Source organism: Streptomyces sp. SA15 (assembly GCF_002291145.1).
Lineage (GTDB): Bacteria > Actinomycetota > Actinomycetes > Streptomycetales > Streptomycetaceae > Streptomyces.
In genome coordinates this window covers 1-115343 of record NZ_NTGE01000058.1, presented here as the reverse complement: position 1 = coordinate 115343, position 115343 = coordinate 1, and the positions used below count along the sequence as shown (strand labels likewise).

83 protein-coding genes, 2 rRNA genes and 10 pseudogenes (1 of these 95 running past the window's edge) are annotated in these 115343 nt (G+C 69.8%); 31 read left to right on the top strand and 64 right to left on the bottom strand.

Features of this window, described 5'->3' with window-relative positions:
* Positions 1 to 773, top strand: partial view of a LacI family DNA-binding transcriptional regulator gene (locus CLM62_RS10260; RefSeq protein WP_095749525.1) — the 3' portion only. 265 nt of this gene lie to the left of the window's left edge; only the last 773 of its 1038 coding nucleotides appear in the window; the start codon falls outside the window, past its left edge; it ends in the stop codon at positions 771 to 773.
* Between the two features lie 352 nt (positions 774 to 1125).
* Here CLM62_RS10260 and CLM62_RS10250 read toward each other — a convergent pair whose 3' ends face one another.
* From CLM62_RS10250 to CLM62_RS10235, 4 genes are all read right to left on the bottom strand, one after another.
* On the bottom strand, positions 1126 to 2556 hold the full coding sequence (locus tag CLM62_RS10250; RefSeq protein ID WP_095749524.1) for a family 43 glycosylhydrolase: 1431 nt from the start codon (positions 2554 to 2556) through the stop codon (positions 1126 to 1128).
* 228 nt (positions 2557 to 2784) lie between these two features.
* Positions 2785 to 3612: a carbohydrate ABC transporter permease gene (locus CLM62_RS10245; RefSeq protein ID WP_095749523.1), complete on the bottom strand. Its 828-nt coding sequence runs from the start codon at positions 3610 to 3612 to the stop codon at positions 2785 to 2787.
* Positions 3609 to 4541, bottom strand: a complete 933-nt coding sequence (locus CLM62_RS10240) for a carbohydrate ABC transporter permease (RefSeq protein ID WP_095749522.1) — start codon at positions 4539 to 4541, stop codon at positions 3609 to 3611. Before CLM62_RS10240 ends, CLM62_RS10245 begins: the two co-directional genes overlap by 4 nt.
* Before the next feature lie 66 nt (positions 4542 to 4607).
* Positions 4608 to 5933 (bottom strand): ABC transporter substrate-binding protein, encoded by a 1326-nt coding sequence (locus CLM62_RS10235; protein ID WP_095749521.1) that lies wholly within the window; start codon positions 5931 to 5933, stop codon positions 4608 to 4610.
* A 361-nt stretch (positions 5934 to 6294) separates the two neighbouring features.
* On the opposite strand from CLM62_RS10235, the gene CLM62_RS10230 reads away from it, so the two are divergent.
* Positions 6295 to 7335 (top strand): LacI family DNA-binding transcriptional regulator, encoded by a 1041-nt coding sequence (locus tag CLM62_RS10230; RefSeq protein WP_095749520.1) that lies wholly within the window; start codon positions 6295 to 6297, stop codon positions 7333 to 7335.
* Positions 7336 to 7525: 190 nt separating this feature from the next.
* Positions 7526 to 10330 carry a glycoside hydrolase family 78 protein gene (locus tag CLM62_RS10225; protein ID WP_095749519.1) on the top strand — a complete coding sequence of 935 codons (2805 nt, stop codon included), beginning with the start codon at positions 7526 to 7528 and terminating at the stop codon, positions 10328 to 10330.
* A 141-nt stretch (positions 10331 to 10471) separates the two neighbouring features.
* Here the strand turns inward: CLM62_RS10225 and CLM62_RS10220 are convergent.
* The 10 genes and pseudogenes from CLM62_RS10220 to CLM62_RS10175 all read right to left on the bottom strand — a co-directional run.
* A pseudogene (locus CLM62_RS10220) lies at positions 10472 to 10783 on the bottom strand (FCD domain-containing protein); the annotation flags it as partial.
* Between the two features lie 109 nt (positions 10784 to 10892).
* Entirely contained in the window at positions 10893 to 11390 is a 498-nt protein-coding gene (locus CLM62_RS10215; protein WP_218835580.1) for a DUF6644 family protein, read from the bottom strand.
* On the bottom strand, positions 11387 to 12106 hold the full coding sequence (locus CLM62_RS10210) for a DUF6152 family protein (protein WP_179382034.1): 720 nt from the start codon (positions 12104 to 12106) through the stop codon (positions 11387 to 11389). Before CLM62_RS10210 ends, CLM62_RS10215 begins: the two co-directional genes overlap by 4 nt.
* A 308-nt stretch (positions 12107 to 12414) precedes the next feature.
* The gene (locus tag CLM62_RS10205; RefSeq protein WP_257003783.1) at positions 12415 to 12720 is read right to left on the bottom strand and encodes an SDR family NAD(P)-dependent oxidoreductase; all 306 of its coding nucleotides are present in this window, start codon (positions 12718 to 12720) and stop codon (positions 12415 to 12417) included.
* Positions 12721 to 13174: 454 nt separating this feature from the next.
* Positions 13175 to 14920 (bottom strand): annotated as a pseudogene (locus tag CLM62_RS10200) (RICIN domain-containing protein); the annotation flags it as partial.
* A 117-nt stretch (positions 14921 to 15037) separates the two neighbouring features.
* Complete coding sequence (locus CLM62_RS10195) at positions 15038 to 17176, bottom strand: beta-galactosidase (protein ID WP_095749517.1); 2139 nt, start codon at positions 17174 to 17176, stop codon at positions 15038 to 15040.
* Positions 17177 to 17204: 28 nt separating this feature from the next.
* Positions 17205 to 18137 (bottom strand): carbohydrate ABC transporter permease, encoded by a 933-nt coding sequence (locus tag CLM62_RS10190; RefSeq protein ID WP_257003782.1) that lies wholly within the window; start codon positions 18135 to 18137, stop codon positions 17205 to 17207.
* Positions 18134 to 19060, bottom strand: coding sequence for a carbohydrate ABC transporter permease (locus tag CLM62_RS10185; RefSeq protein ID WP_095749516.1), 927 nt, complete (start codon positions 19058 to 19060; stop codon positions 18134 to 18136). Before CLM62_RS10185 ends, CLM62_RS10190 begins: the two co-directional genes overlap by 4 nt.
* 1 nt (position 19061) lies before the next feature.
* The gene (locus CLM62_RS10180) at positions 19062 to 20414 is read right to left on the bottom strand and encodes an ABC transporter substrate-binding protein (RefSeq protein WP_373559128.1); all 1353 of its coding nucleotides are present in this window, start codon (positions 20412 to 20414) and stop codon (positions 19062 to 19064) included.
* 504 nt (positions 20415 to 20918) lie between these two features.
* A pseudogene (locus CLM62_RS10175) lies at positions 20919 to 21965 on the bottom strand (substrate-binding domain-containing protein).
* Between the two features lie 455 nt (positions 21966 to 22420).
* Here CLM62_RS10175 and CLM62_RS10170 point away from each other — a divergent pair.
* The 4 genes and pseudogenes from CLM62_RS10170 to CLM62_RS10155 all read left to right on the top strand — a co-directional run bounded on the left by CLM62_RS10170 (position 22421) and on the right by CLM62_RS10155 (position 28011).
* Complete coding sequence (locus CLM62_RS10170; RefSeq protein WP_095749514.1) at positions 22421 to 23464, top strand: LacI family DNA-binding transcriptional regulator; 1044 nt, start codon at positions 22421 to 22423, stop codon at positions 23462 to 23464.
* 363 nt (positions 23465 to 23827) lie between these two features.
* Positions 23828 to 24829 carry a glycoside hydrolase family 43 protein gene (locus CLM62_RS10165; RefSeq protein WP_095749513.1) on the top strand — a complete coding sequence of 334 codons (1002 nt, stop codon included), beginning with the start codon at positions 23828 to 23830 and terminating at the stop codon, positions 24827 to 24829.
* A gap of 81 nt (positions 24830 to 24910) precedes the next feature.
* Positions 24911 to 25076 (top strand): annotated as a pseudogene (locus CLM62_RS10160) (carbohydrate ABC transporter permease); the annotation flags it as partial.
* 13 nt (positions 25077 to 25089) lie between these two features.
* Positions 25090 to 28011 carry a glycoside hydrolase family 2 TIM barrel-domain containing protein gene (locus CLM62_RS10155; protein ID WP_095749512.1) on the top strand — a complete coding sequence of 974 codons (2922 nt, stop codon included), beginning with the start codon at positions 25090 to 25092 and terminating at the stop codon, positions 28009 to 28011.
* A gap of 166 nt (positions 28012 to 28177) precedes the next feature.
* On the opposite strand, the gene CLM62_RS10150 is transcribed toward CLM62_RS10155, so the two are convergent.
* The gene (locus CLM62_RS10150; RefSeq protein WP_095749511.1) at positions 28178 to 28390 is read right to left on the bottom strand and encodes a hypothetical protein; all 213 of its coding nucleotides are present in this window, start codon (positions 28388 to 28390) and stop codon (positions 28178 to 28180) included.
* 661 nt (positions 28391 to 29051) lie between these two features.
* Here CLM62_RS10150 and CLM62_RS10145 point away from each other — a divergent pair.
* The 5 genes from CLM62_RS10145 to CLM62_RS10125 all read left to right on the top strand — a co-directional run bounded on the left by CLM62_RS10145 (position 29052) and on the right by CLM62_RS10125 (position 33048).
* Positions 29052 to 29450: a hypothetical protein gene (locus tag CLM62_RS10145; protein WP_095749510.1), complete on the top strand. Its 399-nt coding sequence runs from the start codon at positions 29052 to 29054 to the stop codon at positions 29448 to 29450.
* Positions 29451 to 29539: 89 nt separating this feature from the next.
* Entirely contained in the window at positions 29540 to 30130 is a 591-nt protein-coding gene (locus tag CLM62_RS10140; RefSeq protein WP_095749509.1) for a carbonic anhydrase, read from the top strand.
* A gap of 8 nt (positions 30131 to 30138) precedes the next feature.
* Positions 30139 to 31617, top strand: a complete 1479-nt coding sequence (locus tag CLM62_RS10135) for a SulP family inorganic anion transporter (RefSeq protein ID WP_095749508.1) — start codon at positions 30139 to 30141, stop codon at positions 31615 to 31617.
* A gap of 73 nt (positions 31618 to 31690) precedes the next feature.
* The gene (locus tag CLM62_RS10130; protein ID WP_095749507.1) at positions 31691 to 32266 is read left to right on the top strand and encodes a cupin domain-containing protein; all 576 of its coding nucleotides are present in this window, start codon (positions 31691 to 31693) and stop codon (positions 32264 to 32266) included.
* Positions 32263 to 33048 carry a carboxymuconolactone decarboxylase family protein gene (locus tag CLM62_RS10125; RefSeq protein ID WP_095749506.1) on the top strand — a complete coding sequence of 262 codons (786 nt, stop codon included), beginning with the start codon at positions 32263 to 32265 and terminating at the stop codon, positions 33046 to 33048. Before CLM62_RS10130 ends, CLM62_RS10125 begins: the two co-directional genes overlap by 4 nt.
* Before the next feature lie 1271 nt (positions 33049 to 34319).
* Here the strand turns inward: CLM62_RS10125 and CLM62_RS10120 are convergent.
* Positions 34320 to 35300 (bottom strand): ImpB/MucB/SamB family protein, encoded by a 981-nt coding sequence (locus CLM62_RS10120; protein ID WP_095749505.1) that lies wholly within the window; start codon positions 35298 to 35300, stop codon positions 34320 to 34322.
* Positions 35297 to 38749 (bottom strand): DNA polymerase III subunit alpha, encoded by a 3453-nt coding sequence (locus tag CLM62_RS10115; protein WP_095749504.1) that lies wholly within the window; start codon positions 38747 to 38749, stop codon positions 35297 to 35299. The genes CLM62_RS10120 and CLM62_RS10115 overlap by 4 nt, the downstream gene beginning before the upstream one ends.
* 1552 nt (positions 38750 to 40301) lie before the next feature.
* On the opposite strand from CLM62_RS10115, the gene CLM62_RS10105 reads away from it, so the two are divergent.
* Together CLM62_RS10105 and CLM62_RS51325 are read left to right on the top strand one after the other, a co-directional pair.
* Positions 40302 to 40565, top strand: a complete 264-nt coding sequence (locus CLM62_RS10105; RefSeq protein ID WP_095749503.1) for a helix-turn-helix transcriptional regulator — start codon at positions 40302 to 40304, stop codon at positions 40563 to 40565.
* A 159-nt stretch (positions 40566 to 40724) separates the two neighbouring features.
* Positions 40725 to 41606: a DUF6083 domain-containing protein gene (locus CLM62_RS51325; protein ID WP_095749608.1), complete on the top strand. Its 882-nt coding sequence runs from the start codon at positions 40725 to 40727 to the stop codon at positions 41604 to 41606.
* 155 nt (positions 41607 to 41761) lie between these two features.
* Here the strand turns inward: CLM62_RS51325 and CLM62_RS49920 are convergent, their stop codons facing one another.
* Complete coding sequence (locus CLM62_RS49920; protein WP_179382033.1) at positions 41762 to 41977, bottom strand: hypothetical protein; 216 nt, start codon at positions 41975 to 41977, stop codon at positions 41762 to 41764.
* A gap of 138 nt (positions 41978 to 42115) precedes the next feature.
* Here CLM62_RS49920 and CLM62_RS10090 point away from each other — a divergent pair.
* Positions 42116 to 43292, top strand: a pseudogene (locus tag CLM62_RS10090) (UvrD-helicase domain-containing protein).
* A 39-nt stretch (positions 43293 to 43331) separates the two neighbouring features.
* On the opposite strand, the gene CLM62_RS10085 reads toward CLM62_RS10090, so the two are convergent.
* The 5 genes and pseudogenes from CLM62_RS10085 to CLM62_RS10065 form a co-directional block, all read right to left on the bottom strand.
* On the bottom strand, positions 43332 to 43781 hold the full coding sequence (locus tag CLM62_RS10085; RefSeq protein WP_095749501.1) for a hypothetical protein: 450 nt from the start codon (positions 43779 to 43781) through the stop codon (positions 43332 to 43334).
* Positions 43778 to 45946 (bottom strand): site-specific integrase, encoded by a 2169-nt coding sequence (locus tag CLM62_RS10080; protein WP_143658997.1) that lies wholly within the window; start codon positions 45944 to 45946, stop codon positions 43778 to 43780. The genes CLM62_RS10085 and CLM62_RS10080 overlap by 4 nt, the downstream gene beginning before the upstream one ends.
* Positions 45943 to 47646 carry a hypothetical protein gene (locus tag CLM62_RS49270; RefSeq protein WP_143658995.1) on the bottom strand — a complete coding sequence of 568 codons (1704 nt, stop codon included), beginning with the start codon at positions 47644 to 47646 and terminating at the stop codon, positions 45943 to 45945. Before CLM62_RS49270 ends, CLM62_RS10080 begins: the two co-directional genes overlap by 4 nt.
* A complete protein-coding gene (locus tag CLM62_RS10070; RefSeq protein WP_095749498.1) occupies positions 47646 to 49103 on the bottom strand; it encodes a site-specific integrase in 1458 nt (485 codons plus the stop codon). Before CLM62_RS10070 ends, CLM62_RS49270 begins: the two co-directional genes overlap by 1 nt.
* A 110-nt stretch (positions 49104 to 49213) precedes the next feature.
* A pseudogene (locus tag CLM62_RS10065) lies at positions 49214 to 50968 on the bottom strand (PHP domain-containing protein); the annotation flags it as partial.
* 310 nt (positions 50969 to 51278) lie between these two features.
* Between CLM62_RS10065 and CLM62_RS10060 the strand changes: the two are divergent.
* Positions 51279 to 51497, top strand: a pseudogene (locus tag CLM62_RS10060) (transposase); the annotation flags it as partial.
* 268 nt (positions 51498 to 51765) lie between these two features.
* Here CLM62_RS10060 and CLM62_RS10055 read toward each other — a convergent pair.
* The 6 genes and pseudogenes from CLM62_RS10055 to CLM62_RS10030 all read right to left on the bottom strand — a co-directional run bounded on the left by CLM62_RS10055 (position 51766) and on the right by CLM62_RS10030 (position 59603).
* On the bottom strand, positions 51766 to 52848 hold the full coding sequence (locus tag CLM62_RS10055; protein ID WP_095749497.1) for a S1 family peptidase: 1083 nt from the start codon (positions 52846 to 52848) through the stop codon (positions 51766 to 51768).
* Positions 52849 to 53171: 323 nt separating this feature from the next.
* Positions 53172 to 54044 (bottom strand): slipin family protein, encoded by an 873-nt coding sequence (locus CLM62_RS10050; RefSeq protein ID WP_095749496.1) that lies wholly within the window; start codon positions 54042 to 54044, stop codon positions 53172 to 53174.
* A gap of 152 nt (positions 54045 to 54196) precedes the next feature.
* Positions 54197 to 55102: a S1 family peptidase gene (locus tag CLM62_RS10045; RefSeq protein WP_095749495.1), complete on the bottom strand. Its 906-nt coding sequence runs from the start codon at positions 55100 to 55102 to the stop codon at positions 54197 to 54199.
* A gap of 212 nt (positions 55103 to 55314) precedes the next feature.
* The gene (locus CLM62_RS10040) at positions 55315 to 56115 is read right to left on the bottom strand and encodes a DUF1684 domain-containing protein (protein WP_095749494.1); all 801 of its coding nucleotides are present in this window, start codon (positions 56113 to 56115) and stop codon (positions 55315 to 55317) included.
* A gap of 93 nt (positions 56116 to 56208) precedes the next feature.
* A complete protein-coding gene (locus CLM62_RS10035) occupies positions 56209 to 58002 on the bottom strand; it encodes an FAD/NAD(P)-binding domain-containing protein (protein WP_095749493.1) in 1794 nt (597 codons plus the stop codon).
* A gap of 441 nt (positions 58003 to 58443) precedes the next feature.
* Positions 58444 to 59603, bottom strand: a pseudogene (locus CLM62_RS10030) (DUF5685 family protein).
* Positions 59604 to 59986: 383 nt separating this feature from the next.
* On the opposite strand from CLM62_RS10030, the gene CLM62_RS10025 reads away from it, so the two are divergent.
* A complete protein-coding gene (locus CLM62_RS10025; protein WP_095749492.1) occupies positions 59987 to 60424 on the top strand; it encodes a cell division protein SepF in 438 nt (145 codons plus the stop codon).
* A 112-nt stretch (positions 60425 to 60536) separates the two neighbouring features.
* Here the strand turns inward: CLM62_RS10025 and CLM62_RS10020 are convergent, their stop codons facing one another.
* The gene (locus CLM62_RS10020; RefSeq protein ID WP_095749491.1) at positions 60537 to 62165 is read right to left on the bottom strand and encodes an MFS transporter; all 1629 of its coding nucleotides are present in this window, start codon (positions 62163 to 62165) and stop codon (positions 60537 to 60539) included.
* Positions 62166 to 62425: 260 nt separating this feature from the next.
* Here CLM62_RS10020 and CLM62_RS10015 point away from each other — a divergent pair, with 260 nt between their 5' ends.
* Positions 62426 to 63583, top strand: coding sequence for a mannosyltransferase family protein (locus tag CLM62_RS10015; RefSeq protein WP_095749490.1), 1158 nt, complete (start codon positions 62426 to 62428; stop codon positions 63581 to 63583).
* A gap of 238 nt (positions 63584 to 63821) precedes the next feature.
* Entirely contained in the window at positions 63822 to 64826 is a 1005-nt protein-coding gene (locus CLM62_RS10010; protein WP_095749489.1) for a phosphatase PAP2 family protein, read from the top strand.
* Positions 64827 to 64916: 90 nt separating this feature from the next.
* Here CLM62_RS10010 and CLM62_RS10005 read toward each other — a convergent pair whose 3' ends face one another.
* Complete coding sequence (locus tag CLM62_RS10005) at positions 64917 to 65132, bottom strand: I78 family peptidase inhibitor (protein WP_095749488.1); 216 nt, start codon at positions 65130 to 65132, stop codon at positions 64917 to 64919.
* Between the two features lie 441 nt (positions 65133 to 65573).
* On the opposite strand from CLM62_RS10005, the pseudogene ctaD reads away from it, so the two are divergent.
* Positions 65574 to 67100 (top strand): annotated as a pseudogene (gene ctaD, locus CLM62_RS10000) (cytochrome c oxidase subunit I); the annotation flags it as partial.
* 43 nt (positions 67101 to 67143) lie between these two features.
* Here the strand turns inward: ctaD and CLM62_RS09995 are convergent.
* From CLM62_RS09995 to CLM62_RS09980, 3 genes are all read right to left on the bottom strand, one after another.
* On the bottom strand, positions 67144 to 68184 hold the full coding sequence (locus tag CLM62_RS09995) for a YafY family protein (protein WP_095749487.1): 1041 nt from the start codon (positions 68182 to 68184) through the stop codon (positions 67144 to 67146).
* Between the two features lie 339 nt (positions 68185 to 68523).
* Positions 68524 to 69834, bottom strand: coding sequence for an ABC transporter substrate-binding protein (locus tag CLM62_RS09985; protein ID WP_095749486.1), 1311 nt, complete (start codon positions 69832 to 69834; stop codon positions 68524 to 68526).
* Complete coding sequence (locus CLM62_RS09980; protein WP_095749485.1) at positions 69803 to 70387, bottom strand: hypothetical protein; 585 nt, start codon at positions 70385 to 70387, stop codon at positions 69803 to 69805. The genes CLM62_RS09985 and CLM62_RS09980 overlap by 32 nt, the downstream gene beginning before the upstream one ends.
* Positions 70388 to 70522: 135 nt before the next feature.
* On the opposite strand from CLM62_RS09980, the gene CLM62_RS09975 reads away from it, so the two are divergent.
* Genes CLM62_RS09975 through CLM62_RS09965 form a run of 3 tightly spaced genes read left to right on the top strand, consistent with a single transcriptional unit; the run spans position 70523 to position 74468 of the window.
* Entirely contained in the window at positions 70523 to 70999 is a 477-nt protein-coding gene (locus CLM62_RS09975) for a hypothetical protein (RefSeq protein ID WP_095749484.1), read from the top strand.
* Positions 70999 to 73776: a branched-chain amino acid ABC transporter permease/ATP-binding protein gene (locus tag CLM62_RS09970; RefSeq protein WP_257003780.1), complete on the top strand. Its 2778-nt coding sequence runs from the start codon at positions 70999 to 71001 to the stop codon at positions 73774 to 73776. Before CLM62_RS09975 ends, CLM62_RS09970 begins: the two co-directional genes overlap by 1 nt.
* Positions 73773 to 74468 carry an ATP-binding cassette domain-containing protein gene (locus CLM62_RS09965; RefSeq protein WP_095749483.1) on the top strand — a complete coding sequence of 232 codons (696 nt, stop codon included), beginning with the start codon at positions 73773 to 73775 and terminating at the stop codon, positions 74466 to 74468. Before CLM62_RS09970 ends, CLM62_RS09965 begins: the two co-directional genes overlap by 4 nt.
* Before the next feature lie 93 nt (positions 74469 to 74561).
* On the opposite strand, the gene CLM62_RS09960 is transcribed toward CLM62_RS09965, so the two are convergent.
* On the bottom strand, positions 74562 to 75230 hold the full coding sequence (locus CLM62_RS09960; RefSeq protein ID WP_095749482.1) for a transglycosylase family protein: 669 nt from the start codon (positions 75228 to 75230) through the stop codon (positions 74562 to 74564).
* A gap of 540 nt (positions 75231 to 75770) precedes the next feature.
* On the opposite strand from CLM62_RS09960, the gene CLM62_RS09955 reads away from it, so the two are divergent.
* On the top strand, positions 75771 to 76553 hold the full coding sequence (locus tag CLM62_RS09955) for a hypothetical protein (RefSeq protein ID WP_095749481.1): 783 nt from the start codon (positions 75771 to 75773) through the stop codon (positions 76551 to 76553).
* Between the two features lie 64 nt (positions 76554 to 76617).
* A complete protein-coding gene (locus CLM62_RS09950; RefSeq protein WP_095749480.1) occupies positions 76618 to 76983 on the top strand; it encodes a hypothetical protein in 366 nt (121 codons plus the stop codon).
* Positions 76984 to 77033: 50 nt separating this feature from the next.
* Here the strand turns inward: CLM62_RS09950 and der are convergent, their stop codons facing one another.
* The 5 genes from der to aroH all read right to left on the bottom strand — a co-directional run bounded on the left by der (position 77034) and on the right by aroH (position 81499).
* Positions 77034 to 78509 carry a ribosome biogenesis GTPase Der gene (der, locus tag CLM62_RS09945; RefSeq protein ID WP_095749479.1) on the bottom strand — a complete coding sequence of 492 codons (1476 nt, stop codon included), beginning with the start codon at positions 78507 to 78509 and terminating at the stop codon, positions 77034 to 77036.
* A gap of 62 nt (positions 78510 to 78571) precedes the next feature.
* Entirely contained in the window at positions 78572 to 79234 is a 663-nt protein-coding gene (locus CLM62_RS09940) for a 1-acyl-sn-glycerol-3-phosphate acyltransferase (RefSeq protein WP_095749478.1), read from the bottom strand.
* Entirely contained in the window at positions 79231 to 79926 is a 696-nt protein-coding gene (cmk, locus tag CLM62_RS09935) for a (d)CMP kinase (protein WP_095749477.1), read from the bottom strand. Before cmk ends, CLM62_RS09940 begins: the two co-directional genes overlap by 4 nt.
* A 122-nt stretch (positions 79927 to 80048) precedes the next feature.
* Complete coding sequence (locus CLM62_RS09930; protein WP_095749476.1) at positions 80049 to 81134, bottom strand: prephenate dehydrogenase; 1086 nt, start codon at positions 81132 to 81134, stop codon at positions 80049 to 80051.
* A complete protein-coding gene (aroH, locus tag CLM62_RS09925) occupies positions 81131 to 81499 on the bottom strand; it encodes a chorismate mutase (protein ID WP_095749475.1) in 369 nt (122 codons plus the stop codon). The genes CLM62_RS09930 and aroH overlap by 4 nt, the downstream gene beginning before the upstream one ends.
* A 266-nt stretch (positions 81500 to 81765) precedes the next feature.
* Here aroH and CLM62_RS09920 point away from each other — a divergent pair, with 266 nt between their 5' ends.
* Entirely contained in the window at positions 81766 to 82167 is a 402-nt protein-coding gene (locus CLM62_RS09920) for a Rieske (2Fe-2S) protein (RefSeq protein ID WP_095749474.1), read from the top strand.
* Between the two features lie 37 nt (positions 82168 to 82204).
* On the opposite strand, the gene CLM62_RS09915 is transcribed toward CLM62_RS09920, so the two are convergent.
* The 10 genes from CLM62_RS09915 to CLM62_RS09870 all read right to left on the bottom strand — a co-directional run bounded on the left by CLM62_RS09915 (position 82205) and on the right by CLM62_RS09870 (position 94494).
* Positions 82205 to 83224 carry an ADP-ribosylglycohydrolase family protein gene (locus CLM62_RS09915; protein WP_095749473.1) on the bottom strand — a complete coding sequence of 340 codons (1020 nt, stop codon included), beginning with the start codon at positions 83222 to 83224 and terminating at the stop codon, positions 82205 to 82207.
* A 53-nt stretch (positions 83225 to 83277) separates the two neighbouring features.
* Complete coding sequence (locus tag CLM62_RS09910; protein WP_095749472.1) at positions 83278 to 84345, bottom strand: pseudouridine synthase; 1068 nt, start codon at positions 84343 to 84345, stop codon at positions 83278 to 83280.
* Positions 84345 to 85019, bottom strand: coding sequence for an SMC-Scp complex subunit ScpB (gene scpB, locus CLM62_RS09905; RefSeq protein ID WP_095749471.1), 675 nt, complete (start codon positions 85017 to 85019; stop codon positions 84345 to 84347). Before scpB ends, CLM62_RS09910 begins: the two co-directional genes overlap by 1 nt.
* A complete protein-coding gene (locus CLM62_RS09900) occupies positions 85016 to 86113 on the bottom strand; it encodes a ScpA family protein (protein ID WP_179382032.1) in 1098 nt (365 codons plus the stop codon). Before CLM62_RS09900 ends, scpB begins: the two co-directional genes overlap by 4 nt.
* A gap of 18 nt (positions 86114 to 86131) precedes the next feature.
* Positions 86132 to 86737: a hypothetical protein gene (locus CLM62_RS09895; protein ID WP_095749470.1), complete on the bottom strand. Its 606-nt coding sequence runs from the start codon at positions 86735 to 86737 to the stop codon at positions 86132 to 86134.
* Positions 86722 to 87900: a ParA family protein gene (locus CLM62_RS09890; RefSeq protein ID WP_095749469.1), complete on the bottom strand. Its 1179-nt coding sequence runs from the start codon at positions 87898 to 87900 to the stop codon at positions 86722 to 86724. Before CLM62_RS09890 ends, CLM62_RS09895 begins: the two co-directional genes overlap by 16 nt.
* 382 nt (positions 87901 to 88282) lie before the next feature.
* Positions 88283 to 89398, bottom strand: coding sequence for an alanine dehydrogenase (ald, locus tag CLM62_RS09885; protein ID WP_095749605.1), 1116 nt, complete (start codon positions 89396 to 89398; stop codon positions 88283 to 88285).
* Positions 89399 to 89628: 230 nt separating this feature from the next.
* On the bottom strand, positions 89629 to 91929 hold the full coding sequence (locus CLM62_RS09880; RefSeq protein WP_257003779.1) for a tetratricopeptide repeat protein: 2301 nt from the start codon (positions 91927 to 91929) through the stop codon (positions 89629 to 89631).
* Positions 91930 to 92116: 187 nt separating this feature from the next.
* Positions 92117 to 92743 carry an NUDIX hydrolase gene (locus CLM62_RS09875; protein WP_095749468.1) on the bottom strand — a complete coding sequence of 209 codons (627 nt, stop codon included), beginning with the start codon at positions 92741 to 92743 and terminating at the stop codon, positions 92117 to 92119.
* Positions 92744 to 92826: 83 nt separating this feature from the next.
* Positions 92827 to 94494 (bottom strand): CTP synthase, encoded by a 1668-nt coding sequence (locus CLM62_RS09870; protein ID WP_095749467.1) that lies wholly within the window; start codon positions 94492 to 94494, stop codon positions 92827 to 92829.
* A 533-nt stretch (positions 94495 to 95027) separates the two neighbouring features.
* On the opposite strand from CLM62_RS09870, the gene CLM62_RS09865 reads away from it, so the two are divergent.
* A complete protein-coding gene (locus CLM62_RS09865; RefSeq protein WP_095749466.1) occupies positions 95028 to 96830 on the top strand; it encodes a glycoside hydrolase family 15 protein in 1803 nt (600 codons plus the stop codon).
* Between the two features lie 96 nt (positions 96831 to 96926).
* Positions 96927 to 98309 (top strand): FAD-binding oxidoreductase, encoded by a 1383-nt coding sequence (locus CLM62_RS09860; RefSeq protein WP_095749465.1) that lies wholly within the window; start codon positions 96927 to 96929, stop codon positions 98307 to 98309.
* Here the strand turns inward: CLM62_RS09860 and CLM62_RS09855 are convergent.
* Positions 98296 to 99252 (bottom strand): LLM class F420-dependent oxidoreductase, encoded by a 957-nt coding sequence (locus CLM62_RS09855; protein ID WP_095749464.1) that lies wholly within the window; start codon positions 99250 to 99252, stop codon positions 98296 to 98298. The two genes, CLM62_RS09860 and CLM62_RS09855, sit on opposite strands and share 14 nt — an antisense overlap.
* 116 nt (positions 99253 to 99368) lie before the next feature.
* Between CLM62_RS09855 and CLM62_RS09850 the strand changes: the two genes are divergently transcribed.
* On the top strand, positions 99369 to 101057 hold the full coding sequence (locus CLM62_RS09850) for a PucR family transcriptional regulator (RefSeq protein ID WP_373559130.1): 1689 nt from the start codon (positions 99369 to 99371) through the stop codon (positions 101055 to 101057).
* A 22-nt stretch (positions 101058 to 101079) separates the two neighbouring features.
* On the opposite strand, the gene CLM62_RS09845 is transcribed toward CLM62_RS09850, so the two are convergent.
* The 6 genes and pseudogenes from CLM62_RS09845 to CLM62_RS09820 all read right to left on the bottom strand — a co-directional run bounded on the left by CLM62_RS09845 (position 101080) and on the right by CLM62_RS09820 (position 107126).
* Complete coding sequence (locus CLM62_RS09845) at positions 101080 to 102216, bottom strand: glycosyltransferase family 4 protein (RefSeq protein WP_095749463.1); 1137 nt, start codon at positions 102214 to 102216, stop codon at positions 101080 to 101082.
* 453 nt (positions 102217 to 102669) lie between these two features.
* Positions 102670 to 103112 (bottom strand): annotated as a pseudogene (locus tag CLM62_RS09840) (hypothetical protein); the annotation flags it as partial.
* 35 nt (positions 103113 to 103147) lie between these two features.
* Positions 103148 to 104866, bottom strand: a complete 1719-nt coding sequence (gene recN / locus CLM62_RS09835) for a DNA repair protein RecN (protein ID WP_095749462.1) — start codon at positions 104864 to 104866, stop codon at positions 103148 to 103150.
* A 232-nt stretch (positions 104867 to 105098) separates the two neighbouring features.
* On the bottom strand, positions 105099 to 106004 hold the full coding sequence (locus CLM62_RS09830) for an NAD kinase (RefSeq protein WP_095749461.1): 906 nt from the start codon (positions 106002 to 106004) through the stop codon (positions 105099 to 105101).
* On the bottom strand, positions 106001 to 106816 hold the full coding sequence (locus CLM62_RS09825) for a TlyA family RNA methyltransferase (RefSeq protein WP_095749460.1): 816 nt from the start codon (positions 106814 to 106816) through the stop codon (positions 106001 to 106003). Before CLM62_RS09825 ends, CLM62_RS09830 begins: the two co-directional genes overlap by 4 nt.
* A 7-nt stretch (positions 106817 to 106823) precedes the next feature.
* On the bottom strand, positions 106824 to 107126 hold the full coding sequence (locus CLM62_RS09820) for a hypothetical protein (protein WP_095749459.1): 303 nt from the start codon (positions 107124 to 107126) through the stop codon (positions 106824 to 106826).
* Between the two features lie 42 nt (positions 107127 to 107168).
* Between CLM62_RS09820 and CLM62_RS09815 the strand changes: the two genes are divergently transcribed.
* Positions 107169 to 107516 carry an SCP2 sterol-binding domain-containing protein gene (locus tag CLM62_RS09815; protein ID WP_095749458.1) on the top strand — a complete coding sequence of 116 codons (348 nt, stop codon included), beginning with the start codon at positions 107169 to 107171 and terminating at the stop codon, positions 107514 to 107516.
* Here the strand turns inward: CLM62_RS09815 and CLM62_RS09810 are convergent.
* From CLM62_RS09810 to CLM62_RS09795, 4 genes are all read right to left on the bottom strand, one after another.
* Positions 107500 to 108399: an ABC transporter ATP-binding protein gene (locus CLM62_RS09810; RefSeq protein ID WP_095749457.1), complete on the bottom strand. Its 900-nt coding sequence runs from the start codon at positions 108397 to 108399 to the stop codon at positions 107500 to 107502. The genes CLM62_RS09815 and CLM62_RS09810 overlap by 17 nt on opposite strands.
* Complete coding sequence (locus CLM62_RS09805) at positions 108396 to 109433, bottom strand: iron chelate uptake ABC transporter family permease subunit (protein ID WP_095749456.1); 1038 nt, start codon at positions 109431 to 109433, stop codon at positions 108396 to 108398. The genes CLM62_RS09810 and CLM62_RS09805 overlap by 4 nt, the downstream gene beginning before the upstream one ends.
* The gene (locus CLM62_RS09800) at positions 109430 to 110473 is read right to left on the bottom strand and encodes an iron ABC transporter permease (protein WP_095749455.1); all 1044 of its coding nucleotides are present in this window, start codon (positions 110471 to 110473) and stop codon (positions 109430 to 109432) included. The genes CLM62_RS09805 and CLM62_RS09800 overlap by 4 nt, the downstream gene beginning before the upstream one ends.
* A gap of 102 nt (positions 110474 to 110575) precedes the next feature.
* Positions 110576 to 111604: an HAD hydrolase-like protein gene (locus CLM62_RS09795; RefSeq protein ID WP_095749454.1), complete on the bottom strand. Its 1029-nt coding sequence runs from the start codon at positions 111602 to 111604 to the stop codon at positions 110576 to 110578.
* Between the two features lie 74 nt (positions 111605 to 111678).
* On the opposite strand from CLM62_RS09795, the gene CLM62_RS09790 reads away from it, so the two are divergent.
* Complete coding sequence (locus tag CLM62_RS09790) at positions 111679 to 112971, top strand: DUF1015 domain-containing protein (RefSeq protein WP_095749453.1); 1293 nt, start codon at positions 111679 to 111681, stop codon at positions 112969 to 112971.
* Between the two features lie 64 nt (positions 112972 to 113035).
* Here CLM62_RS09790 and CLM62_RS50730 read toward each other — a convergent pair whose 3' ends face one another.
* The 3 genes from CLM62_RS50730 to CLM62_RS50725 form a co-directional block, all read right to left on the bottom strand.
* A complete protein-coding gene (locus tag CLM62_RS50730; protein ID WP_218835581.1) occupies positions 113036 to 113800 on the bottom strand; it encodes a tetratricopeptide repeat protein in 765 nt (254 codons plus the stop codon).
* A gap of 1219 nt (positions 113801 to 115019) precedes the next feature.
* Positions 115020 to 115136: ribosomal RNA gene (rrf, locus tag CLM62_RS09780) — 5S ribosomal RNA — on the bottom strand.
* A 102-nt stretch (positions 115137 to 115238) separates the two neighbouring features.
* Positions 115239 to 115343, bottom strand: a 23S ribosomal RNA gene (locus CLM62_RS50725); the annotation flags it as partial.

Genomic DNA, 115343 nt, shown 5'->3' with positions numbered 1-115343 from the left:
CCGGGCGGCTCGCGGACACGGACTACCAGGTCTTCCTGGGCCCGGGCTGCAACGGCGAGAAGGAGGAGGCGCGGGTCACAGAGGCCATGATCGACCGTGGGATGGACGGGCTCATCCTGATCGCCCCCATCTCACCGCGCGCCCATCTCGAACGCATCGCCTCCGCCGTTCCGACCGTGGTTGTCGGCCGGCACGGGCACTCCTCGGTGTACGACGCCGTCACAGACGACGACGTGGCAGGCGCGTTCCTCGTCGTCCGTCACCTCGCCGACCTCGGGCACCGCCGGATCGCCCACATCGAACACCACGAAACCGACCCGACGCGCATCGCCGAGATGCCCAACGCCCAGCGCGCGGACGGCTATCGGCAGGCCATGCGGTCCCTCGGCCTCGCGGACGAGATCGACATCGTCTCCACCAGCTACACCCAGCAGGGCGGGTACGAGGGCGCCAAGGAACTCCTCACGCGCCCTCGCCGACCCACGGCCGTCTTCGCCGGAGCGGACATCGTCGCCATGGGAGTACTGGAAGCCTTCACCGAAGCCGGACTGTCCGTACCCGATGACATCTCAGTGGCCGGCTACGACAACACGACCTTCGCCGCCTTCGGCCCGATCTCCCTCACGAGCGTCGACCAGGCGGGCCACGAGATCGGCAGCAACGCCGCGCGCATTCTCCTCGATCGAATCGCCGACCGCCAGAAGAAGTCCGTCCAGGTCAAGCTCTCGCCGACACTCGCGCCGCGCCGGACCACCGCTCCTCCTTCGGCGTAGACGGCTGGGAAGCCCCGTTCAACCGTTCGGTTGAACGGGGCTTCCACCTCGGAGAGACCTCTTCCCTACGGATGGACGACGCGAAGTCGGGTCGGCTCGCGCGAGACTGAGCACGGCCCGTGGCGCGCGCCGGGCCTTTCGGACGTCGTGCAGTTCCAGACGCTTCAGGACTTCGACCGCTGGAAGCAGCAGGGCCGCCTGCTGCCCTACAAGCCGCCGGGTTCTCGGAGGTCTACGACAAGTTCAAGGACCCGCAGGACTCGCTGGTGATCGCGCGGGTGTCGACTCCGGGCAGGCCGAGGTGCATTCCGGCCCGCCCGGAGTCCCCGCCGGTCGGCGGTTGTCCCGCGCGTCAGACGACCATCCACTGCTGGTTCGCGCTGGCGGTGCAGGTCGACTGGTCCAGTGCCGCGCCGTTGGCGGTCGACGCCCCGGCGACCTCGAGGCACTTGCCGCTGCGCACGTTGGTGAAAGTGACGTAGCCGCCGATGACCGCTGTCCTCTTCCACAGCTGGTGCGATCCCCCGGTGCACGTCGACTGGTCGGCCACCGCTCCGTCGGCCTTGGACGCGCCGGAAATCTGCAGGCATTTGCCGCTGTTGACGTTGACCAGCCTATAGTTGGAGCCGACGGCCTTGGGCACCCACTGCTGGTTGGCTCCGGCGTTGCAGTTGCCTGAGTTGACCGCCGCACCGTCCGCCGTGCTCAGGCCCCAGACGTCCGCGCACTTGGCGCTGTTCCGGTTCAGCAGCTGGTTGTTCGGGGCCCCCAGCGGGCTGGCGATGACCGGCCAGCCGTTCGCGAAGGTCACCTTTCGGATGTCGAGGGTCTCCTGCCCGGAGTTGTTGCCGTCGTAGTAGTGGTAGGCGAGGAATTTCGACGTGCCGTCGTCGTAGGCGTCCGCTCCGCCGGCGGCCACCTTGGGGTAGGCACCGGTGAGGACGGTGGTGCCGCCGTTGGAGGCCATGTCCGTACCGTTCTGGTCGAGGTACGGTCCCGTGATGCTGGTGGACCGGCCGACCACGGTGTAGTAGGTGCTGTTGGTTCCGCTGCAGCAGGTGCCCTTGGAGCCGAAGAGGTAGTAGTAGCCGCCGTTGAGGATGATCGTGGGGTTCTCGATGTTGACGGCGATGCGCCAGAGGTTGTGGTCGGTGGTGGACAGCTTGCCGGTGGACTGGTCCAGGACGTGCATGTAGGTGCCGGAGCCGGTCCAGGAGCCCCAGGAGATGTACAGCCGGCCGTCCGGTCCCCAGTCGACGTTGGCGTCGATCGGGTAGTTGACGTCGGTGACCATGCCCTGGTCGGTCCAGGGGCCCTCGATGTTCGTGGCGGTGGCGAGGCCCATCACCGCGTAGTTCGTGCCCCAGCGGGAACCGGCGTAGTACAGGTGGTACTTGCCGTTGAAGTACTTGATGTCCGGGGCCCAGATGTTCGGCGGGGTCGAGCCGAGCTTGTCGGTGATCCAGGACGGGGTCGTCTCCCAGACGTTCCCCACCTTCGTCCAGCCGGACGCCGCGGTGCCACCGCACGTCTTGCGGATGGTGATGGCTCCGCTGGGGTTGAGCGAGTCGTTCTCGAACCCGGTGGAGAAGCCGTAGTAGCAGCTGCCCACCTTGATGACGCTCGGGTCGTGCATGCGGAGGTCACCGCTGAGCGCCTGGGCGGGAGCGGCGGTGACCAGGCCGAGAACGGTCAGGAAGGCGACCAGGGCCGCTGCGAGTGCGGGTCGGCCGCGTCTTGCGCCGATCCCCCGAGGTGACCCCGGGTTGTTGTGGGCGTGCATGCGAGACTCCTTTGTGTCGCTGTGGAGGGGCGGGGATCATCCCGGGGGGCGTCGGCCGTTTCGGCAGCGCTGTGACGCGCGTGGAGCCTGGGAAGTCGGCACGGCGCGCGGGTGCAGGCCGGACCGGCGGTTCCGCCGGATCGCGTCGCCCCGGGGGACGGGTGTGGGGCCGGGCTGCGGTCCGCCCCGGCATGGCGCGAGCCGCTGCCGGGATCCCTGACGGTCCGGTTAGCCCTTGACCGCTCCGGCGGTCATGCCCGCCACGATCTGCCGGTTGAAAAACAGGAACATGATCAGCGGCGGGACCGTGATGAGCAGGATGTCCATGAAGAGCAGGTTGTAGCTGGTGCTGTACTGGCTCTGGAAGTTGAACAGCGTCAGTTGAACGGTGGCGTTCTGCTCGCCGGGCAGGAAGTACAGCGGGTTGGTGAAGTCGTTGAAGACCGCCACCGACTGCACGACGATCACTGTCACGATCACCGACCGCAGCACCGGGAAGATGACGCGGAAGAACAACCTCAGGGGCGAGGCCCCGTCGATGATGGCGGCCTCGTCGAGTTCGCGCGGGATGGTGGCGATGAAGGCGCGGAACAGCAGGATGGAGAAGGACAGGCCGAACGCGATCTCCACGAGGATCAGCCCGGGGAGGGTGCCGAACAGGCCGGCCTTCTGCAGGACCCAGATCGTCGGGACGACCGCCGGCGGAATGATCAGCCCGGACAGGACCAGGAAGTTGATCAGTCCCGTCCATCGGGTGACCCGCCGCTGGAGGACGAAGGCGACCATCGCCCCGAGGACGACCATCACCGCCACACTGGCGACGGTCAGGATCACGCTGTTGATGAAGGCGATGATGAGGATGTAGTCCCGGGCCTGCACCACCTGGACGAGGTTGTCCACCAGTTGGAAGTTGCGCGGCCAGGAGAAGTCGAGCTGTGCGGCCTGCTGGGCATCCTTCACGGCCGTGAGCACGATGAACGCGAACGGGACGACGAAGACGACGACGCTGACGGCGACCGACAGGACGGCGAGCCAGGTACGGGCGGGGTTCTTCATCGCTCCACCTCCTTGCGGGCCAGGAAGCGGGACAACGGGACGATGATCGCCGTCACGACCAGGAAGAGGATGACGTTTCCGGCGGTCGACAGGCCGTAGAAGCCCGCCTGGTACTGCTTGTAGATGACGGAGGCGACCACGTCGGAGCTGAAGCCCGGACCGCCGCGGGTCATGGCCCAGATGAGGTCGAAGGACCGCAGGCCGCCGATGAGCGACAGGATGATGACGGTCGAGGTCGCCGGCCAGCTCAGCGGCAGGATGACGTTGCGGAACAGCTGCCACGGGCCGGCCCCGTCGATCTTCGCCGCCTCGTAGTAGTCCTGCGGGATGGACACGATGCCGGCGATGTAGATGACGGTGGCCAGGCCGACGCCTTTCCAGACGTCGACGAGGGCCACCGAGAACAGTGCCAGCGACGGTTCCGTCAGCCATCCCGGACCGTCGATACCGACCGTCGCAAGGGCCCTGTTGATCGCGCCGGTGGAGGGATCCATGAACGCGGTGAAGGTGATGCCGACGCCCACGGTGCTGACCAGCACCGGGAAGAACACCACCGAGCGCAGATAGCCGCGGGCACGGATCTGGCTGGTCAGCAGGATGCCCAGGAGGAGGCCGAGGACCACCTTGAGGCCCGAGGTGACGACCGCGTAGAGGAAGGTGTTGACGAAGCCCTTGACGAGGGCGGGCTCCTGGAAGAACTCGGTGAAGTTGTCCAGCCCGATGAAGGTCGACTTGGAGATGGTCCATCTGGTCAGGCTGAAGTAGAACGACGCGAAGGTCGGGATCAGGAACAGCGTCCCGTAGATCACCGCGGCGGGCAGGTAGAACCAGGTGGGATAGGCGCTGCGCATCTTGGCGGACCGACGGGCCCTGGTCGCCGCTTTCGGCTGTTCGGCCGTCGGTGGCCTGGTCGGTGCAACTGTGGTCATCGATCGACCTCTCTCGGGTGCCTCCCCGCGCTCCTGCCGGAGCCGGGGAGGCACTGGGTTCCGTTCCTACCAGCCCGACAGCCCGAGCTGCTGAGCCTGCTTCTTGACGTCCTTGTCGTACTGGGCCGCGCCCGTCTTCGCGCTGGTGATGCCGGAGCCGACCTGAACGGAGATCTGCTCCAGGCTCGGTCCCTTGACCGGCGAGAGGAACTCCAGGGCCGGGCTCTGGGCGCCCTTCGTGAAGTACGCCGCCACGTCCTTGGTGATGGTGGGAACATCCGCCGGCAGGGTGCAGCCCTTGACCAGGTAGGGGCCGGTCGGCGTCGACGCCTTCGCCTGGGAGGTGCAGCCGGCCGGGCTCGCGGCGAACGCGAGGAACTTCTTGACCGCGGTGAGCTTGTCCCCGGTCGTGCTCTTCGGGACGAAGAAGGCGTTCGGGAACCATGCCGTCAGGCCGTTGGCCGAGGCGTCGTCTCCGGGCAGGGCGAAGAAGCCGATGTCGTTCAGCTGGTCCGGGTTGCTCGTCTTGATCGCGCCGATGACGGTGGAGAGCATCGGGTACTGGGCACCCTTGCCGGTGGCCAGCATCTGCAGACCCTTGACGAGCGTGGCCGACGCGAAGTCGGAGTTCTTCAGCTTCAGGTCATGGATCTGCTCCAGACGCTCGAAGCCCTTGACCGCGTTCGCGTCGCTCGCGAACTTCACCTTGTTGGCGGTGTACTTCTCCGCGAAGTCCGGTTCCGCGGCGGACACGTTGTGGAAATCGCCCAGCACGAGGAGCTGCGACGTCCAGGTGTCCTGGTAGGTCTGGATGACCGGGGCGATGCCGGCGGCCTTTATCTTCTTGCTGTTGTCGATGAACTGAGCCCAGGTCGTCGGCACCTTCAGGCCGAGCTTGGCGTAGACCTTCTTGTTGTAGAGGACACCGCCGCCCAGGGCCGAGCCGAAGGGGACACCGTACGTCTGGTCATTGACCGTGACCTGCGGGAGGAAGGACTTGTCGAGCTTCTTGACGTACGGGTCCTGAGTGATCGAAGTGAGGTTCTTCGCCGGGTCGATCTGCTGGAACAGCGAACCGGTGTTGTACGAGAAGAGGTCGCTCATGCTGCCCGTCTGCAGCCGCGTCTTGATCAGATTGTCGCCGTCGACTCCGCCGGGACGCGTCTCCACGCTGACCCTGATCGTCGGGTTCTCGGCCTCGAAGTCCTTCGCCAGCCGCTTGGCGGCCTCGAGGTTGTCGGGCGCGTTGTCGACGAGCAGCTTGATCGTCGTCGCGCTGCCGTCCCCGCTGGACGAGCCGAGAGAGCCGGCGCTGCACGCGCTGAGCAGGAGCGGCAGAGCGGCGGCCGCCGCAACGGCCGTCCTTCTCTTGGCGCGAGTGGTTGACCTCATGGAAAGTTCCTTCGTTCGAGCGGGATGAATCGTTTCAATCAAGGGGGTATGGCACCTCGCGACAGTGACGCATGGACCTGCGGCTCTGCGGCGGACGCGAGCACCGGGCAGATCAGCCCCTCGACACCCCCGCTCGCACCCCTGGACCCTCTGGCGCGATCGACCACTTCTGACACCCTGGGCGACCCGGCTGTACCGCAGCCACCCATCGGCGGGCCCTGCCATATGACCTTTCGTGTAACGTTCTACGAAGAGCTGTCCCAAAGGGTGAAGCGAACAGACCGGAGCCGTCAAGCCATCCGCAGGTAACGTTCCGGAAACCCCACAAGGGCAAGCGGTGCATGACAACGGAGGGGACCCCATGCAATCGGCAGGCGGCTCGAAAAGGGTCACCATTACGGACGTCGCGCGCACCGCGGGCGTGTCCACCTCCGCCGTGTCGAAGGTGCTGCGCAACGCCTACGGGGTGAGCCCCACGATGCGGGAACGGGTGCAGACGGCCATGGCCGAACTGGGCTACCGCCCGCACGCCGCCGCACGTGGCATGAGGGGCCGCACCTACACGATCGGCGTTCTGCTCGCGAGCATCCGCAACGCCTTCTACGCCGATCTGCTGGAGGGGGTGGACGCGCAACTGCGGAACACCGAGTACGCGCTGTTCATCGGCTCCAGCGTCTCCTCCGAGATGGAGGATCAGACCAAACTGATCCACGCCATGGTGGACCGGCAGATGGACGGGCTAATCCTGATCGCTCCCGCCGTTCCCCGCACGGAGGTGGTGCGCATCGCTGCCGAGGTGCCGACGGTGGTGATCGGCCACCATGACCCCTCGCAGGCGTACGACTGCGTCGTCAACCAGGACGGGGCCGGCGTCGACCTGGTCATCGACCACCTGGTCGGCCTGGGGCACCGAGACATCGCCCACATCTCGCATCCGACGGTGCGGGGCAGCGGATGGGAGCAGCGGCCCGAGCACCACGTCAGGGCCGCCTATCACGCAGCGATGACCCAGCACGGCCTGGCGGACCTGGCCCGGGTGGTGCGCTCCGGGTACTCGGACGAGGGCGGCTACCGCGGCGCCATGGAACTGCTCACCTCCACCCGCCCGCCCACGGCGATCTTCGCCGGCGCGGACGTCGCCGCGACCGGCGTCTTCCGGGCCGCCGCCGAGCTCGGCCTGCGCATCCCCGGCGACCTCTCGCTCGCCGGATACAACAACACCTCCGTCGCCGCCCTCGCCCCCGTGAGCCTGACCAGCGTCGACCAGGCGGGCGCCATGATGGGCGAGACCGCGGCCCGGCTGCTGCTGGAGCGCATCGAGAAGCGGCGTGACCGCGCTGTCGTCATGGCGTCGACACCGCACCTGGTGACGCGCGGCAGCACGGCACCGCCCGGCGCCTGATCAACCGCCACGCCCCCCAGCGCGAGGCGGGCGGATCCACGCCGGACGGACACCGGACCGACGACGAGGCGGCCGGGCGTCCGCCCGCTGGGAATTTCCCGTCGCTCCCCTTGACGCGTCACACATCTTCACTCAGTGTTGAGTCGTTTCAAACGTAGAACGTTGCACACAACTGGGAACGAGAACTGGCATGAGCCTTGAGCGTCCTGAACCCGACACCACGGTGGTCGCCATCCGGTTCGAGCACCGGGAGGACGCGCTCGGCGTCGGTACCCCGGAACCCCGTCTGTCCTGGCAGGTCCGCACTGACGACCCCGCCTGGCGGCAGACGGCGTACGAGGTGGAGCTGGACGGCGCCACGACGGTACGGGTCGAGTCGGCCGAACAGGTGCTCGTGCCCTGGCCGTTCGCGTCCCTGCCCTCACGCGGCCGGGCGAGCGTCCGGATCCGGGTGGCCTCCGGAACGCGGTGGAGCGACTGGAGCGCACCCGCCACCGTGGAGACCGGACTGCTGCACCCCGGCGACTGGACCGCTCGGTTCATCACGCCCCGCCATCACGGCGCCTTGGACGTGCCTGCCCCGGAACTCGTACGGAGGGTCGTGCTGCGGGCGGACGTGGTCTCCGCTCGTCTGTACGCCACCGCTCACGGTGTCTACGCCGCGTCCCTGAACGGCGCTCGGGTCGGCGACGAGGTCCTCGCCCCGGGCTGGACCAGCTACCGCCACCGGCTGCGCTACCAGACCCACGACGTCACCGCGCTGCTCAGGGAGGGCGAGAACACCGTCTCGGTCGTGCTCGGCAACGGCTGGTACCGCGGCCACCTCGGCTGGTGGGGTGACCGCGCGCTGTACGGCGACCGGCTGGCCCTGCTCGCGCAGCTGGAGGTCCGCTATGCCGACGGCTCGGTGGAAGTCTTCGGGACCGACGATGAGTGGCGGGCCCGGGACACCGGCATCGTCGCCGACGATCTCTACCAGGGTCAGCGCACCGACCTGCGCTTCACCCCGGGCCAAGCCGATGGCCCGGTGGACGTACTGTCCGACGAGGAGGCGGACCTCGCGCGGCTCGTCGCCCCGGAGGGACCGCCCGTCCGCGTCATCGAGGTGCTGCCGGCCCTGAAGGTCTGGCAGTCGCCGTCCGGCCGAACTCTCGTCGACTTCGGGCAGAACGTCGTCGGCTGGGTCCGGCTGCGCCTGCGCGACACCGCGGCCGGCACGGAGATCACCGTCCGGCATGCGGAGGTTCTGGAGAACGAGGAACTGTGCACCAGGCCGCTGCGCACGGCCGACGCCACCGACACCTACCTCCTGGCCGGCAGCGGGGAGACCGTCCTCGAACCCTCGCTGACGTTCCACGGCTTCCGGTACGCCGAGGTCACCGGCGTAACCGACTTGGAGGTGGAGGACCTGCAGGCCGTGGTCGTCGGTAGCGACCTGCGCCGCACGGGCTGGTTCTCCTGCTCGGACCCGGACCTGGAGCAGTTCCACGAGAACGTCGTCCGCGGCACGCGGGGCAACTTCCTGGACGTACCGACCGACTGCCCGCAGCGCGACGAGCGGCTCGGCTGGACCGGCGACATCCAGGTCTTCTCCCCCACCGCCGCCTTCCTCTTCGACACCGCGGGCTTCCTGTCCTCCTGGCTCGCCGACCTCGCCGCCGAGCAACATCCCGACGGCGCGGTGCCCTGGGTGATCCCCGACATCCTGGACAACGCGGCCCCGACCGCGGCGGCCTGGGGCGACGCGGCGCCGGTGGTGCCCTGGGTGCTGTACGAGCGGTACGCCGACCGCGGCATCCTGCGGCGGCAGTTCACCAGCGCCCGCGCCTGGGTAGACAAGATCACCTCGCTCAGCACCGACGGCGTGTGGGCGGGCGGCTTCCAGTTCGGCGACTGGCTCGACCCCACCGCACCGCCCGACGACCCGTTCGCCGCCCGCACTCCCGCGGACGTCGTCGCCACCGCGTGCCTGGTCCGGTGCGCGGACATCGTCGCCCGCACCGCGGAGGTACTGGGCCGCTCCGAGGAGGCCGCACGGTACTCCGCGCTCGCCGAGCGGACCCGGGAGGCGTTCGCCCGCGCGTTCGTCACCCCGGCGGGCCGGATCCTGGGCGACTCGCCGACCGCATACGCCATGGCCCTGCAATGGGACCTGTTGGCCTCCTCCCAGCAGCGCGAGGCCGCCGGACACCGGCTCGCCGACCTCGTCCGCACGAACGGCTTCAGGATCGCCACCGGATTCGTCGGTACGCCGCTGATGACGGACGCGCTCACCTCCGCCGGCCACCCGGACCTCGCCCACCGGCTGCTGCAGGAGAAGGGCTGCCCCTCCTGGCTGTATCCCGTGACGATGGGCGCCACCACCGTCTGGGAACGCTGGGACAGCATGCTGCCCGACGGCACGGTCAATCCCGGCCAGATGACCTCCTTCAACCACTACGCGCTCGGAGCCGTCGCAGACTGGATGCACCGCACCGTGGCCGGACTGGCCCCCGCCGCACCCGGCTACCGGGAGATCACCGTGCGCCCGCTGCCACACCGGTCGCTCACCCACGCCACGGCCGTGCATCTCACCCCGTACGGCGAGGCATCGGTGGGCTGGCGGCGCGAGGAGGGCCGCTTCCACCTGAAGGCGGTCGTGCCCGTGGGGGCACGGGCCACCGTCCACCTGCCCGGTTCCGGGCAGCCGCCGGTGACCGTGGCTCACGGCACACACACCTGGACCACCGAGGATCCCTGCCCCGCCTCGGCATCGTCCGACGTGGTCACTGTGCGGGACCTGATGGACGACGCCCGGCTCTGGGGGCAGACGGCCGACGTCCTGGCCCGGCACGGCCTGGGCAGCGACTCGGCAGAAGTGGCCCGGCGACTGGGCCCCTTCCTGGACCTGCCCGCCCGCCGACTGCCCGCCCTGCTGAACAGGGTCCTCCTCGAAGACGGCGGCGCCAACGCCGCTACCGAGCTCGAAGCCCTGCTGAGCGGCACAGCGGACTGACGTCCGCAACGCGCACTGCACGCTTCGCAGCGACGTCTCCGAGCACCACGGCTCTCCAGCGCCTTTTCATCTCACGAGTTACGCCGCGAGGGCTTCCGCTGCACCCGGTCCTGCGACGGCGCCAGGGACAGGAGTGGAGGGTTACGCTCCGGCTCCAGGCTCCGGAGCCCGGTGGACGCCGGGAGGGAGCAGAAGCGCGGGGTCGCCGCCCATGCGGCGTACGAGGTCGCCGACGGTTGTGAGGACGTGCGAGCCGACGGCCTCGACCGCGGCGGCCTCGTCACCCGACTGCACGGCGTCCAGGATCTCGATGTGGCTGTGCGCCACTCCGTACGAATCGTCGACGGCGGCGTCGTGAAGCGTGATGGCCATCTGAAGACGTGCGGCCAAGTGGTCGAACATCTCCACGATGTAGAGGTTGCCGGACAGCTCGCACAACTCCAGACCACTGCGCCGGCCGAGAGCTACGGCGACGGGATGGGCCTGGCGTGTGACGAACGCCCCCCCCGTGAGCTGGCCGAACCTGAGGGCGGTCGCCGTGCGGCGTGCCGCTGTGGCGGCATCAGGTGTAGGCCAGGAGCCTCCCCGCGATCGTGACTCCCGACCACGACGTTAGGGAGACGATCGCGGCGAGCCGGGCTGCGACAGGCGTCGGCTGCTCCATGTCCCAGTCGGCCACGTTGCGGTAGGTCCGCCGATGGAAGATCAGGATGTTCAGGCCTGCGAGCAGGATGAGGCCGAGCTTCCAGGGAGCGCTGCCGCGGTCGGCGATGAGGCCGGCGCCAGGCACGAACATGGCCACGCCGGTGACCGCCGCGATCACGAAGCCGAGGTGTGACAGGCGGAGCAGGTGGTGGGCTGCGGTCGTCACCCGCAGGGTCCGCCGCCCGAGCCCCAGCAGCCGAAGATCGAATGCTGCGGCCGGGCCGATGAGGAGGGCGATACCGATGATGTGGACGCTTTCGAGCACCGGGTAGAGGTAGGCCGTGCCACGGACGACCTCGGAGAACCAGCTGTCCTCCAGCCAGGAGAAGACACTGTCCATGACGAGTGCCGTCACGCCCGGGACGAGCGTCGTCGCAGGTAGAAGGCTCCACCTGCGATGCCGGCGACCAGTACGCCACCGAGCGTGGCCCACACCACGGTCGGTGACGTGCCCTCGGAGTCCGCTGCGGCCGACGGGGAATCCTGGTCGGCGTCAGCGGACGCCGCGTCGCCCTCCGGATACGGGACCGGCAGCGGCGTCGCCGGGAGTTCCTCGTTGAGCACCTGGTTGACAGGCTTCCCCTCTTCGTACCAGAACACGACCGGACGGAACTCGTCAGTGTGACTCCTGCCGACGTAACCGACGGCTTCGATCCGCTCGCCGTCTTCGAGTTCGCGGTCCAGGCCCCACATCCCCGTGAAGCTCGGCGGCGCGATGGTGACCTCCAGCTCGTCGTGAGACCCGCTGAAGGACGGTGCGGCGTTGATCGGGTCGCTGTCGGGGGCGTCCCGCAGTCCCTCGGGCAGATCGCGCTCGGGGGTGTCAGCGGGGAGATCTCCGTCGACGGTCACGGTGAAGTAGGAGTGCGGCTCGCCCCAGCGGACCTGCGAGACGGTACCCGCTATGTAGTAGAGGCGATCGGTGTCGAAGTCGTCGAACCCGTGATGCGCCTGCGCGGCGCCCGCCGAGAACAAGGTGAGCATCGCCGCGGAGGCCAGGGACGCGGCCGCCAGCCTGACGAGACGGGCGCTCTGACGAGCCGCGGGGGCGGCGATCGGGTTGAAGTGCATACCGAGCCGTTCCTTTGAGAGGTCTTGGGGTGTGCCGCGGCCAGTGAACCTCAACAAGCGCCCAGCAAAGGAGGGGTCAATTTTCTCCCAGGATGAGGGTGGTCATGCCGACCAGGGGCTTCATGACCAGGCGCCTCAGTGGCGGATGCTGGAGACTGCGCGCGCACGGTCCAGGTCAGGCGCCCAGCCAGGGCCCCTCTCTGCGAGACGCGCCATGTGCCCAACATCGTATAAATCAATGCGTTTACGGTCCCCAGGGCAAGGGCATGGCCGAGTGAACTATGAGGGCGTGGCGGCGGTTGGGGCGGTCAGGGCTGGTCAGTGGGCGTGATCCACAGTTCGCCGATGGAGGCGTGGCGGGGGCGAGTGACCATGTAGGTGACGCCATCGGCGATGTCCTCGGGAGCCAGGGCGGCGCGGCCGGCGAGCGAGCTGATGTTGACGATGTCGGCTACCTGGCGAGGGCCCTCCTCGGCGGCCTTGAGCAGGTGCGGGAGGGCTGCGTGGGTGGTGTGCAGCAGGCCCTGGACGTTGACCGCGATCATGCGCTCCCACTCCCTGGGGTCCGCGCCGACGACGGGGCCAGGAGCATCAGGCCGGCGGCTGTAGGTCATGTGGAAGCTCTACGACGACGCGTGGCCGAGGCAGTCCGCGTGAGCCCGTTGTCAGTGACGGACAAACAGCTGAGGTTGGGGTGAGCCGACAAGCCGGCTCACCCCAAGCCACGGATCAGCGTTCGGTGGCGGCGGCCCGCACGGTGACCGCGTCCCACAACAGGGGTGTGTCGTCGAAGACCACGGCGATCTTGATCTTGCTCCCGCCGACGATCGTCGCCGGAAGCGTCACGCTGCCCTTCTGGTCCTCGTCGAAGGAGACCGGACCGAGGTCGGTGGCCTCCCCGTTGGCTGCGAACGCGTAGACGTGGCCCGTCGTGTTCGCGTGCAGGGCCGTGCCCGCGGGGTTCGAGGCGGCGGCGTTCAGCGACAGGGTGGCGTTCCTCTCGACGCTGCTCGCGGTCAGACGCTTCGACCGCCTGTCCTTCGTCAGGTCCGCGGGGGTCGGCGCCTGCTGGACGAGCTGCCACTCCTGCGAGCCGTCCGCGACCGCGTTCTGCAGGGTCAGCGGCGCACCGGCGGATGCGCCGGTCAAGTACACGTTGGTGTTCTTGGCAGCCTGGAACTTGTAGTGCCCGTCGGCGGTCTTGATGAGGTTCCAGACGCCCGTAGGGCTGTTGTCGACCCACTGGCCGATCCGCTGGCCGACGGTCGCGTTCCCGGTCCAGATGCCTGCCATGCGGCCGCCGGACTTGTTCAGCAGCGTCGTGCCGCCCTTCGGCGCGGCAACCACGTGCCAGTACTGGGTGTCCTTGTTCGCCACCGAACCGGCGTCCTCCAGGCGGACGTCGGGAACGTCCCCGTTGCCGATGTTGGCGTCGTTGGTCTTGCCGCCGGTGCCGATGACCTGCCCGGTCTTGCGGTTCACGAGCTGGTAGTAGGCGCCCTCCGAGCGGCCCTGGTCGACCTCGGAGAAGCGGATCGTCGAGGTGCCCTGGTGGTTGAGGATCGAGATGCGGCCGGTGCCCTCGACGTACTGCAGGTTGCGGCTGTAGGAGGCCGGTGCATTCGTCTGGTACTCCTTCCACACGCCGTCGCTGCGTCCGCTCTCGTTGACCCAGACGTTGCCGCTCCCGGCGGCGTTGTACACCAGGCGCCCGTCGGGGAGGTTGATGACGACCGGGCTGCCGTTCACCGCGAGCCGACGCGAACCGGCGTCGACCGGCAGTGAGGTGACGGGGGCGTCCGTGGAGCCGCGGTAGAACTTCAGCGGGTCGTCGGCGATCACGTATCGGGTGTTGGTTCCGCCGCCCCAGTACTCGTACGGGAGCAGCCACTTGCCGTCCGTCGTCGGGACGACGGTCGTCATGCCCGGCCGGCCGCCTCCGATCTGCGTCTTGCCGCCTCCCATGTCCTGGGTCAGGCCGGCGACGTCGACGACGGGCTCGCTCCACTGCGCACTGCGGCCGTTCCAGGTCTTGTGGACGAGGATCTGGCCGTGCGAGTCCGGGGCGGTGTCGTTGTCCGGATCCAGTTTCGGCACACCGGTGACCGGGTCGAAGCCGAGGTAGTCGTTCTCGTCGGAGTAGTAGCAGACGAGTTGGCCGTCGTGAACCATCAGGTACGGCTCCCAGAGGGGATCGACCTGCTTGTACGTGTTCGCTTTGGCGACGTTCCTGCCGATCGCGCCCGCGCTGCCGCCCTGCCAGCCGCCTGTCGCGATGACGTTGAGGACTTTCCAGCTCTCGCCTTCGTCAGTGCTGGAGTACAGGGCGAGCGCCATGTCGCTGCGGTCTCCGTCATTGGACGGCGTCCAGTTCGGGTCGGCTGCCTTGTTCTCGAGGTAGTAGTGGTCGTCGCCCGTCACGATGGTCGCGAGGAGCAGCGTGCCCTTCTTCAGTTTGCCGACGTCCTGGGGAAGCGTGTAGAGGAACGGGCTCGCCCAGTTGCTCGTGTACTTCGCGTACTTGGGGTCCTTCGAGAGGTACGCCGGAGCCTTGACGTCCGCCAGTGGCTGCCACGAGGTTCCGTAGTCGTCGCTCTTGTAGACCGGCATCGTCTCTCCGTCGGCGCTTCCCGTCTCCGGGACGACCGTGGCCTTCTCGAATGCCGCGACGAGACGTCCGCTCTCCAACTGCGCCGACTTGACGTAGATCGCGCAGTTGCCCCGGCCCTTCAGGCACGGTTCGTCGCCGAGCTGGTACAGGATCCCGCCCGTCGGGTTGTAGGCCTGCGCGCTGCTCATGGTCAGGCCCAGCATCGCTGAACCCGCGACGAAAGTTCCCAGCGCTTTGCCAAGTCTTCTTCTCTGCACAGCCCCTCCTCGGGGATCGGAGATGATCACGGTGATATTCGCGAGGTCGGATCAGGAGTTGGATCAGGAGACGAGTACGCGTACGTCCCAGGCGCCGAGCTCCAGCTCCGTGCCCGCGGGGACGGACGTGCCGTTCAGGGCGTCGGTCAGCGCCACGGGGGTGGAGACGCGGGCGGGCTCCCAGCTCCAGTTGTGGACGATGTGGACGCGACGCCCGTCGGGGAACGTGCCGGTCGTCGCCGTGACCGATTCCGGCAGGGCCCGCCAGCCGTGGCATGCGGAGGGTGTCAGCCAGGTCGCCAGCGCGCGGGCGAGGGCGCGACCCGGGACCGTACCGACGTAGGTGACGCGGCCCTCACCATGGCGGCGGGTGGTGACCGCGGGCCAGCGGCCGAAGTGCGGGTGGTCATAGGCGGCGAGCGCCTCGGCGTCGGTGACAGTCAGGGCGTCGGCCCAGCGGGTCGCCGTCGCCTCCTGCGGCAGTTGCAGGGGGCTGCCGGGTACAGGGTGCACCGGGAGGTCGCGCGCGAGGTTGCTGAACTCGTCGTACGTGACTCCCGCGGCCTCGGCCAGGCGTCCGGGTGCCGCCTCGTGCCGGGCCCTGGCCTCGTGGTCGGCGTATCCCGTGCGCGGGCCGAGGACCAGGTGACCGCCCGCGTCGGCGTAGGCCGCGAGCCAGTCGAGGGTCGCGTCGGCGGCGATGTACAAGCCCGGCACGACCAGCACGGGGTGACGGCGTGCGGCCTCCTCCGGTGCCAGGCCCTCCTGCTCGCCGAGCGGGTCGTGCAGCTGCCGGGCGTGCACGATGCGCACCTGACGGCCGGCCTCGAAGGCGCCGCGGTAGAAGGGGTCGAAGATGCGGTGGTACGCGGCGGGGTCGGGGTCGCCGTCGGCGGTCGCGAGCGGGGGGTGCTTCTGCATGAGCCACTTGCTCGGCGTCGAGTACACCATCGTGATGTCGGCGTCCGGTTCGAGCCCGGCCACGAGCGGCCCTGCCGCCTCGAACTCGGCGCCCAGGCGGGCGATTTCGGCGTACGCGCGGCCGGGCTGTCCGCTGTGGGGAAGGACGCCGCCCCAGTAGGTCTCGGCGCCGAAGCGCAGTGTCTGCCACTGCCAGTACTCGATCATCCGCGCGCCACGCGCGACGTGCGCCCACGCTGCCTGCCGCCACTGGCCGTCGTAGGCGGGTCGGTTGTCCCACGGAGTGCCGATGCACTGGGCGTTGGTCTCGGTGACCAGGAAGGGTTCCTGGCGGGAGGAGAACATCCAGTCCGCGGTCTGGTACATCGACCAGACGCCGGTGGTCTTCCAGATCTGCTGGTGGTCGTCGGGCGTGGGGTCGGGGAGCAGGAGGCCGTCCTGCATGTCGTAGTACGGGTTGCCGGAGGCGATGTCGAGCCGGGCGGACAGCTCGTCGTCCTCAACTCCCTGGCGGGTGTACGAGATGCAGGTGGTGACGAACTGCTCGGGGCGGACGTACTCGCGCACGATGTCCGCCTGCCAGCCGATGAACTCGGTGACCTGGCGGGCCTGGAACTCCCGCCAGGCGACGTCGTATTGAGGCTGGGCATTCCCGTCCGGAGTCCACAGGTCCGCCCACGTCGACAGGCGGTGGGACCAATACACCAGGCCCCACTCGCGGTTGAGGGTCTCGACGTCCCCGTACTTGTCGCGCAGGTGGTCGACGAAGCGCTGGAAGACGCCCTGGTTGTGGAAGAGGTGCAGGCCCGGTTCGTTGTCGACCTGCCAGCCGATGACCGCCGGGTGGTCGGCGTACCGGGCGACCATCTTGCGGATGATCCGCTCGGCGTGGAAGCGGAAGGCGGGGTGGGTGAAGTCCACCTCCTGGCGGGCGCCCCAGCCGAGGCGCTGTCCGGTGGCGTACTCCCCGGTGATCTCCGGGTACTGGCGGGCCAGCCACGGCGGCACCGCGTACGTCGGCGTGCCGATGATGACGGAGATGCCGCGCTCGTGGGCGCCGTCGAGGACCGGCTGGAGCCAGCTGAGGTCGAAGCGCCCGTTTTCCGGCTCCCAGGTCGACCAGACCGATTCGCCCACCCGGATCACGGTGAAGTTCGCCGCGGCCATCAGGTCGAGGTCGGTCTTGAGCCGTTCGTCGGGCCGCAGTTCGGGGTCGTACGCGGGCGTGTACTCGTGGTAGTACGCGGCGCCGAACAGGACCCGGGCGGGCAGATCCGCCATGAACCAACCTCCAGGAAAGTAGGGGGAGTTACTGCTTGACGCTTCCGGTCGCCAGACCGCTCTGCCAGTAGCGCTGGAGCATGAGGAAGGCGATGACGAGCGGCACGATGGAGATCATGGAGCCGGTCACGACGAGCGGGAGCATGTCGCTGCTGGCGCCGCCCCCGCCGTTCTGCGCCTGGGCGGCCCAGGAGGAGAGGCCGACCGTGATGGGGTACAGGTTGGGGTCGCTGAGCATGATCAGCGGCAGGAAGTAGTTGTTCCAGGTCGCCACGAGCGTGAAGAGCAGGACGGTCACCAGGCCGGGGGCCAGCAGCCTGAGAGCGATCCCGAAAAAGATCCGGGCCTCCCCCGCCCCGTCGATGCGGGCGGCCTCGAGGAGACTGTCCGGGACCGCGTCGGCCGCGTAGACGCGCATGAGATAGAGGCCGAAGGGGTTGACGAGGGAGGGCAGGATGATCGCCCAGGGAGTGTTGACCAGGCCGACCTCGGCGAACAGCAGATAGGTCGGGATCGCCAGCGCGGTGGCCGGGACCATGATGGCGCCGAGTACCAGGTTGAAGGCGGCCCGGTCGCCGCGGAAGCGGAACTTGGCGAAGCCGTAGCCGGCGGCGGCCGCGATCATCGCCGCGCCGACCGCACTGACGACGGCGTACACAGCGGTGTTGAGCAGCCAGTCGACGAAGACACCGTCGTCCTGGGTGAAGGTCTGGCTGATGTTGTCCAGCAGCTGCGGGGCACCGGAGAACCACAGACCGAAGCTGTTGAACAGGTCCTGTGTGCTCTTGGTCGAGGCGACCAGCAGCCAGAACAGCGGGAGGAGGAAGTACGCCAGGGCCGCCAGCATGGCGATCGTCAGCGGGGTGCTGCGGCGGGGGGATGCGGACCGGCGCCGCTTCGGTGCGGTGAGGGCCGGACCGTCGGCCGGTGCGGTCGTGGGCTTCGGCATGGTGGTCGTCACTTTTCCCTCCTTCGGTTCGCGGTGAGCAGCACGGCGTAGGAGGCGATGACGATGACCAGGCCGAGGAGGAAGGACACCGTGGCCGCGTAGTTGACCTGCTGGCCGGTGAAGGCGAGGGAGTAGGCGTAGAGGTTGGCGGTGTAGGAGCTGCTGATGACGTCAGGGGCGATCTTCATCAGCAGGCTCGGTTCGTTGAACAGCTGGAAGCTGCCGATCACCGAGAACAGCAGGGTGAGCAGAAGCGCGGGCCGCAACGCGGGGAGCTTGATCGACCAGGCGACGCGCCAGGCTCCTGCGCCGTCCATCGCGGCAGCCTCGTACAGGTCGTGTGGGATGGTCCGCAGGGCCGCGTACAGGATGATCATGTTGTAGCCGACGAACTCCCAGGTCACGATGTTCGCCAGGCTGCCCAGCATCCAGCTCTCGCTGAGGAACTGCGGGGCCGGCAGGTCGAGATTGCGGCTCAGCTGGGCGAACGGGCCGAAGTCGGGGCCGTACAGGTAGCCCCACATGAGCGCGGCGACCACGCTCGGGACCGCGTACGGCACGAAGATGCCCAGCCGGATCACGCGGGCCAGGCGCAGCAGGCCGCTGTCCAGCGCGAGCGCGAACAGCAGGGCCAGCAACAGCATCAGCGGCACCTGGATCACGAAGAACAGGGCCACGCGGCCGACGCCGTGGAGGAGTTGCGGGTCCTTGAGGGCGGTGACGTAGTTGTCCAGGCCGACGAAGACGGTGCCACCGATGAGCTGTTCCTGGAAGAGGCTGAGGTAGGCGGCGTAGCCGAGCGGGGCGAGGAAGAGGAGGAGGAAGAGGATCAGGAACGGGGCTACGAACAGGGGTCCTGCCGAGCCGGACCGGCGACGTGGCGACGGTCCCGCTCGGCGCGACTTCCTGGCGTAGGCCGCGGTCGTGGCCGCCATCTCAGGTCCCCTCGACCGTGAAGCCCTGCTTCTTGGCGTACGCCGTGAGCCGGGACTGCCACGTGCCGAGCGCGGCGACGGTGTCGGACTTGTCGGCGAGAGACTTGCCGACGGTCTCGGTCCAGTCGGTCGCCGCCTGGTCGAGGAACGGCGGCCACTGGAACTCGGGCGAGACCGTCTCACTGATGTCGGCGAAGATCTGGTTGACCTTCTGGCCGCCGTAGAACTCGGGCGCACTGCCGGTGAAACTCGCGTCGGCGAGCAGGGCCTTGGTCGCCGGGAAGAAGAACTGCTGGGTGGCGAACATCTCGGCGCTCGCCGGGTCGCTGTTGAGGAACTGGGCGAACTGCGCCGCCGCGATCTTGTTCTTGGTGGCCGCGGTGACCGCGGTCGTGGAGCCGCCCCAGTTGCCGGAGACCGGCTTGGCGGCATCCCACTGCGGCAGCGGCGCCGCCCGCCAGTTGCCCGCGGTGGACTTGGCCGAGCCGGACAGGAAGGACGGGCCCCAGGCCGCGGTGAGCCAGGTGGCGTACTTGCCCTTGTTGAACCCGGCGTACCAGGGGTCGGCGAAGTCCGGGTCGGTGCTGATGACGCCTTCCTTCGCGAGCCCGCCCCAGTACTCGGCAAGCTTCTGGGACACGGCGTCGTCGACGCTGATGGAGAGATTGCTCTTGCCCGAGGTCGCATACGGCTTGGCGCCCGCCTGCCACAACAGGCCGTGCCAGGCGGCGGGTTCGTTCGCCGCGAGGTTGGTCAGGTAGACGTCCGGGTCGGCCTGGTGGAGCTTGCGTGCGGCGGCCGCGAACTCGTCCCAGGTCGTGGGCACTTGGATGCCGTGCTTGTCGAAGATGTCCTTGCGGTAGAGCATCCCCATGGGTCCGGTGTCCTGGGGTATCGCCCAGACCTCGCCGCCGGGTCCGCTGACCTGTCCCCATGTCCAGTCGACGAACTGGTCCTTCAGCGCCGTGGCGCCGTACGGGGCGAGGTTCAGCAGGCTGTTGGTGATCGTGAAGGTGGGGATCGCCTGGTACTCGATCTGCACCATGTCCGGTGCGCCGGATCCGGCCTTCAGCGCGGTACGCAGCTTGGTGTAGTGGGCCACGCCCTGGCCGGCGTTGACGACCTTGACCTTGATCGCGGGGTACTTCTTCTCGAAGAGTGCGACCTCCTGCTGGATGTCCGGGACCCAGGTCCAGAACGTCAGCTCGGTCGGTGTCTTCATCGCCTTGTCGATGTCGGCCTGGCTCACCGGCTCGGCGGAGGAGGAGCCGGAGTCGCTGTCGCCGCTGCACGCGGCGAGTGCGGCGCCGAGTGACACCGCGCCGGTCGAGGCGAGGAACCGACGACGGCTCATGGAGGACGTGGGAACGAAGGATCGAGGCATGGTGAACTCCCGCCGAGGGGCAGTGGAACGGAGCGCCTTGCGAAGGCGCGTCGCAGGGGTGGGTAGGGAGAGGTGTGAGGCGCGGACGTCGCTACCAGGGCATCGGGGTCGCCATGTTCGTGTCTGCGTCGCGCGAGCTGTGACCGGCACGCGTGTCACGTGCCGTGCAGCGGAAGTCCACGGTCGTGGAAGGTTGTTGAAGTGCGGTGAGCGCAGGCGGGGTTCACCGCCCGGCCATGAGCGGGTGTCGCTCGGGCCTGTGTCGGAAGTGGCGTCGTCCGCTCGGAGGGTGGGCCGGGCGCCCGCCGCGATGGGGGTTCCCCCGCTGGAGCGAAGCCGAGAGTGGGGGAGGCTGATGACTGCGTTGGTGCGGCGAGTGGGGACCTCCCACGCCCTTAAGGCAGCGGGGAGCGTGCCAGGCGTCGCCCGGCAGGCGCCACTTCCGACACAAGCCCTAGGGCCGATGAGTGCGGATCAGTCGGTGGTGGGCGGTTCGTCCCCGATCAGGGGTGCATGTGCCGATCCGTTCGAGCGGGAGGCTGTGCGCCGCCCGCGTGCCGGCGCCTTCCTGGTCGGCGGGGGTGCGGTCGAAGCACGGACGGACGAGTTCGACCGGCGGCTCACACGCCGGAGGCAGGTCGGTCTCCGGCTCCTCGATGGCGTGCACGAGCAGCCTGATTCCTTCCCGCGCCGCGGCGTGGTCAGGGCAGGAGTGACGTAGGCGAAGACGGGGTTGCCGTCGAAACCTACGACGCTGATGTCCTCCGGCACCCGGCGCTCGGCTTCGCGCAGGGCGTGGATCATGCCGATGGCCATGTCGTCGCCCGCGACGAACACGGCGGTCACGGAGCTGTCCGCGGCCGGCTCGCGGCCTGCCGCGTAGCCGGAGGTGGCCTGACCAGTCCCCCTCGACCACAGGGGGTTCGTGCGCACCCCGCACCGACAGCGCCGCCCGCCGGCCTGCGACGGTCCTTGGAGGCAACCACCGCCCGGGACAGGCGAGGTGATGAAGCGTCGTGTGTCCCAGATCCAGCAGGTGATCGGTGGCCACCCGCGCCAGTCCATAGGCGCCTGCACCCACCGTCACGGTCCGGGCCGAGGTGAAGGCCGGCGGTGCGCCCAGGAAGAGGACCGGCACATCGACGCGGACGGACACCTCGCCTTCCACGATGGGTTCGGAGACGATGATGCCGTCCACGCCCTGCTCCAGGAGGGAGTCCACGGCGTGGGCGATATCGTCCGGTTCGCCGTCCAGTGTGTTGACCACTCGGAGTGCGTAACCGGAGTCCCGGACGGCTTTCTCGATGGCCACGAGCAGTGTCCCCAGAGCGACGACGCCGATGGAGCCGTTCCGCCCGGAGGCCGGCGCCCGCGCCGCGTGGTTCAGCCGAGAGCCCAGTTCCTCGGCGGCTTCGATGACGCGTCGGCGGACCTCTTCGGAGACGTACGCCTCGTTGTTGAGGACCCGCGCTCCGTCTCACTGCTCGTGCCATGAAGTCTCCCGACGGCGCATGCCTGCATCAGGCGAGATCGGCTGTATGACCGCGCGGTCACTGACCGCGCGGTCATATCTACGCAGCCGGAGGGGAACGCGTCAATAGCACGCACAGCACCACTCCCCTCCTACGGGACTTTTCTCTGGAGCCTCGCGTCGAGGCGGTCGTTCGACGGGGCACGTAGGCGAACCGCACCAAGGCGACTGCCCGGAAGCCGGGCCGCGTCCCAGGGGGCTCCACATGGTCGGCCCCGGCGGCGACAAGTGACATTCCGGAGGCGCGGATACGCTGGTCAGAAGCAGTTCTGCGCCGCAGCCAGGGCGTCGCCCGACACCTGACTCCCGGCTTCTCCGCGAGGACGCGAGGTTGAAGGAAGCCGTGCGCACACCCTTGACGCGCGATCTCGGACTGCGTAGACAATGACCGCGCGGTCATACAGCGGACCTCGAAGGATTCCCGCGTTCGGCCAGAGGAGACACCATGACACGAGTGGTAGGACGGGGCGGAAGCCCTTCTGTGCCTCGCAGTGCCGATGTCGCCCAACTGGCCGGCGTCTCACGCAAGACTGTGTCGAGGGTCCTCAACAACGAGCCCTACGTCTCCGACGACGTACGGCGACGCGTCATCGAAGCCGCCGAGGAGCTCGGCTACCGGCTGAACAACGCGGCTCGAACACTGGCTTCCGGACGAACACGCTCTATCGGTGTGGTCGCTCTGGGGACGGCCGGGTACGGACCCGCCTCACTGCAGGTGGCCATCGAGAAAGCCGTCCGGGACTCCGGTTACGCACTCCGAGTGGTCAACACACTGGACGGCGAACCGGACGATATCGCCCACGCCGTGGACTCCCTCCTGGAGCAGGGCGTGGACGGCATCATCGTCTCCGAACCCATCGTGGAAGGCGAGGTGTCCGTCCGCGTCGATGTGCCGGTCCTCTTCCTCGGCGCACCACCGGCCTTCGGCGGCCCTCGAGCGGTGACCGCGGGGGTCGGCGCCGATCTGCTGGCGCGGGCCGCCACGGACCACCTGCTGGATCTGGGACACCAGACCGTCCACCACGTCGCCGGACCGCTGCGCTGGTACGCCGCCAGGGACCGTGTCGAGGGATGGCGAGCAGCCCTGGCGGCACGCGGCAGGCACCAACCGCCCCTCGTCGAAGGCGACTGGTCGGCCGACTCCGGTTACCTGGCGGGCCGCGAACTGGCCGCCGACCCCGAGGTGACCGCGGTCTTCGTCTCGGGCGACGACATGGCGATCGGCTTGATCCACGCCCTGACGGAAGCCGGTCGGCGCGTGCCCCACGACGTCAGCGTCATCGGCTTCGACGGCAACCCCGTCTTCGCCCACGTCACCCCGCCCCTGACCACCGTGTGCCAGCCGTTCGACGCAGCAGCCAGGGACGGCCTCAGGCTTCTCGTCCACGCCATCGAAAAACCCGACACCGAAATGCCACCGGCGAGCGACCCACCGGTCGAGCTCGTCGTCCGGGCCTCGACCGCACCCCCACCGTCCTCCCCCAGCTAGACGGCGCGCTTCATCGTCACGTTCTCACCCATCGCAACGGTCACGCATCTGATCGCAGCTGCCCAATCGCCTCAGCCCCCTCCACGCAGGCGATCAAGGCACCCTCCCCCGCCCGCAAGAGCAGGCCGGCACGCCCAAAAGAGCCATGCCATACGTCATGGATTTGTCACCGGATCAGAGAGCGCTCGCCTCCCACACTCACCGAAAGGCTGAACTGCCTTGCCAGGATCCCGACGTAGCTTCATCGCCGCCTCTGGTGCGGCCGCCACCGCAACCGTCCTCGGCGCAGCGTCTCCATCATCCGCGTCGACTTCCGCCGACGGCGTGTCAACGACGTCCTCGACCGCGGCTGACGCCGATCTCATGCGGCTCCCCGACATGCCCCTGCACGACCCGTTCATCGTCGCCGACGACAAGACCCGGACCTACTACCTCTACACGTCCAACGACCGATCGGTATCGGGCGTGGACGGCACCGGCACGATGGTCTACCGCAGCCACAACCTGCGCGACTGGATGCGCCCCGTCGTGGTCTTCCTCGCCGCCGACCAGAAGGGACTCTGGACGACCGACGGCGGATGGGCGCCGGAAGTGCACGCATGGGGCGGCAAGTACTACCTGTTCACCACCCTGCACAACCAGAACAAACCGCTTCCGGTCCCACCACCCAACCAATGGGGCACGCCGTTCCCGATCGGGAACTACATGCGCGGCACGATCATCGCTGTCTCCGACTCGCTGATGGGGCCCTTCACCGTCATCGACCCGTCACGCCCCACCACGCCGGAGAACCTCATGGCCCTCGACGGGACGCTCTACGTCGACGAGTCCGGGAAGCCCCACATGGTGTACGCGCACGAGTGGCTGCAGACCATCGACGGAACCATGGAAGCGATCCGGCTGGCTCCGGACCTGTCGAAGGCCGTCGGCGATCCGACCTACCTGTTCAAGGCATCGGACGCGTTCTGGCTCACAGAGCAGATCCCCAGCGGCGTACCGCACCAGCTCCCGCCCTATGTCACCGACGGCCCGCAGCTGTACCGCAGCCCTGACAAATCCCTGATCATGCTGTGGTCGACGTACGAAAAGGACTCGGCCAACCCGGACGGCACCGTCGGCGGCAGCTATGTGCAGACCTATGCCGTCTCGAAGTCCGGCGACATCAAGGGGCCGTGGAGTCAGCGCCGACCGCTGGTCCGGAACGACAGCGGTCACGGCATGCTGTTCCACACCTTCGACGGCCGGCTGATGATGGTGCTCCACCGCCCCTTCAACAACGCACGCGGGAAGCTGTACGAGATGCAGCTCCTCGGCCACGAGCTACGGCTGCTCCGCCAGCGCACCGATCTCGATGGCGGCGGGTGACCCCCTGTGTTCACCGCGTCCTCCGTGCCTCGACAGCACCACCGCGCCCGCTGTCCAACTTGATCGTTACAGCACGCCTCGACCGTGCAGGTCGCGCTGTCCTCGTTTCTCACCGCACAGCCCGTCACCATCCATCTGATCTTCATGGCAGCCGCCGTATCGATACTGCCCCTTGTCCTGGTCTTCGTCTTCCTCCAGCGCCGGCTGGTCCAGTTCTGGAAGTGCGCAGACAGCGATCAAGGGCTGACCGAGGAGCAGGATTGAGCACGATCGACTTCGCCGGACTCCCCTACTACGAGGGCGTCTCGCCGGGCAGCGGGGCCCTGCCGCCCCGCGCATGGACCGGCACCTCGGACGCGCACCGGCTGAGCCTCAACGGGACCTGGCGCTTCCGGCTGTCGCCGACCGCGACGACGGAGGACGAGTCCTTCGCCCGCCCGGAGTTCGACGACTACGGCTGGGACGAGCTGCCGGTCCCCGGCCACTGGGTGATGCACGGGCACGGAGCACCCGCGTACACCAACACTGTCTATCCCTTCCCGGTCGACCCGCCGCGGGTGCCGACGGAGAACCCGACCGGCGACCACCGGATCGCCTTCGATCTGCCCGACGGCTGGCCGGCGGCGGCCTCGGGCGGTGACGCGCTGCTGCGCTTCGAGGGCGTGGAGTCCTGCGCCCGGGTCTGGCTCAACGGGCAGGAGCTGGGGGTCTTCCAGGGCAGCCGGCTGCCGCACGAGTTCTCCGTCGGCAGGCTGCTGCGGCCGGAGGGCAATGTGCTGGCGGTACGGGTGCACCAGTGGTCCGCGGGCTCGTATCTGGAGGACCAGGACCAGTGGTGGCTGCCCGGCATCTTCCGGGACGTGACGCTGCTGCATCGGCCCGAGGGCGCGGTGCGTGACTTCTTTGTGCACGCCTCCTACGACCACCGCGAAGGCTCCGGCACCCTGCGGGTGGACAGCGAGCCGGGCGGGCGCGTCACCCTGCCCGATCTGGGCATCGACATCGCGACGGGCGAGACCGTGACGCTGCCCGTCGAACCGTGGTCGGCGGAGCTGCCGCGGCTGTACGAGGGCGAGCTGGTCACGGAGGGCGAGCGGATCCCGCTGCGGATCGGCTTCCGCACGGTCGTCGTCGAGGACGGAGTCCTCAAGGTGAACGGCAGGCGGATCCTCTTCCGGGGCGTCAACCGGCACGAGTTCCATCCGGAGACCGGCCGGACGGTCGATCTCGCGACGATGCGCCGGGACGTGCTGCTGATGAAGCAGCACAACATCAACGCCGTACGGACCTCCCACTATCCCCCGCACCCGGCTTTCCTCGACCTCTGCGACGAGCTGGGCCTCTGGGTGATCGACGAGTGCGACCTGGAGACCCACGGCTTCGTCGACCTCGGTTGGCGCGACAATCCGGTGGACGACGACCGCTGGACCCCGGCCCTGCTGGACCGGGCCGAGCGGATGGTCGAGCGCGACAAGAACCACCCCTCGATCGTCCTGTGGTCGCTGGGCAACGAGTGCGGCACCGGCCGGGGCCTGACAGCCATGGCCCACTGGATCCGGGGACGGGACAGCTCCCGGCCCCTCCACTACGAGGGCGACCCGTCCTGCGCGGACACTGACATCTACTCGCGGATGTACCCGGAGCACGCCGAGGTGGACCTCATCGGCTGCCGTGCGGAAGCCCCTCTGGACGACCTGGAGCTGGACGCCCGCCGGCGTGCCCTGCCCTTCATCCTCTGCGAGTACGCCCACGCCATGGGCAACGGCCCGGGCGGACTCAGCGAGTACCAGCGGCTCTTCGAGACGCACGAGCGCTGCCAGGGCGGCTTCGTCTGGGAGTGGATCGACCACGGCATCGCCCACCCGGAGCACGGATACGGCTACGGCGGCGACTTCGGCGAGGAGCTCCACGACGGCAACTTCGTCTGCGACGGACTGCTCTTCCCCGACCGCACCCCCTCCCCGGGCCTGACCGAGTACAAGAAGGTCATCGAGCCGGTCCGCATCGAGGGCGACGGCCCCGCCGGCACCCTCCGGATCACCAACACTCATGACTTCGCCGACCTGTCGCATCTCGCCTTCGTCTGGTCGTACGAGATCGAGGGCCTGACCGTCGCCGACGGCCCGCTGTCCGTGCCGCCGGTCGCACCCGGCGAGTCGGCGGAGCTGAAGCTCCCCGAGCCGCCCGCCACCGACCGCGCCGGCGAGGCGCTGTGGACCGTGCGCGCCGTCCTCGACCAGGAAACCCCGTGGGCGAAGGCCGGGCACGAGATCGCCTGGGCGCAACTGCCCGCCGGGGCCCAGGGACAGGTGAGCCGCCCGCTGACCGCCCCGACGGCCCGTCCCCAGCGGGGCCCGGCCGGCAGCGGCACGCTCGCTCTTGGACCCGGCATCTTCGACGCCGCGAGCGGAGCGCTCACGCACGTCGGCGGTATCCCGGTCACCGGCCCGCGCCTTGATGTGTGGCGGGCGCCGACCGACAACGACAACGGCGCTCCCTGGCAACCGGATTCCCGCCACGGCCTGATCTGGCGCGAGCTGGGCCTGCACCGGATGCGCCACCGCATCGACGCGGTGGAGCCGACCGACGAGGCGCTGACCGTACGGACCCGCGTCGCCCCCGCTGCCACCGACCTCGGCCTGCGCGCCGAGTACCGCTGGACCGCCGACGGCGACCGGCTGCACCTCGCGGTCTCGGTCATCCCGGAGGGCGAGTGGAGCTGCCCGCTGCCCCGGCTGGGCATACGGCTCGGGCTGCCGGCGGCGTACGGCCGGGCCGAGTGGTACGGCGGCGGGCCGGGCGAGGCGTACCCCGACACCCGGGCCGCCTCCCGCACCGGGCGCTGGTCGTCCTCGGTCGACGCCCTGCAGACCCCGTATGTACGGCCGCAGGAGAACGGCGCGCGGGCCGACGTCCGCTGGGCCCGGCTGAGGGACGAGCACGGCTCCGGCCTCCGGATCGACGGCGAGCCCACCTTCTGGTTCACCGCCCGCCGCTGGACCACCGAGCAGCTCGACGCAGCCGAGCACACCCCGGACCTGCGGCCCGGGGACACAGTGTGGGTCAACCTCGACCACGCCCAGCACGGCATCGGCGCCCACTCCTGCGGCCCCGGCGTCCTGCCGCAGCACCACCTCGACGCCGGCCCGGCCGAGTTCTCCTTCACCTTCAGCGTGGCCTGATGGACTGAGTGCGTTGTGCAACCGAGAACAGAGATCCGCGAGTTCGCCGTCCAGCAACAGGGCCCGCTGCCAGACGGACAAGTCGACAGCTATGAGGCCGAGAAGCCATCCGTGGTGTGTACGTTGTACGTCGCGAGCGGTGAAGAGGTACGACTCTGAGGGGACGCTATACACGGCTCGACCGCCCCTCGAACTTCGCGCCGCCGGGGGCCTTGTTCTCATTGCCGCCGCCCGTAGGCGACCGTGTCTCGGCCATGGTGTTGGGCGGCACCTCGACCTTGAACCGGAGGGTGCCGCCAGCGAAGTGCGGCCCGCCGCCGAACGGCTGGTACGCGTAGACGAGTGCGTCGAGGACCCGGTCGTGCTCACCTTCGGGCACCAGTAGCCCTCCGCGGGGGCAAAGCGCAGGAACGCTGGGCTCGCGTCGAAGTTCCCACGGCGAGGGGGAGAGTTTTCTCCCAGGATTCTCATGTCCCAGGAAAGAACTCTCCCCTTTTGCGCGCACGCTTCACCATGCCATCGTCAGTAACTCGTTGACGGTAGTACCCAGTCGGCGCGGCCGAACAAAGGAGGTAGCGACCTGCATGTACGTCGCGCTCGTGCGCTCCGAGTCCCGTCGGCAGGCATCTGACACCAGGCACGGGCACGATCCGCACCCTGCCCGACACCGACTCAAGGCGACCGACATATGACCGACCCACAACGGCACGGTGGACCGGCGTGGTGCCGTATGGACCGCAGCGTCGGAAGCCAACTACCGCGCCGCCGCGCACTATCGCAGGCAACCGGGAATGGAATCAGCGCAACATAAGAAATCTGCGCGCGTCATGACATCCCCGTGGACCGCGACCACATTGTCGGCCATTACCAGATCCCCGGCAGCGACCACGCGTGCCGCGTCCCGGGACAGCAGCCCCCTCTTACAGAAATGACTGAGGACTGGATTCAGGCTTCTTTTGGATGAAACTCCGGACGAAATTTCCATTGTCAGCGTTCTGAAGACGCATATCGCGTGGACTCGCACGGCTGAAAGGAGGCTCATGGTGCGCGGCAGGACTCCCTGGTTCATGGTCGCCCTGGCTGCTCTCCTGGTGGCCCTTCAGTTCTTCGCGGCCATGACGCCCGGCGCCTCCACGCACATCGCCGACACATCCGCACCGGCATCCCCTGACCGGTTCACGAGCGTGGTCCTCGACGAGTACGCGGACGAGTTCGCCACCTGCGGTGACGACGGGCAGACCGCGGAATCGTCCCCCTGGCAGCCCGGCCGTGACCGCCAGCGCGTCGGCGCGGAGCCCGACGTGAAGCCCTACCCGCTCACCGTGCGGGTGTACGACTCCATGGCGCTGCCCCCATCGGTGAGTCACAAGTCCGGGTATCTCGCGCCGCCCCACACCATCACGCCCTGTCTCACGTCCCTCCAGGTATTCCGCTGCTGAGCCGGCCTGCGGGCACCGAGCGGCCGATCGCCGTGCCTGCCCAGCGCTGTGCTCGAACGTACGCCGACGCGCCAGGAGGAATATCTGCCATGCAGCCACTCATCGACCATGCCCGCGGCTTCGGCCACCGGTCCGCGGAACAATCCAAGGAACTGGTGCGACTGGCCGAGGGCCAGTCCCCGCAGGTCCTGTTCATCACCTGCTCCGACTCCCGGGTCGTCCCGGCCCTGATCGCGGGCGCCCGCCCCGGTGAGCTCTTCGAGCTGCGCACCGCGGGCAACATCGTCCCGCCGTACGCCTCGGAACACCCCACCAGCGAGGCGGCCACCATCGAGTACGCCGTGGAGGTCCTCGGCGTGAGCGACATCGTGGTGTGCGGCCACTCCCACTGCGGTGCCGTCGGCGCGTTGGTGCGCGGCGACGACCTGGACGCGGTACCGGCCGTGCGGGACTGGCTCACGCACGCGACCCCGCGCCCGTCGGGCGCCGCCGAGGATCCAGAGGTCGCCGAGGGCGTCCAGGCCCATGTGCTGACGCAGTTGCTGCGGCTGCGCTCGTACCCGTTCATCGAGAGGAAGCTGAAGGAGCGTCAACTGTCCTTGCACGCCTGGTACTACGAGGTGCACAAGGGTGCCGTCCGCGCCCACAGCGCCGAGACTGACGCGTTCGAGGCCCTGTGAGGACCGCGATGACCAAGTTTCCTCATCTGAAGCAGGACTTCGCCGCCTCCCTCGTGGTCTTCCTGGTCGCGCTGCCGTTGTGCGTCGGTGTGGCCGTCGCCTCCGGGGTCCCGGCCGAACTCGGTCTGATCACCGGCATCGTGGGCGGTGTGGTCACCGGCCTGATGCGCGGCAGCACTCTCCAGGTCTCCGGGCCGGCGGCAGGCCTGACCGTCCTGGTCTTCGAGGCAGTGCGGGAGTTCGGACTGCCCGCGCTCGGTGTGATCGTGCTCGCGGCCGGTCTGCTTCAACTGGCCATGGGCGCCCTGAGGCTGGGGCGCTGGTTCCGCGCGATATCCGTCTCGGTCGTCGAGGGCATGCTCGCCGGCATCGGCCTGGTGATCATCGCCGGACAGTTGTACGCGGCGGCCGGTCTGACGGCCCCCGCCTCCGGCGTCGACAGGATCCTCGGCCTGCCCGGCGCGGCCGCCGATGCTCTCGGCAGCACCGCCGCGCTCGCCTCGCTCGCGATCGGCGCGGGCACCATCGCGGTGATGACGCTGTGGAAGCGGCTGCCGAAGAAGGCCCAGACCGTGCCGGGCGCGCTCGCCGCGGTCGTCCTGGCGACGCTGGCCACGTCGGCGTTCAGCCTGCCGGTGTCCACCGTGGAGGTGCAGGGCCTGCTGGGCTCGATCCAGCCGCCCGGCGCGGACGCATTCGGTGAGCTGGCGAACCCGGCGATCCTCGGCACGATCCTCGCGTTCACCCTGATCGCCTCCGCGGAGTCGCTGTTCAGCGCCGCCGCGGTGGACCGGCTGCACGACGGGCAGCGCACCGAGTACGACAAGGAGCTGATGGCGCAGGGCGTGGGCAACGCGGTCTGCGGTGTGCTCGGCGCGCTGCCGATGACCGCGGTCATCGTGCGCAGTTCCGCCAACGTCCAGGCGGGCGCGAAGACCAAGGCGTCCCGGGTGATGCACGGTGTGTGGCTGCTGCTGTTCGCCGCCGCGCTGCCGGCCACGCTGGCGCTGATCCCGATCCCCGCACTGGCCAGCATCCTGGTCCACGCGGGCTGGAAGCTGATCCCCTTCCGCGGGATCGTCTCCCTCTGGCGGGGCCACCGCGGCGAGGCTCTGATCCTCGTCGTCACCGCCGTGGCGATCGTCGCGGTGAACATGTTCGAGGGCGTGCTGATCGGTCTGGCCCTGTCGGTGGCCAAGACCGCCTGGGAAGCCTCGCACCTCAAGACGCAGGTCATCGACAAGAGCGCCGGCCCCATCCAGGTCTACCTGTCGGGCAACGCGACCTTTCTCCGGCTGCCGAAGATCCTCGACAGTCTGGAGGCGCTGCCCCAGGACCGCCCGATCGAGCTCGACCTGTCCGGCCTCCACCACCTCGACCACGCCTGCCGTACGGCCCTGGAGAACTGGGCCGAGCGACACAGCGCGGTCGGCACCGAACCAGTGAGGATGACCGACCGGTCGGGAGCCGAGGCCACGTCCGGCTGACCGTACCGCCCGGGGACCGGCCTTCAGACACGTCGGCTGATCCCACCAACCCCACACAGATTGGAATTTGACGATGACAAAGGCCTATCGACGAACCGGAGCAGCCGTGCTCGCCGGTGTCGCGGGCTCCGCGCTTCTGCTCGCCGGATGTGCGACGGACTCCGGACCGACCGCCGCCGGCGCCACCGCGCGGGCCGCGTCGGCCGAGCCCGTGAAAACGTCCCCGGATCCGGGGGTCGTCGTGTCACGTGACAAGGACCGAGAGAGCACGGCGGGTGCCCCGGACAATTTCACCGGTGAGGTTTCGATCCAGCCCCTGTACACAGGCGACGAGAATTCGGAAAGTGCCTCCGACGTGCGGTTCTCGGCGCGCGCCCGGACCGTCTGGCACACCCATCCCGACGGGCAGCGCCTGATCATCACCGAGGGCACCGGGTGGGTGCAGGAATGGGGCAAGAAGCGCATCACCGTCCACGAAGGTGACGTCATCTGGATCGCGCCGGGTGTCAAGCACTGGCACGGAGCGACCCGCGACAGCGCGATGGCCCACACCGCCGTCACCTACGCCGTCGACGGAACCAACGTGCACTGGCTGGAACCCGTCACCGACGACCAGTACCTCAGCGGAAAGCGAGAGCAGCGAGCATGACGAAGTCCAGGACACTTGCCCTCATCGGGACAATCGCCGCGGGCACGCTCCTCGTCGGGTACACCGCCCAGGCCGATCCCGGCTCCGACGCCGCCCCCCGCTCCCGCACCAGTCGGCTTGAGTCGGTTTCCCCTGCCCTGGCGAAGTACGACAGGGAGCGGGTCCAGCAGCTGTGGAACGAGGACGGCCTCTCGCGTCGTGACAGGGGGCTGGTCACCATCGCGGTGCTCATCTCCAACGGGCAGACGACGGAGCTCGGCCGCTTCACCGACCGCGCCCTCGACGACGGGCTGTCCGCCGCGGAGATCTCGGAGACCGTCACCCACCTCGCGTTCTACACGGGCTGGCAGAACGCCAAGGCCGCGGTGCCGGTGATCGCCGAGGTGTTCGACGAGCACGGGATCGACGCCGATCAGCTTCCCGAGCGGGACCCGGATCTGCTCCCGCAGGACCAGGAGGCCGAGCGAGCCCGCGAGAAGAGCGTCCAGGAGGATTACGGCGGCGTCTCTCAGGGAGTCGTCGATGACACCGACGACGTACTCTTCGACGATCTGTGGCTGCGCCCGGCCCTGAAGCCGCGCGACCGGAGTCTGATCACCGTCGTGGCACTCATCTCGTCCAGCCAGAGGGACCAGATCACCTTTCACCTCAACAGGGCGATGGATTCCGGGATCACTGATGGCGAGGTCGACGCGTTGCTGAACCATGTGGCCTACTTCGCCGGGTGGCCGAAGGTGTTCACCGCCATGCCCGTGATCCGCGACGTGCTCGAGTCGCGTTGACCGAACGGGAACCGATTCGCTGACGGCGGCTCGGAACCGGGGCGACACCGCTTCCGCGATCCTGGGTGAGCCGCCGGCACGGCCAGCACCCACCGCCGACTGCGAGGACACCTACCTCACAGTCGGCGGCGGGTGGGGCGGCCGAGGTCAGGCCGTGGCTTGCATGGTCACGGCGCACACGAACATGACCGTGCCCAACTGCTCCACGGTGACGAGGACGGGACCTCACCGCCACCGACGACACCAGTGTCGATCTGGACACAGAAGATGCGACCTCCCTCAACTGCCCGGCCATGGGCAGGACTTACTTGAGCACCACTCAAGGTCCCCCGCGGACGCCCATGAACTCGTCGAGGTACCTAGATTTCCAGTTCGACGTTGGTGCTGGCGAGCCGACCGAGGCTGTGCTGATGTCGACGCCGAGGAATTGCAGTTCCGGTGGTGACCGGATGTTGCGAGAGTGTCGGCTGCCGCGCGAGGCGGCGGGGCCTCTGCCACATGGCCCGACTACCGCGCGGCTCCTGGACGGCCCCTGAAACGCTTGGCAGGTCGGTTTCGGCCAGGAACCAGCAATCCCGGGCCGTCACGCATCAGCCGTCCCGTCTGAAGACATTTCCGCAGCACATGATCGCACCACCAGCAGCGAAGAATCCGCTGGTGGGCCCCCGCCCCTGACAGCCGACCACCGCCACGTAGTGCCTCTTCAGCGGCTCATCGGCCCGACTGCTCGCCGCGCCACCCTCATCCGCAAGGCGATCCAACGCATGACTCCACACCACCCTGACCAGCGGCAACACGCTCGACAACCTAAAAGGGTGCGGATTCGACCCGGATTCGACCCGAGGGCCCCAGAACCCAAAACGAACAGTAGTTGACCTGCAGTGATGCTGATTCTTGCCGATGTACCGAGCATCCGCCGACAGATGAGTTCCATAATTGAAACTAAGTGGACATTTTTGGGCGATTAACGCCACGTGGTGAGTAGTCGCCCTCGCCGTCGCCGCCTCCGGCTCCCCCGAGCGCGAACCGAATGGTCGCACCACGCGGCACTCCACTCTGGCGACTAGGGGTTGACAGAACAACGCTCTGACCAGCCACTTTACAGAAGTTCTTCCGCCTGACAGAAGCCGTCTTGCCGAGCCGATGCAAGCCTCACGACCCTGTTTCCAACCACGGCAAGCGGGGCGACGAAGCCCCGCCGACAGGGACGGGAACCCCCATGCCTCACACGACCGCCTTCGCCAGGAACCAGTGGTTCTCGGCGACAACGGTCAGTCAGCCAGAGTTGCGGGGCGTATGGCCTCGGGCCCGAAGCGTCGGCGGGCCCGGTCCGCGGCTGCTTCGGCTGCGCGGGCACGGACATCGCCGGGATCCAGGGAGAGCTGATGGTAGGCACTGTTAGCCGGCAGCAAGGCATCCGCGCGGATCATGAAGGCGCGAACTCTTGCTCGCTGCAGCCCAAGGGCCGCCAGCAGACTAAGGGCAGCCGCAGCGAGTGCGGGTGAATGGTTAGTGGGTTCCAGCAGCGCATGCGTGCGTGTGGTGGAACTGCGGTCGGCGTACCGCACCGTGAGGGTGAGTCGGCCGGCGACCTGGCTTTCACCGCGCAGGCGCTGACCGATCCGGTCGGCAAGTCCCAGGACGGCCTGGTGCTGCCGCGCCGGGTCGAGGCAGTCCTGGTCGAGCACGAGGTCGGCGGTCAGGTGCGCTGCCGGTTCCGAGGGGGTGACCGGACGGGGATCGCGGCCGTGCGCGCGCTCGGCTAGCAGGCGGGCGGGGCCCGCGCCGAGAAGGCGCTGCAGGGTCCCCGCGGGCAGGTCGACGACCTGGCCGATGGAGTGTAGGCCGTACCGGCCGAGCGTCTCCGCCGTGGCGCGGCCGATCCCCGGCAGTGCCGTGACCGGACGGGGGTACAGCCAGTCGGCCGCTTGTCCGGTGGGGACCCAGGTGGTGTCTCCCGGCGCGGACGCGTCGGCCGCCATGGCCGCCAGCATGCGGTTGCCCGCGAGCCCGGCGCTGCTGTCGATGCCGTAGAGGGCCTTCAGTCTCATCTTGGCCATCTGGACCAGGTCGTAGGGAGACAGGTCGAAGTATCTGAGGGCCGACGTGAGGTCGAGTTGGACGGCGTTGGGCGGGACGGCCTGGACGTGAGGCGTGATTCCAAACATTAGTTCGATTACATCGGCATGCTGATCCTCGCTCAGCGCGGCGTGCAGATGGAGGTGGGCGATGTGCCGCTGACGTGTGCTCATCCCGCGCTCCCTGGGCTGCGATGGCCGAACTTCTTCAGGTCGGCGGAGCGGGTGCCGGCGGGCTGGAGGTCGGCGTAGGGGTGGAGGCGGGCGCCGGTGGTGCCGTTGGCCAGGGTGCGCTGCGGCTGGGCGGGGGTGGGGTGAGGGTGGTCGGCGCCAAGGAGGGCGAGGGCGGCCTCGGGGCCGTTGTCGCGGCGGGCGGCGGCGATCTCGTCCAGGTCCCAGGCCATGGTGCCGACGACGGTACGGCGGGTGCCGCGGACCTGGACCGTGCCGCGCACCAGCAGCAGCCCGCTGTGGAAGACGGTGTGCGCGCAGGCCGGGTGGGAGTCCTCGAAGAACGCCAGGTCGACCAGGCCGGAGCCGTCCTCCAGGCTGACGAAGATGATCCGCCGACCGCTGGCAATCGGCGGGGTCTGGGTGGAGGCCCGGACACCAGCGACCAGGACCTGCTGGCCCGCGCGCAGTCCGGCCAGGTGCGCCGCGTCGGTCGCGCCGATCTCGCGCAGCAGCCGGTGGTGGTGTTCCATCAGGTGCTTGGAGACGTCGATCCCGAGAGTGCTCAACTCCGCGCTCAACGCCTCGCGCCCTGTCATTTCCGGCAGACCGCTCGGCTCCGCTCCTCCAACAGCGCCCGCGTCGATGGGTAGTTGACCCTCGTGCGCGGACCGGGTGCGTGACTGCCGGTGCAACTCGGCGATCTGGAGCAGCAGATCACGTCGGGTGAGTCGACTGTCGTGCAGACAGTCCAGGGCGCCGATCTCGGCGAGGCGTTCGGCGACAGGGCGGCTGGGGTGGGCCCGCTGCCAGAAGTCCGACAGCGATCCGTACGGTTGCCCCTCCTCGATCCGGGCGCACTCCTCCTCGCTGATGCCTCGCACCGCGGTCAGCGCGAGCCGCACGCCCCACTGGTCTCCGTCGGTCTTCTCCACTGTGTGTTTCACCTGGGAACGGTTGATGTCGACGGGCAGGATCTGTACGCCGCCCCGGCGGGCGTCGGCGACCAGGACGCGCTTGGGCCACATACCGGGGTCGTGTTCGAGGAGGCCGGCCAGCAGGAATGCCGGGTAGTGCGCCTTGAGCCAGGCGCTCTGCAGGGCCGGTACGGCGAAGGCGACCGCGTGGGCGCGGCAGAAGCCGTACGCGCCGAAGGCCTCGACGGTCCGCCAGACCTCGTCCCGGACCGCCGCACTGTAGCCGCGCGCGCGTGCCAGGCTGTGGAACCAGTCCCTGATCTTCGGTAGCCGTTCCTTGTCGCCGAGCGCCCGCCGGGCGATCTCCGCCAGCGCGTAGTCGCAGCCGGTCATGACCGACAGAGTCTCGATGATCTGCTCGTGCCAGATGGTCACGCCGTAGGTGTCGGCGAGCACCGGCTCCAGATCCGGGTGGGCGTAGGCGGGGGTGCCGCCATGACGGGCGGCGATGTAGCGCTCGGGCATGCCGCCGGCGACCGGGCCGGGGCGGAAGAGGCTGATGTCGGCGATGACGTCCTGCGGGTTGCGGGGCTGCAGCCGGGACAGCAGGTCCTGCTGTCCCGGCGACTCCAGCTGGAACAGGCCCAGGGTCCGGCTGTCCTGGATGAGCTTGAACGCGAAGACGTCGTCGAGCGGCACCTGCTTCGGGTCGTCCAAGTCGATGCGGTTGCCGTTCACCCGTTCGATCTCGGTGATCGCATGAGTCATTGAGGACAACATCCGGACGCCCAAGACGTCCAGTTTGATATTGCCCAGCGCCTCGATCTCCTCCTTCGCGGCCATGGCCATGGGGTAGTCGCCCTGTGGGGTGGGCTGCACCGGCAGTCGGTCCAAAAGGGTGGCGTCGCTGATGACTACGCCGCAGGGGTGCATGGCCATGCCGTAGACCAGGGAGTCGAGGCCTTCGGCGAGCTCCCACAGCGGACCGTAGCGGTGCGCCTCAGCAGCCAGTTCGCGCAGTTCAGGCAGTTCGGCGAGGGCGCCGGTGATGTCGGAGGCGCGCAGGTGGGGGAAGCTCTTGGCGATCCGGTCGACCTCGGCCGGGGCGATCCCGAGCGCGAGACCGGTGTCGCGCAGGGCCCGGCGGGCGCGGTAGGTCTCGGGCATCGCGGTGACCGCGACCCGTTCCTTGCCGAACCGTTCGAAGATCGTGTCGTAGCACTCCAGGCGCCGGGCGGACTCCACGTCGATGTCGATGTCGGGCAGCGAGGCCCGACGCACGCTCAGGAAGCGTTCGAACAGCAGGCGGTGGTCGAGCGGGTTGGCGGTGGCGATGTCCAGCGCGTGGCAGACCATCGAGCCGGCGCCGGAGCCACGGGCCGCGACCCGGATGCCCTTGGCCCGGATGTCGGCCACGACCTGGCCGACGGCAAGGAAGTAGGAGTCGTAGTCCAGCGCGGAGATCACATTGAGCTCTTCGTCCAACCGGTCGAGCGCCCTTCGGTCACGGTCGAGGCCTCGTCGAACCATGCCCGCCTCGCACCGCCGGCGCAGCAGCTGCGCGGCTGCGCCGGCTCGGGGCTCGGCGCCGAACAGCACCGGTTCCGGGAAGTGCCGGGCGCCGAGCCCGAGGTCCGCCACCGGATCGACGGTGCACTCGGCCGCCGTGGCGGCAGTGTCCGCCATCAGGCGGAGGGTCCGCCGAATGTCCCCTCCGGCACATTCGGCGATCATTCGCGCGACGGTCTCCATTCCTCGCTCGTCCTTGAGCCAGCGCTGTCCGCTGTCCAGGCGACGCCGGTCGATCGGCCTCAGCAGTCGTGCAGCGTCCAGGACGTCGGCGAGGCGGTGCTGTTCGGGGTCGGCGTAGCGGACGGCGTTGGAGAGCACGGCGGTGGTGTGGACCCGGTCGGCCAGGGCGAGAGTGCGGGCGGCCAGACGCAGGGATCCCGGACCGGTGCCGGAACGTTTCTGCGCAACGACTTCCAGCCGGACGCCCATTCCGAAGATCTCCTTCCAGGGCGCCAGCAACTTCGTCGCGACGTCCTCCCGGCCCACCGACAGCGCCCGCACCGGCTCCGAAAGCGGCCCGAGCAGCACGGTCAGGCCGGGACCGCCGTACTCGCGCAACGCCTCCCACGACACCACCGGCGCCGTACCGGACACAGCACCAACGTGGGCGGCCGACGTGATGCGGCACAGCCGCGCCCAGCCCGCCCGGTTCTGCGCGAGCAGCACGAACCGCAGCGGTGGCTCGACAACGTGTCCACCGCCACGCGCTGGGGTGCGGCGGCGCTGGGCGGGTGGCGAGGGCGCAAGGGCTTCCACTGCCAGATCGACGCCGAAGAGCGGCCGGACCCCGTCCTTCGTGCAGGCCTGTGCGAACCGGACTGCCCCGGTGACCGTGTCCCGGTCGGTGAGCGCGAGCGCGGACATGCCCCGCTCGGCCGCCCGCCGGACAAGCAGCTCGGGGTGGGATGCGCCGTAGCGGGCGGAGTAACCGGATGCGACGTGCAGATGAGCAAAGCCCGCCATGCCGCACCTCCATCACTCCACCCCTTTTTAGCGATACACCCGATATGTTCATCGTACGCTCGTTCGATTACTCTAACCCCATCAGCCCCGGTCAGCGACTAGATTCGAACACATCAGCGATTCCTTGATGAGGTGAACAATGGACGAAACGGGCACCACCTCGTCACCTCCCCAACCAGGCAGAGCAGTTGAGAAAATCTCCCCTTGCGACGCACCTCACTCAGGCGTGTTCCAGCTACTCAGGGCGGGACGGACGGGCAACGGTTTGCAGCTGACCGACACCTTCCGTAACGGAGCAAGCACCGGGCGGGTCACGTCAGCCCTCGGGACGCCCACCGCCGCTCGATCGGCCGACCGCCTGCTGACACCGACCACCCTTCGACAGCAGCTCCCAGCACAGGTCCCCTGAGGCAAGGGCCACGCTCCAGGAGACGAGGGATACCGCCATCCGATCGAGCACCGGATACAGAGCCGCAGGGGCCAGTCCGCACTCACGCGCGATCCGGTCCGTCTCAGCACACCCTCGACCGGCCGATGGGTCCGTGTGTGCAGCAAGACAGAGGGCGGTCAGCCGCCCAAGGGGGTCATCGGTGCCCGCACAGCCGCCTTTCGCCATGCGCAGCGCCCAGTCAGCAGCACTCCTGCGGTCTGGACGTGCGGGAGCAAACAGCATTTCGTCGAGGATCTGGGCAACCACCACCCTGCCGGCAGAGCCCGGAGGGGTCGGCGTTCTACGGAGCCACCTCGCCTGCTCCAGTTCGCTCCACGGCAGCGGATCGCGGCCGAGGCGAAGGCTGCGCAGGACTCCAGTCGGCAGCCGGACCCGCCCTTGAGAGTCCATGCGTAGTGCGCACTGCACGGCGAGCAGCCGGGCCCCAGCCCCGGTGTGGCTTGGCAGGGCTGCGGCCAGGTAGCTGAGCATCTCCCGGACCCGAATCTGGTCGCCCGGCCCCCTGGGCCGTCGCTTGCGGCGGCGCGTGACACTGTCCGACGACGCCACGGCCGCACGCAGGAAGGTTTCCGGAACCATGGCGGCCTGCTCCGTCACCGACGCACAGGCCGTACACGCATCAGCTAGGCGCCAGAGCCGTCCACCCCGCTCGCGTGCCAGAAGCAAACGGATAGGACCGGCGCAGCCACGGTGCCGGGGGTGCCAGCGGCAGCCTCGCTCATGGCACTGACAGGTGCGCAGGTATGGCGGCAGAACGTCGCGCCGAGCATGTCCAGCCAGATGCTCGAGCGCCGCGGAGCGCGCGGATACGGCAGCGTGCAGCGCGCCCTGGTGATCACACTGCTGACACACAAGCTGCGGCCCGCCAGAACTGGGCCGCAGCTCCACAATCCAGGCACGCCGCGCCGTCGGGTGTGTTGTGCGGAGCCTCATAGGGCGCGTGCTCCTCCCAGTCCTGTCCCGCGCCGTTGTCCGCTCAAGAGAGAGCGACGGCCGCACACGGTAGTGCAGATGTCTGCCCTCTCGCCGATGCCGCCACCTGGGGAAATAGGGCAGAGGTCTGCACTGACAGGGCAGGGGTCTGCACCTTCGGATGGTCAGGTGACGATCTTTCCGCCCGATCCGGACTTCGAGGCACTCCGCCTGGAGCTCGCGCGCCTGCGGGCGGCCCGAGGATGGAGCTATGACGAGCTCGCCGCCCGTAGCGGCCTCGCCAGACGGACTCTCATCGAGATCGAGCAGGGCCGCACGATCGGGACCCTGAAGACCTGGCACGCCCTCGCGCACGCCCTCAGCACTCCGCTCGACGAGTTCTTCTCCACCCTGTGCAACGGACACGAACTCCCGTCGAAGGCGGACGGCTAACCGGCTTCGGGACGGCATTCGCCAACCGCTCGAATTGGTGACCTGAAGCGAACATGCAGTCGCACCCTCGAAAGCCAGTCTCAGCAAACACGGCCGTCCAGGGGACAACTGCGGCAGCGACACCGGTTGAGCGGCGTGTTGGCTGGCAGGTTCGCCCACATGCGCTCCACACCCCCTTCTCCACATCGCCGGGACGGCAGCCCTGTCCACGTCCACACCAGACGTTCCCTCCGCGTCAGCGGCGACAGTGCCAGCCGTCTGCTGCGGTGCGGCCAAAGCGACCGCTGCCGGGATTGCGGCAACCGCATCGAGTGGTACCACCGCACCAACGAGCGGCCCGTCCGCCTGCATCCTGACGAACTGCCCGCTGAGAAGGTGCCTGCTGCCTGCCACTGGCACGTCAGCCGCGGTGTCGCTCATCCGGCGGGCGACGGCAGCACCTGGTGCCGCCTGCCACACACCCTGGTGTGCCCTGCCCGCGACGCCCCTCCTGCCCCCGAATTGGCAGGACTGCGCCGCGCTCTGGCGGTCAACACACGCCGACTGATCGACCGCGGCGCATTCGTTCCCCCTGCCGCTCCGCCGAACGGCGATGACTCCCCGACGGCTACGTGTCGGCCGGCTCGTCCTGTCGTACAACTCCTGTACGTCCGCTACCTAGCCAGCCGCCCGGTGGACGAGATCCAGTGCGTCGCCCAGACCCGCAGACGTCACCGCTGCACAAGTCCACTGCTCACACCTGGGTCCCCGGCAGGCGTCTGGACCCTCGCGCCCACCACTGCTACGTACGGCCAACTTCCGTTGCACGGGGACGTCATGGCCGTCTACGCGCTCACCCATCTGACCTATGCCGATCAACTGCGCTGGCGAGCCCAGCGCTGCCCAGAACACGCCGCCATTCCCACGGCCCCCGATGTGACCGTGGCCGAGTGGGAGCCCTTCGATCCGCTCGTCCACCACGACCACATCCACACCCGGCTCCCCACGATCAGACGACGTCCAGGGCCTGCCGACCGAAGCAGAAGGGCGCCACAGCCATGACGAGCCACCACGCGGTCGAAATCGCCCTAACCCGGCCCGCCACGGACGATGAGCTGTGCCGTGCCCGTCGTGTCGCGGCTCTGGCCAGCGACACCAGCCGCACCAGACTGCTGGCCCTACAGCGCGCTAAGACTCCTGGCCGCGCCGTGCGGGCGCTACGCCACCGGCTCGATGCCGTACTGCCTATCGACGTTCTCACCACCCACTACCCGGACCAGCAGGGCCGGGTCCTGTTGAACGTCGCCCTCAGCCGCGCCGCCCACACCACCGTCCGCCAAGCTGCGGCAGCCCACGGTCAACGGCCCCGGGACTTCCTGAGCCGGGTCGTGACCGACGCCGTTAGCAGGGACGGAGAAAGGCGTGCCCGCCATCTGACAAGCCGACTGGAAGAGCTTCTGGGCGAGCACACCCCGGAAGAACTACTGCTCTGCGCCGCGCGCACTCTCCTGACCCATCCCCACCGCCGGCCAAGGGGCACGTGTGCCTCCGCCCCTTCTTGAGGAGCCATTGTGTCCACCCCGACCGACGAGCAGGTTCACGCCGCCGACGCCTTCCGCGCAGGACACCACCTCTCCCTGCAAGCGGGAGCCGGCACTGGCAAGACCACCACCCTCGAGATGCTCGCCGCCAGCACCAAACGACGCGGCCGCTACGTCGCCTTCAACAAGGACATCGCCTGCCACGCCGCTACGCGCTTCCCGCGCACGGTGACGTGCAGGACCGCCCATGCGACCGCGTACGCCGCCCTGGGCCACCGACCAGGGAGTGGCCCACTTCGAGCACGACCACTATCTGAAAATGTGGGCCCTGACTCAGCCGAAGATCGAAGCGGACTTCCTCTTCCTCGACGAAGCCCAGGACACCAACCCCGTCCTGGAACAGGTCTTCCATGCCCAGCGCGACCACGCTCAGCTCGTCATGGTGGGTGACTCCGCTCAGGCCATCTACGGCTGGCGTGGCGCCCGCGACGTGATGACTGCTTTCGATGACGCCACCGCGCTCACTCTCACCCGCTCCTTCCGCTTCGGCCCCCTCCTGGCCGAACAGGCCAACCGCTGGCTCGAGCTCGCCGAGGCGCCCATCCGGTTGACCGGAAGCGAGACGATGCCGACACAAGTCGGAGACATCGACACCCCGGATGCAGTGCTGTGTCGCACCAATATCGGTGCCATGGCCGAGGTCATGCGGCTCCTCGCCGAAGGCCGCCGCGTCGCCCTGGCCCGTGGCGGCCACACGCTCGCCGCATTGGCGTTGGCTGCGCGCGACCTCAAAGAAGGCCGCCGAACCAGCCATCCCGAACTCGTCCTTTTTGCCTCCTGGGGCGAAGTACAGGACTACGTGGCGTACGACCCCGCCGGCGGCGATCTCCAGCCCTTCGTCGACCTGGTCGACACGCACGGTCCCGAGGGGATCCTCGCCGCAGTCGATGGACTCACGGACGAGGAGCACGCCGACGTGACCGTATCCACGGCTCACAAAGCGAAAGGGCGCGAATGGTCCACCGTGAAGATCGGCGACGACTTCCCACCTCCCAAGGACACCGACCAACTCGACGCCCAGGGGAAGCCGGTCCCGGAACCAATCACCGACACCGACGCCCGCCTCGCCTACGTCGCCGTCACACGCGCACGCCACCGACTCGACCTCGGTGGTCTCTCCTGGATCAACGCCCATCCAGTGGGATAAGCACGCTCTTCATAATCGGCGAGCTTCAATAAGGATTGATCACTTCTGACCAGGAACTCTCCCGACGAGCGGTAGAATCGCGCCACTGACGTCCAGCAACTCCCGAAGCCGTTCGATCTCGTCATGCTGGGCAGCTAGTCGTGACAGAGCCAACTCGCGGAAGCTGTCGTGCTCGGTTTCCTTCGCCTCGCTGACGGCCAATCGCTCCTTCAATTTCGCGATCGACTCCTTCAAACGGGCGATCTGCGCGTCCCTCGGGTCGGGGATCGCCCCGCTTTCACGTATGGCCGCCAACCTGCGCTCAAACTCATTGCGCAGATGCTCGTACGGGCGACCGCTGTAGAACGCGGCCCGCGCCACTTGAGCCTCGGCCGCCAGAGTCTGTACGTCACACCTGCCACCGGCTGGAATCTCGCCTCGCAGCAGGCGATCCATTGCGGCGCGGATTCGGTCCTCGTTCTGCCGTCTCTGCTCGGCTGTGATCCTCACGTATCCGCTCCTGCGGCGTCGATCTCTGCCAAGACCCGCTGAGTCCGCTCCAGTTCGGCCTGCTGGCGCGGGCCCTCCAGCTTGCGCGTAACACCGAGCTGCCCGAGGAACACCTTCTGCCTACGTTCATGTTCGGCCCATACAGGGCGATGTCGCTGGTGATGGGTCGCCTGCGGGCAGCGGGCCGAGTCACACATCCCGATCAGGGGCTGATCCGCGTCCGTAGAGTCGGCCAGGATCAGACAGAGCGCCCGGGAAGGATCGGCGAACCAACAGTAGTTCGCCAACCCAATGTGGAGGATGTTCGCGCGTTTGCGCATCAGCCCCAAGATCTCTGTGTCGTTCATGAGCACATTCGTCTCATCCGCCGCATGCTCCTTCACAAGCTCGTCGATGTACTCGAAGAACGTCACAAGTTCGGTCGCGCCCCGTCCGGCGGGCATGATTCCGTCCTGGAAGTTCTCGAACTCCTCCACGAGGATCTCCACGTTGCGGGTCTCCTCCAAGCTCTGAACCTCAGCAAGGAACTTGCCCTGGGCGCCACCCGGGCGGCGTGTGTAACCCTCGGTCGTGGTCGCATGCAGATGTTTCAGTGCAAACTTCGTCGCCATCAGCCCGTGCGGCCGGTATGCCATCTCCACAGCGAGCGTCCGCCGCAGCATCCTCAACGTGACCGCGCCGTCCGGGATTGGATCAAGCCCGAGACGACGTCCAGCGTGCCCGTTGACCCAGGCGCGAAACTGATTGGACCACGAGTCAAAGGCGAATCGCCCGAAGATTCGGCCGGCCCGCTCACGGCTGGGAGTCACAGCTGCTGCAGTCCTCATGGCGTCCCACACCTCCTTCACCACGACCCACTCGTCGCGAACTCCGCCCAACTTCTGCCCCTTGATCAGCTTCCCCTGGACGCGATAGCGAAAAAGTCCCGGAGCACGCTCTTCAGGCGGCAAACAGCAATCACTTTCGAATTCCATCAACTCACACGACCGCATACCAGCAACAGCAGCCACCACGATCACCGCTGCCGCCCAAACCAGCATGGACATCTGGAGAGCGACGTCCCGGGGGGATACCGGATCTGTCCAAGGAACCTCGCCCTCTCCGTCTGCCCGTCTGATGAGCTCCGCGTCCCGCCCGTAGGGGTACTCGATTCCTACTTGAGCTACGGCTTTCTCGAAGAGCGGCCGCAACTCCTCGATCCAGGGGCGACGGAACTGCCGAAAACCCGCCTCCCTCGCCAGATGCGACAACGACAGCAACAGCAACGGATCCTCTGCTGACCAGCCATCATTGAGCCGTTCGACGACCTTTGCGACGTAGATCTGAGGGAGCGGCCTCCCGGACCGGACGTACCGCTGGAGAAGCTGTTGGAACTCCCGGATCGGCGGCCTTCTCGGGTACCGATTCCCAGAGGCCGGTGCCTCATCGGGTACCTGCTTGCGCAGCTCGATGATCCGCGGCGCGATGTGCTCCGTCACGTACAGGGCAGCGGCCAGCAATGGGCGTAGCAGTTCGTCTTCCACCTCGGGAGTACGGTTCGCCGTCCACACATCCGAGGTTCCGTCAACAGTGCCCGGATGCCTGCCCTTCCAAGGGAGGTAGCCTTCCGCATAGGAATCATCCGGGAACAGACCGCCATAAAATGCCAGTTCGATGACTGGTCTGGTTGCAGCACGCACCTCACCGTCTCCAGATGTACGCACCACGGCTCCACTGTTACGGTCTCGAACCTTGCGGGCCTCAATCAGATAGCCATCGCATTCTCGGTCGCCGACCTGGGCAAGACTGTGCACACCGTTGCGGCTGAGCCAATTCAGCCAGCCCGTCAGGCGTCCGAACTTGGCAGAGCAGGTGCGGATGCTCCGTGCTGTGCGGTACGCAAGCGGCAGATGGGCAACTGCCGGATGGGCGGGCGCCATCAATGCGAAGCTGTACTCCTTCGCTACCAAACGCCATACGGGGTTCTCCACGTTACGGAAGTTAAAGCGTAATTCGGATACTCCCCATTGGGCTGGCAATCCCACGACATCAGCGAAATCCCACATGTCGTCGTCAAAGCAAGGTCCGGGTACACCAGCAGGCATGAGCAGATCGGCCTCCGCGCACACCCAAAGACCCGCGAAAATCGACTGCCGTACAGCGACGGTCTCGATTTCATGCTTCATGCTGTTGTCTCCTCAGGACGCAGAGGCAGCGCGCTCGGCTCCGTCTCCAGGCACCGACGGGCGCGATCAATGACACCGTCTTCAAACCTGCGAATCACCTCGTCGACCCTGGACGAGTAGTAGCCGAAATGCCGCATGAACTCACCTGACGGCATCTGTCGCCATTGCTCAGTGAAGAATCCCTTGAGCCGCAGAAGGTTTACCGCATGGCGGGGCGCAAAGACAGCCAGCGGGCAGGCCAGACACACCCACGGACGTGCCGGGCACGGTTTACCTTTCGGCCCGAACACACCAGCAAAGATGTCCACACAGGAGGCAGCGAACACGTCGCGCTCCGCGCCTGTCAGTTCAGCAATCACGGTCTCATCCAGTTGCAGTTCTGCCACAACTCTCGGCAGTTGCTGTGCAGCTTCCGCTGCGTCCTGCGCAGTCACCACCCTCAGCGGCGTCCGGGCCCGCTTCAACATGTCGCCTTGGCCGTCCTCGATCACGGAGTCCAGCAAGTCGCGCTGTTTGGGAGTCGGCTTGCCCACGTACCGCTCCGCCTCCGTCTGAGACGAATGGTTGGGGTCGATGGTTGCCCTTTCGCTGCCGTGCCAGTGGCTACGGTCCCGTAGCGCTTCGAACGTCGTGCGCACTCGCGGCGCGGACACTCGTACCGGCAGTCGCAGACCCTGGAGCCGCAGATACTCTCCGTTGCTTATGGGTCTCGAAACGATCAGGCCAGGTGCACCTCGTCTACATCGGATCCACAAAGCTCCGCGTGTTTCGGGGCTAGCGAAGTTCCGCAGGAACTCAGAGTGCTTCAGCCACTGCTGGAGGATGGCTACGGCCGACTTGGGCAGGTTGTTGCTCTCGCGCGAGGTGCGCCCCTTGAAGTAGTTGAGCAGAACAGTTTTGTCTCCCGCCCAATCGATGTCCCCAAGCCCCAAGTCTTCGATGCCGTCTGGAACGATTCCACTACGCGCAGCGAACAAGGTCCGGTAGGCGAAAGCTGTCTCTACAGATGGGAACAACCGCACACTTGTTGGTCCGACTTGCAGGGCCGATTGCCTCACCGAGTTCCTGATCCCGAAATACATAGAGATCTCACCGGTGGTAGCTGGACCATTTCGCGCCAGGAATCGCAATACTCCTGCCGGCGTTGGCTCCAGCAGGGCGGATTCGTCGACCGCCTCCAACTCCTTCAGGGCAGCCTGATGGTCGGCATAGGCGGCATTGACGATCTCCTGGCATCTTTCCTGCAAGGCTGTCCATTCGTCCTCCGTATACGGCGCGAGCGGCTCCGACCGGCGCGCACGATTGAACTTTCTTCCCTCCGTGAACCGTTTCGCCTCGCTTCGCAGCCCAGCCCCACTTTCCTCCAACCCGAGAAGCATGGCCCTCGTATGCCGCTCGGCTCGATTGGAATGTGAGAGCCAGAACTCGGAAAGCATCGCAACGGTCAAATCCCGCGCACCGCCTGGAGTCCGTCCATCAAACGCATCGACCATGAGCCTGATCGACAGAACGTAGTCCCGCACCAATCCCGCGGAATCGACCCGGCCATGCGGATGGACGAGGGAAACGAGCCCGGTCAAGAGGTCTTCGGCAAGAGCACCCTGGTAACCCTCCGCGAGTGTGAGAGTCAGTGATCTGGTGCGGCCCTTACTGAAGGTGCAGGTCACGCCCAGCGGGGATTTCACCAAACGTGCGGGCATCAACTGCCCTCCTCTTTGAACTCGGCTTCCACTTCAATTTCTGCCTTGGTTAGTTGAAGCGAACTTGCACGGGCTTCATATGAGGAGGCATATGCCTGCTTATAAATGCGCGACACATCAAGGCGCTTGACGTACATTTCCGTGGTCAGGACGCTGCTGTGGCCAAGAAGATCGCGCAGAATCAGCAACGGCTCATTGGCAGTCAGGAAGTGCAGCCACACCGCATCTGCGTCGCCCGAACCTAGTTGGGCGGCACTCGCGTAGTAGCCACGCGCAAGCTTTTCCAGGGTCCGCATGGCAAACGTGTGCCTGCACCGGTGCGGATACACGTGGGGAAACCGCGGGTCCCATCGTTTGGCGATTCGCTGAGAGGTTCGTTCGAAGACGGTGGACCAAGCGGTGAACGGGGCTCCGCGGCTTTTGAGCCAGAGCAGGCACGAACCACCTTCGGGGGCAACGAGTCTCATACGTTCAGCCGGCGTCAGCGCACCCCACAGGACGCGAGTGCCGTTCACCCGGCCACCGCGCACATCCGGCTCGGTCACGTACAAAGGCTCTCCCCACGACCGCGGGGGCGTCCACGTAGATCCGACTCCGGTCATCTGCCGGTCCAGGCGGACATGTCCGTGCACCCGCTCAAGGTCCTCGAAAGTGATCCAAGTCCGCCTGAACTTCCGCCCCTTCGCGAGTGGTGCCGGCACGGGGAACTCGATCGGCACCTCGGTCGGGCGCCTTGGTAGCGCAGGAAGTTCATACACCAGCAGCATGCTGAACTCCCTACGACGCATCCCCGTCCCCAAGGCCAACGCCCCACCCGCGCCATTCCTCGACAACTCCCGGCCGTGGAAGTTCATATCCGCAGCGCCATCGGGACCAAGTCCCCCCAGCCCCTTGAGGAAAAGATCCTCGAACTCCGGTTCCAGGTAGCGGACCGTCACATGAGGCTTCCCGACCCGCCTCGTGGCCAGGTTCGTCATCACCGTGGTTTTGGTACCACCAAACGCAGCCGTTGCCTGCTTGTAGGTGAACGGAACGGCACTGACTCCGGCTTCGGCGACCGCCCACTGGTAGAAACCGGACAGGATACTCACCTGCTGGTTCCAATAAGTCGCCTGCCAACGCTCGCCGATCGGGCCGGACTCATGAAAAGCGGCGTAAGTACTCAACGCGTCTTTCAATCGGACACGCGTGTCGAACAATTCGATTCCATGGACATGCAGGTGCTCGATCCAAGCCTTCACAGCTCGCCCGTATGCCCACCAACTTCCAGCCGAGGCAACCTTGTTATTCGGCAAGTCCCTAAGCCATCGGTTCACCACCGTGGCCGGACGCCGCGAGACACCGTCGGCGAACAGTAGATCGTCGTCAACCAAGATCGGCATCCCGTCAGGGATCGCCGGAAGCCGTTGAACGTCCCACTGTTCCCACCCGGCCGCGTTGAACCTCTCAAGCAGCATGCGCCCCAGCGTACTTATGACACACGAGGAAATGCATAGAACAAGAGATTCGATGCCTCACTCGAGTGCCTGTTCAGGTACTTATAGCGACACACAAAGTAAGCGGCGAAAACGCCCAGGACGTCCAGCTTGATGTTGCCCAGGTCCTCGATCTCCTCCTTTGCCGCCATGGCCATGGGGTAGTCGCCCTGCGGTGTGGGCTGCACCGGCAGCCGGTCCAGGAGGGTCGCGTCACTGATGACCACTCCGCAGGGGTGCATGGCCATGCCGTGGACCAGGGAGTCGAGGCCCTCCGCGAGTTCCCACAGCGGCCCGTACCGGTGCGCCTCGGCCGCCAGCTGCCGCAGTTCGGGCAGTTCGACGAGGGCGCCGGTGATGTCGGCGGCTCGCAGATGCGGGAAGCTCTTGGCGATCCGGTCGACGTCCGCGGGCGCGATTCCGAGGGCGAGGCCGGTGTCCCGCAGGGCCCGGCGAGCCCGGTAGGTCTCGGGCATGGCGGTGACCGCCACCCGTTCCTTGCCGAACCGGTCGAAGATCGTGTCGTAGCACTCCAGCCGTCGGGCGGATTCCACGTCGATGTCGATGTCGGGCAGCGACCTGCGGCGCACACTCAGGAAACGTTCGAACAGCAGGCGGTGGTCGAGCGGGTTGGCCGTGGCGATGCCCAGCGCGTGGCAGACCATCGAACCGGCACCCGAGCCACGGGCCGCGACCCTGATGCCCTTCTCCCGGATGTCGGCCACGACCTGCCCGACGGCGAGGAAGTACGAGTCGTAGTCCAGCTGGGAGATCACGGCGAGTTCCTGGTCCAGCCGGTCGAGTGCCACCCGGTCGCGGTCCAGGCCCCGTCGGGCCATGCCGGCCTCGCACTGCCGGCGCAGCAGCCGTGCCGCTCCCCCGGCTCCGGGCTCGGCGCCGAAGAGCGCGGGTTCCGGGAAGTGCCGCGTGCCCAGCCCCAGATCCGCTCCGGGGTCGACGGCGCACGTGGCTGCCGTGGCAGCGGTGTCCGCCACCAGGCGGCGCGCCCGGCGGGCATCCGCTCCGGCGCATTCGGCGACCAGCTGCGCGACGGCTGTCATCGCCCTTTCGTCCTTGAGCCAGCGTTGCCCGCTGTCCAGGCGGCGTCGGTCGATGGGCCGCAGCAGCCGGGCGGCGTCCAGGACGTCGGCGAGGCGGTGCTGGTCCGGGTCGGCGTAGCGGACGGCGTTGGAGAGCACCGCGTTGGTGTGGGTGCGGTCGGCCAGCGCCAGGGTGCGGGCAGCGAGCCGGAGCGATCCAGGTCCGGTGCTGAAACGTTTATGCACTACGGCTTCCAGCTTGATCCCACTCCCGAAGATCTCCCGCCACGGTGCCAGCAACTTCATCGCGACGTCTTCACGCCCGGCCGCCAAGGCCCGCACCGGCTCCGAGAGCGGCCCGAGCAGCACGGTCAGGCCGGGGCCGCCGTACTCGCGCAGCGCTTCCCACGGCACCACCACCGGTGCCGCGCCGGACGCGGTGCCGACGTGTGCGGCCGAGGTGATGCGGCACAGCCGCGCCCATCCGGCCCGGTCCTGCGCCAGCAGCACGAACCGCAGGGGCGGCTCGAGGATGTGCGCGCCACCGCGTGCCGGGGTGCGGCGCCGCTGGGCGGGCGGCGGGGGCGCAAGGGCCTCCACCGCCAGGTCGACACCGAAGATCGGCCGAACCCCGGTTCCCGCACAGGCCTGCGCGAACCGGACGACACCGGTGACCGTGTCCCGGTCGGTGAGCGCGAGCGCCGTCACGCCCCGCTCGGCCGCCCGCAGGGCGAGATGCTCGGGATGGGCGGCGCCGTAGCGCTCGGAGTAACCGGACGCGACGTGCAGATGGGCGAAGCCCGCCATGCCGCACCTCCATCACTCCACCCCTTTTCGGACATATACCCAGTATGTCCGCCGTACGCTCGTTCGATTACTCTAACCCCATCAGCCCCGGTCAGCGACCAAATTCGAACACATCAACGATTACTGAAGGGGGAAGCAGTGGCCGAAAAGGCGCCACTCCGTCACCTCTCCAGCCAGACGGCGCAGTTGGAGGAAATCGCCCCATCAGCGCGCACCATGCCGCCGCAAATTCAGATCCGTGGCAGACCGACAGGCAACGGTTTGCGCCAAGGACGACACCCTCCGTAACGGAACGGAGCGTCGGGCACCGCTGCGCGGGAAGGTCCGTGAACACGAGGGCCGCCAGGCCGAGCCCACGGCGGGGATCATCGACGCGCGGTCGGTACGGGCCGCCGCGACGGTGCCGGCCGCCTCACGCGGCTACGACGGCGGGACGAAGGTGCCGGGCCGCAAAAGGCACATCGTGACCGACACGCTCGGCCTGCTCCTTGCCGTCGCGGTCACCGCCGCGAACATCGGCGACCGGGACGCCGCGGCCGACGGGCCGCGAGCGTCGACCCCGGCGTCCCGTGCGGGGGCCTGCTGACCCGGCTGCGCCTTCTCGAATATACGTGCGACATCCGTTCCGCCCCGCCCCACCTGCGCAAACACCCCACGACCCGGCCGCGAGGGCATGACGCAGCCCCCGGCGCCGACGCTGCCCGCCGGGGGCTCGGCGCACCGCCCACGACACGAAAGTCCCGCCCCTCAGTGCGGGGGGCGGGACTTCACGTGGCTTCAGCGAGCCGGAGAGGGCGTCAGCCGATCTCGGTACCGGTCGCGGACAGTGCCTCCGTCACCGGCTGGAAGAAGGTCTCGCCGCCCGAGGTGCAGTCGCCGCTGCCGCCGGAGGTGAGGCCGATCGCGTTGCTGCCCGAGAAGAGCGAGCCGCCGCTGTCGCCGGGCTCGGCGCAGACGTCGGTCTGGATCAGGCCGTTGACGATGTCGCCGCTGCCGTAGTTCACGGTGGCGTCCAGGCCGGTGACCGTGCCGTCGTGCACCTGGGTCGTGGAGCCGCTGCGGGTGACCTTCATGCCGACGGTGGCCTCGGCCGCGCCGGTGATCTCCTGGGCGGAGCCGTCGTAGAGGTTCACCTCGCTCGGGTGGTCGACCTCGGCGGTGTACTTGACGAGGCCGTAGTCGTCGTCCGGGAAGCTGGAGACCTCGTTGGTGCCGAGCTCGTTGCCGCTGGAGTCCTGCCAGGTGGAGATGGACTCGGTGCAGTGGCCGGCGGTCAGGAAGAACGGCTCGCCGCCCTTGACCACGTTGAAGCCGAGCGAGCAGCGGCCGCTGCCGTCGGTGATGGCGTCGCCGCCCGCGATGAAGGGCTTGAACTCCCCCTTCGTCCGCTGGAGTTCGGCCGTGGCGCCGAGCCCGTCGACGACCTTGGTCAGCTTGGCCCATTCGGCCTTGGAGACCGTACGGTCGGCGGTGACGACGACCTTGTTGGTCGTCGGGTCGGTCACCCAGGAGGTGCCCGGGATGGTCGCGTCCTGCTTCAGCGTGCTGCGGGCGCTCTTGAGCTCGGCGAGGGAGTTCTGGACGAGTCTGGCCTGCGCTCCGGCCGACTCGACGGTCTTCGCCGCGGCCTCGTCGAGCACGTTGACCACGAGGCTCTTGGTCTTCGCGTCGTAGAACGTGCCCGCCGCGTCGGTGCCGAGGTCCCTGTCGAGCGTCGAGGCCAGCTTTCCGGCCGCCAGGGCCGACAGCGTCTCGGGTGCGGAACTCTCCGGCGTCTCGCTGGCGTTCGCAGTCTGGAAGGTGACTCCCGCGGCGACCAGTGCGGCGATACCCGCACCTGCCACGGCCGCCCGCCGCTTGGGTATGCGTCGGTGCTTCAACTCGCGTCCTCCTGTGGGGGGTCGGCCCGGTCGGTTGTGGGGACCTCGCGGACCGAAAGGCTGGTTGACGAGCGCCCACTCTTCCGAACTCCACAGGGAGCACACAAGGTCGACTTCCGGACGCGCGTAGAGTGACGAACGCGCCCCCCTTCCCCTCGAGTTGCTTTGACTGTCCACGGTCAGGCCAGGCCGGTTCGCGCAGCAAACACTACGCGCGAGTAACCTTCACCAGCCCGTGAGGTCTAAGCCTGTCTGGAATTCGACTCTTGCGGATCGGGTTCCAGATGTGGTTCGGCAGGCGGAAGTTGCTCCTGCACCGGTTGCTACGGCACGGCAGGCATCTGCGGTGTCTGCTGCGGCACGGCCGGCATCTGCGATGTCTGCTGCTGCGCGGGCGTCTGCGCTGTCTGCTGCTGCGCGGGCATCTGCGGCACCTGCTGCTGCGCCTTCTCCAGGAAGCGCAGCAGCTCCACCGGGAACGGCAGCACCAGCGTCGAGTTCTTCTCGGCGGCGACCGCCACCACCGTCTGCAGCAGCCGCAGTTGCAGCGCGGCCGGCTGGTCGGACATCTCCCGGGCGGCCTCGGAGAGCTTCTTCGACGCCTGGAGTTCGGCGTCCGCGTTGATGACCCGGGCCCGCCGGTCCCGGTCGGCCTCCGCCTGCCGGGCCATGGACCGCTTCATGGTCTCGGGCAGCGACACGTCCTTGATCTCGACCCGGTCGATGGTGACGCCCCACTCCACGGCCGGACTGTCGATCATCAACTCCAGTCCCTGGTTGAGCTTTTCGCGGTCGGACAGCAGATCGTCCAGATCGCTCTTGCCGATGATGGACCTGAGCGAGGTCTGCGCCATCTGGGCGACCGCGAACCGGTAGTCCTCCACCCGGACGACCGCCTCGGCCGGCGAGGTCACCTTGAAGTAGACGACGGCGTCCACCCGTACCGTGACGTTGTCCCGGGTGATGCCCTCCTGCGCGGGCACGGGCATCGTCACGATCTGCATGTTGACCTTCCGGAGCTTGTCGATGCCCGGAACGATCATCGTGAATCCTGGTCCGCGCACTTCGGACCGGAGCTTGCCGAGGCGGAACACCACGCCCCGTTCGTACTGTTTGACGACCCGCGCCGCCGCCATCACGTACACCGCTCCGGCGGACGCGAGCGTCACTCCCGCCGCCACCAGCTCCTCGACCATCACGGCCCCCAGGGTCCGACGTGACCGCCTGTACGTCGACGGTAACTCCGGGACCCGAACAAGGGCGAGCCCCCGCACGCCAGTTGGATGCGGGGGCTCTTCTGCTGCCGGCTGCAGAGCAGGCCGTACGGGTGCCGAGGTGCGGCCCGGCCTCAGTAGACGCTGACGCCGTAGGCGCTCAGAGCCTCCGTGACGGGCTGGAAGAAGGTCGTGCCACCGGAGGTGCAGTTGCCGCTGCCGCCGGAGGTCAGACCGTACGCGGTGCCGTTGCTGCCGTAGAGCGAGCCGCCGGAGTCGCCGGGCTCGGCGCAGACGTTGGTCTGGATCAGGCCGGAGACGATGTCGCCGCCACCGTAGTTGACGGTCGCATTGAGGGCGGTGACACGGCCGCTGTGCGTACCGGTGGTGGAGCCGTCGCGGATGACGGTGGTGCCCACGCTCGGCGTGGCGGCCCGGGTGATGTCCACCCCGTTCGCGGTGCCGGGCCTGCTGACGGACCCGGAGTACCGCACGATGCCGTAGTCGTTGCCCGGGAAGCTGGACCCGGCGGTCGAGCCGATGACCGTGGTACGGCCGGAGTTGGAGTACCACGTGCCCGCGCCGTCGGTGCAGTGACCGGCGGTCAGGAAGTACTGGGTGCCGCTGCTGTTCTGGACGTTGAAGCCGAGGGAGCAGCGCCAGCTACTCGCATAGATGGCGTCGCCGCCCTGGATCAGCTTGTTGAACTTGCCGGGGGTCCGCTTGATCGTGAGCGCGTCGGCGTTGGCGCCGGCCTGCTTCTTGATCTTCGCGATCTCGGCCTGGGAGACGGTGCTGTCGACGGTGACGAGCACCCGGTCGGTCTTGCTGTCGACGGCCCAGGCGGTGCCCGGGACGTCGGCCTTCAGTAAGGAGCCGCTCGCGCTCTTGAGCTGGGCGGCGCTGAAGGTGGAAGGGGTGTCTGCCGCGTTCGCGCTGGGGATCGCGATCGCGGCGGCGGCCGCGAGGCCGGTGGAAACGGCGATCAGCCGGGTCCGTCTCGCAATGCCGCTACGGGGGGTGGTGCGCTTGATCCTCACTTTTCGTTCCTCCACATGGGAAGTCGGGGGCCCTCGTGGGGTTCGGGCCCGTGAGGCGCAGCCAGGGATCCGGCTGCCCGGATTCCGGAACATGCCGTGCCCCTGACAAGCGCTGTGGGGGAGTATTCGGCCGAACGGACGGTCGGCGCAAGAGCGCCTTTCGGCCGTCAACCTTTGAACGATCTTTGTGGTCTACGCGAGATGACCGCCTGTCAGAGCAGGTTCCGCTCCCCCGCCTCGACTGCGACGTCCAGGTTGTTGCCCGGTGGCGGGAAGGGGCAGATGAAGTGGTCGGCGAACGCGCAGGGCGGCAGCAGGGCGCGGTTGAAGTCGACCGTCGTACGGCCTTCGGCGTCGGGCGCGGCCGGCCGCAGGAACCGGAAGCGGTAACTGCTGCTCCCGCTCGTGGTATCGCCGAAAACCGCCCACAGCGAGCCGTCGCCCTGAACCGTCACCTGCAGGGTGAACTCCCGCCCGTCCAGGGTGAAGGCCAGCTCACCGCCGAGGCCGAGCCCGCGCGCCCGTCCGTCCGCGTTCTCGACGCGTACGGTGCGGTCCTCGCCGTACGGCGTGAAGCGCCCCGGCACGGACCAACGCGCAGCGTACGGCGTGGCCTCGATACCGCGGAACGCCCGGCGGGCAGCGGAGGCGGGGTCGACGTCGCGCACGCCCCACACGCCTTCGCGGACCAGCACGACCAGCCGGCGCCCGCCGTACGCCACCCGGGACGCGGCCGCCGGTCCGGCGTCGGCCGCGAGCCGCACCTCACCGCTGACAGGCCGCCCGTCCACGCTCAGACCGTCCCCGTCCCCGTCGCCGGCCCCGTCCCCGGCCGTGAGGACGACCGCGTTCCGCTCGACGGTCCAGGTCCCGGGGATGTCCGGAAGTCGCCCGTCCGGATAGTCCTCCAGCCAGTGTGTACCCGTCAGCGCGAGCGGCCCGTAGGGCGCCGACACCGTCTCGACCCGGTGCTCGTGCCACTGCTTCCACGCGTCGGCCGCGTCCGTCGTCATCTGATCAACCCTTCGACGCCGGGTCGGACAACCCGAAGGGTGAGCGCCGAGGCGCGCACCGGTATTCCGTATCGAGCCCGAACGCCGGGGTTTTCAGGCGGCCGCACGGCTGCTGAGCGCCCGTAGGAACAGCAGCGCCGCCCGTGCCGTGGCGTCGTTCTGCCGGAACGCCGGGCCGCCGGTGCGCGGCCGGGTGAACGCGCCGGAGCCCCGCGCGTCGGTGTGCGGCCCGAGCGCGAACCGCCGCAGGTGCGGTCGTCCGGTCCGGTCCAGGACACGCCCGTCGGCAGGATCAACGGACAGCAGCCCGTCGGGAGTTACGGCGGCCCCGTCGGCGTACAGCTCCCGCAGCAGCGGATCCCGGGCCCGCTCGACGGTGGGCTGCGGCAGCCGCGCCTCGACGAGCGCCCGGGCCTCGACGACCGACCCCGGCACGGTGGCGCTCCACGCCCGGAACACCCCGTCCTCGGCGGTGACGGTCATGTCGGCGCCCAAGAACTTCAGGACGCCCGCCCGGGACAGCGCGAGCATCTGCCGCAGCCGAGGGCCGGGCGGCCCGGAGGCCAGATAGCTGAAGAAGCCGTGCCACCAGGGTCCGACGTCACCGAGCCGGACCAACTGGCCGTAGACGGACAGCAGCCCGAGGAAGACGGCGAAGTCGGGGCTATGTGCCGGATCGTGGCGTCGCGTCAAGTCGGCAAGGATGTGATCGCGCATTCCCTTCTGAAGCTCCTCGTACGAGCCGTACCGCACCCCCTCCAACGGACGGTCGAGCGCGGCGAGGTCGAGCCGGTCGGCGGGATCCGGCACGGCGGACGCGGCGAGAGCCGCACGCTCGGCCGGGTCGTCGCAGGCCGCGTACTTCTCCTCGAAGGCGCTCCAGGCGACGGCGGTCCGCTCGGGGTGCGCCGAGAACAGCCGGTGGTAGTGGGCGAAGCCCAACTCCTTCTCGATCAGCGGCCACACATCCCGCCGGAAGTCGAAGCCTCCCGGGCGGGCGAGCAGCGCGTCGACCTCCGCGGGCCCGAAGAACCTGGGCAGCGGCGGCCGTTCACCGCTCCAGTCGTAGCCGATCTTCGAGTGGTACGGCACTCCGCGCCGCGAGCCGACGTACAGGACGGGCTCCCGCCCCGACGGGACGTACGTGTCCCCGGCGTACCGGCCGCCGCGGCCCTCCGTCAGCAGCACCATCAGGTCGACGAAGGCGAGCCCGAAGCCCCGGACGAGGACGGGGGCGCCGGGGGCGAGCGGGGACAGGTCGCTGTCGGCGGTGAAGTCCGGCGGCAGGTGGACGAGTCCGTGCTCGCGCGCGTACGCGGCCAACTCGCGTTGTTCGTCGTCCAGTTCGGCGTCCAGGTGGCCGAGAGCGAGGACGACCAGGTCGGCGAGGAGCGGACGCGGGCGGCCCTCCAGCCACACCTGCTGGCGGCCCTCGCGCGGCCCGCCGACGCGCAGGGCACGCCGCGGATGGTGGTGGACGGTCACGCCCGGCGGCAGGGCGGCCACCGCCCGCTCGTACACCCAGCGCAGGTACTCGCCCTGGATCCGCCGGTCGGTGAAGGTGCGGCCGTCGATGCCTGCCCATTCGTGCAGGGTGGGCCCCTCGCGCACGGGCCCGGCCATGTCGACGGTCTCGTCGGTGAACATGGTGACGTCCTCGGCGTGCGAGTTCATCCACAGCAGCGGCGACTGGGCCGCGCGCCAGAGGCGTCCGGCGCCCGGCGGATGAGGGTCGACGAGATGGATGTCGAGACCCGAACCGGCGTACAGCTCGGGCGTGTTGGCGGCGATCCGCTCGATCAGACCGGTCCCCCGCGGCCCGGCCCCGACGATCACGAGAGAGGGCCTCGGCGCGGCGAGGGCTTGGGCGAGGGTGTCGGAGGACATGCGAAGGCTCCGTGACGTCGAGTCGGTGGAACTCGGTGGGTGCCTTCACACGGACGCGCCGCGGAACGCGGCGCGGAACGCGGCGCCACGCGGCCGAGCCCCTCAGCAGGGCCGCTCCTCGAGAGTACGGGTCCTTTTCCCTTCACTGTCAAGGCTGTCCGGACTGTGAGCCGTGCCTCTTGTCGTCCGTCTCGAGTCGGTTGACGCGGAACCGGATGCCTGTTCCACTTGGGCCCATGCATCGGCAGCAGTGGCTGGTCACGCGCTCCCACATCGACTTCGGTCGAGTGTGGTCCTCGTCCTGTTGAGCTGATCCCCTGCGCGCCCCGATCCCCTGATCCGGCGGGGCGCTTCTCGCGTCTCCTTCCCCTTCGCCTTCGCACGGGCGGCCTTCACACGGGCGGCCCTCGCACGGGCGGCCTTCACACGCGCGCCCTCCCCTCAGCAGTTGCACCCGCAGTCACAGCCGTCGCAACCGCAGTCGCACACGTCGTCACCACAGCAGTTCCCGCAGCACTCACAGCAGTTGCAGCAGTCGCCGCAGCCGCTGCAGTCGGCGTGGGGGCACAGTCCTTCCCTGCGCTCCCGGCTCCAGAGGTCCTCGTACGCGCCGCAGCACATCTGGCACGTACAGGCGAGCCCCGCCCAGACGAGGCACCCCGCGAGCAGCCCACGCCGGTCGCGGCGCGGCGGCTCCGGAGGCAGCGGCGGCCCGCCGGGGCCGCCGGGAGGGGCGTACGGCCCGGACGGCGCGGGCCCGTGCGCGCAGGAGACGGTGCCGAAGGCCCGGTCCACGGAGGTGCGCAGTTCGTGCACGAGCAGCCGGTGCGCGAGCCGTCCGTCCGTGAGGTCCGCCTCCCGCAGCGCGAGCCGTATCCCGTGCACGGCGTCGTCGGCGAGCCGCCGGGCCTCCGCCAGGGACGTCCCCGTCGCGGATGGGGGTCCCCCCGCTCGAGCGAAGCCGAGAGTAGGGGAGGGCTCCAGGCACCCGACGCGGCGTCGGCTTCCCTGTCCTCGACGGCGTCCAGGACGTGGGCGAGCCGTCCGAAGAGGCGGCCGGCCTCGGCGAGCGGCTCGGCGTTGCCGGGGCGTCCGGCCAGGATCGCGGTGTGCGCGAAGGCCGCGGCGGTCGCGGTCTCGGTCGGCTCGGTGACGGTCAGCAGGGGCGTGCCGGGCCCGGCCAGCGCCTCGATGCCGATCTGCCGGTCCACGGCGTCGACGAGTACGGCGGTGTCGAAGCCCACGTCGGATCCGGTACGGGCCCCGGCCGCACCCCAGCCGGCGGCGACCCGGCGCGCGGCGAGCGCCACCGGCCGTCGGGCCAGCAACCCGTCCCCGTCGGCGACATGGTCGCGGACCTTGGCCGAGGCGAGCACCAGCGAGACGGCGGCCGCCAGGCGCGCCCCCTCACCGTGTGCGACGGACGCGGTGCGCATTCCGCGCAGCGGGCACGGTCCCGCCGTACGCCTGCCGCCACCGCCACGCTCGGCCTGAGCCTCCGTCAAAACCGATATCAGCAACCCGTCGTAGTTCGTCACCACCCGCGCGAACTGACCGTGGTCCTTACGCAGTGCGAGACACAGCCCGCACAAATGGGCCATCCACTGCGTCTTGAGGCTCTCTCCCAGCCGGTGACGGCACGGCCTGACGATTCCGAACACGACGATCCCCCGTGGTGCGCACGGCGCTGAACCGCGGTGAGCTGCGGTGATGAGCCGCGCTGATCTGCGGCATCGTAGCGACCGCCTCGTTCACCCGTACGCACCGCCCATCACCCGTACGCCGTGAAGAATCATATTTCACTCACAGTCAGCAGCCGTTTGCGACAGGACCCTTGGGACACATGGACTCTCGACGAATTGGCTGTGCACCAGTACCGTCACAAACTCCCCGCGCGGCGTCTATCCACTTGGCGCGCCGTCCGCATCATGGATGACCATAGGGGTGCGGAAAGCAAGAATGACCGCTGTGAGAGGAGGCGTCCATGGGATCGGTGCGCAAGGCGAGTGCCTGGCTGGGCCTCGTTGACGACAACGATGACGAGCGTTACTACGACGACGACTACTCCGAAGGGACCGAGCCCGGGGATGCCTGGGTCACCGACCCGCGGGTCAAGGTGGCTTCGGACGTGGCCGAGGAGAAGGGCCGCCGGATCGGCACGGTCACCCCGGACAGTTTCCGGGACGCCCGCGCCATCGGCGAACTGTTCCGCGAAGGCGTTCCGGTCATCGTGAACCTCACCGCCATGGAGGCCGCCGACGCCAAGCGTGTCGTCGACTTCGCGGCGGGGCTGATTTTCGGCCTGCGGGGTTCCATCGACCGCGTGTCCAACCGCGTGTTCCTGCTGACCCCCGCCGACACGGAAATCGTCAGCGGGGATCCGGCCGCGCACCGGACGGACGGATTCTTCAACCAGAGCTGAGGCAGGGCCGCTCACCGGCCCTGCCCCGCGCAGGGTTCACCGGATCATCACCGGAACGCGTCGAATCCGGTGAGCGCCTTGCCCAGCATGAGCTGGTGCCTGTCCGACCGCGTCAAGCCGAGACGCGGGACTCGGCGACTTCCCTCGGCGAAGGCAGCTCCACCGCCTCCTCCACCGCCTCGTTCTCAGCCTCGTTCTCAGCCTCACCGCACTGCATGGCCCGCGGCAGCCGCAGCGCCATCACCGCTCCCAGCAGCAACAGCCCCGCGCTCACCAGCAGCGTCACATGCAGCCCGTGCACGAAGCAGTCCCGCGCGGTCCGACGCAGGGCCGCGCCCGCCTCGCCCCCGAGCCGCCCGGCCACCTCGTACGCCTCCCCCAGCGAATGGCCCGCCGCGGCCGACGCAGCCGCCGGTACCCCGGGCACGGACGAGAGCCCAGGCGCGTACGCCGCGTTCATCACACTGCCGAGCAGTGCGATCCCGATCCCGGCGCCCAGCTGGTACGACGTCTCGCCGATCGCCGCCGCCCCACCCGCCTGCTCCGGCGGAGCCTCGCTCAGCATCGACTCGTACGCCCCGAACAGCGTCGTCTCCAGCCCGAACCCCAGCAGCACGAACCCGAACAGCATCAGCGCGGTGTTGTCCTCCCCGCCCAGCGCGGTCAGCAGGACCACCGCCACGGCCGTGAGACAGAACCCGAGGCTCACCATCCGCCGCGGCCCGAACCGCCGCAGCATCCGCGCGCCCGCCAGCCCCGCCGCCATCGCGGCGACCGTCAGCGGCAGCAGCCGTAGCCCCGTCTCCAGTGGAGACAGTCCCAGCACCAGCTGCAGATACTGCGCCGCTATCAGCTCGAGACCCACCAGCGCGAGCATCGCCAGCACGATGCACCCCACCGACGTACTGAACGCCGGCCGCGCGAACATCCGCAGGTCCACCAGGGGATGCGCCCGGCGCCGCTGACGCCGTACGAAGAGAGTGATCAGCACCGCGCCCGTGACCAGCGGCACCACCGTGAACGGGCCCAGTTCCCCGCCTCCGAGCCGCTTCACGCCCAGCACGATCCCGAACAGCCCGGCCGCCGCCATCAGCGCACCGATCACGTCCCAGGGACCGTCGCCGTCGCCCTTCGACTCGGGCAGCAGCAGCCGCCCCACCGGCAGGCTGACCAGCATCAACGGGATGTTGATGAGGAAGACCGATCCCCACCAGAAGTGTTCGAGGAGGAAGCCGCCGAGCAGCGGTCCCACCGCCGCGCCCACCGCGGCCACCGCACTCCAGATCCCTATCGCCAGCGCCCGCTCCCGCCGGTCGGGAAAGACCTGGCGCAGGATCGACAGCGTCGCGGGCATGATCATCGCGCCGCCGACGCCGAGCAGCGCTCTCGCCATGATCAAAACCTGGGCGCTGTCGGCGCAGGCGGCCATGGCGGAGGCGACGCCGAAGAGGCCGTAACCGAGAAGGAGGACTCTTCTGCGGCCCACACGGTCGCCGAGCGTGCCGAAGAGGATCAGCAGCGAGGCGCAGACGAGCGGATAGATGTCGACGATCCAGAGCAGTTCTATCCCGCCGGGCTTGAGGTCCTCGGTGACGGCGGGCACCGCCACGTGCAGCACGGTCGCGTCGAGGGCGACGAGGAGCAGGCTGACGCAGAGGACGACGAGGACGACCCAGCGGTTGGCACCGGCCCCGGCCGCCCGACGGCGCAGCCCCATGGCGGCCGTGGTCGTCCCGGACATGTACGTACCTCCCAGATGTTCCCTCGCGTTCGGCGGGCTCACGGGGTGGGGACTCCCCGTGACTCGGCCGGAGAGGAGCGGTGGTCTCCGGCCCGCGCAACGAAGGGCGAGTGACACGTCAGCGTACGCGAGTCCGTGGCAGGACCAAGTGGCGGACCTCTCAGACCTGTGCGGAACGTGTGTGGCGTACGCCACTCCCCTCCTCCGCGAGCACGCCCCGGCGGGCCACCCGGTTGCGTGCGGGGTCGATAATCGGGCCCGTGACCGATCTTGAAACGCGCGCGGCTCCGCCCGGCGCCCGAGCCGCCCTGCGCCGGGCGGCCCCGGCCCTCCTCGGGTACGCGGCCGTACGCGCTCTGGGCCTGCTCGCGCTGGCCCTGTGGAGCGCGGCGCGCGACAAGAGCGCGTACACACTGCTGACCGCCCGCTGGGACGCGCTGTGGTACACACGGGTCGCCGAGCTGGGGTACGGCTACGAGGTGCGCCTGCCGAACGGCGACGTGCACTCCAATCTCGCCTTCTTCCCGCTGCTGCCCTGGCTGGAGCGGCTGCTGGCCGCGGTGACCCCGCTGTCGTACGCCGACGCGGGCTTCGTCGTCGCCCTGCTCGCCTCGCTCGCCGCGGCCTGGGGGATCTTCGCGGTGGCGGATCATGTGTACGGCCGCCGGGTCGGGGTCTGCGCGGCTGTGCTGTGGGCCGTGCTGCCCGTCGGGATCGTGCAGTCGATGGCGTACAGCGAGTCGCTGTTCACTGCGCTGGCCGCCTGGTCGCTGTACGCGGTCCTGACCGGCCGCTGGGTGACGGCGGGCGCCCTGGCCTGTCTGGCGGGCCTGACCCGCCCGGTGGGCCTCGCCGTCGTGGCGGCGGTGTGGGCGGCGGCGATCGCCGCGTTCGTACGGGACCGCGGCACATCCGGTGTCGCCGGGCGTCGCGCCCTCGGCATGCTGCTCGCTCCCCTCGGCGCCGCCGCCTACGTCCTGTGGGTCGGTCACCGCACCGGCAAGGGTCCGCTCGGGTATCTCGACGTCCAGGCCGGCTGGCGCAACGGCTTCGACGGCGGCTACGCCTTCGCCCGCTTCGTCACCGACAAGTTCACGTCGCTTCCGTCGGCCCTCGCGGGCGTGGGGCTGATCGTCGGCGTCGGGCTGGTCGTCTGGCTGTATGTCGTCTGCGTACGGCAGCGCCAGCCGCTCCCGCTGCTGGTGTACGCCGGTGTCGTCACCGCGCTCGCCCTGTGCGCGTCGAGCTACTTCGGCTCGAAACCGCGCCTGCTGATGCCCGCCTTCCCCCTGCTGCTGCCCCTCGCGCTCGCCCTGGCCCGGCTGCGTACGCCCAGGTCGGCGCTGGTTCTGGGCACCGTCGCGGCGGCCTGTGCGACATATGGGGCGTTCTGGCTGAACGGCTCCGGTCCACCATGATCGACTACTGAGCGTCGATGAGCACTCGGATAATTCCAGCCCATGATTCGGTGAACGAATTCATAAGCAACAATAAACCGCCACCCGGAATGATCAAAAGAATTGAAGGGCGGGGGCGCCCACCTTTGCGGATTCCTCGGAAATAAACCTCCTCCTGAGAGGAATCCCACATCACATCGTCATCACAAAGCCGTGGATTCGCAGGGCAACTGAGCTCACTCGCTGTAACGTCGATTAGGTGCGTACCGAACGAACTCTCACCCGTCTGGACCGGGTGTTCGCCAGGCTCGACCGTGAGCCGGAACGACCGGCCCACATCGATGTGCCGAAGATGAGTAGGCACCGGGTCGCGCTGTTCGCCGGAACTCTCGCCTTCTATGTGGCGATCGTGTGGCTCGTGGTGATCACCTCGTGGCTGGTCCGCCTCGACTGGCAGGTCATGTTCTTCCGGCCGTACCAGCAGTGGGCGGGCATCCACTGGTTCGTCGACTACTACGTGGTGCTCGGCCAGCGTGGCCCCACCGCCGTGATGGTCTGCGCCTGGCTGGGCTGGCGTTCCTGGCGGCAGCACACGCTGCGCCCGCTGCTGACCTTGGCCACGTCGCTGCTGCTGCTGAACATCACGGTCGGCGCCGCCAAGATCGGCATGGGCCGGCTCGGACCGCACTACGCGACGACCATCGGCGCGAACGAGATGGGCCTGGGCGGCGATATATTTCCCAGCGGCCACACCGCCAACGCCGTGGTGACCTGGGGCATCCTGGCGTATCTGGCCTCTACCCCGGCAGCGCGCCGCTGGCTGTCCGCCCTGTCGGCGGTGGTCTCGCTCGGCGTCGGAATGGCCACGGTCTACCTCGGTACGCACTGGCTCAGCGACGTCCTCCTCGGCTGGGCCGCGGGACTGCTGATCCTGCTGGCGCTGCCGTGGTTCGAGCCGCTGATGGCCCGCGCCGAGGCCGGGATCTTCGACTTGCGCGACCGCTGGCGCGCCCGCCGCGGCAGCGCGGCGCCGGCACCGCTGTCGCCCGTCGAGGCTCCCGTGCTGCTCAAGCCGTATGCGGCCGGGCAGAACGAGACCGCGGCGCGTTCGGCCCGGGCGCCGGTCTACCTGGGCCCGGGCCCGCACACGGCCCGCTCGGAGCGCACACCGATCACCCCGGTCGGCACCCGCCGCCCACAGCAGTCGGACCGCGTCGTGCGCGGTAGTACGCCCTCGCCCGCCCGCCCCTTTACAGGCGGCTGACACGAGCCAGCGGGGGCCGGTACGCACACCTCACCCCGCAGCACGGCGGCCCCGGCTCCTCGAAGGAGCCGGGGCCGCCGTCGTCACGCCTCAGCCCTTCCAGGCCCGGACCACGCGGCCGTCCTTCACCTCGAAGTTCAACCGTCCTACGCGGTACTCCATCGTGATGATCGCCCCCGGCGGCAACGAGCGCACCGTCGACCACCCCCGCTCGCGCGCGAGCCGCTCGGCGCTGTCGGCATCGAGGCCCAGATAGGTGTCCGGACTGTCGTCCGGTTCGGCGGAAGGAGACGGAATGGGTGCCATACGGCAACGCTAGGCCCTGTCCGGCGGCCGGGGAAGTCCGGGCCCGCATCCCGGTCACGCGTCCCTCTCCGGTCACGCTTCTGTCACAGAATCACGACACGCGTTTCCGTCGAACTCCGTCACACGTATGGGCGGTTCCCTACTGGTTCCCTACGCCTTCCGCAGGGTAATCGAACGCAATTCCCGCGTGTCTCCACGGCTGCGGGAAATGCCCGGCGGAAAGTTCCTGGAGAACCGCCCCCGGCCCCCCTTTTTCCCGCTGATTACGGGCGGCCCGGCGGGAGCCGAGGCCGCATAGGAAATGCATGGTTCCGGCACAGAACCCCCCGTACGCCCTGTCGGAGCACGCGACGGCGCGAGCATCATGGCGTGAGCTCGCGGCCACGCGTGGCGCGGGCTTCAGCGGGCCCGGGGCGCGACGAGCGAAGGGGCGAGCGAGCGATGGGGACGCAGACCGTGCGGGCGACGGCAGGACCCGAGCCGACCACACCTCTCGGGCGGGTGATCGTCGACTGGCTGACCACCACCGACCACAAGAAGATCGGCCACCTCTACCTGATCACGTCGTTCGCGTTCTTCCTGATCGCCGGTTTCATGGCGCTGATGATCCGGGCCGAGCTGGCCCGGCCCGGGCTGCAGCTCGTGGACAACCATCAGTTCAACCAGCTGTTCACGATGCACGGCACGATCATGCTGCTGCTGTTCGCGACGCCGACCTTCGCGGGCTTCGCGAACGAGCTGATGCCGCTGCAGATCGGCGCGCCCGACGTCGCCTTCCCGCGGCTGAACATGCTGTCGTACTGGCTGTTCCTGTTCGGCGGCCTGATCGTGCTCGGCTCGCAGCTGGTGCCCACGGGGCCGGCCGCCTTCGGCTGGTTCGCCTACGCGCCGCTCAACAGCTCCGTGCACTCCCCCGGCGTCGGCCCCGACCTGTGGATCATGGGCCTGGCGCTGGCCGGCTTCGGCACGATCCTCGGCGCGGTCAACTTCATCACCACCATCGTCGGGATGCGCGCCCCCGGCATGACGATGTTCCGTCTGCCGATCTTCACCTGGAACACGCTGTTCACGTCGATCATGATCCTGATGGCGTTCCCGGTGCTCGCCGCGGCGCTGCTGTGCCTGGAGTCGGACCGGCGGTTCGGCTCGCACATCTTCGACGCGGCCAACGGCGGGGCGATCCTGTGGCAGCACCTGTTCTGGTTCTTCGGGCATCCCGAGGTGTACATCATCGCGCTGCCGTTCTTCGGGATCATCACGGAGATCATCCCGGTGTTCAGCCGCAAGCCGATGTTCGGCTATCTGACGCTGGTCGCGGCGACGATGGCGATCACCGGTCTGTCGATGGTGGTGTGGGCGCACCACATGTTCGCCACGGGCGCGGTGCTGCTGCCGTTCTTCTCCTTCATGACGTTCCTGATCGCGGTGCCGACGGGCGTGAAGTTCTTCAACTGGATCGGCACCATGATCAAGGGCTCGCTGTCCTTCGAGACGCCGATGCTGTGGGCGACGGGCTTCCTGGTGACGTTCCTGCTCGGCGGGCTGACCGGGGTGATCCTGGCCTCGCCGCCGCTGGACTTCCACGTCACGGACACGTACTTCGTCGTCGCCCACTTCCACTACGTGGTCTTCGGCACCGTCGTCTTCGCGATCTTCGCCGGCTTCTACTTCTGGTGGCCGAAGTTCACCGGGAAGCTGCTCGACGAACGGCTCGGCAAGATCCAGTTCTGGACGCTGTTCGTCGGCTTCCACACCACGTTCCTGGTGCACCACTGGCTGGGCGCGGAGGGCATGCCGCGCCGCTACCCGGACTATCTCGCCGCGGACGGCTTCACCGCCCTGAACACGGTCTCCTCGATCGGCTCGTTCCTGCTCGGCATCTCGACGCTGCCGTTCCTGTACAACGTCTGGAAGACCACCAAGTACGGCGTGAAGGTCGAGGTCGACGACCCCTGGGGCTACGGCCGCTCCCTGGAGTGGGCGACCTCCTGTCCGCCGCCCCGGCACAACTTCACCGTGCTGCCGAGGATCCGCTCGGAGTCCCCGGCGTTCGATCTGCACTATCCGGAGTACGCGGCCGAGGCTCCTCAGCCCGAGCCAAAGAGCGAGCAAGCCGGTCCCGAGCCGTCCTGACGGCCTCGGTGAGCTCGGCCGGTTCCAGCACCTCGAACTCGAAGCCCAGCATCATCACATGGATCACCATCACGTCGAGGCTCGCGGCGCCGGTGCGCAGGATGCAGCTGTCGGCGGTTTCCGCTTCCAGCGTCCCGGCGGACGGCGAGATCCGCTCGGCGGCCTCCTCGACGGGCACGAGCAGCCGGATGACCGCGTGCGAGGCGTACGCGCGCGTGGAGACGCCTTTGGAGACGTACGCGGCGAGGTCGTCGGCGGGTGGCCTGCGCGGCTGGAAGCGCGGGCCGTGCGGCGGCCTGGGGGTGATGCGGTCGACGCGGAACGTGCGCCAGTCGTCGCGGTCGACGTCCCAGGCGACCAGATACCAGCGGTGCTCGGAGCACACCAGGCGGTGCGGTTCGACGGTACGGCGGGTGGGGGCGCCCTCGTGGTCGCGGTACTCGAAGCGCAGTCGTTCGGCGTCCCGGCAGAGGTTGGCCAGCTCGGTGAGGACGGCGGGGTCGACGGCGGAGGGCCTCGGGCCGCGCAGCATCGGCACGGTGAAGGCATTGAGGGCGCTCACCCGGCGGCGCAGCCGGCCCGGCAGGACCTGCTCCAGCTTGGCGAGCGCCCGTACGGAGGTCTCGCCGATGCCTTCGATGCCCTGCCCGGCGGCCGTGCGCAGGCCCACGGCGACGGCGACCGCCTCGTCGTCGTCCAGGAGCAGCGGCGGCAGCTCGGCGCCCGCACCCAGCTGGTAGCCGCCGCCGGTGCCGGGACTGGCGTTGACGGGGTAGCCCAGCTCGCGCAGCCGGTCCACGTCCCGGCGCACGGTGCGCGGGGTGACGCCGAGGCGCTCGGCGAGGTCGGCGCCGGACCATTCGCGGTGGGCCTGGAGGAGCGAGAGCAGGCGCAGCAGTCGTGCCGAGGTTTCCAACATGGATCCGAGTCTGCCAGCGGTTGCGGACAGCTGCTGTCCGCAAGCCCCTCAAGGGTCAGGGCGGTCACGGACACGGACAGGTCGTTGTCCCGCGTGTAGTGCGGGCCCGCCTCCACCGGACCGTACGGCGTCCGCACGCGCGTGCGTGGGTAGGTGAACACGGGCTTCTTTGTAGGCGTCCCAGCGGCCCTCGGGGAGGGCGACGGTGCTGGGCAGGGCGGCGCGCAGCCGGCCGTCGGCGACGGGGGCCGGCGGCAGGCTGACCTCTTCAAGACCTCCCCCACTGGTTGCCTGTGACGGCGCCTTGGTTGCCTGTGACGGCGGCCCCTTCCGCCGCTGTCACGGCTGATACGACAGCTGCGGGACGTCGAAACAGGTGCTGTTCATGTCCCCCTGGGAGACCCATCCCCGGCCGTCCTCCCAGCGGGCCACCGACAGACAGGTCCTGCGGGTCTTCGGCGGTTCGGGCAGCCGCTCGAACGTGACGGGGACCAGCAGGCCGCCCGCCGTGTATCCCTCGCCGCGGTTCACGAAGTCGTCGACGCACGCGCGCGTGATGCCCGTCTTCGCACACGATTCGGCCGCGTCCGTGAACCACCTCGCCGCTGCCCACCCCTCCAGCTGCCACTGGGAGTGCGTCTGAAGCCCCTTGGTCGCCTCCCGGAACTCCCGTACGGCCTCGTGCCCGGTGTCCTCGTAGTTCCGGCTGGATCCGGTCGCCCACAGGGCGTTGCGGCAGCGCGGGGCGTCCTCGTAGTCCTCCGGGACGGTGGACGTCCAGTTCTGCACGTTCGTGACCTTGGCGGTGACCTCGACGTCGGCCTCGTCCATCACCTTGCACAGCTGGGCGTTGCCATGGGTGTCGATGGCGTCGAAGACGAGGTCGGCGCCCTGCTCCTTGAGGTCCGCCGCCACGGCACGGAAGTTGGGCAGCGCGAAGTCGACCTGTTCGGTGACGACCTTGTAGCCCTCGGCCCTCAGGCCCCGCTCGACGAGTGAGGCGTAGTGGGCGGAGGCGGCCTGGTTGTAGGAGACGACGGCGGCCGTACGGGCGCCGTGCTCGCGCTCGAAGTAGCGGTAGACCTCCGTGCCGCCGTACTGCTTGCCGTCCCAGCCGGTCGTGCCTGCGCGGGGCGCGAGGCTGCCGTAGACGCTGTACAGGTGCGGCCAGGTGTCGTAGGCGGCCCCGATGGGCTGGCCGCCGATGTCGGGCACGCGCGCGCGGGAGACGCGGGAGGCGCCCGCGTAGTCGAGGGCGGTGGTGGCGACCAGGGCGACGACCTTGTCCTCGTCGATCAGCTTGTGCACGCAGGTGTTGTTGCCGACGCCGCTGCCGCCGTCGTCGCACAGCCGCACCTCGACCCGGCGGCCGTCGATGCCCCCGCGGGCGTTGAGCCGGTCGAAGTAGGCCTTGGCGCCGTCGCGCGGGCCGGTGAAGGCGTCGCCGCCGACCGGGCTGGTGGCGCTCGTGATGATGCCGACGCGGAGGGGAGTGCCGTCGCTCCGCGTCGGCGCGGGCGTCCGGTCGTCGCGCTCGAAGTCGCTCTCCGGGAGACGGCTGCCGCAGGCCGTGCTCAGGGCGAGCAGCAGCACCGCGGCGCCGGCCTTGGCCCTGGCCTCAGCAGCCCGGGATCGGCGTCGCGGTCCCATTGCCGCTCAGTTGGACCAACGCGCACAGTGTCTTGGCGGACACCTTCCAGGTGCCGTCCTGCTCGACGGCCGTCCCCGCCGCGTCGGGCAGGGCGGTGGCGCCCTTCAGGGTCAGCGTGTACGTCACGTTCGCCTCGGTCGGCGAGGTGAACTCGACCTTGGTGACCTGGGCCTGCACCTGCCCGCCGCGGGCGTCACCGCTGAAGGCCCGCAGGACCGGGGCCATCCGGTCGCCGTTCTCCAGGACGGTCTGCTTGTCCTTCAGGGAGGTCGCCGGGTCGAAGAACTTCTGCCAGTTCTGCTTGATCTCCCGCTCGGCCGCCGCAGCATCGGCGGGCGCCGTCGCGGCCGGAGTCTCGCCCGGAGTCGTCTGTTCGACAGTTGGAGTGGGGGGCGTCGCGCCACCGCCGCCGCCCTCGTCGTCGCCGCACGCCGCGAGGGCCGGGGCGAGGAAGAGAACCAAGGCGGCCACGATCGCCGTACCCCGTCCTGCCGCCCCTGGGCCGCGTCCCCTCCTCGTGTTCCCTCGCCTGAGGTCGCTCCCGAGAACCATCTGGCTCACCACCGGGTGTCGGTCCGGGCCATGGGCGCCCGGAGCTTTCAGGGTCAGCTCGCAGAAGGCATAGTGCAAGCAATTGGCTGACATGAACAGGCAGACGCACTGAAACCCGACGCGTGGGAGCCAGCGATGCGGACAGCCAGAGTGCGGACCGTGCACCCCGTCATCTGGGCCGGCTGGGCAGCACTCGCCACCGGCGCGGTGTTGTGCGTCCTCGGCTGGTACGGAATCTCCGGCGAGCGCTACGCCGAGCGGCAACTGCCCTACCTCGCCTCCTGCACGGTCCCCGGCGCCGCCCTCATCATCGCCGGGGCGGTGCTGCTCACCCATGGCCGGGGCGCGCTGGCCACCGCGCGCGTGGAGGAGCTGTACGGCCTTCTGGTGGCCGCCGAGCCCGCCGACACCGAGGAGCCCCGCCAGGCGGCGTCCGCGCCCCTGGCGGTCAGCGGGGACCTGCTGATGGTGCCGGGCGGCACACTGTGGCACCGCGCGGACTGCCCGCTGGTCGCGGGGAAGGCAGAAGCCGTGCCGGTGGACTCCAAGCTGATGGCGAGTGACGAACTGGGCCCCTGCCCGATCTGCGAGCCCGCCGAAGAAACCGACTGATGTCCACCCTGATGTCCCCGCCGGCGTCCCCGCTCGCGTCCTCGCTGACGTACGACCTCACGCTCGCCGGAGTGTCGGTCGGCGGCGCCGCCGCGCTCACCGGGATCGGCCTGATCGTGACCTACCGCGCGACCGGCGTGCTCAACTTCGCGCACGGCGCGATCGCGATGGTGTGCGCGTATGCGCTGCGGCAGTGCGTGGTCGAGTGGGGCTGGCCACTGTGGGCGGGGGCCGCCGTGACGCTGCTGGTGCTGGCGCCGGGCCTGGGCATGGCGCTGGAACGGTTCGTCTTCCGGCCGTTGTCGGTGCTGGGGAGCGATCCCGCGCAGACGCTGGTGGCGTCCATCGGGGTGTTCGTGCTGCTGGTCGGCGGGGCCGCGCTGGTGTGGGGGCAGGGGGCGCGGGACGACGCGCCGGAGCCGGTGACGGCGGAGCCCTGGGGACAGCTGGCGGTGGTGGCCGTACTGGCCGTCGGGGTCGGCGCGGTACTGCGTCCATCCGGGGGACACCCCCGGAGCCCCCGGCGCTGGACGCGCTTCGGGCGGGAGCTGCGCGCTGTGGTGGACGACCGGCAACTGGCCGTGCTCGGCGGGATCGACGCGGACCGGGTGGCCGCGGCGGGCTGGGCCTTCGGCTCGTTCACGGCGGGGCTGACGGGCGTGCTGCTGGCACCGTACGTGCGCCTGGACCCGTACGGTCTGCCGCTGCTCGTCATGGAGGTGGTGGCGGTCGCCGTGGCCGCGCGGATGCGCAGCCTGACGGTGGCCGTGCTGGTGGCGCTGGGCGTCGGGGTCGCGCAGAGCCAGCTGACGCGGCTGCATCCGTCGGGCTGGGGCGAACCGCTGCTCCAGGCGGTCGGCGCGAACCTGTTCGTGGTGGCCCTGCTGGTCGCGGCGTTGGTGCTCCCGCGGATCGGTACGCGCGACGCACTGCCGCGCACGGCCACCGCGCGCGTGCCGACCCCGCCGGGTGCCTGGATCGTGGCCCTCGTGCTGTTCCTGCTGCCGCTCGGCCTCGCGGGCTCGGACCTGCACACGTCGGTCCAGGTGCCCGCACTGGGCGTGGTGCTGCTGTCCCTCGTCGTGGTCACCGGCCGCGGCGGCCAGATCTCGCTCGGGCAGGCGGCGTACGCGGGCCTGGGCGCCCTGTTCACGGCGCTGCTCGCGGCGGGCCGCTTCCCGGGCCTGCCGCACCTGCCGGAGCTGGCGGCACTGGCGGTGGCGGTGGTCCTGGTGGCCCCGCTCGGCCTGCTCACCGGCTGGCCGGCGATCAGCCGCCAGGGCCTGGCACTGGCGCTGGCGACGTTCGCGGTCGGCGTCGGCGTGAGCCGCTTCGTCTTCGCCCAGCCGTACGCCGTCTCCGGGCTGTCACTGGGCCGCCCCGCGGGCTTCGACGGCGACCGGGCGTACTACGTCCTGGAGCTGGTCCTACTGGCGGGAGCGTTGGTGGCGACCCGGGCGTTGCGCCGGGGCCGTACCGGCCGGGCCCTCGCCGCCATGCGGGACCACGAGGCCGGGGCGTCGGCGGCGGGCGTCCAGGTCCCGTCCCTGAAGCTCCTCGCCTTCGTCTCGGGCGCCGCGCTGGCCGCCCTCGGCGGCGGCATGCTCGGCATGGGCCTGCGCGCCTTCGACCCCGGCGCCTACGACCCCGTCCGCGGCCTGCTGTGGTTCGCCGCGGTCGTGGTCCTGGGCGCGGACAGCACCCTGGGCGCCCTGGCCGCGGCGGCCCTTCTGGTCGGCCTGGACGCGGGGGCGCGGGGTGGAGTGGCGGCGGCGCTGATCGGGGTGCTGGCGGTGCTCGTCGGGCGCTTCCCCGGAGGGCTGTACGAGGCGCTGCGGACGGCGGCGGGTAGGTTGCGGCGGAGAGCGACTCTTACGGCGCTGGGGGCGAGGGTGCGCGGGGGCCTACGGCCGGTGCAGGGCGGGGGCATGGGGACGCCGGGGCAGCGGGGCACGGCCGCGGCGGCCGCCGACGGCACTGAGCCCCCACAGGGGCCACCCGTAGCCGACAACGAAAGCCGCACGGGTGATGCGGGTGGGAACCCCAACGCGGCCGAAGGCCGCGAGCCCACCCACGCACCCGCACCCACTCTCACCGCCCGCCACCTCCAGGCCCGCTACGACGGCTTCACCGCTCTGAACGACGTCGACCTGGACGTCCCCCCGGGCCGGATCACCGCGATCGTCGGCCCCAACGGCGCCGGCAAGAGCACCCTGTTCCACTGCCTCGCCGGCACGCACCGCCCCTCGCACGGACAGGTGCTGTTCGGCGAGCGGGACATCACACGACTCGCCGCCCACACCCGCACACGACTCGGAATCGCCCGCACCTTCCAGCAGCTGGCTGTCTTCCCCTCGCTGACCGTCACCGAGAACGTCCGAGTCGGCGCCGAGCAGGGCCACATCACCGACCCGGCCGCCGTGGACCGAGCGCTCACGCTCCTCGGACTCGACGGTCCGGTGAGCGCGCTCCCCGCCGCCGACCTCCCCACCGGCACCCTGCGCCGCGTAGAACTGGCCCGCGCCCTCGCCGGCGGCCCCCGCGTGCTGCTGCTCGACGAGCCCGCCGCCGGCCTCGACACCGCCGAAGTGGTCGCGCTCACCCGGGTGCTGAAGGCCCTGGCCGCCGACGGCACCGCCCTGCTCGTCGTCGAGCACGACCTCGACCTGGTCGCCGACCTCGCCGACGTCGTGCACGTCATGACGGCCGGCCGCATCATCGCCTCCGGCCCGCCCGACCGCGTCCTGGACGCCCTCGCCCACGAGGCCCCGGCATGACCGCCGCCCTGCAACTGCGGCACGCGCGCGTGCGCTACGGCCCCCTGGAGGCCCTGCACGGCATCACCGTCGCCGCGCCCGGCCCCGGCCTCACCGTCCTGCTGGGCCGTAACGGTTCCGGCCGTACGACCGCCCTGCGCGCGCTGGCCGGAACCGTGCCCCTGTCCGGTGGCGCGGTGGTCTGGGACGGCGCCGACGTGACCCGCGTGTCGGCGTTCGAGCGGGCCCGCAGCGGTCTGTGTCTGGTCCCGGAGCGGCGGGCGGTGTTCGGCTCCCTCACCGTGCGCGAGAACCTCGAACTCGCCGCCCCGGCCTACGACGGCGCCCTCGCCGCCTATCCGCAACTGGAGCCCCTGCTCGCGCGCCGCGCCGGCACCCTCTCCGGCGGCGAGCAGCGCATGCTCGCCCTCTCCCGGGCCCTGCTGGCACGCGCGCGCGTGGTGCTCGTCGACGAGCCCGCCCAGGGCATGTCACCCACGGTCGCGTCCCGCACGTACGAACTGCTCGGCTCCCTCGACGCCTGCGTGATCGTGGCAGAACAGCGGCTGCCGCCCGTACCGCAGGGGCGGCCGGCCCTGGTGTATGAACTACGCCGCGGCGCGGTCGTGTTCAGCGGAGAGGCGGGCGAGTTCCGGAGGCGGGAAGCGGTGGACCGGACACGGCGGAGGCCGGGCTCGAGCCCATCCGGATGACCGGCGAGGCGGCGCCGCCCGCGTCACGCCCAGGGGCCCCGCCCGGTCGGCTGACCGGGCGGGGCCCCGTGCCCAGGACAGGGGGAGCGACGCTCAGACTTCGAGGCGCTGCCCGGGCACGATCACATGGGGATCACCGCCGATGACGGCCTTGTTGGCGGCGTAGAGCCGCTGCCAGGTGGTCCCGTGCCGGGCGGCGATGCCGCTCAGCGTGTCGCCCTCGCGGACGGTGTAATCGCCGCGGGAGGAGCCGCGGGTGGTGTGCCCCGTGGAGCGCTCGGGCGCCTTCGACGGGGCGGACTTCACGGCCGTACCGGAGGATGGGGCGGAGGCGGCGTCAGGTGCGCTCCCGGACGCCCCGGCCCGCGCCGAGCAGGTCGGCCAGGCGCCCCACCCCTGGGCCCGCTGGACCTTGGTGGCGACGGCGATCTGCTGGTCCTTGCCGGCCTGGTCGGCGGTCGGCGCGTAGTCCGTGCCGCCGTACGCGCGCCAGGTGGAGCCGGAGAACTGGAGTCCTCCGTAGTAGCCGTTTCCGGTGTTGATGTGCCAGTTGCCGCCGCTCTCGCACTGGGCGATGCGGTCCCACACTCCGCCGTCCGCCGCCGCGGCGTTTCCGGTCGCGGCCAGCAGTCCGAGGGGGGCGAGCAGTGCCGCCCCGGCGAGGACCGCCGTCGTACGGGTCTGACTCCTGTTCGGGCTCTTGCCGGGAGTCTTCTGCGTCTTACGAACGTTGTCGCGAGTGGTATCGGCACATTCGGACATGTAGTTCCCTCTCCAAGGACTCGGGGTCCCCCAAGGCGGTGCGCGACTCCCGGCGTGTCCTACGCGGTCGTCGCGCCCCTCCCCGTCCGCCGGAGGCTGTGGTTCTGGCTGGCTTGGTGCGGCCGGCGGACGTACCCGAGCGGTGCTCGTTGCACACGGCCGAGGAATCTATGGAGGGCGACCGACCGGTATCAACCAGCTCCTTGTCATTCCAGGCCAGTTAGCCGTTACCTCCGGTATCAGCGATTTCCGGTCACCCACTTCATTCGCCGATTTCCGGATTTGTCGACCAGTCACTGTGACGATCTGTGACCCACTTCACCGAACCAACTTCCTTGGATTTCCAAGTAGTTGACGTTGAGTGCTGCATTCCATACTGAACGTGACCCTGTGCGGCGGATGGTTCGATTCCGTTCGCCGTGGGGCGTGACTCCCGCCACAGATCGCCCGTTGTCTTCTTCATGAGCCCGGGACCCGCCCGGTTCACGGGCCGGGAGCCACCCGGTCCCGCCACGCACCACTTCCCCGAGGGAGCCACCCGTGCCGCGCATGCTCGACGTCAGCAACGAGGTACGCGCCGAGATCGGCGACGAAGAAGCCGACCGGCTGCTCGCCGGAGAGAACGCCCCCGGCAGTTACGACTGCACGTCCTGCCGCACCCCGGGCGACTCCGAACAGGAGCGCACCAGCACCGTCCTGTTCGTCGGCGACGAGACCGCCGTCCTCGCCTTCGCCCACGCCACCTGCCTGCCCTCGCAGGTCGTCCAGGTCACCGAGGAGCAGCTCCAGGGGGCCGTGAAGTCCATCACCGGTGACACGGTCGACCTGGAGCCCGAGAAGATCGCACCCGAGCAGGCCGTGCTCGGCGTGACCAGCGGACTCGTCCTGATCGCCGGAGAGTTGCACCCCGCCCTCGTGGTCGAGCCGACCGGGCCCATCGTGCGGCCCGGCACGACCGGCCTCGGCGACGACTTCCTGCCGCTGCTCATCGAGCAGGGGTTCATGCCGGTGACCGCGGTCGAGTCCGCGCCGTCCGTGCTGCACGGCTGGTCGGTGCTGTTGGCCATGGGCCAGCTGCACGCGGTGCTTCAGCCTTCGCCCAATGGCGGGCAGCCGGTCGCCTGGTGGCAGGCGCACCAGCCGTTGCAGGTCACGGAGCCGTGGCGGGCTGCCGCCAACAAGCACCAGCAGGTGCTGTTGTTCGCGGCGCCGGTGGGGTCCATCGGGCGGCAGCCTCGGGAGGACCTGCTGCGGGACGCGCTGGACAAGGCGGCGGCGAACGGGAAGTTGGTCGCGGCGGCGCTGCCGCTCGCCGGGACCTGAGCGCGTTCGGATGGGGGCGCTACCCCGACCGCATCTCATGAGGCTCGGGGTCGTTTGGACATACGTGCACACCTACGACGTTCCCCGCCGCCAGTTCCAGCCGCTGCCGTCTGCGCGAGTGGCTCAGGATCCTCTGGGTGGCCCATCGGCCACGCCGATCTACGACGCGCTCTACGCCGAGTACGTCAAGTCCTTCCGTTCGCTGCCGGGTGACCGCAGCGGCGAGGAGGAGCTGGGGTTCACCGCCTTCGGGAACATCCCGCACAGTACGGGCTCGTTCAGCAACTCGTACAGCGCCTACAGCACGGGGGCTTACAGCGCCCGCCAGCAGTCGCAGTGGCAGCGCGTGGGACAGATCGGGCAGCAGCACAGCACCGGGATGCACCACGTTCCGGCGGCGCTGCCGCCCGGGCCGCGCCGCGGCGTCTGACGCATGAGGAAGGGCGACCCCGTCCGGGGCCGCCCTTCCTCATGTGTGCGTCACTTCTTCTTGCCGCGCTTCTCGCGGACTCGCACCGAGATATGGATCGGCGTGCCCTCGAAGCTGAACTCCTCGCGCAGGCGGCGTTCGATGAAGCGGCGGTAGCCCGCCTCGATGAAGCCGGAGGCGAAGAGCACGAACCGCGGGGGCCTGGTGCCGGCCTGGGTGCCGAAGAGGATGCGGGGCTGCTTGCCGCCGCGGACCGGGTGCGGGTGGGCGGCGACCAGTTCGCCGAGGAAGGCGTTCAGCCGGCCCGTCGGGACCCGGGTCTCCCAGCCCGCCAGCGCCGTCTCGATCGCCGGGACCAGCTTCTCCATGTGCCGTCCGGTGCGCGCCGAGACGTTCACCCGGGGCGCCCACGCGACCTGGCCGAGCTCGGTCTCGATCTCCCGCTCCAGGTAGTAGCGGCGCTCCTCGTCGAGGGTGTCCCACTTGTTGAACGCCAGGACGATCGCGCGGCCCGCCTCGACGGCCATGGTGACGATGCGCTGGTCCTGCACCGAGATGGACTCGGTGGCGTCGATGAGGATGACGGCCACCTCGGCCTTCTCGACGGCGGCCGCGGTGCGCAGCGAGGCGTAGTAGTCGGCGCCCTGCTGGAGGTGGACGCGCTTGCGGATGCCCGCGGTGTCGACGAACTTCCAGGTCACTCCGCCGAGTTCGATCAGCTCGTCGACCGGGTCGCGGGTGGTGCCCGCCAGTTCGTTGACGACGACGCGTTCCTCGCCGGCCACCTTGTTCAGCAGAGAGGACTTGCCGACGTTCGGGCGGCCGATCAGCGCGATGCGGCGCGGGCCGCCGATCGCGGCGCCGAAGGTCTGCTCGGGCGCGTCCGGCAGGACCTCCAGGACCTGGTCCAGCATGTCGCCGGTACCCCGGCCGTGCAGCGCGGAGACGGGGTACGGCTCGCCCAGGCCCAGGGACCACAGGTAGGCGGCGTCGGCCTCGCCGCTCGGGCCGTCGACCTTGTTGGCGCACAGCACCACGGGCTTGCCGGCCTTGCGCAGCAGTCGTACGACCGCTTCGTCGGTGTCGGTCGCGCCGACCTTGGCGTCGACGACGAACACGACGGCGTCGGCGGCCTCGATCGCGTACTCGGCCTGCGCGGCCACGGAGGCGTCGATGCCGAGGACGTCCTGCTCCCAGCCGCCGGTGTCGACGACCTTGAAGCGGCGGCCTGCCCACTCGGCCTCGTAGGTGACGCGGTCACGGGTGACACCGGGCTTGTCCTCGACGACGGCCTCGCGCCGGCCGATGATGCGGTTCACGAGCGTCGACTTGCCGACATTCGGACGGCCCACGACGGCGAGGACGGGCAGCGGGCCATGACCGGCCGCCTCGATCGCGCCCTCGACGTCCTCGATGTCGAAGCCCTCTTCCGCGGCGAGCTCCATGAACTCCGCGTACTCGGCATCGCCAAGTTCTCCGTGCTCGTGCTCCCCGCCCGAGCCGTCGGAGTGGATCTGGTCGTTCATGAAGTCCGTACCTCGTTCATCGTGGTGATCGGTGGAACACCCGGAGTTTCCGGATCGGTCCACTACTCAGTGTCGCTCGGGCGGCCGGTCAGCCGCCTGGCGTTTTCCAGGTGCGCGGTGAGCTGCTTCTGGATGCGTTCGGTCGCCTCGTCGAGCGCCTTGCGCGTACGCCGTCCGCTGCCGTCGCCCGCCTCGAAGGGGTCGCCGAAGACGACGTCGACCCGGCTGCGCAGCGGGGGCAGCCCCTTTATCAACCGTCCCGGCCGGTCGGAACTTCCCAGCACGGCGACCGGGACGATCGGGGCACCGCTGCGCACGGCGAAGTAGGCGAGCCCGGCGCGCAGTGAGGCGAAGTCGCCCTCGCCGCGGCTGCCCTCCGGGAAGATGCCGAGGACTCCGCCGTTGTCCAGGACGGCCAGCGCCTGGGTGATGGCGGTGCGGTCGGCGGTCGAGCGGTCCACCTTCAGCTGGCCGACGGCGCGCATGAAGGGGTCGAGCGGGCCGATGAACGCCTCCTTCTTGACCAGGAAGTGCGACGGCCGGGGTGCGACGCCGATGACCATCGGGCCGTCGATGTTGTGGGAGTGGTTGACGGCGAGGATCGCCGGTCCGGTCGCGGGCACCTTCCAGGCGCCGAGGACGCGCGGTTTCCACAGTCCGTACATCAGGCCGACGCCGATGCGCCGCCCGACCTCGGCACCCCGCGCCGAAGGCAGTTCGCTCACTTCGCGGCCCGCTTCTCCTCGACGAGGGTGACGACGCACTCGATGACCTGCGCCAGCGTGAGCTCGGTGGTGTCCACCTCGACCGCGTCGTCCGCCTTGGCCAGAGGCGAGGTCTTGCGGCTGGAGTCGGCCGCGTCCCGCTTGATCAGGGCCTCGCGGGTGGCGTGGACGTCGGCGCCCTCCAGCTCGCCGCTGCGGCGGGCGGCCCGGGCCTCCGGCGAGGCGGTGAGGAAGATCTTCAGGTCGGCGTCGGGCAGCACGGTCGTACCGATGTCCCGGCCCTCGACGACGATGCCTTGCTCGGCGGAGGCCGCGAGCGACCGCTGCAGCTCGGTGATCCGGACGCGCACCTCGGGCACCGCGCTGACCGCGCTGACCCTGGAGGTGACCTCATGGGTGCGGATCGGGCCGGCCACGTCGGTGCCGTCGACCGCGATCGTCGGGTTCACCGGGTCGGTGCCGGAGACGATCTCGGGCTTGCCGGCCGCGGCGGCGATCGCGGACGGGTCGTCTATGTCGATGCCGTTGTTCACCATCCACCAGGTGATGGCCCGGTACTGGGCGCCGGTGTCCAGGTAGCTCAGGCCGAGCTGCGCGGCCACGGCCTTGGACGTGCTCGACTTGCCCGTGCCGGAGGGACCGTCGATGGCGACAATCACTGACGGGACGGTCCGGGCGGCGCCGTTTTCCACGGGGGGACACCTTCCTGGTGCGGTGTGGTGGGGTGTGCGGGGCGCGCATGTGCCCCGCACAAGGTTACTGGCTCCCCGGGACCCCTCTTACAGGCGGATGATCCGGTCGCGGTGACCGACGGTCATTGCCGAATCGCCCAGCCCCGCTCCCGCAGCGCCGCCGTCAGGACGGGCGCCGCCTTCGGCTCCACCATCAGCTGCACCAGACCGGCCTGCTGCCCGGTCGCGTGCTCGATGCGTACGTCCTCGATGTTGACCCCTGCCATCCCCGCGTCCGCGAAGATGCGGGCCAGCTGGCCCGGCTGGTCGTCGATGAGGACGGCCACGACCTCGTACGCCCGCGGAGCGGATCCGTGCTTGCCGGGGACGCGGACCTGGCCGCGGTTGCCGCGCCGCAGGACGTCCTCGATGCCCGCGGTGCCCTCCAGACGCTTGGCCTCGTCGGAGGACTGCAGGGCCCGCAGCGCCCGCACCGTCTCGTCGAGGTCGGCGGAGACGTCCGCGAGGAGGTCGGCGACGGGACCGGGGTTGGCGGACAGGATGTCGATCCACATCCCGGGGTCGGACGCGGCGATCCGGGTCACGTCCCGGATGCCCTGCCCGCACAGCCGTACGGCCGCCTCCTCGGCGCGCTCCAGGCGCGCGGCGACCATGCTGGAGACCAGGTGGGGCATGTGGGAGACCAGGGCGACGGCGCGGTCGTGGGCGTCCGCGTCCATCACCACCGGAACCGCCCGGCAGTGCGAGACCAGCTCCAGGGCCAGGTTCAGCACCTCGGTGTCGGTGTCCCGGGTCGGCGTCAGCACCCAGGGGCGGCCCTCGAAGAGGTCGCCGGTCGCGGCCAGCGGGCCGGACTTCTCGCGGCCCGACATGGGGTGGCTTCCGATGTACGACGAGAGATCCAGGCCCAGCGCCTCCAGCTCGCGGCGCGGTCCGCCCTTGACGCTGGCCACGTCGAGGTAGCCGCGGGCCACACCCCGGCGCATGGCGTCGGCGAGCACCGCGGCCACGTGGGCGGGCGGTGCGGCGACGATCGCGAGGTCGACGGGTCCGTCCGGCGCCTCGTCGGTGCCGGCGCCGAGCGCGGCGGCCGTACGGGCCTGCTCGGGGTCGTGGTCGGCGAGGTGGACGACGACTCCCCGCTGGGACAGGGCGAGGGCGGCCGACGTACCGATGAGGCCGGTTCCGATGACGAGTGCGGTTCTCACTGGGCGATGTCCTTGCGCAGGGCGGCCGCGGCGCCGAGGTAGACGTGGTTGATCCCGTCGCGGGGCCGGTCGGACTCGATGTGCGCGAGGACGCGGACGACGCGGGGCATGGCGCCCTCGATGTCCAGTTCCTGGGCGCAGATCAGCGGTACATCGGCGAAGCCGATGCCCAGCTTGCGGGCCGCGGCCGCGGGGAAGTCGCTGTGCAGGTCGGGCGTGGCCGTGAACCAGATGCTGATCAGGTCGTCCGGGGTGAGGTCGTTACGCTCCAGGATGGCCGTGAGCAGGGCTCCGACCTGCTCGTCCATGTGGCCGGCCTCGTCCCGCTCGAGCTGGACGGCGCCCCGGACCGCTCGTACCGCCACGGCGTTGCTCCTCGCTGATGTGCGCATCGGCTCTTTGTCCGTCCAGCGTAGTCAGGCACCGTCGGGCCGGTGCGCGGCGCCCGCCCGCTGAGACGGGCCGCCGGGCGAGGGGGTCTCCTGTGCGATCGTGTACGAATCGAGCGTTTTGTGGTATTCGCTCCTGGGTTGTTTCATCTCGGTGCCTTCAGTGCCAAGATGCTGTTGCTCCGCTCGGAGCGGCTCCGGGCTGGTTGCTGCCATTCTTTCCGCACGTTCGGAGTGACGACATGACTCAAGGCCCGACGCGGCGCACGGTTCTCCTCGCGACAGGCGCGGCGGCGCTCGTCGCCGGATGCGGCGGCGGTGGCGACGACTCCGGTCCGCCCCCGTCCGTCTCCCCCGGCCAGGAGCTGGCGAAGACGAGCGACATCCCGGTCGGCGGCGGCACGATCTTCAAGGACGAGGGCGTCGTCGTCACCCAGCCGGCGCAGGGCGAGTTCAAGGCCTTCACCAACATCTGCACCCATCAGCGGTGCCCGGTGGCCAGCGTCTCCGACGGCACCATCAACTGCTCCTGCCACGGCAGCAAGTTCGCCATCGCGGACGGTGCGGTGACCAACCCGCCGGCGACGAAGCCGCTGCCCGAGAAGAAGATCACAGTGGAGGGCGACTCCATCCGCCTGGCGTGACCGCCGCCCGTCCTCCGCCCGTCCGCCGCCGTGCCCGTCAGGCGTCCCAGAGCGCCCCGAGCGTCACCAGCTCGCTCCGGTACTCGATCCGGTCCGCCCACTCGGCCGGCCAGGCGTCCCCGCCCAGGTGCGCGCCCGCGAAGGCGCCCGCCAGGCAGGCGATCGAGTCGGAGTCGCCGGAGGTGCAGGCGGCCCGGCGCAGGGCCGTCACCGGCTCGTCGGGGAAGAGCAGGAAGCACAACAGGCCGGTCGCCAGCGCCTCTTCGGCGATCCAGCCCTCTCCGGTGGCCAGGCACGGGTCGGTCTCCGGCGAGGGAGTGCGCAGGGCGTCCTGGAGCCGGTCCAGAATCCCCAGGCACTCGTCCCAGCCACGCGCCATGAACAGCTCGGGGCTGACGTCCTGACTGCGCGTCCACAGGTCGCCGAGCCAGCGCTCGTGGTAGTGGGTGCGGTTGTCGTGCGCGTACGACCGCAGCAACTCGACCAGCCCGGCCGGCTCGGCGCCCTGCGCGAGCAGGCGTACGGCGTGCGCGGTGAGGTCGGACGCGGCGAGTGCCGTCGGATGCCCGTGGGTGAGCGCGGACTGCAACTGGGCGGCGCCCGCGCGCTGTTCGTCACTCAGCCCGGGGACGAGCCCGACGGGCGCGACGCGCATGTTGGCGCCGCAGCCCTTGGAGCCGATCTGGCTGGCGTCCTGCCACGGCCGGTCCGCGTGTTCCAGCAGAGCACAGGCCCTCAGGCAGGTGTTGCCGGGCGCGCGGTTGTTCTCCGGGGAGCGGTTCCACGCGATGAACTCCAGGCGCACCGCCTCCGCCATGTCCTCGGGCCCGAGCACCCCCCGGTCCATGGCGGTCCGCAGCCCCCGCCCGAGCGCCAGCGTCATCTGCGTGTCGTCGGTGACCATCCCGGACGCCGGCAGCTCCAGCTCCCGCCAGGGCCCGTACCTGTCGAGAATCGACGGCACGTTGTGGAACTCGGTCGGGTATCCGAGGGCGTCCCCGAGGGCGAGGCCGATGAGCGCCCCCGTGGCGGCGCGTTTGGTCGGAGTCGTGATCATGGGGAGAACCCTAGGGCCTCTCGGAGTCGTGATCGTGGGGAGACCCCCAGGGCCTAGAGGTCGACCTCCTTCATCAGCATCCCGACCTCCGTGTTCGACAGCCGTCGCAGCCAGCCCGACTTCTGGTCGCCCAGGGTGATCGGCCCGAAGGCGACGCGGACCAGCTTGTCGACCGGGAAGCCGGCCTCCGCCAGCATGCGGCGGACGATGTGCTTGCGGCCCTCGTGGAGGGTGACTTCGACCAGGTAGTTCTTGCCGGTCTGCTCGACGACCCGGAAGTGGTCCGCGCGCGCGTAGCCGTCCTCCAGCTGGATGCCGTCCTTCAGGCGCTTGCCCAGGTCGCGCGGGATCGGGCCGACGATGTGCGCGAGGTAGGTCTTCTTCACGCCGTACTTGGGGTGGGTCAGCCGGTGGGCCAGCTCGCCGTGATTGGTGAGCAGGATGACGCCCTCGGTCTCGGTGTCGAGCCGCCCGACGTGGAAGAGCCGGGTCTCGCGGTTGGTGACGTAGTCACCGAGGCACTGGCGCCCCTCCGGGTCCTCCATGGTCGACACCACACCGGCCGGCTTGTTCAGCGAGAAGAACTGGTACGACTGCGTGGCGACCGTCAGGCCGTCCACCTTGACCTCGTCCGTCTCCGGGTCGACCCGCTTGCCCTGTTCCAGGACGATCTCGCCGTTGACCTCGACCCGCGCCTGCTCGATCAGCTCCTCGCAGGCCCGCCGGGAGCCGTATCCCGCGCGCGCGAGGACCTTCTGCAGCCGCTCGCCCTCCTGCTCGGCACCCGGGAAGGTCTTGGGCAGCTTGACGTCCTTCTTGCCCGCGTACCGCTCGCGGTTGCGCTCCTCGGCCCGCGTCTCGTACTCACGCGAGGTCGCCGGAGCACTCCGCCCGCGCTGCTGGGGCTTCTTCGGTCCGCCCTTGGCGCCGCCGCGCGCCGCGCCGCCGCGCCCCGACTTCGGGCCCTCCGGGGAGGCGCCGGGGCCCACGTCGTAGCGGCGCTCCTCCGGGCGGGGCTTGCTGGGACGGCCCTGACCCTGGCCCTGCTTCTGGTCCCTGTTGTTGCCGGCCCCGCGGTGGTTACCGCGCCCGCCGCTCTTGCCGCTACCGCTGCTTCGCATCAAAGTTCCGTCGTCGTCGTATCAGGCATGGTCGACGTGGGACCGTCGTCCGCGTCCGGAGCATCCGGATCGAACGACGGTACGGCTTCCTGGGTCTCGGCCTCGATCGCCTCCGCCTCCGGGAGGAAGGGCGCGAGCTCCGGGAGCTCGTCCAGACCGCGCAGGCCCATCCGCTCCAGGAAGTAGTTCGTCGTCCTGTACAGGATCGCACCTGTTTCGGGTTCCGTGCCCGCCTCCTCGACCAGACCGCGCTGCAGGAGGGTGCGCATCACGCCGTCGCAGTTCACTCCGCGCACCGCCGAGACCCGGCTGCGGCTGACCGGCTGGCGGTAGGCGACGACCGCCAGCGTCTCCAGCGCGGCCTGGGTGAGCCGGGCCTGCTGGCCGTCCAGGACGAAGCCCTCGACGGCCGCCGCGTACTCGGGGCGGGTGTAGTAGCGCCAGCCGCCCGCGATCAGCCGCAGTTCGAAGCCCCGCCCCTGCACGGTGTACTCGTCGGCCAGCTCCCGCAGGGCGTCCGCGATCTGCCGCTTGGGCCGCTGGAGGATCTTCGCCAGGTGCTCCTCGGTCGCGGGCTCGTCCACGACCATGAGGACGGCCTCCAGGGCCGGCTTGAGGTCGAGGTCGGCGACGGTCCGCAGCCCGGCCGGAACCTCGGTGGTCTCCTCGCTCACGCCTTCTTCTCCTTGGCTTGGTCCTTGGGCTCCTCGGGCGGCCGGTCGAACTCGTCGGTCACCGTCGGCGTCTCGTCCCCGTCCCCACCGGTCCAGCGCACGAGCAGCTCGCCGAGGGCGGTCTCCTGCTCCAGCGCCACGGCCTTCTCGCGGTACAGCTCCAGCAGGGCCAGGAAGCGCGCTACGACGGTCAGGGTGTCGTCGGTGTCCTCGACGAGCGCGCGGAAGCTGGCCTCGCCGAGCTCCTTCAGCCGTGCGACGACGATCCCTGCCTGCTCCTGCACGCTGACCAGCGGCGCGTGGATGTGGTCGACGTACACCTGCGGCTTGGGCTTGGGCTGCATCGCCTTGACGGCCAGCTTGGCGAACCCTTCCGCGCCGATTCTGATGACCACCTCGGGCAGCAGCTCGGCGTGGTGGGCTTCCAGTCCGACGGTACGAGGGTAGCGCCGGGCCTCCTCCTCGAGCCGCCCGCTGAAGATGTCGGCGATCTGTTTGTACGCGCGGTACTGCAAGAGCCGTGCGAACAGCAGGTCCCGGGCCTCCAGCAGCGCCAGGTCGGCCTCGTCCTCGACCTCGGCGCTGGGCAGCAGCCGGGCGGCCTTCAGGTCCAGCAGAGTGGCCGCGACCACCAGGAACTCGGTCGTCTGGTCCAGGTCCCAGTCGGGCCCCATCGCCCTGATGTGCGCCATGAACTCGTCGGTCACCTTGGACAGCGCGACCTCGGTGACGTCCAGCTTGTGCTTGGAGATCAGCTGGAGGAGCAGGTCGAAGGGGCCCTCGAAGTTGGCGAGCCGGACCTTGAAGACGCCGTCGTTCGGTTCTTCGGTCTCGGCGGGCTCGCGCTCACTGGGAGATGCCGCGAGTGCCGGTTCCGCAGTTACGGCCTCGGGCTCCGCCTCCACAGGAGCCTGAGGCTCCGCGACCGGAAGTTCCTCCACCGGAGCCACAGGCTCCACGCTTTCCACGGGCTCCACCTGAGCCACAGGCTCCACGGGCTCCACAGGAACCGACGCTGTCCCTGGCCCCTTCCCCAGCGCACGCCGACGACCGGCCGACACGCCGGAGCCCGGGGGAACGTCCTTCGAGGTCATAGCCCCCGCAGGCTACCCCTACCGCCCACGAAGCCGTCGTACGAGGATGCTCGCATCCCCCCGGGTCTCCAGATCCGCGAGCACCACGGCAACCGCCTCACGAACGATCCGCCCGCGGTCGACCGCCAGCCCGTGCTCACCCCGGAGCACCAGCCGCGCATGCTCCAGATCCATGAGCTCCTCGGCGGACACGTACACCGTGATCTTCTCGTCGTGCCGCTCCCGCCCACTGGGCCGCCGCGCGGCAGCCCGTCCGCGCTTGCGCGGCGCAGCGGCCGCCGCGGAGGTCGCGGACCCCGCAGAACCCGCGGCAGAACCTTCCTGCGCCCCCTGACGTCGCCCGGAGCGATCCGCGGCCGCGCCTCGGCTGCGGGACTCTCCGGCCTCCGCCGGCTCCGCGTCCGTCGCCACATGCTCCGCGCCGTCGCCGTCACCACCCTGCGCGGGCACGGACTGAGGCGCGTCCTCGGAGGACGCACCCGCGGCCCCGTCGGACTCCCCCGCGGGAGCCGGCACCCGGGCCTCGCCGTTGGCCTGGCGCCGGGGAGTGGACGCCTGGAGCGCCGTCCCCCCTGTCGTACGGAACAGTTCGTCGGCCCCCGGCAGACTCACTCGGCGTGACACCGGGCGAGCACCTCCCTGGCGAGCTGGCGGTAGGCGGCGGCGCCGACGGAGTTGGAGGCGTACGTGGTGATCGGCTCACCGGCGACCGTGGTCTCCGGGAAGCGGACCGTGCGCCCGATGACCGTGTGGTAGACGTGGTCGTCGAACGCCTCGACGACCCGCGCGAGCACCTCGCGGCTGTGCACGGTGCGCGAGTCGTACATCGTGGCGAGGATCCCGTCGAGCTCCAGCTCCGGGTTGAGGCGCTCCTGGACCTTCTCGATGGTCTCCGTCAGCAGCGCGACACCGCGGAGGGCGAAGAACTCGCACTCCAGGGGCACGATCACCTTGTGCGCGGCCGTCAGGGCGTTGACCGTGAGCAGGCCGAGCGAGGGCTGGCAGTCGATCACGATGTAGTCGTAGTCGGCCATGAGCGGCTTCAGGGCGCGCTGGAGTGTGGACTCGCGCGCGACCTCGCTCACCAGCTGGACCTCGGCGGCGGACAGGTCGATGTTGCTGGGCAGCAGGTCCATGTTGGGGACCGCCGTCTTCAGGAGGACCTCGTCGGCCGCCATGCCCCGCTCCATGAGCAGGTTGTAGACGGTGAGGTCGAGCTCCATCGGGTTGACGCCGAGACCGACCGACAGCGCGCCCTGCGGGTCGAAGTCCACGAGCAGCACCCGGCGTCCGTACTCCGCGAGAGCGGCACCCAGGTTGATGGTCGACGTGGTCTTGCCGACGCCGCCCTTCTGGTTGCACATCGCGATGATCTTCGCGGGTCCGTGATCGGTCAGCGGGCCCGGGATCGGGAAGTACGGCAGCGGGCGCCCGGTCGGGCCGATGCGCTCGCGGCGCTGGCGGGCAGCGTCGGGCGCGAGTGTGGCCGCGTATTCGGGATCGGGCTCGTACTCGGCGTCGGGGTCGTAGAAGTGCCCCTCGGGCAGTTCGTCGTAGTCGGCGAAGTGGTTGTGGGGCGCGCCACTTCCGTCGCCGGCCATGGCGTTCACGTGATGGCCATCCATGCTCTGGTGTCCTGGCTGAGTCACAATCGACCTCTGGTGACTCTGGTGGGCTGCGAAGGTGCGCACCGCGACGGAGCCGACAGCCTCGAACCCCGCGGAGCCCTGGGCCCGTGCAGGCGTTCCTGGTTGACCACCCCCGGGAGAAAATGTCGACTCATTCACAAGTCGTCTTACCTCCTTGGTGACCAGGAAACTTCTAGACAGGTCAGCGTGGCACCATGCCGACGGTTGGCGACTCTATGGCGTGTCGGGCGTCCGCAGCAACACAATCCGCCGGACCCGGCAGGATGTGTCGGCAATGAAACATCCCTCTGTCAAGGGCGTACGGCCGTCGCACGGTGGGTTTCACCGGTGTACGAATCGGTTCAAGGGTTACGTTCGAGGCGAGTTGACCGAGAGTCGCAAAGTGACCATACACACATCCGGCCGGACCTTGTCGGGCAAGGTCCGGCCGGATGTGTGCCGTTGACGACCAGTGTTGACGTATCGCCTTTTACCCAATGGTGACTTAGCGGTTCGGCCGCTCGGGTTCAGTGGACGCGGGCTAGCCGAGCAGGGTCTCGAGCTCCACGTGCTCCAGGCCGTGCGCCTGAGCGACCTCCCGGTAAGTCACCTTGCCGTCATGGGTGTTGAGGCCCTTGGCGAGCGCGGGGTCGCGGCGCAGCGCGTCCACCCAGCCGTGGTCGGCGAGTTCGACGATGTAGGGCAGCGTGGCGTTGGTGAGCGCGTACGTGGAGGTGTTGGGCACCGCGCCGGGCATGTTGGCGACGCAGTAGAAAACCGATTCGTGGACCTTGAAGGTCGGCTCGGCGTGAGTGGTCGGGCGGGAGTCCTCGAAGCAGCCGCCCTGGTCGATCGCGATGTCGACAAGGACACTTCCCGGCTTCATGCGCGACACGAGCTCGTTGGTGACCAGCTTCGGGGCCTTGGCGCCCGGGATGAGGACGGCGCCGATGACGAGGTCGGCCGCCAGGCAGGCCTTCTCCAGTTCGAAGGCGTTGGAGACGACGGTCTGGATCTTCGTACCGAAGATCTTGTCCGCCTCCTTGAGCTTGTTGATGTCCTTGTCGAGCAGGGTGACGTGGAAGCCCATGCCGATGGCGATCTGCGCGGCGTTCCAGCCGGAGACGCCGCCGCCGATGACGACGGCCCGGCCGGCCAGCACGCCCGGGACACCGCCGGGCAGCACACCGCGGCCGCCGTTCGCGGCCATCAGGTGGTAGGCGCCGACCTGCGGTGCGAGGCGGCCCGCGACCTCGGACATGGGCGCGAGCAGCGGGAGCGCGCGGCCGGGCAGCTCGACCGTCTCGTATGCGATCGCGGTGGTGCCGGACTCGACGAGGGCGTCCGTGCACTCCTTGGAGGCGGCCAGGTGCAGGTAGGTGAAGAGCGTCTGGTCCTTGCGGAGGCGGTGGTACTCCTCGGCGATGGGCTCCTTGACCTTGAGCAGCAGGTCGGCGGCGGCCCACACCTCGTCGGCGGTCGGAAGGATCTGCGCACCGGCGGCGACGTACTCGTCGTCCGTGATCGAGGAGCCGACACCGGCGCCCAGCTCGACGACGACCTGGTGGCCGTGGCGCACCAGCTCGTGCACGCCGGCGGGGGTGATGGCCACCCGGAACTCGTTGTTCTTGACCTCGCGGGGGATGCCGACCTTCACGTCGATCACGGTCCTTGGCTCAGAGGGTGTGGGGGCATTACAAGACATACCCAGGCATGCGCGGGCACACCGGGAGACACCGCTGGAGAAGGTGCGGCAGAGCCAGTCTAATGAAGGTGTTCCCGCTGTCTAGCCTTTCATTGCATCAATCTTCAGCGGATGTACTACGGATTTCGCAGGCGTTAGCGTCGTGTTCCGGTGATCGGAGGATTCCGGCTCCAGATCTGGCTTCATTCCGGCCCCTTGCCGGGCTCTGCCTCCGGCCCCTTGCCGGGCTCTGCCTCCGGCTCCGTCTCGGGCTCCACTTCCGGTCCTGTGGCGGGCTCCGCTTTCGGACCGGTGCCGAGCTCCGCTTTCGGACCGGTGGCGGGCTCCGCTTCCGGTCCGGTGCCGGGCTCCGCTTTCGGACCGGTGCCGAGCTCCGCTTCCGGACCGGTGCCGGGCTCCGCTTTCAACTCCGTCTCGGACTTCGTTTCCAAGTCCGTCTTGGGCTTCGTCTCTGGCTCCGCCTCGGGCTCCGCGCCGGATTCCGTATCCGGCTCCGGACGCTCCTCCGCCAGCAGCCGCTCGGCCGTCCCCCGGTGCAGCCAGGCCGCCGCGGGATCGCCGAGGTGCTCCAGGGTGTCGGCGAGCCGCAGGTACAGGGCGGCCTGGAGGCGTACGTCCTCGGCGCGGCGCGCCCACTCCACGGCCTCCTGACAGGTGCGCAGCGACTCCTCGGGCCGTCCCGCGTACTCCTGGACGCGCGCCAGTTCGCTCAACGCCCGCGCGTGGGCGGCCACATCGCCGTTCTTGCGGTGCCCGGCGACCGCTGCCCGCCAGTTCCGCAGCGCCTCGCCGTAGCGGCCCGCGTAGGTGTGCGCGGCGGCGATACGGCCGTACAGCCGGGCGGCGTCCGCGCGCTCGTCCCGGGCCAGCCGCTCGGCGAGGGCCCGGCCGAACCAGTCGGCGGCCCGGTCGTAGTCCCCGAGCTCCAGGTGGGCGCCGCCTACGGATTCCATCGCGCGGCCGGTCGCATACGGGTCGTTCGCCTCGCGTCCGGCGTCCAGCGCCGCCCGGTAGCGGGTCAGCGCCTCCTGCGTACGGCCGGTCCGGGCGTCCAGGTCGGCGAGGTTCAGCAGGGCGGCGGCCCGCTCGCGGGGCAGGTTCCGGCGCTCGGCCACGTCGAGGACGAGGCGGTGGATGCCGTACAGGTCGGGCGCGGCCGCCTGCGTGCCGAAGTGGGCGACCATGGCCCGCACCAGCTGGGACATCAGGCGCCGGGCGAGCGTGTCCAGCTCCCCGTCGGCGACCGCGAGACGGGCCGCGGCGAGCAGGGCGGGCCGGCGCACGCGCAGCCAGTCGGCGGCCGCCCGTGGGCTCGGGAAACGCACGGACGGCGGCATGGCCTGGAGCTTCTCGCGCGCCTCGGGGCTGTCGGTCTCGGTGATCGTCCGGCAGGACTGCAGCAGCCGTACGGTCCGCTCCAGCATCCGCGCGCGGGCCAGCTGGAGCTCCGCGGGACGCTCCTGGGTCTCGGCGAGAGCCTTCAGGAAGGGGTGCAGGCAGCCGGGGACCTCGTACTGGGGCAGCGGCGAGTCCACGGCGTGCAGCAGGCCCAGGGCGACGAAGTCGTCCAGGGTGGTGCGTGCGACGCTCACCGAGCAGCCGGCGAGCGCGGAGGCGGTGTGCGGGTCGACGAGGCCGGCCGGGGCGAGGGCGAGCAGTCGCAGGATCCGGGCGGCGGGAGCCGGGAGGGACGCGTAGGCGAGCCGGAAGACCCGGCTCAGCGGAGTTCCCTCGTCACTCTCCGCGTGCAGCTGCTTGGCGAGGTCGGCGACGGCCGCCTTGTGGCGGGCGGCCAGCCAGCCGCCCGCCAGCATCAGCGCGGCGGGCTGGGTCTGGCACTCCTCGACCAGGCCCTCGGCCGCCCGCGGGTCGACGGTGACGCGGACCGAGCCGGTGTGCCGGGACAGCAGCTCCAGGGCGGACTTGGTGTCGAGGCCGCCCAGGGTGCACGGGCGGACGTCCGCGATGCCGGTCAGCGGGCCCCCGGAGACGGCGACGGCCAGGCATTCCGGGGTGTCCGGCAGCAGGGCGTCGACCTGCTCGGCGGTGGCCGCGTCGTCCAGCAGGAGCAGCGTCCTGCGGTCGGCGAGGGCCTCGCGGAGTGCGGCCGTGAGGTCGTCCTCGGCGGCTCCGGCGGGGGTCGGCAGGCCGAGCGCGGTGAGCAGTTCGCGGGCGGTGTACTCGACGGGGACGGGGGTGCCGTCCGGCTCGCTGAGCCGGGCCCGCAGCACGCCGTCCCGGTAACGGTCCGCGACCTGCCGTACGAGCTCTTCGGCGAGGGCGGTGCGCCCTGAGCCAGGCTTGCCCGCGATGAGCAACACGCGCGCGCGGGGGGCCTTGCGGCCGGAGAGGGTGTCGAGGCCGGCGCGTTCGATGTCGGCGCGGAGTTCCTTCAACTCCCTTGTGCGGCCCAGGAACCGAGTCTCCTCAGGAGCGTCTCCGGACAGCTGCACGCCGCCTGTGTCCACCGCCTGATCCGTCACGGGCCACACTCCCGTCCCACCGCACGCGCAAGCCCGCCGGGACTCCGGTTCGAGCGCTTACAGAGCCTAGTTCACGCTCTGCTACGTTCCGGGCGGAGCGCGGCGGGCCCGTCCCCCGATCGGATCAGCCGATCGTCAGATCACACGCACTATGGGGTGGGTACACGTCTCGAACTATGGGGTGGGTTCACGCCTCGAAGGGACGCGCCGGCCACGGCGCCTGAGCCGGGCGCAGCGCGTCCAGCCCGTCGCCGCCGCGCGCGGCGACCAGTGAGAGCACGCCCACGACGAGGCAGTTGTTGTGCAGCTCCCCCGCGAGCACACCCCGGACCAGCTCGTCGACCGGCACGCGCGCGTGCTCCATGTCGGCCTCCTCGTCCTCCACCTCGAAGCGCTGCCCGTCGGCCTCGGACAGATCGCGGGCCAGGAAGATCCGCACCGCCTCGTCGCAGCCCCCGGCGGTCGTGTACACGTCGGTGAGGACCCGCCAGTCCTCGGCCTTGACGTGCGCCTCCTCGTACAGCTCGCGCTGGGCGGCGTGCAGCGGGTTCTCACCGGGGACGTCGAGGAGGCCGGCCGGGATCTCCCACAGCTTCTGCCGCACCGGGTGGCGGTACTGCTTGATGAGCAGGACGCGGTCCTCGGCGTCGAGGGCGAGCACGCCGACCGAGCCGGGGTGAACCTGGTAGTCGCGCCGGACCACCGAGCCGTCGGGCATGACCACCTCATCCGTGCGAACGGAGGTCTTGTTCCCCACGAAGGGGGTCTCCGTCGCCCGGATCTCCCACTGCTCGGGGGTGTCCTTGATCGTCATGCCCTGCCCTTCCGCACGTACAAAGAAAACCGGGGTGCCCACCCTTTGAAGGTATGCACCCCGGCCACCGTACAACTGGTGTGTTACTTGGAATTCTTCCGCTCGACCGAGGCCTTCACGAGCCCGGCGAACAGCGGGTGCGGACGCGTCGGACGCGAGCGCAGCTCGGGGTGCGCCTGTGTGGCGACCAGGTACGGGTGGGCCTCGCGCGGGTACTCGACGTACTCGACCAGCTTGCCGTCCGGCGAGGTGCCCGAGAACAGGATGCCCGCCTTCTTCTCCAGCTCGGCGCGGTAGGCGTTGTTCACCTCGTACCGGTGACGGTGCCGCTCCTCGACGTACTCCTTGCCGTCGTACACCTCGCGCACGATCGATCCCTCGGCCAGCTTGGCCGGGTACATGCCCAGGCGCATCGTTCCGCCCATGTCGCCCTCGCCGGCGACGATGTCGAGCTGCTCGGCCATGGTGGAGATGACCGGGTGGGCGGTGGCAGGATCGAACTCGGTGGAGTTGGCGTCGGAGATGTCGGCGAGGTTCCGGGCCGCCTCGATCACGATGCACTGCAGGCCGAGGCAGAGGCCGAGCAGCGGGATCTTGTTCTCGCGGGCGTAGCGGATGGCGCCGACCTTGCCCTGCACACCGCGGTCGCCGAAGCCACCCGGGATGCAGATGCCGTCCACATCACCGAGCTGCTGGGCGGCGCCCGAGGCGGTCTTGCAGTCGTCGGAGGTGACCCATTTGATCTTCACGCGGGCCTTGTTGGCGAAGCCGCCCGCGCGCAGCGCCTCGATGACCGAGAGGTAGGCGTCGGGCAGGTCGATGTACTTGCCGACCAGGGCGAGGGTGATCTCGTGGTCGGGGTTGTGGACGCGGTCGAGCAGGTCGTCCCAGGTCCTCCAGTCCACGTCGCGGAACGGCAGGTCCATCTTGCGGACGACGTAGGCGTCCAGGCCCTCGCCGTGCACGGTCTTCGGGATGTCGTAGATCGAGCGGGCGTCGGGGCAGGCGACCACGGCTGCCTCGTCGACGTCGCACATCAGCGAGATCTTCCGCTTGATCGCGGTCGGCACCTCGCGGTCGCAGCGCAGCACGATGGCGTCTGGCTGGATACCGATGTTCCTGAGAGCCGCAACCGAATGCTGGGTCGGCTTCGTCTTGAGCTCACCCGAGGGTCCGATGTAGGGCAGGAGAGAGATGTGAACAACGAAGACGTTGTCGCGACCGACCTCGTGCCGGACCTGGCGCACGGTCTCCAGGAACGGCAGCGACTCGATGTCGCCGACCGTGCCGCCCACCTCGGTGATCACGACGTCCACCTCGTCCGTCGCCATGCGCCGGATGCGGTGCTTGATCTCGTTGGTGATGTGCGGGATGACCTGCACGGTGTCGCCCAGGTACTCGCCGCGCCGCTCCTTGGCGATCACCGTCGAGTAGATCTGACCGGTGGTGACGTTGGCGGAGCCGTCCAGATCGCGGTCGAGGAAACGCTCGTAGTGGCCGATGTCCAGGTCGGTCTCGGCGCCGTCGTTGGTGACGAACACCTCACCGTGCTGGAAGGGGTTCATCGTGCCCGGGTCGACGTTCAGGTACGGGTCCAGCTTCTGCATCACGACGCGCAGGCCCCGCGCCTTGAGCAGCATGCCGAGGCTGGAGGCCGTCAGACCCTTCCCGAGGGAGGAGGCGACACCCCCGGTGACGAAGATGTGCTTGGTCGTCGTGGCTGTGCTGTTTCGGAAAGCAGCGGGCGGCATGGCCAAGAGGGGCTCCCGTGGTCGCGGTCTGGAGGTGCGGTGCGGCTGCCGAGCCGGAAATTCCGGGGTTGCCGTCGCTGCGGTTCGGGGGTCCCCTGCTGGGTTTTTCCCTTCGGAGGGCGCCCACCGGTCCACGGGCTACCAGGGTATCAGCGCCCGGGCGAGATGGCTTCCGGCCACGCTCCGCACACGGACCGACACAGACCTCGCACGGACGCACGGGTTTCTCACCCCTTGCTCACCCGTTCGGCGCACTCTCCTTGTCGGGAGCGGCACGCAGATCATCTACGTGCGTCGTATCCTGCTCGGACACTCGCTGCCGAGCCCGGCCGGCAACACGGCACCACCCCCGCCCGTACGCACCGGAACAACAAGAGCTCGTCAGTTCGTTGAGCAACAGATGTCGTTTTGCCTCACAGCAGCACGGACTGTTTTGCTTCATCTCTCAACGACGCATTACAACGACCCCCTTGACCGCACTAGCGACAGCCCCCTTTTCGCGGGGTGACGTGGCCGTTCGACTGGAGTTGCACGTGGCCGGGCGCATCGAAGATTACGCACTCATCGGAGACATGCAGACCGCTGCCCTGGTCTGCCGGGACGGCACAGTGGACTGGCTGTGCCTGCCTCGCTTCGACTCGCATGCCATCTTCGCCGGTCTGCTGGGCACCGAGGAACACGGCTTCTGGCGGCTCGGACCCGCCCACGCGGCCGACGCCGAGCCGCCCACCGCGGCCCGGCGTACCTACCGCGGCGACTCCCTGATCCTGGAATCCGAGTGGGACACCCAGCGCGGCACGGTCCGCGTGACGGACTTCATGCCCCCACGTGACGGCGCCCCGCAGCTGATCAGGATCGTGGAGGGCGTCTCGGGCCGCGTCCCGATGCGCTCGGCACTGCGCATGCGTTTCTCCTACGGCCGGGTCGTGCCGTGGGTCCACAAGCACGACGGGCGCACGGTGGCCGTCGCGGGCCCGGACTCTGTGTGGTTCGACACACATGCCGAGACGTACGGCAAGTCGTTGACGACGTACGCGGACTTCACAGTCGCTCCGGGTGACCGGATCGCGTTCACGATCTCGTGGCAGCCCTCGCACAAGGAGCCGCCGCCGCTGCCGGAGCCGGAGCAGTCCCTGGAGGCGACGGAGGACTTCTGGCGGGACTGGGTCGAGCACTGCACGTACCACGGCCCCTACCGCGAGGCCGTGATCCGCTCGCTGATCACGCTGAAGGCGCTGACGTACGCCCCGACGGGCGGCATCGTCGCCGCCCCCACGACCTCCCTGCCGGAGGAGATCGGCGGCGTCCGCAACTGGGACTACCGCTACACCTGGCTGCGCGACGCGGCGATCACCCTGTCCTCGCTCCTGCGCACCGGCTACCGCGAGGAGGCCCGCGCCTGGCGCGAGTGGCTGCTGCGCGCGGTCGCTGGCGACCCGGAGAACCTGCAGATCATGTACGGCATCGCCGGCGAGCGCGAGCTGGGCGAGGCCGAGCTGGACTGGCTGCCGGGATACGAGAGCTCCGGGCCGGTTCGGGTCGGCAACGGCGCGGCGCACCAGCTCCAGCTGGACGTGTACGGCGAGGTCACCGAGGCCCTGCACCTGGCCCACATGACGGGCCTGGCCCGCAACGACTACGCCTCGCTGCTCCAGCTGAAGCTCATCCGCTACCTGGAGCAGCACTGGGACGCGCCGGACGAGGGCATCTGGGAGGTGCGCGGCCCGCGCCGCCACTTCGTGCACTCCAAGGTCATGGCCTGGGTCGCCGTCGACCGCACGATCAAGCTGATCGAGTCCGGCGACGCGGACGGCCCGCTGGACAAGTGGCGCGAGCTGCGCGACGACATCCACCGGGACGTGTGCGAGAGGGGCTACGACAAGGAGCGCAACACCTTCACGCAGTCGTACGGCTCGAAGGAACTGGACGCCTCCCTGCTGCTGATCCCGCAGATGGGCTTCCTGCCCCCGGACGACAAGCGCGTGATCGGCACCATCGAGGCCATCCAGCGCGAGCTGTCCACGCCGGACGGCTTCATCCTGCGCTACCCGACGCAGGGCGAGGACGAGGGCGTCGACGGCCTTCCCGGCGACGAGGGCGCCTTCCTCGCCTGCTCGTTCTGGATGGCGGACGACCTGGCGATGATCGGCCGCGTCGACGAGGCCCGTAAGCTGTTCGAGAAGCTGCTGTCACTGCGCAACGACCTCGGTCTGCTGGCCGAGGAGTGGGATCCGCGCCTCAAGCGCCAGGTCGGCAACTTCCCACAGGCTTTCAGCCACGTGCCGCTCATCGACACGGCTCTGCGGCTGACGGCGTCCGGGGCCTACGGCGGCTAGCCGTCTGCCCGGCGGATCGGGCCCTGAACAGGACGGACGTACCGCGCCCACCTAGCCTGGAAGCAAGCGATTGCCCCTTTGCGGAAGGGGGCGGCCATGGCTTCCCGCTCGAAGGCGGGCGCGGCCCTCGCCGCGCTGCGTGAGGACCTCACCGGCAATGTGTTCGCCCCGGAGGATCCGGGCTACGACGACGCGCGGACCGTCTTCAACGCCATGATCGACCGGCGGCCCGCCGTCATCGCGCAGTGCGCCGACGAGGACGACGTCGTACGGGCCGTACGCTTCGGCCGGGACCTGGACCTGAACATCGCGGTCCGCGGCGGCGGGCACAGCGTGGCGGGTATGGCGCTGAACGACAACGGTCTGGTCGTCGACCTGCGCCGCATGCACGAGGTGACCGTCCATCCCGCGGCCCAGGCGGTCCGGGTCGGGGGCGGTGCCACGATGAGTCACCTGGACCGCGCGTGCCAGCCGTACGGCCTCGCGACCACGGGCGGCCGGGCGTCCACCACCGGCGTCGGCGGCTTCGTCCTGGGCGGCGGCACCGGCTGGCTGGACCGCCTGTGCGGACTCGCCGTCGACAATCTGCTCGGCGTCGAACTGGTCACCGCCGAGGGCAGCCGGATCCACGCGAACGCCGACGAGAACCCCGACCTGTTCTGGGCCCTGCACGGCGGCGGCGGGAACTTCGGCATCGCGACGGCGATCACGCTGAAACTGCACGAACTGCCCCAGTTCTCCATCGCGATGCTGATGTACCTCCCGGAGTTCGGCCCCGAGGCCGTCCGCACCTTCCGCGACGTGATCGCGGCGGGCTCCGACGAGGTGGGCGGCGGCATCCTGTATCTCACCGGCCCGCCCGAGGAGTTCCTGCCGCCGCACCTGGTCGGTACGCGGCTGTGCGGGGCGGTGCTGACGTACGCGGGCCCCGAGGAGGACATGCGCAAGCTGGCCGAGCCCCTGCTGGCGCTGCCGCACGAGGCGGAGATCGTCGGGGCGATGCCGTACGCCGACGTGCAGTGCATGATCGACGACCCGCCCGGCATGCGGCACTACTGGTCGGCGGAGTACCTGACGGGCGCGCCCGACGACTTCGTGGACGTCTACTGCGCGAGCGCCGAGGCCATGCCCGTACCGACCGGGACCCAGTTCGCACTGCTCCCGCAGGGGGGCGCCGTCGCCGCCGGCCCGCACGAGTACCCGGTGCCCTACCGGGACGCTCCCTGGGCGGTGCACCCCTACGGCATGTGGGAGGACCCGGCGGACGACGAGCGATGCGTGCGCTGGGTCCGGGACGTCCGCGCCGATGTCCGGCCGTGGAGCACGGGCGCGGTCTACCTCAACTTCATCGGCGACGAGGGCGCGGAGCGGGTGGTGGCCGGCCTGGGCGCGGAGAACGCCCAGCGGCTGGCCGAGCTGAAGCGGCGCTACGACCCCGACAACGTGTTCCGCTTCAACCACAACATCAGGCCGGCCTGAGCGCCTTCAGCGTCCGCTCCCCGGCCGGATCGCCCGCCGTGGCCGGCACCAGGGCGATCTCGTCGAGCCCGGCCTCGGCATAGGCGTCGATCCGGGCGCGTACGGCGTCCAGGTCGCCGACCAGGCCGACCGTGCCGGCCGCCTCCGGCGGGAGGGCACGCAGCAGGGTGTCCCGGTCGGCGCCGCTCGCGGCCAGCTCCACCGCTTCACCGAGGCCCGCCGCGACGAACATGTCGCTGTAGCCCGGCACGGTCAGATAGCCGGCGATGCTGCCGAGGACCTGGGCGAGGGACTCCGGCTGCGGATCGACGGCCGCGGGCAGCCAGGAGGCCAGCGTCGGCGGTGTGCGGCCCGCGCGCTCGGCGGCCGCTTCCAGCTTCGCCCGCAGCAGACGGACCTGCTCAGGCGAGACGATGTCCAGCAGCATCCGGTCGGCGTGCGCGGCGGCCGTGGCGATCGCGCGGTCGCCGAACGCCGCCACGGTGAGCGGGCCGCCGGGCGGCGGGAGACGGCGGCGGAAGGGGCTGCCGGGCACGACCGGCTCGCCCTCAGGCGCGTGCAGGAGTCCTCGTACGGCCGCCGAGGACTCCTCCATCGCGGCCGCGGGCCGGACACGGGGCCGGCCGTGCACGCCCTCGACCACCCGCTTGCTGGACGTGCCCAGCGCCACCCCGACCGGACGACCGGTGACGGCGGCGACCGAGGCGGCACCCCGGGCGATCGTGTAGGCGTCGCGCACGGAGACCGGCACCGGCCCGGCGGTCAGCGCGACCCGCTCGGTGGCGCGCCCAATGGCCGCGGCCAGTACGAAGGAGTCCCACGTCGGTCCCTCACCGGCCCACACCTCGCGATAACCGAGCCTGTCGGCGAGCTCCGCCACTCGCAACGGCTCGTCGACCGCACTGTCGTCCTCGCGCCCCACGGCGACCACGCTGATGTCCATGACACGGCCGCTACCCCGCCGCGCACGCCCTAAGCCGGGCCGCTCGTCGGCTCGCGGACGACACGAGATGTCACCGCGGCGTGCACGCGGGTAGCGTCCGGCCTATGAACGGCGGCATGGGCGGCGGCGGGGACAGCGGTACGGACAGCGGTACGGACCACGGTGGTGACCAGGGCCTGGACAGCGGGTACGACACCCAGAGCACCGGGATCACGGTGCGGCGGGCGCTGGAGCTGCCCGGCCTGCGCAGCGGGCTCCCGGAGATCCTCGCGGGCGCCGACCGGCTGCAGCGGACCGTGCGCTGGGTGCACGCGGGCGAGGTGCCCCACATCGCCTCGCTGCTCAAGGGCGGCGAGCTGCTGCTGACCACTGGCTACGGCCTCGGCACCCGTCCGGCCGACCAGCGCGCGTTCGTGCGCACCCTCGCCGAGCGCGGCATCGCGGCCCTGGTCGTGGAGCTCGGCCCGCGCTTCACCCGCCTGCCCGCCGCCCTCGTCGACACCGCGCGCTCGGCCGGTCTGCCGCTGGTCCAACTGCACCGCGAGGTGCCGTTCGTGACGGTGACGGAGGAGATCCACACCGAGATCGTCAACGGCCACTACGCCCTGCTGCAGCGCGCCGAGGAGGTGCACCGCCGCTGCACACAGGCCCTGCTGGGCGGCGGCGGAATCCCTCAAGTCCTCGGCATCCTGGCCGACTTCAGCGGCAACCCGGTCTTCCTGGAGACGACGGACGGCCGGCTCCTGTACGCCGCCGGATCCGGCCCCGAGGGCGCGGACCCGCTCCAGGTGTGGGAGGGGCTGCGCGCCCAGCACAAGGACACCCCGCCGGCGGGCTCGGTCCTGGTGGACGTGCCGGGCGGCGGGCCGGGCACGGTGTCGGTGCGGGCCCGGCTCGCCCTACTGCCCGTACGCGCGCCCCTCGCGCCGGTGCACCGGATGGCCGCCGAACGGGCCGCGGGCATCCTGGCGGTCGTCCTCATGCAGGCCCGGCAGGAGGAGGAACTGGCGGCGCGCGGACGCGGCGACTTCCTGACCGACCTCGCCGAGGGCCGTATCGCCGCTCAGGACGCGCCCGCGCAAGCGCGCGTGCTGGGCTTCAAGCCGGGCGACAGCCCGCTGCTGCCGGTGGTGATGCGGCTCGGGGACGCCCTCTCCCCCAGCGGCGGATGGGCGGTGCTGGCGCGCGCGGTGGCGGAGGAGCTGGCGTCGGTGGGTGTGCCGGTCCTGCTGGGCGTACGACCGGTCGAAGGCCGCGTCCCTCTTCTGCTGGGCCTGCGTGCGGAGTCGGAGCGGTCGGCGGTCTCGGACCGGGTCGCGGCGGCGCTGCGGGCGGGTGTGGAGCGGGCCGGTATGCAACGGCCGGGGGCGCAGCCGCCGGTGGTGGTCGTCGGGGTGGCGGGTGGCTGGGCGGCGGCCTCGGCGGGCCTCAGGCACGCGGCCGAGACGGCGACGGCGGCGCAGGGCCTGCCGGACCGCCCCTGGTACGACGCCCGCCGCCTGGACATCGACCTGCTGCTGTGGCGGCTGCGCGACCACCCCGACCTGGCGGCCTTCGTGGACCGGGCGATCGGCCCCGTCCGGGACCACGACAAGCGCTCGAAGCCGCCGCTGCTGCCCACCCTGGAGACGTACCTGGCGCACGCGGGCCGTAAGGCGGAGACGGCACGCGAACTGCATCTCAACCGGCAGACGCTCTACAACCGCCTCGCCCGCATCGGCGAGTTGCTGGGCACCGACCTCGACGACCCGCACACGGTACTGGCGTTGAGCCTGGCGCTGCGGGCCCGCCGACATGTGCCCTAGGGTGCGCCCGCCCGACCCGCTTTCACATCAAGGGGCGTGGCTGGGTCAATTCGTCGTAGACGCTGAGCACTTGAGCCACGGTCGCGTCCTCGCTCGGCCAGGTGGCCGCCTGCCGCACGCCCTTCTCCGTCAGCAGCTCCCGGCGTTCGGGATCACCGAGGAGCCGTACGACGGCGTCGGCGAAGGCCTCGGGGTCCCCGGGCGGAACGAGTTCGGCCGCGTCGCCGACGAGTTCGGGGATGCCGCCGACCGCGGTCGCGACGAGCGGCACGCGCGCGTGGAAGGCCTCCTGGGCGAGGACGGAGCGCGACTCCTCACCACTCGGCAGCAGCGCGAGGTCGGCGGCGGCGAGCAGCTCGGTGATGTCCTCGCGCAGCCCGATGAGCCGGACCGGCAGTCCCTCGTCCTCGATCCGCCGCTGCAACTCCCCGCGCAACGGCCCCTCCCCCGCGATCACCACCAACGGCACGGGGTCGAGGCGGCGCCACGCGCGCGTGGCGTCCAGCAGCATGTCGTAGCCCCGGTGGCGGTCGAGGGATCCGACGGCCATCAGCAACGGGCGCCCGATGGCACCGAGTTCGGCCCGGACCTTGGGGCGCAGCCGGTCGGGATCCTCCGGCTCGACGGTCCGGCGGGGCCCGGGCAGGGCGACGGCGGCGAGTCGCGCGTCCCGTGCGCCCGTACGGCGGGCCCGGTCCACGAGGGCCGAGGTGGTGCCGAGCACCACGGAGGCGGCCTTGACCACCCGCCGCTCCAACAGCCGCACCAGATGGGCGCGCGCACCCTCGGCGTACGCGCGGTCGTGCCAGGTGACGATGAGCGGGGTGCGCCGCCCGCTGAGCGCGAGCACGGCACGGAAGGAGGCGTGCAGCCCGTGCGCGTGCACCAGGTCGGCGTTCGCGCACGCCGCCCGCAACGCGGCCACGGAGGCCGGATCGCTGCTGCGCGGCACGTGGACGTGTTCGGCGCCGGCTCCGGTGAAGTCGTAGGTGCGATCCGCCTCGACGGGGGCGCACACGGTCACCCGCACGCCCCGCGCGACCAACCCCGAGGCCAGGGAGCGCACATGCGCGCTACTGCCGGCGTTGCCTCCGCCCAGCACCTGCACGGTGCGCAGCGGGGACTGGCCGTGCGGTGAGTGGCTGCTCACGGGGGTCACGTGGCCGGGGCTCCTGGTTCGGCGTCGGGCGGTCACGAGGAAACGTACAGAAGGTATCGAGCGGAGGGGTGTACCGCGCGCTTCCTACGCGTACTGCGTGCTACGCCAAGGATGCCAGGACGTACGGCTGTTCCGGGAACGCGGAGACGCCAAGCCCCGGCGGCGCATCGGGTGGGGTCACTCACACGAGTGAGGGAGGGCGATTCTGTGCGAGGCTTCATGACGCAGGCGAGCCGTCCGACCTAAGGGGCGCGGGGAACTGCGCGACCAGCCCCCACCGCCCCGCAGATGGAATACGACCGTCAGAGCCCAGGACCCCCCTGTTGTCCCCATGGCTCACCCACCCGCCGAAGGCACCACTGCACTCACCTGTCCCCGCACACGGCCGCAACAACAACCGCGCCGACATGCACGAGTAGCCCCACCCTCCCGTTACTCGCGGCGGCCAGGGCCGAAGTGCGCGGCCCCGGCGATCACCAACCCGCGAGCACCTTGTCGACCGCCCGCTCCTCGAGCAGCGCCCCCGCGACGAGCCCGGCCGCGGAGATCCCGAACAGCTTCACCGCCCCGCTGGTGACCTCGCCGTCCCTCAGCGCGGCCAGATGCGCACCGAACCCCCGCCGGGCGTCACCGGCGCCCGCCACGTCGTCGTAGTCCCCACAGGCCCCGGCGGCGAGGACGGCGAACCCGGCGGCGGGCCGGACCCGCCCGGCCCCGACGGCAGCCGCGAGGGCGGACGCGGGCCCGGCGTACAACTCGACGGTGCACCCGGCGTAGTTCTTCCGTTCCCAGCGGTCGCGGCCGCCAGGAGCTTTGGTCCGCAGGGCGGCCGTAACGGCACGGGTGAGGGCGGCCGTGAGCCCGAACGAGGTGGCCCGGCGAGCACGGTTGATCATCCGACCGCCCTACGGCTCTTCCCCGGCCGTCCCCCCTAGAGGTCCGCCCTAGCCGTCGCCAGCAGCTCCTCCGCGTGCGCCCGGGCCGTCTCCGAGTCCTCCTGCCCGGCCAGCATCCGCGACAGTTCCCGGACCCGCTCCTCGCCCTCCAGCACCTTCACACCGGACCGGGTGACCGACCCGTCGTTCGTCTTCTCCACCAGCAACTGCCGGTCGGCGAAGGCGGCCACCTGCGGCAGGTGCGTCACGACGACGACCTGCGCGGTCTTCGCGAGCCGCGCCAGCCGCCGCCCGATCTCGACCGCCGCCTTGCCGCCGACACCCGCGTCGACCTCGTCGAAGAGATACGTCGGCACCGGATCCGTCCCCGCGAACACGACCTCGACGGCCAGCATCACGCGCGACAGCTCACCCCCGGAAGCGCCCTTGGCGATGGGCCTGGGCGGAGCACCCGGATGCGGGGCCAGCAACAGCTCGACCTCGTCGACACCGGACGGCCCATAAGCCACCGCACGCCCGCCGACCTCGACACCCTCAGGGTCCTCGCTCTGCCGGATGTCGAACGACACGCGCGCGTGCGGCATGGCAAGCGAGGCCAACTCCGCGGTCACGGCAGCGGCGAACCGCTCCGCGGCCTCCGTCCGCGCGTCCGTCAACGCCTGTGCCAGCCCACCCAGTTCGGTCCGCAGCGCGTCCCGCTCGGCGGTCAGCTCGCCGATCCGATCGTCGTCGCCGTCCAGTTCGGTGAGCCGCGCGGCGCCCCGCTCGGCCCACGCCAGCACAGAGGCGACGTCCTCGCCGTACTTCCGCGTCAACGTGGTGAGCGCGGCCCGCCGCTCCTCGACGGCCGCCAGCCGCAGCGGATCGGCGTCCAGGTCGTCGGCGTACCCGGCGAGCTCCCCCGCCACGTCGCCCAGCAGGATCCCGATCTCGCCGATCCGGTCCGCGAGCGCGGCCAGCGCCGGATCGTGCGACCGTACGGCGTCCAGGGCCCGCTGCGCCCCCGCGACGAGCGTCGCGGCGTCGATGCCCTCGGGGTCCTCGGGGTTGCCCGCCAACGCGGCATGAGCGGCCGTAGCAGCCGAAGACAACGCCTCCGCGTGCCCCAGCCGCTCCGCCTCCTCCGCCAGCTCCACGTCCTCCCCGGCGCGCGGCTCGACGCCGGCGATCTCGTCGAGCCCGTAACGCAGCATGTCGGCTTCCTGGGCCCGCTCACGCGCGCGCGTGGTGATCTCGTCGAGCTCCACGGAGACGGCCCGCAGCCGCCGATAGGCCTCCGTGTACTTGGCCAACGGCACGGCGACGGCATCGCCCGCGTACCGGTCGAGCGCCTGCCGCTGCCGCGACAGTTTCAGCAGCCCCTGCTGATCGGTCTGCCCGTGCACGGCCACCAGCTCGTCGGCGAGCTCGGCAAGCACCCCCACGGGCACGTTGCGCCCGCCCAGGTGCGCCCGCGACCGCCCTTCGGCGGAAACGGTACGGCTGATCAGCAACGCCCCGTCGTCGAGCTCCGCCCCGGCCTCCTCGGCCCGTACGGCGGCCGAGGCGTCCGTGGACACGCTGATCCGCCCCTCCACGACCGCGCTCTTGGCCCCGATCCGTACGAGCGCCGCATCGGCACGCCCACCGAGCAGCAGCCCCAGGCTGGTGACCACCATGGTCTTGCCCGCACCCGTCTCACCCGTGACGGCGGTGAACCCGGGCGACAGCTCGACGACCGCGTCGTCGATGACTCCGAGCGACCGTATCCGCATCTCCTCCAACACGGACAAGACCTTACGAGGTCAAGGAGGAGAAGTGCGACGGCCCCCGCCCCTGACATGTGAAGGTGCAGGTAACGAATGTGGATCGACCCACAATGTCACTCGGCCGAGTGGAGACACCTAGGGGCGCGGGGCTGTGTCGATATGCGGCTCCGCCGCGCGGGCGCGACAAGCCACATCCGGCCCGCAGCCGCGAGAACAACCCCGCACCCCCTTGGCAGCGCTAATGCGGCGCCCCCCGCCACCCAGAAACCGGCAACGCGAACTTGGCCACAAGCCGATCAGTGAACGACGCATGATGCAGCCGAGCCAACCGCACCGGCACAGCCCCCCGCCGCACCTCGACCCGCGCCCCCGGCGGCAACTCCACGGTCCGCCGCCCGTCGCACCACAGCACCCCAGGCGGAATATGAGGCAAAACCTCCACCGCAAGCACAGAATCCGGCGAAGTGACCAATGGCTTCGCAAACAACGCATGCGCACTGATCGGCACCATCAACAGCGCCTCGACCTCAGGCCACACCACAGGCCCACCCGCGGAGAAGGCATACGCGGTCGATCCAGTAGGCGTCGACAACACGATCCCGTCGCACCCGAACCCGGTGACCGGCCGCCCATCGATCTCAAGGACGACCTCGAGCAGCTTCTCCGCACCGGCCTTCTGAACCGCCGCCTCGTTCAGCGCCCAGTCCGTATGCACGATGTCCCCGTTGCGATGCACGACGACATCGACGGTCATCCGCTCCTCGACCTCGTACGCCTTGGTCACCACCCGGTCGACGACCTTGTCGAGATCGTCCCGCTCGGCCTCCGCGAGGAAGCCGACCCGCCCCAGGTTGACGCCGAGCATCGGCACCCCGGACGCCCGGGCGAACTCGGCCCCCCGCAACAGCGTCCCGTCCCCACCGAGCACTATCAGCAACTCGCACCCGTCGAGGCACTGCGCAGTGGCCTCCTTGACCAGCTCCACCTCCCCCGGCAGCGGCAGATCCAGCGCCTCGGCCTCCAGGACGCGCACGCCGATGCCCTCGCGCAGCAGCCCCTTCACCACCAGTTCGGCGCTGCGAATCGCCGCGGGCCGGCCCGTGTGGGCCAGCAGGAAAACAGTACGAGCTCGGTTCTGTGTCAACGCGGCCCCTCCGCCACTGCACGGTCAACGTCGGCCGGGTCCAGTTCGGGTGCTCCGGCCCGCAGCCACAGAAAGTATTCGACATTCCCGGACGGCCCGGGCAGCGGACTGGCGGTGACACCCTTCACCCCGAGCCCGAGTTCCCATGCCTTCTGGGCCACACCGCGCACGGCCTCCGCCCGCAGCTGCGGACTGCGCACCACGCCCCCGCTCCCCAGCCGTTCCTTCCCCACCTCGAACTGCGGCTTGACCATCATCACCAGATCGGCGTCCGGCTTCACGCACCGCACCAGGGCGGGCAGCACCAGCCCGAGCGGGATGAAGGACAGATCCCCCACGACAAGATCCACAGGCTCCCCATCGATCACTTCAAGCGTCAACTCGCGTACGTTCGTACGATCCTTGACGGTGACGCGTTCATCGCTCTGAAGAGACCAGGCGAGTTGTCCGTATCCGACGTCGACGGCGACGACATGCGCGGCCCCCGCCCGCAGCAGCACATCCGTGAAACCCCCGGTCGACGCGCCGGCGTCCAGGGCCCGCCGCCCTTCGACGACGAGCCCCTGCGGTACGAACGCCTCCAGCGCACCGGCCAGCTTGTGCCCGCCCCGCGACACGTAGTCGGGATCGCTGTCGTCGACCGCGACGACGATCGCCGCCGCGGTCTCCACCTGCGTGGCGGGCTTGGTCGCGACGGTCTTGCCGACGGACACGCGCCCCGCGGCGATCAGCTGGCCGGCATGCTCGCGCGAGCGCGCGAGTTTCCGGCGGACCAGCTCCGCGTCGAGACGGCGGCGTGCGACTCCTGCCACGTTCGGTTCAGCTCCTATTGCCATACGTCGACGGGGGCGCCGGAGGTCCCGGGCGGGCGTCGAGCGCGGTGAGCGCGTCACGTAGCCCCCGATGTACATCCTCGTACACCTCGAGGTGTCCGTCCGTGGCGAGGTGGTCGGCGTCACCGAGCCGCTCCAGCTGGGCGTCCACGTCGGCGTTGCCGGTGGGGGTGCGGGGCACGTTCAGCGGGGCCGGGGCGGCGGGGTCGTAGTTGGGTTCGACCGCTTCGTCCGGCTCCGGAGCCTCCGCTTCCTCCCGGATCTCGACTTCGGGCACTGAGTCGCTCATGCCCAGACGCTACCTCGAACCGCTGGGGTACCGTCGATCGCGATGGCCACGATCGAGGAGTGCCGCGCCGCACTCGAGAAGCTCTCGGACAACATGCAGTCCGCCGAAGGTGACGTCCGCACGGCCGCGGCCATGGACCGCTCGGTGAGCTGCCACATCACCGACCTGGACGTCACCTTCGTCGGCCGGCTCACCGACGGCCACATCGTGGTGGCCGACACGCTCCCGGGGCCGCCGCCCGAGAAGGCGGAGATCAGACTCACCATGGCCGGCGACGACTTGGTGGCGCTGGTCGAGGGCGAGCTGAACTTCGCCAAGGCCTGGGGCTCGGGCCGGGTGAAGCTGGAGGCGAGCCTCAGGGACCTGTTCCGCCTCAGGAAGCTTCTTTAGCCGCTTCAGCCGCGACCTTCGTGGCCGTACGCGCCTTCCGCGCCGCCGGCACCACCAGCGGCGTCCCCGTCTCCGGGTCGTCGATCACCTGGCAGCGCAGCCCGAAGACCTCCTCCACCAGCTCGGCGTCGACGATGTCCTTCGGCGCGCCCTCCGCGATGATCTCGCCGCTCTTCAGGGCGATGAGGTGCGTGGCGTAGCGGGCCGCGTGGTTGAGGTCGTGCAGCACGGCGACGAGCGTGCGCCCCTGCTCCTCGTGCAGCTCCGCACACAGATCCAGTACGTCGATCTGGTGCTGGATGTCCAAGTATGTCGTCGGCTCGTCAAGCAGCAGCAGCGGCGTCTGCTGGGCGAGCGCCATCGCGATCCACACGCGCTGGCGCTGACCGCCGGACAGCTCGTCGACGTAGCGGTCGGCGAGCTCGGCGACCCCGGTCTGGGCCATCGACTCCTGTACGACCTTCTCGTCCTCGGTGGACCACTGGCGCAGGATGCCCTGGTGCGGGTAGCGGCCGCGGCCGACCAGGTCGGCGACGGTGATCCCGTCGGGCGCGATCGACGACTGCGGCAGCAGGCCCAGCGTCCGGGCGACCTTCTTCGCGGGCATCGACTGGATGACCTGCCCGTCGAGCAGGACCCGGCCCTGGTTCGGCTTCAGCATCCGCGACAGCGCCCGCAGGAGCGTGGACTTGCCGCACGCGTTCGGGCCGACGATCACGGTGAAGGAGTTGTCGGGTATCTCGACCGACAACTGCTCGGCGATGACCCTCTGGTCGTAGGCGAGGGTCACGTTCTCGGCGGACAGGCGGTTCACAGTGCTCCTTCGGGTGTTCTCGTTCGCCGAGCCGCGCTTGTGGGGCCGGTCTTCCTTCTGCGGGCTCATATCCGGCCCGCCTTGCGCTCGGTGACCAGCAGCCACAGCAGATAGACACCGCCCAGGACACCGGTGAGCACGCCCACAGGCAGCTGGTCGGCTCCGAACGTACGCTGCGAGACCCAGTCGGCGGTGACCAGGAGGGCGGCGCCCATGCACAGGGACGGCAGCAGGTTCGGGCCGGGCGAGCGGGTCAGGCGACGGGCGAGCTGCGGCGCGGTGAGCGCCACGAAGCTGACGGGACCGGCGGCAGCGGTGGCGGTCGCGGTGAGCAGGACGGCGGCGACCAGCAGCAGCATCCGTAGGCGCTCGACGCGCACTCCGAGGGCGTACGAGACGTCGTCGCCCATCTCCATCATCCGCAGGCCGCGCGCATTGGCGAGGACGAGCGGTACGAGCACGGCGCACAGTCCGAGCAGCGGCCAGACCTGGTCCCAGTCACGGCCGGCCAGCGAGCCGGTCATCCAGACGACCGCGCGGGCCGCGTCGACGAGGTCGGACTTGGTGAGCAGGTAACCGTTGATCGCCGTGACGATCGCGGACACCCCGATACCGACCAGCACCAGTCGATAGCCGTGCACACCACGCTTCCAGGCGAGCAGATAGATGGCGATACCGGTCGCCAGACCGCCCACAAGTGCACCCATGGTGACCTGCGCGGCGCTCCCGGAGAACACCACGATCATCACGAGCGCGCCGGCCGTGGCCCCCTGCCCGAGCCCGAGCACGTCCGGACTGCCCAGCGGATTGCGGGAGATGGCCTGGAACAGCGCGCCCCCGAGCCCCAGGGAGGCGCCGACCAGGAGCCCGACCAGGACCCGCGGCAGCCGCAGTTCGTTGACGATGAACTCCTGCCCCGCGTTGCCGTCGCCGACCAGCGTCTTCAGCACGTCGGCGGCCGGGATCGGGAAGTCGCCGGTGCCGATCAGCACGACGCTCGCGGTGAGCGCGGCGAGCAGCAGCAGGGCGACGACGGTGACGGCGCGGACGTCCAGACGGAGGGAGAGCCCGCCCGGGGTCCTGATGGCACGGTTGGTCCTCACAGCTGCGCCGTCCTCCGCCGTCGTACGAGATAGATGAAGACCGGACCGCCGATGATCGCGGTCACGATGCCGACCTGAAGCTCCGAGGGCCGCGCCACGACCCGGCCGATGACGTCCGACCCGAGCAGCAGCACGGGCGACAGGATCGTCGCGTACGGCAGGATCCAGCGCAGGTCGGGCCCGGTGAAGGACCGTACGACGTGAGGAACCATCAGCCCGACGAACATGATCGGCCCGCAGGCGGCGGTCGCGGCCCCGCACAGCACGGTGGCGGAGAGCATGGCCAGCGCCCGGGTGCGGTTGAGGTTGGCGCCGAGCGCCTTGGCGGTGTCGTCGCCCATGGCCATGGCATTGAGCGGCCGGGCGGGGGCGAGCGCGAGGACCGTGCCGACCGCGATGAACGGCAGCACCTGCACGATGGCCGCGTTGCTCGCCGAGGCCAGCGAACCGACGGTCCAGAAGCGCATCCTGGCGAGCGCCGCGTCGTCCAGGATCATCACGGCCTGGAGGTAGCCGTAGAGCGCGGCACTGATCGCCGTACCGGCGAGCGCGAGCCGCACCGGTGTCGCGCCCCGGCTGCCCCCGAGGAACCAGACCAGCGCACCGACCACGGCCGCGCCGATGAAGGCGAACCACACATAGCCGCTCAGGCTCGTGACGCCGAAGAACGAGATGGCGGTGACGACCGCGGCGGACGCGCCCGCGTTGATGCCGAGCAGCCCGGGGTCGGCCAGCGGATTACGGGTGAGCGCCTGGAGCACGGCCCCGGACAGGCCGAGAGCGGCGCCGGCGAGCAGTCCCAGCACGGTCCGCGACAGCCGGTCGGCGACCACCACATCGCCGTAGGTCCCCGAGTCCTGGAACAGGCCGTGCCAGACCTCTCCGATGGAGAGCGCTTTGGCACCGATCGCGATACTCGCCAACGCGACGAGCACCAGGATCACGAGGGACACGAGCAGCCCAATCGCTCGTATCGCCCGGCGGTTCGGGGGCGCGGGGGCGGTCTCCGCGCGCTGTTCGGGAGGACTGTCGACCAACACGCAGTTAGGTTAGCCTACCCTCGCATTCGGCCACGATCCCGAGGTACGAAGGCCCTCGGGTTCACAGGCACGCCTGCCCACTCAAGGCCGTACGACACCGGCTCACAACCCCAGCCGTGCCAGCGCCTTTTCCGCATCCAGCGCGCACACCCCCTCGCCGGCCGCCGTCCAGGCCGCCGCACACAGCGCGCGCAGCCCGTCCAAAGCATCCCCCTCACCGTCCAGTTCCAGCCGCTCGGTACCAGCTGTCGCCGTCCAGCCGCCGCACCGGAAGCCGTCGCCCTCCTCGGTGACCTCCGGCTGACCGGTGAGCAACCCCCGCAGATCGGCGTCGACATACGTCGGCCGGTGCTGCGGCGGCGCCGCGAGCAACTGCGCGCCATCGGTCACGCCGGTCAGGACGAGCAGCGAGTCGACGTCCCCGTTGAACGCGCCCTCGATGTCGGTGTCCAACCGGTCCCCGACCACCAACGGCCGCTCGGCGCCCGTGCGCAGAATCGTCTCGCGGTGCATGGGAGGCAACGGTTTGCCCGCCACCTGCGGCTCGGCACCGGTCGCGATCCGCACGACCTGCACCGCCGCGCCGTTGCCCGGCGCGATCCCACGCGCGCTCGGGATCGTCAGGTCGGTGTTGGACGCGAACCACGGCACACCGCGCGCGATGGCGTAGCACGCCTCGGCGAAGCGGCCCCAGGGCAGCTCGGGCCCGCCGTACCCCTGCACGACCGCCGCCGGATCGTCCTGCGCCGACTCCACCGGCCGCAGCCCGCGCTCGCGCAGCGCCACCCGCAGGCCCTCCCCGCCGATCACCAGCACCCGCGCACCCGTCGGCACCTGCTCGGCGATCAGCCGTGCGACCGCCTGCGCCGAGGTGATGACGTCCGACGCCGCTGTCGGTATGCCCAACTCGGTGAGGTGCCCGGCCACGACATCAGGAGTCCGCAGCGCGTTGTTGGTGACGTACGCGAGATGCATCCCGCCCCCGCGGGCGGTGGCGAGCGAATCGACCGCGTGCACGATCGCGTTCCCGCCCGCGTACACCACTCCGTCCAGGTCGAGCAGGGCGGTGTCGTACGCCTCGCTCAGGGCCCGCCCACTGCCCTCGGGCCTCGTCCTGACGCCCTGGCTCATTACGCATCGCTCCTTGGTGTGGCTCGCTTTCCCCCGATCATCCCCCATGCCACTGACACCCGTACGATGCCGGGATGAATACAGCAGGTCACTCGGAAGCAACGGCGCGCCGAGGCCTGGAACTCACCCCGTTCCGAGGCCTTCGCTACGACCCCGACCGGGTCGGCAGCCTGGCGGCCGTGACTTCCCCTCCGTACGACGTCGTCGTCCGCCCCGACGGCTTGCGCCACCTCCAGTCCGCAGACCCGCACAACATCGTCCGGCTGATCCTCCCCCAGGCCACGACCCCCTCCGAACGCAACGAACAGGCGGCCCGCACCCTGCGCCGCTGGCTGTCCGAGGGCGTCTTGACCGCCGACCCCGATCCCGGCCTGTACGTCTACGAGCAGCGCGACGGCGACGGCATGCTCCAACGCGGCATCATCGGCGCCCTGCACCTGTCGGAGCCGTCGGAGGGCGTGGTCCTGCCGCACGAGGACGTCATACCGCATGTCGTGGCCGACCGCGCGGGCCTCATGCGCGCCACCTCCGCGAACCTGGAACCCCTGCTCCTGACCTACCGCGGCAACGGCTCGGCGACCGCCACCGCCGAAGTCGTCGAGCGCACCGCCGAACAGCTCCCACTGCTCGCGACGACCACGGAGGACGGCTTCAGCCACCGCCTGTGGTCGGTCACCGAGCCGGCCGACGTGGCCCGCGTCCAGTCCGACCTGGCCCGGCACCAGGCCCTGATCGCCGACGGCCACCACCGCTGGGCCACCTACCGGCGTCTACGCGCGGAGCACCCCTCCCCCGGCCCGTGGGACTACGGCCTGGTCCTCCTCGTCGACACGGCCCGCTACCCCCTGCGCGTCCGCGCCATCCACCGCCTCCTGCACGGCCTGCCGGTGGCGGACGCCCTGACCGCCGTGGACGGCCTGTTCCGCGTACGCCACCTGGAAGTCCCCTTGGCGCAAGCCCTGGAGGCCCTGGCCGACGCGGCCCACGCGGGCAACGCATTCCTGCTCGCCGGCGACGGCGCCTTCCACCTGATCGACCGCCCGGATTCCGACCTCCTGGCCCGTACGATCCCCGCCGACCGCCCCACCGCCTGGCGCACCCTCGACGCGACGGTCCTGCACGCCACCCTCCTCGACCACGTCTGGCACATCCCCGAGGACGACCCCGCCCACATCGCCTACATCCACGACACGGCCGCCACGGTCGCGAAGGCCGAACGCGGTGGCGATACGGCCGTCCTGATGCACCCGGTTCGCGAGGAGGTCGTCCGCGACCTCGCCCGCCAAGGCGTCACGATGCCCCGCAAGTCGACGTCGTTCGGCCCGAAGCCGGCGTCGGGACTGGTACTGCGGGCGCTGGATCTGTAACGAGCCCGGAGATACGAAAGGGCGGGACCCGGTTGGCCGGGTCCCGCCCTTTCAGACACTGACGTCAGTCCTTGTCGTCGTCCTTGTCGTCGTTCTCGGCGTGCGCCGCGGATGCGTCGTGGGACTCAGCGTCGTCCTCGCCCTCGCTCTCGTCGAAGGCGTCGACGAACTCAACACCGTCCAACTCGGCAAGCCGGTCGGACGCGTCCGTGCTGCCGTCCTTGTCGGCCTCGACGGCCTTCGCGAACCACTCCCGCGCCTCACCCTCGCGCCCTGCGGCAAGCAGCGCGTCGGCGTACGCGTACCGCAGTCGCGCGGTCCACGGCTGCACGGAGTTGGACGCCAGCTCGGGGCTCTGCAACGTCACGATCGCGGCGTCGAGCTGCCCCATGTCACGCCGGGCGCCGGCCGCGACGAGCCGCATCTCCACCTGCCCGGCCTTGTCCAGCTTGTGCACCTCGGGCGCCCCGGCCATGTCCAGCGCTTTCTCCGGCCGCCCGAGCCCACGCTCGCAGTCGGCCATGACGGGCCACAGCTCCACGTTGCCGGTCATCCGCCGCGCGGCCCGGAACTCGGCGAGCGCCTCGCCGTACTTCTGGCTCGCGTACGCCGCGAACCCGGCCGCCTCTCGTACGGCGGCGACACGCGACGCCAACCGGAGGGCCACCCGGGAGTAGCCGTAGGCACCCTCGGGGTCCTCGTCGATGAGCCGGGCCACCATCACCAGGTTCTTGGCGACGTCTTCCGCGAGCGTCTTCGGCAGGCTCTGGAGCTCCTGCCGTACGTCCTTGTCGATCTCCTCGCCCGTGACGTCCTCGGGGATCGGCAGCCGCTTGATCGGCTCACGATCCCGGTCCCGCTCGTCCCGGAAACGGCCACCACCGCGCCGGTCGTCGCCGCCACGTCGGTCATCGCGGCCACGGAAGCCCCCGGGACGTCCCCCACGGTCGTCGCGACGGGGCCCGCCACGGCCACCCCGGTCGTCCCGCCCGCGGTACCCGCCACGCTCGCCCCGGCTGTCGTCACGCCGGAAGCCACCACGGTCACCACGGTCGTCAGTGCGGCGGTCGTCAGTGCGGCGGTCGTCACGCCGGTCGTCCTGACGGAAGCCACCACGATCGCCCCCGTCCCCGCGGTCGTCCCGACGGAAACCACGGTCACGGTCACCGCCACGGAAGCCACTGCGGTCACGATCGTCACGCCGGAAGCCGCCACGCTCACCGTCACGGCGCTCATCCCGCCGATCATCACGGCGCTCATCACGACGGTCGTCCCGCCGGTCGTCACGGCGCTCATCACGACGGTCGTCCCGGCGGAAACCGCTGCGGTCGTCACCCCGACGATCGTCACGGCGCCCGTAACCACCACCCCGGTTGTCGTCGCGCCGGAAGCCACCACGGTCACCACGGTCCGTGCGGGCCTCCCCACGGTCGTCCCGACGGTCCCCGCGGTCGTCGCGCCGGAAGGGCGGACGGTCGCCGTCGCGGCGGACCCCACGGTCACGGTCATCCCGGCGCGGCCCACCGGAACGGTCGTCCCGCCGGAACGCCGGACGAGGCCCACGGTCGCCTTCGCGTCGGTCATCGCGTCGGCCATACCCGCCCCGGCTGTCATCACGTCGGAAGCCACCGCGGTCACCACGGTCGTCGCCTCGGCGTTCATCCCGCCGGTCGTCTCGCCGATCGTCACGACGGTCATCACGGCGCTCGGCGGGACGGTCGTCGCGACGGCCGCCGCGGTCGTCTCCCCGGCGATCGTCACGGCGCCCGTAACCACCACGGTTGTCGTCGCGACGGAAGCCACCGCGGTCACCGCGGTAGCCGCCCCGGTCGCTCCGACCGCCGCGGTCACCACTGTCCCGTCGCCGCTGGTCGCGCTCCGGTCGGTCGTCGGGAGAGTTGGTGGACATGGGTGACTCCTGTCTTCTGTACCGCAAGTCATTCTCGCGCAGCCGAGTACCCGGCGCGCTCCGGGCTGTGCTTGTTCCCAAACAGCAAAAGGACCCCTGGTCCCAGCTGAACGCTGGGACCAGGGGTCCTCCAAAGATTGTTCGGCGGCGTCCTACTCTCCCACAGGGTCCCCCCTGCAGTACCATCGGCGCTGTAAGGCTTAGCTTCCGGGTTCGGAATGTAACCGGGCGTTTCCCTCACGCTATAACCACCGAAACCCTATTGGTTTCGAGCGAACAAGCACACTCTTCAGTTGATGTTCAGCTCAAGCCGACAACGGTCGTTGTCTCAGAACTAACACAGTGGACGCGAGCAACTGAGGACAAGCCCTCGGCCTATTAGTACCGGTCAACTCCACACCTTGCGGTGCTTCCATATCCGGCCTATCAACCCAGTCGTCTACTGGGAGCCTTAACCCCTCAT

Coding starts and splice junctions, on each gene's coding strand:
- der (WP_095749479.1), bottom strand. CDS start 78,509: ATGAACGACCAGATCCACTCCGACGGCTCGGGCGGGGAGCACGAGCAC.
- CLM62_RS09855 (WP_095749464.1), bottom strand. CDS start 99,252: ATGGACATCAGCGTGGTCGCCGTGGGGCGCGAGGACGACAGTGCGGTC.
- CLM62_RS51325 (WP_095749608.1), top strand. CDS start 40,725: ATGCGCTCCACACCCCCTTCTCCACATCGCCGGGACGGCAGCCCTGTC.
- CLM62_RS09915 (WP_095749473.1), bottom strand. CDS start 83,224: ATGATCACGACTCCGACCAAACGCGCCGCCACGGGGGCGCTCATCGGC.
- CLM62_RS09965 (WP_095749483.1), top strand. CDS start 73,773: ATGACCGCCGCCCTGCAACTGCGGCACGCGCGCGTGCGCTACGGCCCC.
- CLM62_RS09975 (WP_095749484.1), top strand. CDS start 70,523: ATGCGGACAGCCAGAGTGCGGACCGTGCACCCCGTCATCTGGGCCGGC.
- CLM62_RS10245 (WP_095749523.1), bottom strand. CDS start 3,612: ATGAAGAACCCCGCCCGTACCTGGCTCGCCGTCCTGTCGGTCGCCGTC.
- CLM62_RS09980 (WP_095749485.1), bottom strand. CDS start 70,387: ATGGTTCTCGGGAGCGACCTCAGGCGAGGGAACACGAGGAGGGGACGC.
- CLM62_RS10120 (WP_095749505.1), bottom strand. CDS start 35,300: ATGAGCACACGTCAGCGGCACATCGCCCACCTCCATCTGCACGCCGCG.
- CLM62_RS10205 (WP_257003783.1), bottom strand. CDS start 12,720: ATGACCTACAGCCGCCGGCCTGATGCTCCTGGCCCCGTCGTCGGCGCG.
- CLM62_RS10250 (WP_095749524.1), bottom strand. CDS start 2,556: ATGCACGCCCACAACAACCCGGGGTCACCTCGGGGGATCGGCGCAAGA.
- CLM62_RS09850 (WP_373559130.1), top strand. CDS start 99,369: ATGGGCGGCGGCGGGGACAGCGGTACGGACAGCGGTACGGACCACGGT.
- CLM62_RS09960 (WP_095749482.1), bottom strand. CDS start 75,230: ATGTCCGAATGTGCCGATACCACTCGCGACAACGTTCGTAAGACGCAG.
- CLM62_RS10240 (WP_095749522.1), bottom strand. CDS start 4,541: ATGACCACAGTTGCACCGACCAGGCCACCGACGGCCGAACAGCCGAAA.
- CLM62_RS10145 (WP_095749510.1), top strand. CDS start 29,052: ATGGTGCGCGGCAGGACTCCCTGGTTCATGGTCGCCCTGGCTGCTCTC.
- CLM62_RS10005 (WP_095749488.1), bottom strand. CDS start 65,132: ATGGCACCCATTCCGTCTCCTTCCGCCGAACCGGACGACAGTCCGGAC.
- CLM62_RS10165 (WP_095749513.1), top strand. CDS start 23,828: ATGCGGCTCCCCGACATGCCCCTGCACGACCCGTTCATCGTCGCCGAC.
- CLM62_RS09815 (WP_095749458.1), top strand. CDS start 107,169: ATGGCCACGATCGAGGAGTGCCGCGCCGCACTCGAGAAGCTCTCGGAC.
- CLM62_RS10225 (WP_095749519.1), top strand. CDS start 7,526: ATGAGCCTTGAGCGTCCTGAACCCGACACCACGGTGGTCGCCATCCGG.
- CLM62_RS10170 (WP_095749514.1), top strand. CDS start 22,421: ATGACACGAGTGGTAGGACGGGGCGGAAGCCCTTCTGTGCCTCGCAGT.
- CLM62_RS09910 (WP_095749472.1), bottom strand. CDS start 84,345: ATGCGAAGCAGCGGTAGCGGCAAGAGCGGCGGGCGCGGTAACCACCGC.
- CLM62_RS09985 (WP_095749486.1), bottom strand. CDS start 69,834: ATGGGACCGCGACGCCGATCCCGGGCTGCTGAGGCCAGGGCCAAGGCC.
- CLM62_RS10020 (WP_095749491.1), bottom strand. CDS start 62,165: ATGTCCGGGACGACCACGGCCGCCATGGGGCTGCGCCGTCGGGCGGCC.
- CLM62_RS10070 (WP_095749498.1), bottom strand. CDS start 49,103: ATGCTGCTTGAGAGGTTCAACGCGGCCGGGTGGGAACAGTGGGACGTT.
- CLM62_RS10025 (WP_095749492.1), top strand. CDS start 59,987: ATGGGATCGGTGCGCAAGGCGAGTGCCTGGCTGGGCCTCGTTGACGAC.
- CLM62_RS10080 (WP_143658997.1), bottom strand. CDS start 45,946: ATGAAGCATGAAATCGAGACCGTCGCTGTACGGCAGTCGATTTTCGCG.
- recN (WP_095749462.1), bottom strand. CDS start 104,866: ATGCGGATACGGTCGCTCGGAGTCATCGACGACGCGGTCGTCGAGCTG.
- CLM62_RS09790 (WP_095749453.1), top strand. CDS start 111,679: ATGAATACAGCAGGTCACTCGGAAGCAACGGCGCGCCGAGGCCTGGAA.
- CLM62_RS09870 (WP_095749467.1), bottom strand. CDS start 94,494: ATGCCGCCCGCTGCTTTCCGAAACAGCACAGCCACGACGACCAAGCAC.
- CLM62_RS10235 (WP_095749521.1), bottom strand. CDS start 5,933: ATGAGGTCAACCACTCGCGCCAAGAGAAGGACGGCCGTTGCGGCGGCC.
- CLM62_RS09820 (WP_095749459.1), bottom strand. CDS start 107,126: ATGAGCGACTCAGTGCCCGAAGTCGAGATCCGGGAGGAAGCGGAGGCT.
- CLM62_RS09970 (WP_257003780.1), top strand. CDS start 70,999: ATGTCCACCCTGATGTCCCCGCCGGCGTCCCCGCTCGCGTCCTCGCTG.
- CLM62_RS10035 (WP_095749493.1), bottom strand. CDS start 58,002: ATGTCCTCCGACACCCTCGCCCAAGCCCTCGCCGCGCCGAGGCCCTCT.
- CLM62_RS10140 (WP_095749509.1), top strand. CDS start 29,540: ATGCAGCCACTCATCGACCATGCCCGCGGCTTCGGCCACCGGTCCGCG.
- CLM62_RS10115 (WP_095749504.1), bottom strand. CDS start 38,749: ATGGCGGGCTTTGCTCATCTGCACGTCGCATCCGGTTACTCCGCCCGC.
- CLM62_RS10125 (WP_095749506.1), top strand. CDS start 32,263: ATGACGAAGTCCAGGACACTTGCCCTCATCGGGACAATCGCCGCGGGC.
- CLM62_RS10040 (WP_095749494.1), bottom strand. CDS start 56,115: ATGACGACGGACGCGGCCGACGCGTGGAAGCAGTGGCACGAGCACCGG.
- CLM62_RS10185 (WP_095749516.1), bottom strand. CDS start 19,060: ATGGCGGCCACGACCGCGGCCTACGCCAGGAAGTCGCGCCGAGCGGGA.
- CLM62_RS10135 (WP_095749508.1), top strand. CDS start 30,139: ATGACCAAGTTTCCTCATCTGAAGCAGGACTTCGCCGCCTCCCTCGTG.
- CLM62_RS49920 (WP_179382033.1), bottom strand. CDS start 41,977: ATGGCGGGCACGCCTTTCTCCGTCCCTGCTAACGGCGTCGGTCACGAC.
- CLM62_RS10180 (WP_373559128.1), bottom strand. CDS start 20,414: ATGAGCCGTCGTCGGTTCCTCGCCTCGACCGGCGCGGTGTCACTCGGC.
- CLM62_RS10230 (WP_095749520.1), top strand. CDS start 6,295: ATGCAATCGGCAGGCGGCTCGAAAAGGGTCACCATTACGGACGTCGCG.
- CLM62_RS09875 (WP_095749468.1), bottom strand. CDS start 92,743: ATGACGATCAAGGACACCCCCGAGCAGTGGGAGATCCGGGCGACGGAG.
- CLM62_RS09810 (WP_095749457.1), bottom strand. CDS start 108,399: ATGAGCCCGCAGAAGGAAGACCGGCCCCACAAGCGCGGCTCGGCGAAC.
- CLM62_RS10195 (WP_095749517.1), bottom strand. CDS start 17,176: ATGGCGGATCTGCCCGCCCGGGTCCTGTTCGGCGCCGCGTACTACCAC.
- CLM62_RS09920 (WP_095749474.1), top strand. CDS start 81,766: ATGACTCAAGGCCCGACGCGGCGCACGGTTCTCCTCGCGACAGGCGCG.
- CLM62_RS49270 (WP_143658995.1), bottom strand. CDS start 47,646: ATGCCCGCACGTTTGGTGAAATCCCCGCTGGGCGTGACCTGCACCTTC.
- CLM62_RS10050 (WP_095749496.1), bottom strand. CDS start 54,044: ATGGTCGAGGAGCTGGTGGCGGCGGGAGTGACGCTCGCGTCCGCCGGA.
- CLM62_RS09995 (WP_095749487.1), bottom strand. CDS start 68,184: ATGTTGGAAACCTCGGCACGACTGCTGCGCCTGCTCTCGCTCCTCCAG.
- CLM62_RS10210 (WP_179382034.1), bottom strand. CDS start 12,106: ATGCACTTCAACCCGATCGCCGCCCCCGCGGCTCGTCAGAGCGCCCGT.
- CLM62_RS09900 (WP_179382032.1), bottom strand. CDS start 86,113: ATGACCTCGAAGGACGTTCCCCCGGGCTCCGGCGTGTCGGCCGGTCGT.
- CLM62_RS09795 (WP_095749454.1), bottom strand. CDS start 111,604: ATGAGCCAGGGCGTCAGGACGAGGCCCGAGGGCAGTGGGCGGGCCCTG.
- CLM62_RS10130 (WP_095749507.1), top strand. CDS start 31,691: ATGACAAAGGCCTATCGACGAACCGGAGCAGCCGTGCTCGCCGGTGTC.
- CLM62_RS09860 (WP_095749465.1), top strand. CDS start 96,927: ATGGCTTCCCGCTCGAAGGCGGGCGCGGCCCTCGCCGCGCTGCGTGAG.